A 113417-nucleotide genomic window follows, 5' to 3' on the forward strand; every position below is an offset into this window, starting at 1 on the left:
AATTTAAACCGGACAGTAGTGGGGCAGGCCCGAGGATGACGGGGGGGGGCATTTTCCGCGCTTTTCGTCACCAATCTCGGGAAATAGCTCGGATTTGGGCGGAAGCCTCGATGCAGCGCTAAGCTATCACTTCCGCAGAACGTGCAGCATGCCCTTGCGCTTGGCGTCGTAATAATAGCCGCGTGCATAAAGCCGGACTGCGTTGTCCCGGTTGTTATCGGCCACGAGCCATGCGCCGCGCAGATATTTGACGGCGTATTTGAGATTGGTTTCGGCATCGAACAGACCGGACGCGGGACCCTCGAAGCCCATGGAGCGGGCCGTGGCGTGCCTGATCTGCATCAGGCCGAAGTTGCCGCTGTGATAGGCGCCGGGATTGTACATGCTTTCACGCTGCACCACGCGGTGCACCAGATCCTCCGGCACATCATACATGGTGGCGTATTTCGAAATCAGCCCGCTCAGCTTTTCGCGTCCGGCCGGCGCGCGAGTGAGCGGCGCCGTCACCGTTTCGTTTTGGCGGATGGCGGCAAGGGCGGCATTGGTCGGGCCGGAAGCATAAGCGAGAACCGTGCTGTCCGGCTTTGGCAGGGGAATGACTTTCCGTTCCGCCGTCAGTTCAGTGCCGAGCGACGGCGTGCCGGGCGGCGGCGGCGCGGGCGGGAAGCTGCCCTTGACAGCAACAACCTGCGGCAGATCGGCGGCGGCCGGTTTTGTCGTGGCACTCGCAGTTTCGATCGCGGCGGCTGCCGGCGTTGCGGCATGGGGTGCGAGCGCGGCAGCCGTTGTCGGCGCGGTCGTCGTCACGGGAGCCTGCGCCACCTCGGTCTGTTGTTGCTGCGATTGCATATGGGCGGGGATTGCCGCTGCCGCTGCGATTTCAGAAGCCGGCGGCAGAGCCATACGACCGCCCTTGGTGGCGGTGACGGTTGGAAGCGATGGGGGCTGGGAAGAAGTTGCCACGTCAGTGGCCTGTGCCGTCGGTGCGGCTGCGTCCGCCACAGCTTCAGCCGTTTCCGGCTTTGCGGTGTGGTTGACTGCCGCGATTTTCGGACCGTTCGGCCCTTCCTTTGCTGCATATTCGACGCTGGTGCATCCGGCCAATGCCAGAGCGAGGCCCACGGTGGAAGACAGAAGAAGTGCGCTTCTTCCGCGGAATTTTGCCGAATTTCGCATGCTGCCGCCTTCGTTATGCCTGTCTTTCGATACCCCCGCGTCGAGCAAAGCAGGCAGTGTCCCATCGAACCTTCATTAACCTATTGTAAGGATAGCGGCAAGCCGGGACGTGGCCCCCCAGCTTTCAGGCGTTTTTCAGGCCGCGATGCGCCTGTATCCGGCGCTGACGGCACGGCCGGAGATGAAGTGGGTACGGTATTTCGGCCGGATTTTTTTGTTGCCGGACATGCGGCGCACCAGCGTCAGCGTGGAGCCGGCAAAGAGTGCCTGCGCGGAGAGAACGGCAAGCGCCAGCAGCAGAATTGCAGCCTGCGCTGCGGCGAGTGTTTCGACGGCGTTGCCGGAGGCGGAAACGAATTGCGGCAAAAGGGCCAGAAAGAACGTGAAATAGCGCGGGCGCAACGCGGCAACGGCGTAACAATCCCGGAAAATGTCGCTCCATGATTTGCCCGGCAGATTGTCGTTATCGGCATTGGCCGCCTGGGCGGCGGGTGTCGCAAAGGTCCACAGCAGGAAAAGAATCAGCCAGCCGATGCCGGCCCATTGGATGATTTCCACAAAGGACTGCGGCAAATAAGCAAGACCGGCCACGGGAATGGCCGAAATCGTCATGGCCGTGACGATGCCGAGGGCTCCACCGCCGACGGAAGCGAAGACCGTCTTTCTACCACGAATGCCGGCATAGGAAGCGACAGAGAATACAAGGGGAGAGGGGAGTGCGAACACAATGGCACATGCTGCACAAAAAACCAGCCAGGCCTGTCCAGACATTCTCTTCCTCCTTGCCCTCCCTGTCACCGCACCAATTAGCCTATCGTAAAATTAGGCCGCTGTGAACGGTTGACCGACGTGTTCCATCACTTCGGTAAACCATTTTGCAGAAAGGTCGAAATGCTTTCCGCCCTTGATACGCGGAAACTCGATGGTCCGCAATTTACCCTTCTGATCCTCGTCATGGCCGGTGACGCCCGACACCTTGTTGAGCGCGCTTTCGACGGCGAGATCGACCATGCCCTGGATGAGGCGCAGGTCCTCGCCATTGGCGGGGGCGGAGCGGGCGAAATAGCCTGACTTCTGCACCATGGAACGTTCTGCGCCGATGAGGCCGGCGAATTGCTTCTGGAACCAACCGCCGACATTGATGGTGTCGATCTTCACATGGCCGAAGGCGTCGCGCTTGACGGCTTCGCCGGAGGCTTCACGCTCGGCAACGATGGAATCAAGGCCTGCACCTTCGGAAACGAACAGCGTGACGTAGCCGTGTCTGTCCATGATGGTCTTCAGGCGCTCGGCCTCCGCCTCGATGTCGAAGGCCATTTCCGGCAGGTAGATGCCGTCGATATTCTTCATCTGCGTATTCATCATCAGGCCTTCGACATATTCGTTGCCGTTGGTCTTCTGGATGTAGGCGCGTGCGGTCGCGGCCGTCAGCCAGCCGCAATGGCGGCCCATGACTTCATGGATGACGAAGGTCTTCGGCGCAGCACTCTGTTCGTTGCTGACATTGTCGAAGAAGGAAGCACCGACTTCGGCTGCGGTCCATGCGCCGAGCGACTGCCGGATCGGCACCACGTCGTTATCCACCGTCTTCGGCAGGCCAACGACGGTCAGGTCGTAACCATTGGCGCCGAGATAGGCGGCAAGGTCGGCGGCCGTCGTGTTGGTGTCGTCGCCGCCGATGGTGTGGAGAATGGTGATGCCGTCGCTAGCCAGCCGTTCGGCGGCCACGCGCAACGGATTTTCACCCTCCTTCACCAGCCCGCGCTTGACGCAATCGGCGGCATTGGTGAGCTTGACGCGGCTGTTGCCGATCGGCGATCCGCCGTAGCGATGCAGCAGATGGGCCTTTTCGCGCATGTCCTTGCTGATCTCGATCCGGTCGCCCAGAAGCACGCCCTGATAGCCGGAGCGATAGGCCACGATGTCGATATCAGGCGCAACGTCGCTATAACGCTCGATCAGGCCGCCGACGGCCGAAGAGAGACAGGGAGCAAGGCCACCCGCGGTCAGCATTGCGACTTTTTGTTTGGCCATCATGGCTCTCCTTTTCACGTATACCCAAAGACATGTCTGGCAAATGGATGCGACAGCTGCGTGTAGGTGTAAAGTGAATTTATCAAGAAAAATGCCGATTTCTCGCGGTTTTTCAGCAGCTTGACGAAAGAATCGGAATATAATCGTTTCAATCCGTTCGGTGGGCCTCTGTCGTCGGGCCTCGCTTTCGCTCCCGCTTGCGCCGCCTGTGGAAAACCGCATTCGCAGCGCTTCGTACTCCCTTGTTCGTGAAGCTAAACTGTCGCAAAGATGAATAAAAGTTAATGACGCAGGGGCGCCGGGCATATTGCATTCACGACCATATGCCGTCATGCTGCCGGCATGATGTTCGATTTCGCCTGTCTGCATATTTCATCCCTGTGGGAGCGACTGCTCGGCGCGATCGGCGACGCGGCAGGCGGTGCGCTCTCGCGCGTGGTGGAAGCGATCCGCACCCTGTTCGAGGGAGACCCGGAGACCCGCCGCAAGGTTTCGTTCTCCGTGGCCATCATCGCACTTTCCGCCAAGATGGCGAAGGCCGACGGCGTCGTCAACGATGCCGAGGTGCGCGCCTTCCGGCAGATTTTCGATTTTCCGGAAGAAGAAGCCAAGAACGTTGCGCGCCTTTATAATCTCGCGCGTCAGGACGTTGCGGGATACGAGGCCTATGCCTCGCGTCTTGCCGGCCTTTGCGGTTCCGGCCATGATAATTGCGAGATGCTGGAAAGCGTCATCGACGGCCTGTTCCACATTGCCAAGGCCGATGGGCTGATCCACGAGCGGGAACTCGCCTTCCTTGGCCGTATCGCGGAAATCTTCCACATTACCGAAGATCACTTCGAAACGATCATGGCGCGCCACGTTCACATGGACGGGCGCGATCCTTACCGCGTGCTCGGCGTTTCGCCGTCCGACGATTTCTCCGACATCCGCAAGCGTTATCGGTCGCTGGTCTCCGAACACCATCCGGACAAGCTGATTGCGCGCGGCGTTCCCATGGAATTGCATGCCGCTGCGAATGAGCGTATGGCGGCGCTCAATGCCGCTTATGCGGCCATCGAGAAAGAACGCCGCGTCGCATGAGTGAATTTCTGCCGGATTTCAACCCGGATTTCGGGCGCGCAACCGTTGCGCCTTCGCCCAACCATGGCGAAAGGCTTGATGTGGCCGGGCCCGATATCATTCTCCTGCATTATACCGGCATGACCACGGCCGACGGCGCACTTTCGTGGCTCTGCAATCCGGAAAGCCAGGTATCGAGTCATTATTTCGTCTTCGAGGACGGGCGCGTTATCCAGCTGGTTCCGGAAACCCGCCGCGCCTGGCACGCGGGCAAAAGCACCTGGGCGGGGGAGGCGGACATTAATTCCCGCTCCATCGGCATCGAAATCGCCAATCAGGGCCATCCCGGCGGTCTGCCGGAATTTCCGGAAAAACAGGTGGCCGCCGTCATCGAATTGTGTCGCGATTGCGGCCAGCGCTGGTCTATCGCCCCTGAAAGGGTGCTTGCGCATTCGGATGTGGCGCCGATCCGCAAGGTTGATCCGGGTGAAAAATTCCCGTGGGACATCCTGTCGCAGAACGGTGTCGGGCACTGGGTGGAGCCTGCGCCGATCCGTGGCGGACGCTTTTTTCAGCGCGGCGATCATGGCCAGCCGGTGGAAGCGCTTCAGTCCATGCTCTCCCTTTACGGATACGGCGTTGAAATAACAGGCGCTTATTGCGAAAAAACGGAAGGTGCCGTTGCCGCCTTCCAGCGGCATTTCCGCCCGGCGCTGGTGGATGGCATCGCGGATTTTTCCACGATCGACACATTGCATCGGCTGATCTCCAGCCTTCCGAAATTTTCGCCCGTCTGAACACGATTTCTGGAAAAGCGTTCCCCGTTTTGTGACTGTGCAAGTCGCTTTTTTTGTCGTGCCACAGTTAATCCGCATTAAAGAAGTTTAAGAGCGGCACTGAATGCGGTGCTGTTCTTCAGGGGAACTTACCGTCAATATCAATCAAGGAGACTGGACTGCGGAAGGTCGCGATCGACTTTCTGCGCGCTGGACATTTGTATCGTTTCATTGTTCCGGTTATCCGATCTGGAGACTATTTCAGCATATGAACAGAGTTTTTGTTGCTGTCGCAGCGGGCGTTGCTATGCTCGTTTCGCAGGCGGGGATTGCTTTTGCCAAAGACGAGGACGTCAAGACCAAAACCGTGACGCTGGGGACCTTTTTCCGTTCGCCCGGTTATCCCATTCCCGAAAAGAGCCTGCCTTCGGCGCTCAGGAGCGGCTATTCCGATCTGATCGTTAAATATGCCAAGCGCTACGGCGTTCCCACCAATCTGGCGCATGCGGTCGTTTCGGTGGAAAGCAAGTTCAACCCCAAGGCTCGCGGCAGCGCAGGCGAGGTCGGGCTGATGCAGATCAAGCCGGCAACGGCGCGCATGATGGGCTTTCGCGGCACCACCAAGGCCCTTTACGACCCCGAGACCAATATTCGCTGGGGCATGCAATATCTGGCGACCGCCCATCAGCTTGGTGGCGGCGAGGTTTGCAGCACGATCCTGCGTTATAATGCCGGCCATGGCGCGACCCGCATGAACCCGGTGTCCAAGCGTTATTGCGGCAAGGTCCAGGCGCTTCTGGCCAGCTAAACCCGGTTCGGGCCTTTTGTCCGGCCTGCGGAAATCGATTCCGGTTTGTGCGTGCATGCTGTAGTCAGGAGCAAACCTGATGCGGAGCATGACATGCCGGATTTCAAATATATCGTGGTTGGTGCCGGAATGATGGGTGCTGCGGCAGCGCGGCACCTTTCGGCGCAGACGGATGGCGTGGCGCTGATCGGACCGGACGAGCCCGCCGATCGCAAGACCCATACCGGCGTGTTTTCCAGCCACTATGATGAAGCCCGCATCACCCGTGGTTTCGACGGAGATCCCGTCTGGGCGGAACTGGCGCAACGCTCCATCCGGCGCTATGCGGAGATCGAGGCAAAAAGCGGCATTCGTTTCTTCACGGAAGCGGGCTGCCTTTTCACCGGAAACGGCAAGGGGCTTGCCGGAGACTATGTGTCGAGGGCGCTTTCCTCGACCGACCGTCTTGGTCTCGGCGTGGAAACGCTCGGCACTGACGTGCTGGCCGGCCGGTTTCCGATGTTTTCCCTGCCATCCGACCACAGCGGTTATTTCGAGGCGCGCAATGCCGGTCACGTCAATCCGCGTGCGCTGGTGAGGGCGCAGTGTGCAATTGCCGTTGCGCAGGGCGCGCGGCTGGTGCGCAAGACGGCGGCGCATATTCGCGATACCTCAGATGGTGTGGAGGTTTCGACCCGGGAAGGGGCCGTTCACACGGCGGAAAAGGTCATCGTGGCGGCCGGCGGTTTCACCAACATGGCCGATCTTCTGCCGTCGCCGGTCGATATGGCGGCCACGGGCCGCACCATCGTGTTTTTCGAACTCGACGAGGCCAGACAGGCCCTGTTCGGCGCCATGCCCTCGACCATTGTATTGACGGAGACGGAGGACGATATCGTCTATATCCTGCCGCCTGTGCGTTACCCCGACGGCAAAGTCTATCTGAAGATTGGCGGCGAGAGCGAAAAGGGCAGGCTTGAAACGCTGACCGATGCGGTTGGCTGGTTCCATTCGGACGGCACGCCTGGCGAAGTCGAATTCCTGGAAAAGCGGGCGATCTCCCTGATGCCGGAACTTGCGGGCTGCCCCGTGACGTCGGGTTCCTGCGTCGCCTCCATCACCCGCAGCGGCTATCCCTATATCGGCTACACGCAATCCTCCAATATTGCGGTTCTGACCGGCGGCAATTTCGTGTCCGCCAAGTCTTCGGACGAGATCGGGCGGTTGGGCGCGGTGCTACTTCTGGATGGTCAGCTGACCGAGACTGATTTTGCCGCCGAAATGTCACCGGTTTTTGTCTGACATTCAGCGGCGAAGCGGCTACAAAGTCGCGGCTGAATGGAGCGGGTTGAGGCAAAGAGGACGGCATGTCGGGACATTTCAAATATATCGTCGTGGGTCGTGGCATGATGGGTGCCGCCGCCGCGCGCCACTTGGCGGAAAAGACCGATGGCGTCGCCCTTATCGGCCCCGGTGAACCTGCCGACATCACATCGCATAAGGGCGTTTTCGCCAGCCATTACGATGAGGCGCGTATTACCCGTACTATCGACAGCAAAGCGGATTGGGCCTTGCTCGCCAACCGCTCGATTGCGCGTTACGCCGATATAGCGGCAAGGAGCGGCGTGGAATTTTACGCGCCTGTCGGATGCCTGATCGTCGGACCCGAACGGGGCGGCGACAATCCTTTGATCGACAATATCCGCAAGGCTGCGGCCGGGCTTGGGGTTTCCACGGAGCTGATGGATGGCGAAAGCCTCAAGAGGGACTTTCCCTATTTTTCCTTCGAGCCGGGCAGCGAGGGTGTGTTCGAAAAGGACAATGCCGGCTACGTCAATCCGCGCGCGCTGGTGAAGGCGCAAAGCATTCTGGCGGCAAAGGCCGGTGTCACACTTATCGACGATATCGTCATCTCAACCCGGGAAGCGGCTGGTTGTGCTCGGGTCGAGACGGCTTCTGGCGCGGTCTATACCGCGGACCGGGTGCTGGTTGCGGCAGGTGGTTTTTCGATCACGAAGGATCTGCTGCCGCAGCCGATCGCGCTCGATGTCTATGGGCGCACCGTCGCCTTCTTCGAGATCGATGAGGAGGATCTGGGGCAATATGCGGGCATGCCGTCGCTGATCTATGACCCGCGCGACGTGACGAAACATATCTATCTTCTGCCGCCCGTGCGTTATCCCGACGGCAGGTTTTATCTGAAAATCGGCGGCGATCCCGATGACAAGCCTGTCGGCAGCGATCCCGAAATCCGCGCATGGTTCCGTTCCGGCGGGCGCGAAAGCGTTCGCGACCATCTCTCGGCCATCATCGGGACACTGGTGCCGTCCATCGATCGGTCGCGCATTTCCATGGCCGCCTGCGTCGTGTCCAAAACACCGGGCGGTTATCCTGCCATCGGTTTTACCTCCTCGCCGCGCATCGCGGTTCTGACTGGCGGCAACGGTACGGCTGCCAAGAGTTCCGATGAGATCGGGCGGTTAGGCGCCCAGCTGCTGCTGAACGGAGAAATTGGCGACGACGCCTATGCCACGGATTTCAAGCCTGCATTTCTTTGATCTTTCGTTGCGCTTTTCGGTGGCTTTCGCCAAAGAACATGGTTATTGACGCCATGCCAGTTGGCTGGGCAGCCGCGCTTTACCAATGTCGAAAGACGGTAAGGTGAGGAAAGTCCGGGCTCCACGGAAATACGGTGCCGGATAACGTCCGGCGGGGGCGACCCCAGGGAAAGTGCCACAGAGAGCAAACCGCCATGCTTTGCATGGTAAGGGTGAAAGGGTGGGGTAAGAGCCCACCGCGCCGCTGGTGACAGTGGTGGCAAGGTAAACCCCACCGGGAGCAAGACCGAATAGGGATGACATGGGACGGGCGAAAGCCCGTTTACAGCCGGTTTCCGGGCCCGTCATCCGGGTGGGTTGCGAGAGGCGGCATGCAAATGCCGTCCCAGATGAATGGCTGCCACGTTCCGGGTCAAACCGGAGCCATACAGAACCCGGCTTACAGGCCAACTGGCGAATTTCCTTATCTGCCGCGAGACGAGAGTTCCGGCTTGGCGTAATCATTCCATTGTTTTGAAACGGAAAACGGTGATTTCATCGCGCTTTCTCGTGTCGCGAAAAAGCACCTTCGCGCGCGAAGTAAACCATTCGTTAAACTTAACGGCTTATGAATTTCCGATGCGAAGTCGGCATCGTGCGGGCTTCTCCCATTGACGCCCATAGTGTCCCATGGTATCCCAAATGCACACCACACTGGGTCGTGTTTTTGACCCGCAATCGCTGAAACGAGTGAGGAGCCTGCAAGGGGCTGCTACAGGGCATGTCGCCCTGGCGCTTGGCGATGTGTCGTGCGTACCGGTGTTATCTGTGGGGCGGGTGATCTGCTTTGCGGAAAGCGGTTTTGGCGAGTTGAGTAATGGACCGCTTTTTATCGAACGTAACGAACAGGATCGACGCCAAGGGGCGCGTTTCGGTTCCGTCTCCGTTTCGTTCGGTGCTGGCGCAGCGTGGCATTCAGGAGCTTTATTGTCTTCAGGATTTCGCGTTCCCGGCAATCAGTGTCGGCGGTCCGGATTTGCTGGAGCGCTACGAGCGGCAGATTGCGTCCATGGATGCTTTCTCGCCGGAGGCGAACGCAATGTCGCTGCTGGTTCACGGCGGCGGCGTTTTCATGAAGCTCGACCAGGAAGGTCGATTGATGGTGACGGATTTCGTTCGGGAATTTACCGGCATATCCACCGATGTCACCTTCGTTGGACGAGCGGATCATTTTCAGCTTTGGCAACCGCAGGCGTTTTTGGCGGCGCAGGCGGCAGCAAGAGCGGGGCGCGGTTTTTCGGCTGCACGCCCCGCATAGGACGGGGACACGGAATGACGGCGAATTCTGGCGGGCGATCTTCTGATGCCGGTGACGGACCTCAGCGTCACATCCCGGTATTGCTTCGCGAAGTGATCGCTGCGCTCGAACCCGCATCCGGAAAAATCATCCTCGACGGCACTTTCGGCGCCGGCGGCTACACCCAGGCAATTCTCGACCACGGCGCCAACGTCATCGCGCTCGACCGCGATCCGAACGCGATCGCCGGCGGCCAGGCCATGGTTGCCGCAAATGACGGCAGGCTTGTTCTTATTCAATCGCAATTCTCCGATCTGGCTGCGCATGCGCCGGAAGGCGGCCTCGACGGCGTGGTTCTCGATATCGGCGTTTCCTCCATGCAGATTGACGAGGCCGAGCGCGGGTTTTCCTTTCAGAGGAACGGTCCCCTCGATATGCGCATGTCCAGTTCCGGCGTCTCGGCGGCGGATGTGGTCAATCGTGCCAAGGTTGGCGATCTTATCCGTATCTTCGGTTTTCTCGGTGAGGAAAAGCAGCCGGGCCGCATCGCCCGCGCCATCGAGAAGAGGCGGGCGGATGAGCCCTTCCGCACCACGCGCGATCTGGCTGGCCTCATAGAAATCGTCACGCCGCGCAAGGCGAAAGACAAGATCCATCCCGCAACACGGGTGTTTCAGGCGCTTCGCGTTTTCGTCAATGACGAACTGGGCGAACTGGCGCAGGCCCTGTTTGCCGCCGAACGGGCTTTGAAGCCCGGCGGTCGTCTGGTTGTCGTCACGTTTCATTCGCTCGAAGACCGCATCGTCAAGAAATTCTTCTCCGAACGTTCCGGAAAGGCTGCCGGTTCCCGCCATCTGCCGATGGTGGAAGACAAGCCCGCCATTTTCGAAAATATCGGCAAGCCGATGATCGCCGCAAGCGACGAGGAGGCGGAGATCAATCCACGCGCCCGTTCGGCCAAGCTGCGGGCAGGCCTGCGCACGACGGCGCCGGCGCGTGCGGCGGATTTTTCGATTTTCGAGCTTCCCGATCTCGCCAGCCTTGAAAAAATGGGAGGCTGACATGCTGCGCACGTTCGATGTCGTGTTGATGGGGGTCATGGTCGCTGCGGCTGTCGTGACCTATTCGATCAAGCACAAGACCGATCTGAAGCTGGAGCAGGTTCGCAAGCTCGAGACCGAAATCAAGCTCGAAAAAGACACGATCGATCTTCTACGGGCCGACTGGGCGCTGCTGACGCAGCCGAACCGTCTGCATCGTCTCGTGAATGCCTATCAGGACGAGCTTGGTCTTTCACCGACGCTGCCCACACAATTGGCGCAGCCGCGCGAGCTTCCCATGCTGCGCTCGCAATTGCCGCAACCGCCCGAGCCGGAAGGCATGAGTGTTGCGGATGTCATCGCCGCCGCCGTCAACGGTTCGAAACCCGGCGCGACGCTGGGCGGGGCCGCCAAAAAGAAATCGCCGCCCGCAGGCCAGATCGCCGTCAACGGCGCTCCTGTTCCGACACCCAGGGCGCGCGTTTCCCGTTCCACGGCGGCTCCGGCCGTTTCTGCTATCGCAGGCGATGAAGACGGCGATACGGATGCAACCATGACAGGATCGGTGAACCGCTGATGTCTTTTCTCTCCCGCGCCATGGTTTTGAAGAGCAAGGCTCACTTTTCCGCCAGCACCAACGGTGTTCATACGGACCATGCTGCTTTCGAGGGCGCCCGCAAGAAGAGGGCGACCCAGGCGAAAAGCCGGGTCGGCCTTATCTTTTTCGGCTTCATTGTTTTTTACGGCATCGTTGGCGGACGTCTGGTGCAATACGGTCTTGCCGAGCAGGAAACGGTTTCGAGCATCGCCCCCGCTGACCGGCTGATGGCTTCGCGTCCCGACCTTCTCGACCGTAACGGCGAGGTGCTGGCGACCGATATCCGCACCGTCTCGCTGTTTGCCGAGCCGCATCGCATCGTCGATATCGACGAAGCCATCGAAAAACTGCGCACCGTCCTGCCGGACCTCGACCAGCGCGGCACCTATCAGAAGCTTTCCTCCAATTCGCGCTTCCAGTGGCTGCGCCGTCAGCTGACGCCGAAGCAGCAGAGCCAGATCCTTGCGCTCGGCATTCCCGGCGTCGGTTTCCGCCCGGAAAAGCGCCGCTTTTATCCCGGCGGCCCGACAGCCGCCCATATTGTCGGTCACGTCAACATCGACAATCGCGGCGTGGCCGGCATGGAACGTTATGTCGATAGTCAGGGGCTTGCCGATCTGACGGCGCTTGGCATGACCAGCGATCAGCCGCTGGAGCCGGTGAAGCTTTCGATTGATCTGCGTGTGCAGTCCATCGTGCGCGAAGTGGTCACTTCCGCCATCGCCAAGTTCCAGGCAATCGGCGCGGGCGCTGTGGTCATGGATGTGCACACCGGCGAAATCCTCGCCATGGCCTCGGTGCCGGATTACGATCCGAACAACCCGGCCGAAGGCGCGAAGGAGGGCTGGCTCAACCGCATGTCGAACGGCACGTTCGAAATGGGCTCCACCTTCAAATCCTTCACCATCGCCATGGGTCTTGATTCGGGCCGTGTCCGTCTTGGCGATACTTTCGATGCGCGGTATCCGATCCGCATCGGCGGCTTCACCATCAAGGACTTCCACGGCAAGGGACGGCTTCTTTCCGTGCCGGAAATCTTCCAGTTCTCGTCCAATATCGGTACGGCCAAGATCGCCGATACGGTCGGCACGGAAGGCCATAAGGAGTTTCTGACGCGCCTCGGCCTTTTAACCCGGATGCAGACGGAATTGCCGGAAGTGGCGATGCCGTCGCAGCCGCGCGAATGGAAGAAGATCAACTCCATCACCATCTCTTTCGGCCACGGCGTTTCGACGACGCCGCTGCAGACGGCGGTTGCCGGTGCGGCACTCGTCAATGGCGGCAAGCTGATCGAACCAACTTTCCTGCCGCGCACTCGTGAACAGGCGGATCTGGTGGCCAAGCAGGTTCTGAAACCCACCACCAGCAAGGACATGCGTTTCCTGTTCGAATGGAACGGCGTCAACGGTTCCGGCCGCAACGCGCGTGTCGATGGTTTCAACGTCGGCGGCAAGACGGGCACGGCGGACAAGGTCGTCAACGGCCGTTACGTGCACGACAAGAACTTCAATGCCTTCCTGTCGGCATTCCCGATCGACAATCCGCAATATGTGGTGCTGACCTTCATCGACGAACCGAAGACGGACAAGGGCAATGGCGCGGCACTTGCCGGTACGTCTGCGGCGCCGATGGTGCATGATATCATTACCCGCACGGCGGCGGTGCTGGGCGTGAAGCCGAATTTCGGCAAGGATGGCTCGGCCTTGCTCGTGTCTTATTGATTGTTAGAGCTTATGATGTTCCGGCGATTCGCGCCGGGGGGACAAGACGGACACAGTCGATGAATTTGCGAGATATATCCGGGGCGGCGTTTCCGGAATTGAATGAATTGCTCCTGTCTGAGATCGGGGCGATCGAAATCGGGGGGATAACCGCAGACAGCCGCAGGGCTGCGCCCGGCAGCCTGTTCGTGGCGGTTGCGGGAACCAAGGCGGATGGCGCGGCCTATGTGCGGGACGCGGTCGCCAAGGGTGCGGTCGCCATTGTCTCCGGACATGCGCTAGACGCCGATGTGCCGGTGCTTTCCGTTACGGACCCGCGCCTCTATCTTTCGCTTGCCGCTTCCCGTTTTTACGGAAAACAGCCTGAAACCATGGTTGCCGTCACCGGTACTGCGGGAAAGACGTCCGTTGCCTCCTTCGTGCGGCAAATCTGGGCTTTCGCTGGCCATGCCGCCGCACAGATCGGCACGACGGGCGTGATCGCTCCCGGTCGCGAAGATTACGGTGCGCTCACTACGCCCGACCCGGTAACGTTGCATGCGCTTCTGGCCGAGCTTGCCTCCGAAGGTGTGACACATGCGGCCATGGAGGCTTCGAGCCACGGCCTCGACCAGCGTCGTCTCGATGGCGTGAAGCTCGCTGCCGCCGGGTTTACCAATCTCGGCCGCGACCACATGGATTATCACCCGACAATCGAGGACTACATGGCCGCGAAGATGCGGCTGTTCGATACGTTGATGGAAAAGGGTGCGCCTGCGGTGATCTTTGCCGACGACCTGTGGTCGGAGCAGGCAATCCGTGCTGCGCGCGAAGCAGGTCTCGATGTGCGTACCGTCGGCCGCAAGGGCGATTACCTGACATTGAAGCGGGTAGAGCATTTCCGCCACAAGCAGCTGATCGAAGTGCATCATGACGGCGTGATCCAGGAGGTCGACATTCCTCTGGCCGGTGATTTTCAGGTGGCCAATGCGCTCGTCGCTGCCGGTCTTGCCATGTCCACCGGCGTTTCCGTCGCAACGGCCATGAAGGCGCTTGAAAAGCTGATCGGCGCTGCCGGTCGTCTGGAACTCGTTGGCCAGACCAGAAACGGCGCACTTGCCTATGTGGATTATGCCCACAAGCCGGATGCGCTGGAGAATGTGCTGACCTCGGTCAGGCCCTTTACCTCCGGTCGTATCATCACCGTCTTCGGCTGCGGCGGCGACCGTGACAAGGGCAAGCGCCCGATCATGGGCGAGGTTGCGACACGCCTTTCCGACATCGTCATCGTCACCGACGACAATCCACGTTCGGAAGACGCCGCAACGATCCGTTCCGAGGTGATAGTGGCGGCGCCGGGTGCATTGGAGATCGGCGACAGGGCAGAGGCGATCCGCCATGCGGTATCGCTGCTTTCGAACGGCGATACGCTGATCGTCGCGGGCAAGGGGCATGAAGAGGGGCAGATCGTCGGTTCCGTGACGCTGCCGTTTTCCGATCATGAACAGGTGCGCGCTGCGCTGGCAGGGCTGGAAGGATTGAAGATTTGAATTGGTTATGGACAGTCGCCGAGATGATCGCCGTGACGGCAGGGCGTCCCGTCGGGAACCTGCCGGCCGGGATCACCGGCATTTCCATCGACAGCCGGACTGTCAAAGCCGGCGAGGCCTTTTTCGCGATCAAGGGCGACCGGGTCGACGGCCATGACTATACGAGTTTTGCCGTCGCCAACGGGGCCGGTCTTCTGGTCGTGGCCGAAGGCAAGCTGCCGGCTCTTGGCCGCCTGACCGTGCCGATGATCGTCGTGGAGGATGTTCTTGCCGCACTCGGCAAACTCGCCATCGCGGCGCGTGAAAGAACCACGGCGCGGATCATCGCGGTGACCGGTTCTGTCGGCAAGACGACGACGAAGGAGATGCTGCGGCAGGCTCTGGAGCCCTCGGGCAGGGTCCATGCGGCGGTGGCCTCCTTCAACAACCATTGGGGCGTGCCGCTGACGCTGGCGCGCATGCCCGCCGACACCGAATTCGGTGTGTTCGAAGTCGGTATGAACCATTCCGGCGAAATCCGCCCGCTGGTCAAGATGGTGCGGCCGCATGTGGCGATCATCACGACGATCGCAGCGGCCCATCTCGGCAATTTCAAGAACATAGAAGAGATCGCCAGCGCCAAGGCGGAGATATTCGAAGGGCTGGAGGAGGGCGGTTCCGTCATCCTCAACCGCGACAACGCCCAGTTCGAGCAACTTGAAGAAGCGGCGCAGGAGCAGGGTATCGAGCATATCCTCACCTTCGGCCAGCACGCCAAGGCGGATTTCCGGCTTGCCGATTTCGAAAGCACGCCCACCGGCTCGACCATCTGGGCGATCCTGAACGGCGAGACGAGCGAATTGCACCTGAACGTTCCTGGCCGGCACATTGCCGACAATGCCATGGCCGTGCTGGGTGCCGTTGCCGTCACCGGCGCCAATCTCGACCGTGCCTTCGAGGCACTGGGAACGCTTGAGGCGGTGAAAGGGCGCGGCCAACGCCATCGCCTGACGATAGATGGCGGGTCCTTCCTGCTGATCGACGAAAGCTACAACGCCAATCCCGCCTCCATGCGGGCGGCGATTGCCGTGCTTGCGGAAACGGAGACTCAAGGTTATGGCCGGCGCGTTGCCGTTCTCGGCGACATGCTGGAGATGGGCGAATTCTCGGCTCGGCTGCATGAGGAACTGGCCGGACCGCTGCTGGCCGGCGGTATCGAACATGTCTGGCTGGCGGGGGAGGCGATGGCCGCCCTTCGCGACGCGCTTCCGGACAGCGTGACGGTCATCTGGTTCCCGACGACAGCGGAACTGGCCGATTTTGCCCTGCAATGGGTGCAACCGGGAGACGCGCTGATGGTAAAATCGTCACTTGGGCTGGGTTTCGGCAAGATTGTCGCGGCACTGCTTGACAAGTATCCGGCATTCCCCGAGACGGAACGCCACGTCTGAAATAGCCTTTTGAAAGGGCAATTATGCTGATCTGGCTCGTCGAACTGTCGGATAAAATTCAACTCTTCAACCTCTTCCGGTACATCACCTTCCGGACGGGTGCGGCGATGTTCACCTCCGCGTTGATCGTCTTCCTGTTCGGACCGGCGATCATCAACTCGTTGCGCGTGCGCCAGGGCAAGGGCCAGCCGATCCGCGCCGATGGACCGCAGACGCATTTCAAGAAAGCCGGAACGCCGACCATGGGCGGGCTGATGATCCTTGCGGGTATCCTTGGCGGTTCGCTGCTGTGGGGCGACCTTTCGAATGTCTATGTCGTGGCCGTTCTGATGGTGACGCTCGGCTTCGGGGCGATCGGCTTTTACGATGATTATCTGAAGGTGACGAAGCAGAGCGACAAGGGTTTCTCGGGCAAGGCGCGCCTCGGTATCGAGTTCGTGATCGCGGCGATCGCCGTTTTCTTCATGATGAAGATGGCGCTTGCTTCCGCGCCGCATGGCGGCACGCTCGGAAGCTCCATCGCCTTTCCGTTCTTCAAGGAATTCGTGATCAATCTCGGCTATTTCTTCGTGCTGTTCGGTGCTTTCGTGATCGTCGGTGCAGGCAATGCGGTGAACCTGACAGACGGCCTCGATGGTCTTGCGATCGTGCCTGTCATGATTGCCGCCGCGACTTTCGGCGTGATCGCCTATCTCGCCGGTAACGCGGTTTTCGCCAATTACCTGCAGATCAATTTCGTGCCCGGCACGGGTGAACTCGCCGTCATCGTCGGTGCGGTGGTCGGCGCTGGTCTCGGTTTCCTGTGGTTCAATGCGCCACCCGCCGCAATCTTCATGGGCGATACGGGTTCGCTGGCGCTTGGTGGCCTCATCGGCTCCATCGCGGTCGCCACCAAGCACGAGATCGTCATGGTCATCGTCGGCGGTCTGTTCGTGATTGAAACGCTGTCGGTCATCATCCAGGTCTTCTGGTTCAAGCGTACCGGCAGACGTGTTTTCCTGATGGCGCCTATCCACCATCATTTCGAGAAAAAGGGCTGGACGGAAAGCCAGGTGGTTATCCGTTTCTGGATCATCTCCGTGGGTCTTGCGCTGCTCGGCCTCGCCACCCTGAAGCTGAGGTGAGCAATGATCCCGGTCACGTCGTTTAGAGGTAAGAAGGTTGCGCTTTTCGGGCTTGGCGGTTCGGGTCTCGTCACGGCCCGGGCGCTGGTTGCCGGCGGGGCCGATGTCGTTGCTTTCGACGACAATCCCGATAGCGTCGCCAAGGCGGAAGCCGAAGGCATAACGACAGCGGACCTTCGAACGATAGACTGGCACTCCTTTTCATCTTTCGTGCTGGCGCCGGGCGTGCCGTTGACGCATCCGAAGCCGCATTGGTCGGTTGACCTTGCGCGGGCGGCGGGTGTCGAGGTCATCGGCGATATCGAGCTTTTCGTTCGCGAGCGCCGTGCCCATGCACCGGATTGCCCCTTCATCGCCATAACAGGCACGAACGGCAAGTCCACGACGACGGCGCTGATTGCCCATATTCTCACATCATCGGGACGTGATACGCAGCTCGGCGGCAATATTGGCACAGCGGTGCTGAGCCTCGATCCGCCGAAAGCGGAACGCTATTACGTTGTCGAATGCTCGTCCTACCAGATCGATCTGGCGCCGACGATCAATCCGACTGCCGGTATTCTGCTCAATCTCACGCCGGATCATCTCGACCGGCACGGCACGATGCAGCATTATGCTGACGTCAAGGAACGGCTTGTGGCCGGCAGCGGCACGGCGATTGTCGGCGTGGATGACAGCTATTCCACGCTCATCGCCGACCGCATCGAACGCGCCGGCGTGAAGGTGGAGCGCATCTCGAAGCGTAATGTCGTTTCCGAAGGTCTTTATGCCGAAGGCAGCCGCATTTTCCGGGCGCATGGTGGCACTTCTTCGCTGCTGGTCGATCTGGACGGTATCCAGACCCTTCGCGGCAGCCACAATGCGCAGAATGCGGCGGCTGCGATTGCCGCCTGCCTTGCCGTCGGGGTTTCCGAAGAGGACGTCCGTGCCGGTCTCAAATCCTTCCCCGGCCTCAAACATCGCATGCAGCCGGTTGGCCGACGCGGTAATGTCACCTTCGTCAACGACAGCAAGGCCACCAATGCAGATGCCGCAGCACCGGCTTTGTCGAGCTATGAGCGCATCTACTGGATCGCCGGCGGCCTGCCGAAGGCGGGCGGCATAGCCAGCCTTTCGCCGCTGTTTCCACACATCGCCAAGGCCTATCTGATCGGCGAGGCGGCGGCGGAATTTGCGGCGACGCTTGGCGAGGCCGTGCCTTACGAAATCTCCGGCACGCTGGACAAAGCGGTCCAGCATGCGGCAGCGGATGCGGAAAAAGACGCGACGGCCGGAAATATCGTGATGTTGTCCCCGGCTTGCGCAAGCTTCGATCAATATAAGAACTTTGAAATCAGAGGTGATTCGTTCGTCGCGCAGGTTGCTGCGCTCGATGGCATGACGATGCTGGTTCACTCTGGAAAAGGGGGCTGAGGCCATGGTAAGCCGAGTTGATCGCGGTCCGGTCGCGGAGTGGTTCTGGACGATCGACCGTTTCTTTCTGGCGGCGTTCATCGCGCTGATGGGCATCGGCCTGATGCTGTCATTCGCGGCATCGCCGGCGGTTGCCGAACGTATCGGTCTCAACAGCTTCTTCTTCGTGGAACGTCAGGCGATGTTCATGGTGCCGTCGCTGGCGATCATGGTCGGTCTTTCCTTTCTGTCGCCGCGTCAGGTCAGGCGCGTGGCAGTGATGATGCTGATTGCTGCGCTGCTGATGATGATTTTCGCGCTCTTTTTCGGCATCGAGGTCAAGGGCGCGCGGCGCTGGATTTCCATCGGCACCTTTTCGATCCAGCCGTCGGAATTCATGAAGCCCGCTTTCGTCATCGTCTGCGCATGGCTGTTTGCCGAACGGGCGCGTCATCCTGAAATTCCGGGCAATCTTTTCGCCATCATCACCTTCGGCATCGTGGCGGCGCTTCTGATCGCCCAGCCCGACTTCGGTCAGACCATCCTGACATCCGTGGTATGGGGCGGCATGTTCTTCATGGCCGGCGTGCCGTGGTTCTGGATCGTCGTACTCGGTGGCCTCGGCGTTGCCGGCATCGTCTCCGCCTATCTGCTCCTGCCGCACGTTGCCGGCCGTATCGACCGTTTCTGGACCGGTGAGGGCGATACTTTCCAGGTGGATACGGCGCGCGAAGCGATCATTCGCGGCGACTGGTTTGGCCGTGGACCGGGTGAGGGCATCGTCAAGCGGATCATTCCCGACAGCCATACCGACTTCATCTTCTCGGTGGCGGCGGAAGAATTCGGCATCGTTTTCTGCATGTTCCTGGTGTTGATCTTCGCTTTCATCGTGCTGCGCGGCCTGTCGCACGCCTTCAGGGAAAAGGACGATTTCTGCCGTTTTGCCGTCGCCGGCTTGGTGCTGCAGATCGGCATGCAGTCGATGATCAACATTGGCGTCAATCTGGAACTGATGCCCGCCAAGGGCATGACTCTGCCGCTGATTTCCTATGGCGGTTCGTCGATGATGGCGATCTGCGTCACGGCGGGCTTCCTTCTGGCGCTGACCCGCCACAGACCGGAAAAGAGGGCGCAGGAGCGCAGCTTCTTTCGCGTCGGTTCCGGCGTCCCAGCGGAGTAAATGATCATGAGCAAGGGTATTGTTCTGCTTGCCGCCGGGGGAACCGGCGGCCATGTCTTTCCAGCCGAGGCTCTGGCGCACACGCTGAAAGCGCGCGGTTATCAGGTGCATCTCGTCACCGACAGCCGCGCCGAGCGTTATGCGGGCAAATTCCCGGCGGATGAAATTCATGTGGTGCCATCTGCCACCATCGGTTCGAAAAACCCGATTTCCGTCGCGCGTTCACTGTGGAAGCTGTGGACAGGGTTGCGTTCAGCGCGCCGGCTGATCACGAAGCTGAAGCCGGTTGCGGTCGTCGGCTTTGGCGGTTATCCCACTGTGCCGCCGCTTCTGGCATCGACCGGACTAGGCGTCCCCTCCATCATTCACGAGCAGAATGCGGTGATGGGCCGTGCCAACAAGGCGCTGGCCGGCCGGGTAAAGGCGATTGCCGGCGGGTTTCTGCCGCCCGCCAACGGCCAATATTCGGAAAAGACGGTGGCGACCGGCAATCCCGTGCGCCCGGCGGTGCTGGCGGCATCCGAGATTCCCTATACGCCCTCGCAGACGGGCGAGACGTTCCAGCTCGTGGTGTTTGGCGGCAGTCAGGGCGCGCAGTTCTTTTCCAGCGCCGTTCCGGCGGCGATTTGCCTGTTGAAGGACGAACAGCGCAAGCGTATCGTCGTGACCCAGCAGGCCCGCCCCGAAGACAAGGACAGCGTGATCGCCTCCTATCAGAAGCTGGGCGTGAAGGCGGATGTCTCGCCCTTCTTCGGCGATATGGCTTCGCGCATTGGTGAGGCTGATCTGGTCATCAGCCGGTCGGGTGCTTCGACGGTATCGGAGCTTTCGGTCATCGGCCGGCCTTCGATCCTCGTTCCCTATCCGCATGCGCTGGATCACGATCAGGCGGCCAATGCGGCAGCGCTTTCGGCAGCCGGCGGCGCAAGCGTCATCAAGCAGGCGGAACTGTCGCCGCAGAAGCTTTCCAGCCTGTTGTCATCGGCGCTTTCCGAGCCGGATCGTCTTTCTGCAACGGCGGCAGCGGCCAAGGCGACCGGAAAACCGCATGCTGCGGATGTGCTGGCCGATCTGGTCGAGGCGATTGCTTCGGGCCGGTCCGTACAGGAATTCAAGAAGAACATTGAAGGAGTTGAGGCATGAAGATGCCGAAAGCCATAGGCCTTGTCCATTTCATCGGCATAGGCGGGATCGGCATGAGCGGCATTGCCGAAGTGCTTCACAATCTCGGTCATCGCGTACAGGGATCCGACCAGGCAGACAGCGCCAATGTGCAGCGCCTGCGCGACAAGGGTATCGAGGTTTTCGTCGGTCATACGGCGGATAATCTCGGTGACGCCGAGGTCGTGGTTGTTTCCACCGCGATCAAGAAGAACAATCCGGAACTCATCGCCGCGCGGGAAAAACACCTGCCGATCGTTCGTCGCGCCGAAATGCTGGCCGAGCTGATGCGTTTCCGCAACGCCATCGCCATCGGCGGCACCCACGGCAAGACCACGACGACCTCCATGGTCGCGACCCTGCTGGAAGCCGGCAATCTCGACCCGACCGTGATCAACGGCGGCATCATCAACGCCTATGGCACCAATGCCCGCATGGGTGAGGGCGAGTGGATGGTGGTGGAGGCCGACGAATCCGACGGCACCTTCCTGAAGCTTCCCGCCGATGTGGCCGTCATCACCAATATCGATCCGGAACATCTTGACCATTACGGCAATTTCGACGCCGTGCGCGCCGCTTTCCGCCAATTCGTGGAGAATGTTCCGTTCTACGGCTTCGGGGTCATGTGCCTCGACCATCCCGAGGTGCAGGCGCTGGTCGGTCGGATCGAGGACCGCAAGGTCATCACCTATGGCGAAAACCCGCAGGCCGACGTGCGCTTTTCGAATGTGCGCATCGACGGCACACGGTCTATCTTCGACGTGGAAATCCGTCGCCGCCGCACTGGCAGGATATTCTCCTTCACCGACCTCGTGCTGCCGATGCCCGGCCGCCACAATGTTTCGAATGCGACCGCCGCGATCGCTGTCGCCAATCGTCTCGGTATTTCGGAAGCCGACATCAAGAAGGGCCTCGCCTCCTTCGCTGGCGTCAAGCGGCGCTTCACGCTGACTGGCGAAGCCAATGGCGTGCAGGTCTTCGATGACTATGGCCACCATCCCGTCGAGATCAAGGCCGTGCTGGCGGCCGCGCGCGAGGCCTGCAAGGGCCGCATCATCGCCGTGCACCAGCCGCACCGCTACAGCCGTCTTTCCAGCCTGTTCGACGATTTCGCGCATTGTTTTAACGATGCGGACACGATTGTTCTTGCCCCGGTCTATGCTGCGGGCGAAGATCCTATCGAAGGCGCAAGCTCGGAAGCGCTGGTCTCGGCGATCAAGGCCGCCGGCCACCGCGACGCCCGTTTTCTTGAGAAACGGGAAGATCTTGCCTCAGTGGTTGCGGGCATTGCGAACCCGGGTGATTTCGTGGTTCTCTTGGGGGCTGGAAATATCACGCAATGGGCGGCAGTGCTGCCTTCGGAATTGAAGAGCATATCAGGAAAGTCTGAATGAGACAGGTCGATGGGGTTAAATTGCTGGGGAGGCTCGGCGACGGGGTAAATGAGCTGAGGGGACGTCTGACGCCGGATGCGCCCATGGACCGCGTGACGTGGTTCAGAGCAGGCGGTCTTGCGGAGGTGATGTTCCAGCCGCACGATGCCGAGGACCTTATTGCATTCCTGAAAATTCTGCCGGAAGACGTGCCGTTGACCGTGGTTGGTGTCGGCTCGAACCTTCTGGTGCGCGATGGCGGTATTCCCGGTGTCGTCGTCCGTCTGTCCGCCAAGGGTTTCGGCCAGGTGGAGCTTGCCGGCGAAAACCGCCTCAAGGCAGGTGCGATCTGCCCCGACAAACATATTGCCGCGATGGCCATGGACAATGGCATCGGTGGTTTCCACTTCTATTATGGCATTCCCGGCTCCATCGGCGGCGCGCTGCGCATGAATGCGGGCGCCAATGGCGGTGAAACGCGTGAGCGCGTTGTGGAAGTCTATGCGGTCGACCGTCAGGGCAACCAGCATGTGCTCTCCAATGCGGATATGGGTTACAGCTATCGCCATTCCGGTGCTGATGCGGGCCTGATCTTTACCGGTGCGTTGTTCGAAGGTTATCCGGAAGATCGCGCGAAAATCCGCGCCGATATGGATGCCGTGCGCCACCACCGCGAAACGGTGCAGCCGATCCGCGAACAGACCGGTGGATCGACCTTCAAGAACCCCGAAGGCCATTCGGCCTGGGAACTGATCGACGAGGCCGGTGGCCGCGGTCTGGTCATCGGTGGCGCGCAGATGTCATCGCTGCATTGCAATTTCATGATAAATACCGGCCATGCGACCGGTTACGATCTGGAATATCTGGGCGAAACCATTCGCAAGCGCGTGTTCGAGAAATCCGGCATCCGGCTGGAATGGGAAATCAAGCGCCTGGGCCTGTTCATGCCGGGCCGGGAAGTGGAGCCTTTCTTGGGGGCTTGAGGATGAATGGTCGGCGAAGGCGCAACGGTTGAGGATGAGCGGGAGCGGCGTCGATTGGACATTGTTTCCAACGAGCGCCGCAAGCTCATGGCCAATGCGCTGGACCGGCTTTCCACGGCGTTTATCGCCTTGGGTGTGATTGGCTAGGCACTGTCATTGACGCCGGCCTCGACGAATATTTTCAGTATTGCCGCTATGGCAGGTTGGATTTTCAGTGCTGCTGCACTACATTTGACGGCAAGACGTGTGCTTGGAGGCCTGAGACTATGACCTCGCAAATATTCATCTGGTATGTATTTCCCTGGCTGGTTTCGGCCATATGTCTGTGCTGGTTGGCATACGACCACTACAAACATCCGGGACGCTGATTGGCATCCAAATAAAAGCCCGCGAAACAGACGTTTCGCGGGCTTTTTGCTGTCAGGATTTTCTGTTGGCTCAGACTTCGTCCTTGCGGGAAAGCAGGATGCAGCCGAGCGTGATGATGGCGGATACGCAGAGGTAATAGCCGACATATCCCATGCCGTGATTCACCTGCAGCCAAGTGGCGATATAGGGCGCCAGCGAGGCACCGAAGATGCCCGCCATGTTGAAGGTGATGGATGAGCCGGTATAACGCACGCGGGTCGGGAAGGGCGCTGCGAGCGCCGTTCCGATCAGGCCGTAGGTCATGCCCATCAGCATCATCGCAAGAGCCGCGAAGACGAAGATCGAACCTTCGCCGCCGGTCACTAGGCTGGGCAGAAGGAAGGAGAACAGGCCGATCAGCACCGTCGTCAGGATCAGGATTTCACGACGGCCGAACCGTTCGGCGAGCTTGCCGGCGATCGGGATGAAGAGGCCGAAGATGATGGAACCGAGGATCTGCACTTCCAGCGCGTCGAGGAACGGGATTTTCAGGACCTTGACGTTGTAGGACAGCAGATAGGCGGTGCCGATGTAGAAGAGCACGAAGGTGGCCAGCGCCACGAAGGTGCCAAGCAAGAGGCTGCGCTTGTGGTTGCGGAACAGTTCCACGACCGGCACGGCAACACGTTCTTCCTTCTCGATAGCCTTCTGGAAGTCGGGCGTTTCGGTGATCGACAGGCGAACCCACATGCCGACAGCGATCAGGATGATCGAAGCGATGAAGGGAATGCGCCAGCCCCAGCTCAGAAGCGCTTCCTGCGACATGAAATGCAGCAAGATCCAGAAGACGCCGGAGGAGAGGAACAGGCCGACAGGCGCGCCGAGCTGCGGGAACATGCCGTACCAGCTGCGTTTGCCAGGCGGAGCGTTTTCCGTGGCGAGCAGGACCGCGCCGCCCCATTCTCCGCCAAGGCCGAAACCCTGACCGAAGCGGCAAAGCGCCAGCAACAGCGGCGCCAGAACGCCTGCTGTCTCGTAGGTAGGTAGAAGGCCGATAACGACCGTCGACACGCCCATGGTCAAAAGGGCGGCGACAAGCGTGACCTTGCGGCCGACGCGGTCACCATAATGGCCGAAAACGACCGCGCCGAGCGGGCGGGCGAAAAAGGCGATGGAGAAGGTCGCGAAAGATGCCAGAAGCGCCGTCATCGGGTCGTTGTTCGGGAAGAACAATGCCGGAAACACGAGCACTGCGGCCGTGGCGTAAACGTAAAAATCGAAAAACTCGATGGTCGTGCCGACCAGGCTGGCAGTGAGAACTCGTGCAGGCGAATTTGTCTTTACAACGTTCGAATTGCCAGCTGTCGGCGATACCGGAGATATCGCGTCAGTCATGGTTTTGGTCCCATTTTTGATGATTGCATGTCATGCCTTGGGAGGCGCTGACTGCGTTAACGCAATTTTTGTTCTTTTGGAATGCTAAAAAAGAAATAATGCAGACAACGTGACCGTCTGGGCGACAGGTGCGGCAACGTCGCCCGGGGGCACGGTCCTGCGGTTGAGAGACTGATTCAGGCTGCCGATTTAAAACGCTGAAACGTCAGATAATTTTCACTGGGGAAAAGCGTCTCCCGTTAACGTTTTCGTCTTGCCTTCTTCAACGGCAGAGGCCCGCCGGGCCGCAGTTTTATTTCCGATCATTGAAAACCTGCATGTTGCAATCCGTGCAACTATCTGATTCCAAGGAGGGAATTCGGATCGATGCTGATTCTTTAACGGAACTCGGCATGTTGGGCGCGGCGGTTAACGAAAGTAAACGATTCATTAACCTTAATGGCGTTTAACTGATCCCAAGGATCATGTGCCAGAATCACCGTTCGTTAAATTCGGTCGGTTTCGGTGCGGTTCGTAGCGGAGAATTGGTGTCAGAGGTATCGATGGGCGGCAAGCACGTAGCTGTTCTTTTGGGTGGGTTTTCGTCGGAGCGGCCGGTCAGCCTCTCGTCGGGGGAAGCTTGCGCCCTTGCCCTTGAGGATGAGGGGTACAGGGTCACCCGCGTGGATGTGGGGCGCGATGTCGCGGCCGTACTCGCTGAACTGCGCCCGGACGTCGTCTTCAATGCGCTGCACGGTCCCTTCGGTGAAGACGGCACCATTCAGGGCATTCTCGAATATCTGGCCATTCCCTATACCCATTCTGGCGTGCTCGCCTCCGCACTTGCCATGGACAAGGCGCAGGCCAAGAAGGTCGCGGCTGCCGCCGGCATTCCGGTGGCTGCCGAACGCGTCATGAACCGCTTCGATTTCACCAGCGAACACCCGCTGACGCCTCCCTATGTGGTGAAGCCGGTGCGCGAAGGCTCCAGCTTCGGAGTGGTGATCGTCAAGGAAGATCAGTCGCATCCGCCGCAAATTCTTACCTCGTCCGAATGGCGTTATGGCGATCAGGTGATGGTCGAGCGTTACATTCATGGTCGCGAACTAACCTGTGGCGTGCTCGACGGTGAGGCGCTCGGTGTCACGGAAGTGGTGCCGCTTGGTCACAATTTCTATGATTATGACGCTAAATACGCTGCCGGTGGCTCAAAGCATGTCATTCCCGCAGAAATTTCACCGAAAATTTACCAAAAAATTCAAACACTGGCGGTTATGGCGCATCGGGCGATCGGGTGCCGTGGCGTAAGCCGTTCAGACTTTCGTTACGACGACCGCTTCTCAGAAGATGGCGAAGTTATCTGGCTTGAAGTGAATACGCAGCCGGGCATGACGCCGACCTCCCTAGTGCCGGAAATGGCGGCCCATGCTGGCCGCTCCTTTGGTAACCTTGTCAGCTGGATGGTGGAGGACGCTTCGTGTTTGCGGTGACCGGCAAAAAGTCGACGGCAAAAAAGCGCGAGCAATTCGTGGCGACGGCAAATGCCGACGATCGCATGGTGCTGCCGCGCCCGCTGCGTCGCGTCGTTCGCTTCTGCGTCAGCCTTGCGACCGGGCGCATTCACATTCCCACCCATACCGGCACGATTTCGGCTGTCGCCTTTTATGCGGTGACGGGACTTTACGGCATGTCGCTTGGCGGACACACAAACATCGTCACGCAGACGACGACATCGGCCGCCGGTTTCGCGGTAGAGGACGTCAAGGTTTCCGGCAATTTGCAGACGTCGGAAATCGACGTCTTTCAGCTTCTCGGTCTTGATGGCAGCACCTCGCTTATCGCGCTTGATATCGACGCCGCGCGCCGCAAGCTCGTCCAGCTTCCCTGGGTGGAAGATGTCGACATCCGCAAGGTCTATCCGAAGACGGTTGAGGTTCGCCTGAAGGAGCGTGAGGCTTTCGGCATCTGGCAGCATGGTTCGGAACTTTCGCTGATCGAAAAAAGCGGCAGCGTGATCGCGCCGCTGCGCGACAATAAATTCGCCGCCCTGCCGCTGTTCGTTGGACGTGATGCAGAAACGGGTGCTGCCGGTTTCGTCGCGCAACTGGCCGACTGGCCCGAAATCCGCAACCGTGTCCGCGCTTATGTTCGCATTGCCGGCCGCCGGTGGGATCTGCACCTCGACAACGGCATCGTCGTCAAGCTGCCGGAAGAAAACCTGCCGCAGGCACTGCAATTGCTGGCGCGGCTCGATCTCGAGGAAAAGGTCCTGTCGCGCGATGTTGCGGCGGTCGATCTGCGTCTGACGGACCGTACCACGATCCAGTTGACCGAAGGCGCCACGGAACGCCGCCAGACGGCTGTCGACGCACGCACCAAGGCTCTCAAGAAGGCGGAGAAGAACACATGAGCTTTTTCGGTTCTTCCCAGTTCGGTCTGCCTCGCCTGAAACCGCTTTCCTCCAAGCGCAGCCACATCGTTTCGGTACTCGACATCGGCTCGACCAAGGTCGTGTGCATGATCGGGCGGCTGACGCCGCGTCAGGAAAGCGAAATCTTACCCGGCCGCACGCACAAGGTTGAAATCATCGGCATTGGCCATCAGCGTTCGCGCGGCGTGAAATCCGGCGTGATCGCCGATCTCGACGCGCTCGAAGGTGTGATCCGTCTTTCGGTGGACGCGGCCGAACGCATGGCGGGCCTGACCGTCGACAGCCTGATCGTCAATGTCTCCGCCGGACGGCTGGCGAGCGACATCTATACGGCGAGCATCGATCTCGGCGGCCAGGAAGTGGAAGCGAGCGACCTGCGCAAGGTTCTGGTGGCGGCAAGCCAGCAGTCCATGCGCCAGGATCGGGCGATCCTGCATTCGCTGCCAACGGGTTATTCGCTGGACGGCGAGCGTGGCATTCGCGATCCGCTGTCGATGTATGGCGATCTTCTCGGTGTCGACATGCACGTCGTGACTGTCGAACGCACGGCGCTGAAGAACCTCGAGCTTTGTGTCAACCGCGCGCATCTTTCGGTCGAGGGCATGGTGGCGACACCCTATGCCAGCGGTCTTGCGGCGCTGGTGGACGATGAAGTCGAGCTGGGCTGTGCGGCCATCGACATGGGCGGCGGCACGACGACGATCTCGGTTTTTGCCGAGGGCCGTCTCATTCACACCGATGCGATCGGCCTTGGCGGCCATCACGTCACCACAGATCTTGCACGTGGCCTCTCGACACGAATCGAAGATGCGGAGAGACTGAAGGTGGTGCATGGTTCGGCTTTGCTGAATGGCGCGGATGACCGCGACATGATTTCGATCCCGCCGATTGGCGAAGACGATCGCGATCAACCATCGCAAGTTTCAAGGGCACTTGTTACCCGCATCGTGCGGGCGCGTATCGAAGAGACGCTGGAATTGATCCGTGATCGTATTCAGAAGTCCGGCTTCAGTCCCATCGTCGGCAAGCGTGTCGTGCTGACGGGCGGCGCAAGCCAGCTGACGGGGCTGCCGGAAACGGCACGGCGCATTCTCGCCCGCAACGTTCGTATCGGCCGCCCAATGGGGGTTGCGGGTCTTCCGGTTGCGGCAAAGGGACCGGCATTTTCAACCGCCTGCGGACTGATGATCTATCCGCAGGTGGCGGACGTGGAAATTCATGCGGCGCAAGGCGGAATGTTCTCGCCGTTTGGTACGGGTAGCGGCCGGATAGCCCGAGTGGGGCAATGGTTGAAAGAGAGTTTTTGAGTGGCCTCGTGGCGTAAGCCGGAGGTTTCCAAGTTGAGTTTTCAAGAATCGGCCAGCGGGGCGATGCGGCCAGAGAAAGAAGGAATGGTAAAATGACGATACAGCTGCAAAAGCCTGATATCACCGAGTTGAAGCCACGCATCACCGTTTTCGGTGTGGGCGGCGGCGGTGGTAACGCTGTCAACAACATGATCACGGCCGGCCTCCAGGGTGTCGATTTCGTCGTCGCCAACACGGATGCGCAGGCGCTGACCATGACGAAGGCAGACCGGGTCATCCAGCTCGGCGTCAACGTCACCGAAGGTCTCGGTGCCGGTTCCCAGCCGGAAGTCGGACGCGCCGCCGCTGAAGAATGCATCGATGAGATCATCGATCACCTGAACGGCACCCACATGTGCTTCGTCACCGCCGGCATGGGTGGTGGCACCGGCACGGGTGCGGCACCTGTCGTCGCACAGGCCGCCCGCAACAAGGGCATCCTGACGGTCGGCGTCGTCACCAAGCCTTTCCACTTCGAAGGCGGCCGCCGCATGCGTCTTGCCGAACAGGGCATCGAGGAACTGCAGAAGTCCGTCGATACGCTGATCGTCATTCCGAACCAGAACCTCTTCCGTATTGCCAACGACAAGACGACCTTTGCCGACGCCTTCGCCATGGCTGACCAGGTTCTCTATTCGGGCGTTGCCTGCATCACCGATTTGATGGTGAAGGAAGGTCTCATCAACCTCGACTTCGCCGACGTCCGTTCGGTCATGCGTGAAATGGGTCGCGCGATGATGGGCACCGGCGAGGCTTCCGGTCCGGGCCGCGCAATGCAGGCTGCGGAAGCGGCTATCGCCAACCCGCTGCTCGACGAAACCTCGATGAAGGGCGCACAGGGCCTGCTGATCTCCATCACCGGTGGTCGCGACCTCACCCTGTTCGAAGTCGACGAGGCTGCAACCCGTATCCGCGAAGAAGTCGATCCGGATGCAAACATCATCCTCGGTGCGACCTTCGACGAGGCTCTGGAAGGTCTCATCCGCGTCTCCGTCGTGGCGACCGGCATCGACCGCGTTGCGGGTATCGGCGAACAGAACATTGCCGATATGCGCGCCGCAGCCGCCAAGCCGCTTATCCGTCCTTCCGCGGCCGTTGCTCCCGCTCCGGCCGCAGTTCAGCCTGCTCAAGCAGTATCGCAGGCACCGAAGGTAGACCAGATCGCCCAGACCATCCGTTCGGCGGAAGCCGAAATGGAACGTGAACTTGGTTTTGCGGCACACCAGCAGCCTTCTCAGGACTTCCGTCCGCAGAGCAAGCTGTTCGCATCGTCCCCGGCTGAAGCACCGGCGGCCCTCCGTCCGGCCCAGCCGGTTCAGCAGGCCGCTCCGGCTCCTGTTGCTCAGGCACCGGTCTACCATGCGCCGGAACAGGTTGCCGCGCAGGCTCCGCGTCTGCAGCAGCCGCAGGCCCCGGTCTACCAGGATCAGGCTCCGGTTGCGCGCCAGCCAGAACCTGTCCGCATGCCGAAGGTCGAGGACTTTCCGCCGGTCGTGAAGGCCGAGATGGATCACCGCGCCCACGCCGCTCCTGCCGCGCAGGAAGAACGTGGCCCGATGGGTCTTCTGAAGCGCATCACCAACTCGCTTGGTCGCCGCGAAGAGGAAGAAGTTCCTTCCGACATGATGGATGCGCCGAACATGGCGCCGCAGCAGCGCCGCGCGCTTTCGCCGGAAGCCAGCCTCTACGCACCGCGTCGTGGCCAGCTTGACGATCACGGTCGCGCGACGCCTTCTTCGGCCAGCCACCATGACGACGACCAGCTGGAAATTCCGGCCTTCCTGCGCCGCCAGTCCAACTAACAGCGATTCCGTCCACCTGTCGAAACGCCCGGATCACACGATCCGGGCGTTTTGTTTATTATACGTTGTTAACAGTAAATTAATTCATGTTTTCAATGGCTTGTGCGTGTAACAATCCGAAACGAACAGTGATTTGTCGTGGCACTTTCATATGCGTATGTATGAGGCTGGTAGAGGAAAACATTGACCTCGCCGGTCGTTAAAAACCGGCTTGAAAAACTTGAACGGCGCTGGATATGCGGCGCGGTTTGCAAAACAAGGCATATATGCATGACTATCGGACTGCTCGGATTTCAGACGACTATCGCAAATGCTGTTCAGCTCAAGGGCATTGGCGTGCATTTCGGCAATCCGGTTTCGATGACCTTCCAGCCCGCAGAAGCCGGAACGGGCATCGTGTTTCAGCGCCTTCATGAGAATGGCAGCGTAACAGAATTGAAGGCGGTTTCCGCCAATGTCGGCAATACCGATCTGTGCACCGTGCTCGGCCGTTCGCTGTCCCATTCGGTGGCGACGATCGAGCACGTCATGGCCGCCATCTATGCCGTGGGCCTCGATAATCTCGTCGTTGAGGTTGACGGTCCTGAAGTGCCGATCATGGACGGCAGCTCCGCGCCTTTCATCGAGGCGATCGAATCGGCCGGCATCAAGAACCTCGGCGTGAAGCGCCGCTATATTCGCGTCATCAAGCCGGTCCGCATCGATTCGGGTGCATCCTGGGCGGAGTTCCGTCCCTATGACGGCACGCGGTTCGAGGTCGATATCGATTTCGATACGCCGCTGATCGGCAAGCAGTCCTGGAAGGGCGACCTGACGGCGGATACGTTCAAGAACGAGCTTTCCCGCGCCCGCACCTTCGGCTTCATGCGTGACGTGGAGCGCCTGTGGGCTGCCGGTTACGCACTTGGCTCCTCGCTTGAGAACTCGGTTGTCATCTCGGACGACAACAGCGTCATCAACATGGAAGGCCTGCGTTACGCCAGGGACGAATTCGTCCGCCACAAGACACTGGACGCCGTGGGCGATCTGGCGCTTGCCGGTGCGCAGTTCATCGGCTGCTACCGCTCCTATCGCGGCGGCCACAAGGTCAATGCGAATGCGCTGAAGGCTTTGCTGAGCGACCGTTCGGCCTATGAGATCGTGGAGGCTCCGGCCGCCCGCAACCAGGTGCGCGCGCGTGAGTTCGTTCCGGTCAACATGCCGGAATTTGCGCCCTGGTCGGCTTGATTTTGTTTGCAGGCTATTGATTGACAGAAAAAGCCGCTCCCTTTCGGGGCGGCTTTTTCGTAATGCGGGCGGGATGTTTTGCCGTATCGCCTGATATTCATGCGATTGCATGGGTGGATGCCATAAAAATGCGTTAATGCATCATCATTGCGTTGCCCTGCGGATGCTTTTATGGCTAGAAACGCCAGTGCGAAGCCGATGCTTATGTATTTGCGCGGGAAGTGGGAACTGTCGAATGAAGCATGTAGGGTCTGGTGCAATGAAGGGTACGATGCGGGGGATCGCCGTTTCGTTGATGTTGGTCGGTGCAAGTGTCGCCGTCACGGCCTGCCAGTCCGATCCGGATATCGACATTACCAAGCTCGGCTTCGAGTCCGATCCGCCAGACGTTCTGTACAAGCAGGGGCTTGCCAACATGAACGCCGGCAACATGACGGAAGCCTCGCGCAAATTCGAGGCGATCGACAAGCAGTATCCCTTCACCGAATGGGGCCAGAAGTCGCTGGTGATGCAGACTTTCATCGCCACGCGCACGAACAAGAACGATGTGGCAATCGCGTCGGGCAGCCGTTTCCTGCGGCAATATCCGCGCTCCAAGGACGCCGCTTACGTTCAGTACATGATCGGCCTTGCCTATTCGAAGCAGATTTCCGACGTGACGCAGGATCAGCGCGCCGCACAGCGCACCATTGAGGCGATGAACAAGGTGGTCAACGACTACCCTGAATCGGAATATGTCGCCGACGCGCAGGCCAAGATCCGTTTCGCCCGCGACCAGCTCGCCGGCCGCGAAATGCAGGTCGGCCGTTATTACCTTGAGCGCAAGGAATATCTCGCCGCCGTTTCGCGTTTCCGCATCGTCGTCGAGCAATACCAGAACACCAACCAGATCGAGGAAGCGCTGGCGCGTCTGACGGAAGCCTATTATGCGATGGGTCTTTCCGACGAAGCGCAGACTGCTGCCGCCGTTCTCGGCAACAACTATCCCGACAGCCAATGGTATGCGGATTCCTACAAGCTGCTGAAGGGCGGCGGGTTGGAGCCGCGTGAAAACAAGGGGTCCTGGATTTCGCGTGCCGGCAAGAAGCTTATCGGCGCCTGAGACAGGGCATAGGCCATGCTGGTCCAGCTCTCGATTCGTGACATCGTTCTGATTGAAAGGCTCGACCTCGGTTTTGAGGCGGGCCTTTCCGTGTTGACGGGTGAGACTGGCGCGGGCAAATCCATTCTGCTCGACAGCCTGTCGCTTGCGCTCGGTGGACGCGGCGATGGCGATCTTGTGCGTCACGGCGAAGACAAGGGCCAGGTCACCGCCACGTTCGAGGTGCCGAACAACCATCCGACACGGCTTCTCCTGCGCGAAAACGGTCTCGATGACGACGGCGACCTGATTTTTCGCCGGGTGCAATCCGCAGACGGGCGCACCAAGGCCTATGTCAACGATCAAGCTGTCAGCGTGCAGATGATGCGCCAGCTCGGGCAATTGCTGGTCGAAATTCACGGCCAGCATGACGACCGCGCGCTTGTCGATATCGATGCCCACCGCACGCTGCTGGATGCCTTTGCGGGTCTCAGTGATGATTCCCGCGCCGTGCAGGGTTTCTACCGCACCTGGAAGGATGCCGAGCGGGCGTTGAAGATCCATCGCGCCAAGGTGGAGGCTGCTGCCCGCGAGGCAGACTTCCTGCGTTCTTCCGTCGAGGAGCTTGAAGTGCTTTCGCCGCGCGACGGCGAGGAGGACGAGCTTGCCGGCCGCCGGGCGATAATGCAGAAATCCGAACGCATCGCCGGCGATATCGCCGAAGCGAGCGAGTTTTTGAACGGCAACGCCTCGCCCGTGCCTGTCATCGCCTCGATGATGCGGCGGCTGGAGCGCAAGAGCCACGAGGCGCCGGGATTGCTGGAAGACACCGTGCAATTGCTGGATGCTGCGCTCGACAGTCTTTCCAATGCGCAGATGGAAGTGGAGGCGGCGCTGCGCCGCACCGAGTTCGATCCGCGTGAGCTGGAGCGGGTGGAGGAACGGCTGTTTGCGCTGCGTGCCGCCGGGCGCAAATACAATGTCCCGGTGCCTGATCTGCCGGCGCTTGCGGAAAAAATGGTCGCGGATCTCGCCGATCTCGATGCCGGCGAAGAAAAGCTCGGCAAGCTTGAGGCCAATCTCGGCATGGTGAAGGCCGATTTCGACCATGCGGCGAAATCGCTTTCCGAAAAGCGCCGTCATGCGGCGGGTGCGCTTTCCGAGGCTGTCATGGCCGAACTTCCGGCGCTCAAGCTGGAGCGGGCACGTTTTACCGTCGAGGTGACGTCCGATCCCGAGCAGGCGACGGCTGATGGTATCGATACCGTGGAATTCCACGTCCAGACCAATCCGGGAACGCGCCCCGGCCCGATCATGAAAGTCGCCTCAGGCGGCGAATTGTCCCGTTTCCTGCTGGCCCTGAAAGTGGCGCTGGCGGATCGCGGTTCCGCACCGACGCTGGTTTTCGACGAAATCGATACGGGTGTCGGCGGTGCCGTGGCGGATGCCATAGGCCAGCGGCTTCGTCGCCTGTCGAAAACCGTGCAGGTGCTGTCCGTCACCCACGCGCCGCAGGTGGCAGCCCGGGCGGCCACGCATCTTCTCATTTCCAAAGGCCCTTCCGGCGACGGCACAGAACGTATCGCCACGCGCGTCGCGACCATGGAGCCGAAACACCGCACCGAAGAAATCGCCCGCATGCTGGCCGGCGCCTCGGTGACCGACGAGGCGAGGGCGGCGGCGGCCCGCTTGCTTGCCGCCAAGGACTGACCGATCGCGACAGTGCTGCCAGGGTGAGGGTGCCTTTCGGCGTTGTGACTCCGGCGGCAAAACTTGTTTTTATTGTATTTTATTTCGGCTAAAAGCGTTCGGTATTTCTCAACGAGGCCGCCATGTCGAAAGATCAGATTCCCGTCGAAAACCTGACCGAGCTTGAAGCCTCTTCCGAGCTGGCATTTCTGGCGGCCGAGCTTGCCCGCCACGATGCGCTCTACCACGGCAAGGACGCGCCGGAGATTTCGGACGCGGAATATGATGCGCTGAAGCGGCGCAACGATGCCATCGAGGCGGCATTTCCGGCGCTGGTGCGGGCTGACAGCCCATCGAAGAAAGTTGGCTTCACGCCACTTCCGACCTTTGCGCCAATCGTCCATGCGCGGCCGATGCTGTCGTTGGACAACACGTTTTCTGAAGAGGATCTGCGCGATTTCGTCAGTTCCGTCTATCGCTTCCTCGGGCAACTGCCGGATGATTCGATCGCCTTTACGGCCGAGCCGAAGATTGACGGGCTTTCCATGTCCATCCGCTACGAGAACGGCAAGTTGAAGACGGCGGCGACGCGTGGTGACGGTACGACGGGCGAAAACGTCACCGCGAATATCAAGACCATCAAGGAAATTCCCAACACTCTGCTTGCCGGTGCGCCCGATGTGGTGGAGGTGCGCGGCGAGGTCTATATGGCCAAGAGCGACTTTCTGGCGCTTAACGCCCAGATGGAGGCCGACGGCAAACAGACCTATGTGAACCCGCGCAACACCGCCTCCGGTTCGCTGCGCCAGCTTGACGCCAATGTGACGGCGAAACGCAAGCTGAGGTTCTTCGCCTATGCTCTGGGCGAGGTCTCGAATGGAGGCCAGCCGACGCGGATTGCCGATACGCAATATGGCATCGTCGAGAAATTCCGGGAGTGGGGTTTTCCGGTCAATCCGCTGATGAAGCGATTCACCTCTGCCGAGCAATTGCTTGAACATTATAATGAAATCGGCATCGCGCGGCCGGATCTCGATTACGATATCGACGGCGTGGTCTATAAGGTCGACCGGCTCGATCTTCAGGAACGGCTGGGTTTCCGCTCGCGCAGTCCGCGCTGGGCCACCGCGCACAAGTTTCCGGCCGAGCAGGCTTTCACCACGGTCGAGAACATCGAAATCCAGGTGGGGCGTACCGGCGCGCTGACACCGGTTGCGCGTCTGACGCCGATCACCGTCGGTGGTGTCGTCGTGACCAATGCGACACTGCACAATGCCGACTATATCGAAGGCATCGGCAATAGCGGCGAGCGCATCCGTCCTGAAGATCACGATATCCGCATCGGCGATACGGTCATCGTGCAGCGCGCCGGCGACGTCATTCCGCAGGTGCTGGACGTGCTGCTGGAGAAGCGCCCGACTGATGCGGTGAAATATGCATTCCCGGAGAAATGTCCTGTTTGCGGCAGCCATGCGGTGCGGGAGCGCAATGAAAAGACCGGCAAGCTTGATTCGGTCACGCGCTGCACCGGCGGTTTTGTCTGCCGGGCGCAGGCGGTCGAGCACCTCAAACATTTCGTCTCGCGCAATGCCTTTGATATCGAGGGGCTGGGCACCAAGCAGATCGACTTCTTCTTCGAGAGCGACGATCCCACCCTGTCGATCAAGACTGCGCCTGATATCTTCACGCTGAAGGCGCGGCAGGAATCCTCTACGCTGACTAAGCTCGAGAATATCGACGGCTTCGGCAAGGTCAGCGTCAAAAAGCTGTTCGATGCTATCGATGCCCGCCGCGAGATCGATCTTCACCGGCTGATCTTCGCGCTCGGCATCCGCCATGTTGGGGAGACCACGGCGAAGCTTCTGGCGCGCTCCTACGGCACCTACGAGCATTTCGAGGAGGGCATGAAGGCGGCAGCCGATCCGGCGAGCGATGCCTGGGCCGAGCTCAACAGTATCGACGGCATTGGCGAGGTCGTGGCCCGCGCCATCATCGAATTCTACAAGGAACCGCGTAATCTCGATGTCATCGACCGGCTGATACGGGAACTGCGACCGAAGGAAGCGGAAAAGCCCTCGACCGAAGGCAGCCCCGTGGCGGGCAAGACGGTGGTCTTTACCGGCTCGCTCGAAAAATTCACCCGCGACGAGGCCAAGGCGCGTGCCGAAAGCCTTGGTGCGAAAGTGGCCGGTTCCGTGTCGAAAAAGACGGATATTCTGGTGGCCGGGCCGGGGGCAGGCTCTAAGCTTGCCAAGGCTGCGGAGCTTGGCGTGCAGACCATGGATGAGGACGAGTGGCTGGCGCTGATTAGCGGCTGAGGTATCGTCATCGCCGCGTTGTTTTGCACGGCTACAGGTCTCATCCTGAAATGGGGAACGGGACATGGATGATCGCATCATCATCTCTTCGCAGCAGGTCCGGGCGCTGATTGCGGGCCAGTTTCCGCAGTGGGGGCATCTCGATGTCAGGCCGGTGGAACTGAGCGGCTGGGACAATCGCAGCTTTCGCCTTGGTGACGACATGCTGGTGCGGCTGCCGAGTGCTGCGCGTTATGTGGCGCAGGTGGAAAAGGAGCATCGCTGGTTGCCGGAGCTTGCGCCTCTTTTGCCTCTTCCGATCCCGGAGCCATTGGCGATTGGTGAGCCGGGGCAGGATTATCCGTTTCCGTGGTCCGTTTATGGCTGGCTTGAGGGCGAGCCTCTAGCCCAGCATCTCGACCGCATTGATCTCGCAACCATAGCCTTTGACGTGGCTGCGTTTTTGAAAGCCCTGCACGGCATCGATGCCTCGGATGGTCCGCCTGCGGGCGAGCATAATTTCCATCGGGGCGGATCGCTCGCGGTTTATGACGGCGAGGCGAGAGCGGCGGCGTCGCATCTTGCCGATGAGGTCGATCAGGCGCTGGCCATGGAGATATGGCAGCTCGCCCTTTCGAGCCGCTGGCAGGGGCCGGGCGTCTGGGTGCATGGCGATATCGCCGAAGGCAATCTTCTCGTCAAGGACGGACACCTGTCAGCCGTCATCGATTTCGGCAGTTCCGGCGTCGGCGATCCGTCTTCCGATCTCATTCTCGCATGGAATGTGCTGGATACGGAAAGCCGCGCCGTTTTTCGCCAGGCGATGGATGTGGACGCTGCCACATGGCATCGCGGACGCGGCTGGGCGCTATGGAAAGCGCTGATCACGCTCGAAGCGCAGCGGGGTCGCGACGAGAAACTGGCCGAATGGTCACGCAGGACCATTCGGGAAGTGTTTGCGGATCATTCTTTGTCCGCCTGAGAAGCATCAGCGCAGCCGCGCCATCCCGTAGGAATCGGCATATTTCCCATCGCGAAAGGCATAGTTGCGCAAGGTGCCCTCGTGTTCGAAGCCGAACTTCTCATAGAGCCGGATAGCGGCGAGATTGTCGGTGAAGACGTTCAGTTCGATGCGGCGAATATCGTGCCAGTTGTCGGCGGCATCGATCAGCGCCGCCAGAAGCTTCGAGCCGATGCCCTTGCCGGCGAAATCGTCATGGATGCCGATGCCGAGGGAAGCGATGTGTTTCTGCCGTCCGGTTCTGGCGTGCAGGCCGGCATTGCCCAAAATCCTGCCACGCCATTCGGCGGCCACGACGATGTCGGATTGGGAAAGGCCTTCGATATACTGCCGGGTTTGCGTGACGCTCTGGAAGGGCTGGCGCAATGTTCCCCAACGCACGCCGGGCATGTTGAGCACCTGCGTCAAGCCTTCGGCATCATCTGGCCTGATACCGCGGATGAGCAATTCATCGATCTTGAAATCCTGAACGGGCGGCAGGTCGCTTTGCGGCTGGGGCATTGGCTGTTCTCCTGTTGGGCCGGAGAGCAGGGGACCATTCGCCCTGCTCTTGCGGCAGGGCATGATGGACAAGGATCGCTAATCTATCGCGACAATGCTCCACCGCCCGCCGGCTTACCGGAGGTGGTGTTGTTGAGCATGGTTTTGCGCGATTGTGCGATCATGGCCGACAGATTGGCCGGGGCCGCAAAGCTTGTCAATGCCATCTTCTTAGCCCCGAGCTGTTCGAAGGCGTCTGAACAACCTGCCGTCGATCGCTGCGAGGCCGGCCGCGATCATCGCCATGCCGGCGAAGTGCTTGATTTCCAGCTGTTCGCCGAGAATGAGCGAGCCGAGCAGGATGGCGCTGACCGGGATGAGGAAGGTGACGAGCGCGAGGTTGGTGGCGCCGGCTGTGGCAAGAATACGGAAGAAGATGAGATAGGCGAGTGCGGTGGACAGCAAGGCGATGCCGACAAGCGCGCCCCAGGTGCCAAGGCTCGGCATGGCAAGCGTCCATGGCTTGTCGATGAGGAGGGCTGCCGGGATCAGCATCAGGGTCGAGGAGGAGATCTGGCCGGTGGCGGTCATCAGCGGCGGCACGCCCATGGCCTTGAAGCGGCGGCCGAATATGCCCGCGAAGGAATAGGAGATGGCTGCGCCGAGAATGGCGAGCTGGCCCCAGAGGTTGGATGCCGCACCGCCAAAGGCTGCCGGGCCAATCATCGTGGCCACGCCGACAAAACCGATGAGAACACCTGCAAGCTTGTTGCTGGTCATCTTTTCGTCGGTGGTAAGAAAATGGGCGACGATGACCGTGAAGAGCGGCGTCGTCGCATTGAGGATCGAGGCAAGCCCGCTGGCAATATGGGTCTGGCCCCAGACGATCAGGCAGAAGGGAATGATGTTGTTGAGCAGGCCCATGCCGAAAAAGGCGCGCCACACGGCCCCCTCACGCGGCAGGTGAAGACCCATGATGCGGCAGACGATCAGCAGGGCCACGGCCGCGAGGCTGACGCGCAGCGCGACGATGGTGACGGGCGGCAGTTCCTTGACGGCGATGCCGATGAAAAAGAACGATCCGCCCCACAGCAGCGAGAGCGCGACGAGCATCCCCCATTCGCCGGCATCCATCTGTTTTTGTATCGCCATCTTCGTCTCCCAAGGGCATGAATTATGACATGATCGCAGGTGCCGCTGCCGCCATCCACCCGATATCGGTTGAGTTCACCTCAATCCATGGTTCCGGGCTTTCCGCCGCTTCACGTCGTGTTGCTTCCATTTACTCCCTGTTTTATGGTGTTTTCAAACGATAGTTTCTCGTCACATAATTGAGCTGAGCTAAATCATGATTGCGGAACTTCCTTCCTTGAAAGGATTGCAGGCCTTTGAAGCTGCGGCGCGGTATCGCAGCGTCACGCTTGCTTCCAACGAGTTGAACGTCACCCCCGGCGCGGTCAGCCTGCAAATCAGGGAGCTGGAAGCTCGCCTTGGCGTGCAGCTGTTTCTGCGCAAGCCGCGCAGTATCCAGCTGACACGCGAGGGGGAGCGTTATTACGGCTCGCTTCGCACCGCGTTCCGGATGATGCGCGAGGCGACGGCGGAACTGACGGCACGATCCGAGATTACGGTTCTGACGCTGAGCTGCACACCGACGTTTGCCGTGCAATGGCTGATGCCGAGACTGCCAGGTTTCCAGCAACAGAACCCGCATGTGGATGTGCGTATCAGCGTGACGAACCGGCTGGTGGATTTTTCGCGGGACGATGTCGATCTGGCGGTGCGGCACGGGTTTGGCCGTTATGAAGGGCTGGAAAGCATCCGCTTCATAGATGACAGCACCTTGCCGGTCTGCTCGCCGCAGCTTTTTGAAAAATACGGGCCGCTGAGGGTTGCCGGCGATCTGAAATCCGTTCCGCTGCTGCACGATGAAAACCGCAATGAATGGCGGCGTTGGCTGGAAACGGCGGGCGCATCGGAGGTCGACGCTTCCGGCGGTACCGTATTCATCGACAGCAACGGTGCGCTGGATGCGGCCAAGGCAGGACACGGTGTGGCGCTGACGCGGCGCTCGCTGGTTTCCCGCGAGCTTGCGGAAGGAGCGCTGATTGCGCCGTTCGGGACGGATATTGCCAGCACGCTCGCCTATTTCCTGGTCTATCCGCGGCGGATGCTGGAAAATCCCGATCTTGTAAGGTTGCTGGACTGGATGGTTTCGGAGGCATCTTCCACAGAGGCCGGTTCTCTTTGACGCCAATCCGGTTTATGCCGGAATGAAACAACGGGAATCACTCTTGAAAACCATCGCCATCGATTTCGAGACCGCCAATGAGGAGCGGGGCAGCGCCTGCTCCGTCGGGCTTGCGTGGATAGAAAACGGTGAGATCGTTCGCGTCGAGGAACGGCTCATCCGCCCGAGGGAGATGCGGTTTTCACCCTTCAATATCGCCGTGCACGGGATATGTCCTGCCGATGTCGAGGACGCGCCGGAATTCCCTGATGTGATGGAAGAGTTCATCGACGATATCAAGGGCGCCACGATGATCGCCCATAATGCCGCTTTCGATTTCAGCGTCATGCGGGCCTCTTTCGACAAATACCGGCAGTCCTATCCGGACCTTTCCTATCTGTGCAGCGTCAAGATCGCCCGGCATGTCTGGCCGCAGCTGGCATCGCACAAGCTGAATGTAATCGCCCATCATCTCCAGCTGCGTTTCGTGCACCACAATGCCGCCGAGGACGCCGTGGTCTGCGCGGCCGCGTCGATTGCGGCGGCCAAGGCACTGCGCGTTGCCCATATCCGCGATCTGCCGGAAAAGATCGGCATGGTCGCCGGCCGCCTTACATCCAACGGTTACCAGCCATGCAGCATGAAAAAACGCGTCGTCTCGCGGGTTGCGTAACCGTTCCCCGCACTTATGTTTGAAGCAGCGTAACGGAGAATATGCGATGACGATGAAAACTCTGTCGGGTTTGTTTGCGGGCTTTCTGGCATTGCTTCCGGTGACAGTGGCGCATTCGCAGGTTGTCGGCGAGGTGGGTGTCGACTGGATCGGCAACGATATCGTCATCGAGGCGATTGCCGACCCCAAGATCAAGGGCGTGACCTGCCATGTGACCTATTTCGAGCGCGGCGTCATCGACCGGCTGAAGAACGGCAACTGGTTCGAGGACCCTTCGAACAACGCCATTTCCTGTAGCCAGACGGGGCCGGTGGAAATCGGCGACATCGATCTGTCCAAGGGCGGGGAAGAGGTGTTCCGGCAAGGCATGTCGCTGGTCTGGAAGAAGCTCGTCGTCAGCCGCGTCTATGACAAGGCCAATGATACGCTGATCTATCTGGTGCATGCGCGGGAACTGACTGACGGTTCGGCCAAGATGGCGATTTCCACGGTGCCGCTCTATAACCAGCAGGTGACGTGGGAAAAGGGCAAGCCGTGAGGGTTGTCCAACCCTCTCCGTCATGCCGGACTTGATCCGGCATCCAGCCACGGCGCGTCTGCGCCGTGAAAGAGTCTTACGCGATCAAGGACTTGAACGCACTGGACCCCGGATCAAGTCCGGGGTGACGGAGTTTTACTGAATCGGGACTGCCAAATTAAACATCCCGCCGCTTCAACGGCGCTGACGTAGACAATAGCTCGGCCCTATCAGGCCGCTTCGCGCGCCAGCTCGTCGGCGATCACGGTGTCGAGGTTGAGGAAGCAGACCATGCTTTTTTCCAGCGCCACGATACCGCGGCAGAAGTTGCGCTGTTCTTCCGGAATGATATCGGGCGCGGGCTGCAAATCCTCGGAGCGGATGGTCATCATGTCGGAGACCTGTTCCACCAGAAGTCCCACCAGCTTGCCGCCGATATCGGTGACGATGATGGCGGAGCGTTCGGAAGGCTCGGTCATCTTCATGCCGAGGCGTCCTGCCATGTCGATGACGGGAATGACGGCGCCGCGCAGATTGATGAGGCCGAGAACATAAGGCGGTGTGTGCGGCATCGGGGTGACGGGCGCCCAGCCGCGAATTTCGCGGATCGCCATGATGTCGATGCAGAATTCCTGACCGCCGAGATGGAAGGAAACGATTTCGAGATATGCGCCGGATTGCTTGATGGCGTTGGACATGGCGGCAGGTTTCCTCTGGCGGCTCTTGGGCAGGCCCATGCATGATTGAGCTTTATGCGGTGGCCGGAACGGACCGGGAGACATCATGTCGGGATTTGAAAAACCGCTATGGTTATATTGCACAGCAAGATTTTAAACTTTCCCTAACAATTGCCGATATTCCGTCTGCAAAACCCAGTATTTTGGCGGTTTTCGTGCCGGTGCAAACAGGTTATGATGGAGATATGAACGCGATCGTTTCCAATCCGCTGAAGTTTATTCTGGCAAGTCTTGCGGTAGTGGCCTCGCTTGCCATCGTGCTTCTTGCCTTCGACGGCTGGGTGCGGCACAGCACGGATATTTTCCTCTCTACCGTGCAAAGCGGAATTGCCTGGTGTCTGTGACACCTTTCCAGGCCCGAGCTTTGTGACAAATCAGCGCGGTAGCCAGCAAATACGCCCAGTTGATTTGCGGTCGCCGCCGCCGTTCGCTATCAGACGACAAGGCCTGCAATATCCAGCCGGTCTTTCGGGGTAGGATTGGACAATGAGAAACATTCGCATCGTATTGTGGGCCGTGGTGCTCGTTCTTGCCGGTGTCGTCAGCTGGTTGACGATCGAGATGACGAAAACCCGCGAGGAGATGGTGGAAACGGTCTATGGCGTGCCGTTCGAACTCACGGCGCAAAACGGTCAGCCGATCACCGAAAAGGCCTTTCAGGGCAAGCCGACAGCGCTGTTCTTCGGTTTCACCCATTGCCCGGAAGTCTGCCCGACAACGCTGTTCGAACTGAACGGCTGGATGGAGAAGGTGGATCCGGCCGGCGACAAGCTGCAGGCCTATTTCGTGTCTGTTGATCCCGAGCGCGATACGCCTGAGATCATGCAGCAATATGTCTCCAACGTCTCTAAGCGGATCACCGGCATTACCGGTTCGGCCGACAAGATCGCCGAGACGCTGAAGGGCTACCGCATCTATGCCAAGAAGGTGCCGGTCGACGAAAAGGATCCGAATGGCGATTACACCATGGATCACACGGCGTCCGTCATTCTGCTCGATGCCAATGGCCGCTTTTCCGGGACCATTGCTTACGGGGAAAACCCCGATGTTGCCGAGCAGAAGCTCCAGAATCTTCTGAAGGGCTGAGCAAGGCGGCATAATTATGCCTGGCTTATTGGACTGGCCGAGGTTTTGTGGCAAAGGCAAGCACAGGACCATTAAAGCGCGTCACGCTGTGACACGCTTTAATTTTTTGTTTCCACGCATGTCTTCTTCCCAAAGCCGCTGCACACGTTTGGGAGACATGCTTTAGCCAGAGAAAGCAGCCCGCCGTGAGCGAAATCCGACTTTACGTCACCACGACCGAAATCAAGGCCGGTGAAATCATCGATCTCATGTCGGACTATTTCGGCGAGGAGGATATCGCGATCGCCACCACCGAGGTGGATGAGAAGCGCGACATCTGGGAAGCCTCGGTCTATCTCATGGCCGATCAGGAAGACGAATTCCGCGAGCGGGTCGAGGCTTTGCTCGCACCTGTCTTTCCCGGTCTCGTTATCCAGAAGGAGATCGTTCCCGATATAGACTGGATCGCCAAGTCGCTCGAGGGGCTGAAACCGGTGCGGGCAGGGCGCTTCATCGTTTATGGCGCGCATGATCGCGACAAGGTGCGGCCAAACGATCTGGCGATCGAAATCGAAGCGGGGCAGGCTTTCGGCACCGGCCATCATGGCACGACGGCGGGCTGCCTTGAGATGATCGAGGACGTTCTGCGGGCGCGGACCGTGCGCAATGCGCTGGATCTCGGCACCGGCAGCGGCGTCCTGGCGATTGCTGTGCGCAAGATGCGCCATATTCCCGTGCTCGCGACGGATATCGACCCTATCGCCGTCAAGGTGGCGAAGGAGAATGTGCGGCTGAACGGCATCGTCTCCGGGCTGGCACTGGAAACGGCGCCGGGCTTCCATTCGGATGCCTTCCGCAAACATGGTCCGTTCGACCTCATCATCGCCAATATTCTGGCGCGGCCGCTCATCAAGATGGCGCCGCAGCTCGTCACGCATCTGGCGCCCGGCGGCACCGTCATCCTGTCGGGAATTCTCGCATCGCAGCGCTGGAAGGTTCTCGCCGCCTATAATGGCGCGCGGCTATCCCATGTCCGCACCATCTGGCGCAATGGCTGGGTCACGCTGCATCTGCGCAAGGACTGAGGCTCTCGGGGTATCCCTTTGGGGCAAAAGAAAAGGCGGCGCTTTCGCGCCGCCTGAAAACCCGCGAGCATATGGGAGGGAAGTTGCTCAAGCGGGTCGACGTATTCCTGTTCAGGCGCGGTGGAGGGAGGATCGCCGCGCCGGATGTGATCAGAATACGTAGCTGGACTTTGCATTGCGGCGAAGATCGGCGCGGTTCATGCCGAGCGCTTCGAGCGACTTGTCGTCGAGGTTAAGCAGGGCAGCGTTGACATGACGGCTGACCTGACGCTCGCGTGCTTCAATAACGCGATCGAAGGCGTTGCGGAGGAAAGATTTTGCCATTGCTTCAAATCCTTGTTTGCCAGGAGAGTATCTCTCTCGCTGTGTTGATCTTGATATAAGCGATGTGTTTTTGTTTAGTTAGAGGGGATGCTTCAGGGTAGATGTGCATTTAATGCATATCACTCGTTTTTTAGTATTACTTATTTCACCAAATATGCACAATTTATCGCCGTAGTCGGTTCCGTCATATATGGCTTGAAACCGGGTTTGCCCGCATGGCATTGTCTGGTTGCGCTGTCGATGTGACGGCGCGACAGAACAGCTTTCCTCATGACAGTTTCCGAAAGATGCCCATGTTCCAGACCTTCGAAAACAAATCCGCGCCGCAATTCGGCAAGGCACGCGTCGAGGCGCTGCGCGCCAGTTTCGACGCCCTCGGTATCGACGGTTTTCTGGTGCCGCGCGCCGATGAATATCAGGGCGAATATGTGCCGGAATCCTCCGAGCGGCTGTCATGGCTGACGGGATTTACCGGCTCCGCCGGCATCGCGCTGATAACGCGTGCGCAGGCGGTGGTTTTTGTCGATGGCCGTTACACGACGCAGCTTGCCTCGCAGGTTGACCAATCGATATTCAGCGGCGGCGATCTGGTCGGCGCACCGCCCTCCGTCTGGTTGTCGGAACACGGCACGAAGGGCTTCCGATTGGGCATCGATCCCTGGCTGCATACCGGCGCTGAACTGAAGCGTCTGGAAAAGGTACTCGCGGCCAAGGGCGGCTCCGTCGTCCTGCTTGAAACCAATCCGCTCGATGCCCTGTGGCAAGACCGTCCTTCCGAACCGCTGGAACCCGTCGTCATCCAGCCGGAGGCCTTTACGGGCAAGCTGGCGAAGGAAAAGATCGCCTCGCTTGCGGAGACGGTGTCTGCCAAGGGTGCGAACGCCCTGCTGGTGACTGATCCGTCTTCCATTGCCTGGATTTTCAATATTCGCGGCAACGACGTGCCGCATACGCCGCATCCGCTTGCCCGCGCCATCATCTATGCGGATGGCAAGGCCGATATTTTTCTCGATAAACGCAAGACGGGTATAGAGGCCGAGGCCTATCTGGCGCAGCTGGCAACGCAATTGCCGCCATCGAAGATCGCTGATCGTCTGCACGCCATTGCCAGCGCCAAAGGCCGTGTCCTTGTCGATGCCGATCTGACGCCCGTGGCGCTGACAGGGGCGATCACGGCGGCGGGCGGCTCCCTGGTCGAGGAGGCCGATCCCGTCCGCTTGCCGCGTGCCTGCAAGAACGACGCCGAGATTGCCGGTTCGGCCGCAGCCCATGTGCAGGACGGCGCGGCCATGGTTGAATATCTCTGCTGGCTGGATCGTCAGCAGCCGGGCAGCGTCACCGAAATCGCGGCCGTGAAGGCGTTGGAGGCGACGCGCGCTAAAATAGGGCAGGGGCTGCAAAACCCGCTGAAGGACGTGTCTTTCGATACGATTTCCGGCGCGGGCGAACATGCCGCCATCATCCACTACCGCGTCACCACCGATACCGACCGGACACTTGCCGACGGTGAGATGTTCCTCGTCGATTCCGGCGCGCAATATGTCAATGGCACCACGGATATCACCCGCACCGTGGCGATCGGGAATGTCCCTGAAGATCAGCGACGTTTCTTCACGCTGGTATTGAAAGGCATGATCGCCATCAGCGCCGCACGGTTTCCGAAGGGAACGCGCGGTTGCGATCTCGATCCGCTGGCGCGCGTCGCGCTTTGGAAGGCCGGGGCGGATTATGCCCATGGCACCGGGCACGGCGTCGGCTCCTATCTTTCGGTGCATGAGGGGCCGCAGCGTATTTCAAGGCTTTCGACGCAGGAATTGCTGCCGGGCATGATCCTGTCAAACGAGCCGGGTTATTACCGTCCCGGCGCTTTCGGCATCCGCATCGAAAACCTGATCTATGTGCGAGAGGCGGAAGCGGTGGCGGGCGGCGATCAGCCGATGTTGTCGTTCGAGACACTGACCTGGTGCCCCATCGACCGCAGGCTGGTCATCACGGCACTTTTGACCGATGAAGAGCTTGACTGGCTGAACGCCTATCACGCCGACGTTCTGGTAAAGCTTCTGCCTTTGATCGCTGATGAAGAGGTGAAGGCGTGGCTGGTAGCAGCCACGCGGCCTCTGGAGCGGAGCGCTTAAAGGACAGAAAAGTGCCTGATGGTGATGACGATCGCCCAGCCCACGGCCAGCATCGTCAGGCCGGGGAAACGCAGGCAGACCAGAAGTGCCGCCACCATGCCGATCTTGACTTCGTATCCGCCTTCGAAAAAGGCGGGTGCGACCAACGTGGTCAAAACCGCGACGGGAACGGCGTTCAGTCCCGCCTCCATGCGTGGCGGGATGGATTTCATCCGCGTCATCAGAACATAACCGCCGATGCGGGTGAGATAGGTGGCGACGGCGGCGAGCGCGATCAGGATCAGGGTATCGGCGTGCAGCAGATCGCTCATGGCGTTTCCACCTTGTTTTCAGGATTGGCCTCGCCGTTCGGTTTCGGCGGATAGAGGACTGCGACGAGAATGCCCGCAAGCGCGCCGAGGCTGACATGCCAGGGCGAACCGACGATGTGATAGGCGACCGTTGCGCCGAGCGCGCTTGCCAGCATTACCGGGTAGAAATTCTCCCGCTGGCGGAAGCTTAAGACCATGCCCATGAAATAGATCGGCAACAGCACATCGAGGCCGATGGCTTTCGGATCGCCGATGAGGTTGCCGAGCGACGCACCGACAATGGTCATGGCCAGCCACAGGACATAGACCGGTGCGGCGAAGCCCATATACCAGGCGAAGCCGACGGTGCCGGTATTTTCATATTTTCTGACCGATTCGGCGAATTGCGGATCCACCAGCACGAAGAAGCCAGCCGCCTTTTGCAGGAAAGACCAGTTGGAGATCATTTTGGCAATGGCGGCCGAATAGAGGATATGGCGGAAATTGACGGCGAAGACCGAGAGAACGATCAGCCAGGGGGCGACCTTCTGGCCGAATAATTCTATGCCGACCAGCTGGCTCGCGCCGGCATAAACGGTGCCGCTCATGATCGTGGCTTCGACGACGCTCAGCCCGTTATCGACCGCGACCGCGCCGAACAGCGCACCGAAGGGGGCGGCGGAAAGGGCAATCGGGAAGCCGCTTTTAAGACCTTCGCGAAAATCAGTATTGGACATTGTATAGGAACTCCTTGCCCGCCGCTCTATCGCCGTCCCGGCCGGGTGGCAAACAAATTGCATGAATGGATCGATTGATTCCCTTGAAGCTTCCGTTACGGTAACGCCGAAATGCGACGTCGGACGGAAGGCCTCATCCGGTTTTGTTCCCCGCCGAAACAGTTGAATTATGAGGAATCGATGCTGGAGAAGCAGGAAAAGGCGGTCTTGGCCGCGCGTATCAAGGAATATCTTGCCCAGGAGACTGAAATCGAGATCGGCTCCCTACAGGCGGAAATCTTCGTCGATTTTCTGGCCGAGGAAGTCGGGTATGTTTTTTACAATCAGGGGCTCAAGGATGCGCAGGCCGCGATCATGAGGCGTCTGGAGGATGCGGCGGGCGATATCGACGTGCTGGAGAAACCGAGGTTGCGCTGAGGGTTGCTCAGTCGCGCAAGATGTCACGGCTCTTGATGATCGCTGCACCCTTTTCCCGCATGGTCGCGATCGAAGCATTTATTCCCTGCGGATCGATGCCGCGGCTTGCATCCTCGATGAAACGCACCTTGACGCCGGGCAGCATGTCGAGGGCATCGAGCACTGAAAAACTGACGCAATAATCGGTAGCAAGGCCGCAGATATCGAGCTGCTTCACGCCCTGACGGGTCAGATAATCGGCAAGGCCGGTCGTAGCCCCCTGATCGTTGTCGCGAAAGGCGGAATAGCTGTCGACGGCGGGATTTTCGCCCTTCTGTTGAATGTAGTCGAAAGCGTCCGTCTTCAGATCGGGGTGGAATTCCGCATCCGGCGTGCCCTGTACGCAATGGTCCGGCCACATCATCTGCGGCTTGCCGGAGAGTTCGCCCATATCGAACGGCTTCTTGCCGGGATGCTGCGAGGCGAAACTGCCGTGATTTTCCGGGTGCCAGTCCTGCGAGGCGACGATCAGATCGTAACCGCCATTGTCGATCAGGGCATTGGCGACGGGCACGACCCTGTCGCCATCGGCAACGGCCAGATTACCACCAGGACAAAAGCCGTTCTGGATATCGATAAGCAGTAGCGCCTTCATGATTTTCCTCCCTTATTTCCGGGCAGGATGCCAAGCCGGCATTGGCGGATCAAGTACCCTTTCGACCTTTGTACGGGCTTGATGGGCGATCACATAGGCCTGCCCGTCGCAGTCCCGCCGCATTTGCAGCAAATTTCCGGCCAAGTCGGAATTTACCTGACGATGCGGCGAAGGAAACTTTAAAGGCCGATGACGTCCGGAAGGGCAATGTCCGCGACAGGACAGCGCTTGTTGTTGAACCGGCGTGGCGTGCCTTGCGGAAATCGAATGCGATTTTGCACCGAGACGCTCGGACGCAACAGTCGCGCCCGGTTGTTTTACCTTCGCCTGACAATGCGCAGACCTTAACGAATTATTTTTGCAGGGACTCGTAAACACTTTGGTTACCATAATTCGTCATGCTTCGAGCCAGTCAATTCCGAAACCGGCCGGGTGTCCGCCCGCTGTTCGGATGCCCCAAAATCTCTCCGGCTTTGGCCGGGTGTGCGTGAACGGTTCGAGTAACGAGTATCATGGCGTTTTCTGCTGCGGCCTATAATGGCGCCGGTGTTGCCGGTTCGTCCTGCCTCAAGGGAGGCAAATCCTTTTCGCTTGGCCGAATGTCCGCACTTCTCGGCGGCGGCGCTTTTGCCGGTCTGTTCGCCGTGGCTGCCTTCGCCTCGCTTCACAGCATCGCGGCCGCCTCGCATGGCGTCGGGCAATTTGAAAAGACGCTGGTGGCCCGGCTTGATTCCGCTGAGATGGCGATCGATCGCGCAGCCGTGCGGGATATTCACGTTCGCAAATTTTCCCGCCTGAGCGACCATAGCCATGGTCAGCAAAAGGCTGTCCGTCTTGCCGGTATCATGCCAGAGATCGGCGCGAAGGAATTCCGCGAGCGTTTTGGAGCGGCCGCGAATGCGAAAGGGCAGGCGACGGTCAGGGAGCTTGCAGCGCTCAAGCCTTCCGCAATCGTCGATTCGGCGCTTGGACGCACCTCCGAGGTTGCCTATCAGAGTGCCGCTTCGCAACATCCGGCATTTGAAGTGGCGCTGGCGCGTCCGCAGATCGAGGAGGAGGCGAACAGCCTGCTTCCGGACGACGTGCCGCTGCCAAGCTTCCGGCCCGAGGTGGCGGCTGCCGAAACGGTTGAGCCATCCCCGCGCCCAGCCGCTCTTGCGAAGACCGATGAACACCCGGCCGCCCTTGCTTCAGCGCCTGCTTTCGATGCGCCGGTTCCTGCGCGTGCACCCCAGCAGCAGCGGCAGGGCACCGGCGGCATGCTCGCCTTTGCGAAACCGGACAATCCGGTGCGCGAGCCGAGCAAGATGGATGCCGTTCCATGGCCGGATCGCGGCAACGGCACGGCGGTCTACGATATTTCCTCGGGCCTGGTTCACATGCCGAACGGCGAGAAGCTCGAGGCGCATTCGGGCATCGGCAAGATGCGCGACAACCCGGACTATGTGCACGTCAGAATGCGCGGCTCGACGCCGCCCTCAAGCTACAAGCTGACGATGCGCGAGGCGCGGTTCCACGGTGTCGAGGCTATTCGGCTGACGCCGGAAAGCGGCGTGAACCCGCATGGCCGCGATGGTCTTCTTGCCCACACCTACATGCTGGCGAAACGCGGCGAATCGAATGGCTGCGTCGTGTTCCGGGACTATTCCCGCTTCCTTGCGGCCTTCAAGCGCGGCGAAGTCAAGCGCATGGTGGTGGTGCCGAAGTTGAACAACGGCCGTCCGACACTGGCGAGCAGCGGCGGAAAGAGCGGCGGCAAGACCCTGATCGGCATGTTTTCGCGCGACAGCGACACCTGAGTTTCAGGTTTACCCACGTTCAGGACAATAAAAAGCTGCGGTTTTACTGGAAATGCTTTAGCGGCCGCGCCGCTGCGTCAGCATCATGCCGGCAAGGATCAGCAGAATGCCGAGCGCGCTTGCCCAGATTTCCGGCGGATGATCGCTGAAAAGATCGAGCACGACGCCAGACACCATCTGTCCGCCGATGACCAGAAGTGCGGTATTGACCGCGCCGATGCGCGGGATGAGCCAGCTTCCCGAAGCGATGAAGACGACACCGATGGGGCCGCCGATGAAGGCGAGCCAGGGCGCATCCGCCGCACCCGGCGGAATGAGACCGCCGACGATGAGGCCGATGACCGTCAGCACTCCGAAACCGACGATGTGGTTCCAGAACGAGGCGATGAGTGGCGAATTCGACAGGCTGAGGCGGCCGTTGATCTGGCGGCTCAGCGCCACGAAGACGCCGCCGGCGAAAGCCATGGCTATCCAGACGATCATGCCGTTCTCCCGACAAGGATGATGAGCGCGCTGCCGCACAGGATCAACGCCACCACCACCATGTCACGCAAATCCGGCCGCCGTTTGGGCAGGCCGAAAAGACCGAAAAAATCAGCCAACAGGCTGAAGATCACCTGTCCGCCGAGCCCGAGCGCAATGGTGCCGGAGAGCGCCAGCGGCGAATTGACGGCGGTGGAGGTGAGGATGACGATGGCCGCACCCACGACCCCGCCGCAATAGGCCCAGAGCGGCGCCTTCGGTTTTTTTGCCGCGCCCGTATCTTTCTTCGGGCGCATGATCGCCAGATAGATCAGGGCCGCCACCGTGCCGGTGCCATGCGCCGTCCAGGAGGAAAAGAGCGCATTGCCGTAATGGGCAAGCTGGCCGTTGAAATGCACCATCAGCGTCAAAAGACAGCCGCTTGCGAAGGCGGCGGCAAGATGCAGCGGATTGAGGCGGGGATGCGTCGTTTCTGTCATGGCTGGCCGGAATCTGATTGTGCATCGAAGCGTTACAGCATTGGGAACGAAATCGAAATCGATTTGTCGGGTGCATCTAAAATCACGTGCAGCCGCGCCCTCAATCGTTGAGGGGTGACATCACGTCCGCGAAAAAATCAGCGACCAGGGTCGATACTCCCTGCGGGTCTTCCCAATGCGGATTGTGGCCATGCCCTTTGAGCGTAACGGTTTGAGCCTCCGGAAAAGCCTCGGCCAGTTGCTGGCGATGCGAGGCGTCGAAAAGGGGGTCTTCGGAACCGGCGAGGCAAAATACCGGTTTTTTTATTCTGGAGGCGCTGTCGCGCAGATTTGTGTCGGCAAAGCCCGCAAGAATTCCTTGCCAGATCGCAGCGGGCATGTTGGCCGCGTCCTGTTTCATTTTCGACAAGAAATCTTGGGCGACAGGCTGACTGCAGGAATACCAGTCGCGCAGAAAGCCGCCGGCGGGTTTGATCGGGTCCTGAAGTGCGAGAATATCTCTGGTCAATTGACTTTCCGCACCAAAATCCGGCTCGAGCGTTGCCGAGATGAGAACCAGAGCCCGGATCGCTGCGCCGCGCCTGGCGGCAAGTTCGATGGCCGTCATTGCGCCCATGGAATGGCCGAGCAGAAACAGCCGCGAAACACCCATGAGGGTCAGAAAACAGTTAATCGTTTCGGCGAAATCGGCGACATGCAGGCCCGGTCCTGTCGAGGAAACTCCATGTCCGGGCAGGTCGGGAACAATGAGCCTGTATTCGCTGAAAAAAGGCTCCAGCATGGAGAAGCTGCGACTGGTGTCCGAAAAGCCGTGTAGCATCAAGAGCACCGGGCCCGGACCGCCGCTGTCTATGAATGCCAGCCGGCGGCCCCGGGGCAATTCGACATATTGCTTTCGCTTCTCCCAATCATCGACGAAAATTGGCGTCATAGGCCGAGCCCCGCCTTGACGGCTGCAAGACCATCCTTATCGTCGAATGTCGATACGCCCTTCAGCCATGCGTCCAGTCGTTGCGGTTCGTCCTTGATCGTCTGTTTTGCCGCGTCTTCCGGTGCCATTCCCCCGTTCATGATGTAGTCCATGCCCTTGTTCTCGTACTCCACGTCGAATGCGAGATTGTCGAGCAGTTTGGCCACATTCGGGCATTCCTGCAGGTAGCCTTTGCGCACCTGCGTATCGACGGTGGCGGCGCCGAAGTCTGGCCCATAAAATTTGTCGCCGCCGGTCAGATATTTGATATCGAACTTGCTGTTCATCGGGTGTGGAGCCCACCCCTGGAAAACGATGAAGGACTTGTTGCGGGCGAAACGGGCCACCTGCGAAAGCATGCCCTGTTCGCTGGATTCGACTATTTCCCACTTTTGAAGACCCAGCGCCGGATCGTTGACGGCATCCAGCATCAACTGGTTGGAACCCGGTTCGATGCCGTAAAGCTTGCTATCGAATTTGTCTGCAAATTTTTGCAGGTCGGAAAAATCCTTGACGCCGACTTCCCAGACGTAGGTCGGAACCGCGAAGGTGTATTTGGCGCCCGCCAGGTTGGTTCGGACTTTTTCAACCGATCCGTCTTCCTTGTAAGGCTTGTAGTAGTTCACCATCGCCGGGTTCCAATAGCCCAGGAAAACGTCGAGATCCTTGCTCTTCAGGCTCGTGTAGATGACGTCGATACCGAGAAGCTGACTTTGCGGCTCGTATCCCAGCGATTTCAACAGCGACATGGCGATGCCGGTGGTGAAAGCAAGGTCGTTCCAGCCCGGTTCGGCCAGTCGTACGACCTTGCAAGCTTCAGCATCCGCTGCGAGTACCGAGGTCCCGACGGTCGTCAAAAGCATCGTTGCTGAAAAAAATTCTGCCCATTTTTTCATTGTTCCACCTTTTTTGTCTGTTTGGTCATTTGATTGACCGGTGGGACAATAATTGATCTTTGCGGAAAACTTGTCAATATTCCGCCGCAAGGAGACAAAGATGCGATTGACCAAAATTAGCGATATTCGCCGGGCGGAACTGAGACGGGCTGCATTCGAGGTCCTCCAGAGAGAGGGAATGGCGGGGGCGACGCTTGAAAGGGTGGCCGCACAAGCAGGCGCTTCGAAAGGCATCGTGCTGCATTACTTTGCCAACAAGCAGGAATTGTTCGAACACGCGATGCGCGAAGCCAACACGAAGCTGAAGGAGGTCGTGGTGGTGCGCCTCAATCGGGCGACCAGCCCACGCGAACGCCTCGACGCAATTATCGAGGGGAATTTCGACGAAAGCTTCTTTCAGCCGTCGATCTGTCACGCCTGGCTGTCGCTTTGCGCCGAAGTTCCGCGAGAACCACAGCTTGCCCGTATCCAGAAGGTGATCCATGCGCGAATGCGTTCCAACCTTCTTTCGGCCTTGACGCATCTTGTTCCGAAAGAGGAATGCAATACCATCGCGCTTGGGATCACTTCGCTTATCGATGGGCTATGGCTGCGATCAGGGTTGCAGTCGGGAGGCCTGACGCGCGAGGAAGCAATGGAGCAGATGCGCGACTACCTGTCTCACAGGCTGCCGAACGCAGAAGCTGACGCCCGGTAGGGAACCAGTTCACGAGCGCTGCATTCTTCCAGCATGAAGAAAACGACGCGCAAACCATTGAACCGGATGACGATTTTCGTCATTTCGATTTTCATTCTCGCGGCCGTGATCGCGGCCGTTTATCTTATCGGCTTCACGCCCGGAGAGCCGTAGGCCGGCCCGTTCAATTGTTCGCAGGAATGGTCTTGCCCTTGCCGCGTTCCATTGCCACACGCGCCTTGGCGATGGCGAGGCGGATGCCACGCAGCAGGAAACGGCTGGATTCCAGATAAGCGCGATAGGGCAGGACGGTGAAGTAGCGCCAGCGGGGTAAGCGGTATATGCGAAGATTGCTCTGGATCTGGCTGTCTTTGTCGCCATCCTGCGTGGCACAGAGGGGATAGATGAATGCCGCTTTCAGGCAGGCAAGATATTCCAGATCGAAAGCAATATCGTAAGCGAGCCGCATGGGGATGAGTTTAGATATCCATTTTCCGGCGCGGCGGTTGACGAGATAGGCGCCAGCTCCCTTTTCACGCGTCAGCGCGATGGCAAGCGAGCGGCCGCTTTCAAGCGGGCGGAACGGAAATTTCCGGCCGTTGCTGACCGTGGTGAGCCGAAGCAGATCCCAGTCGCTGCCGTTGAGCACCGCCTCGTCGAGCGCGTCGAGAAAATCGCTCTGGAAGATCACGTCGTCTTCGAGGATGAGCGCGATGTCGGCATCGCTCTCCATGAACTTGCCGGCGCAGGCGACATGGCTGAGATAACAGCCGATTTCCGGCGGCGAGGTGCGGCGGCCATGCATGAGCATGTAGGAAAGTTCGCTGAATTCCGGGATCGGATAATTCAGTTCGCGGCCATTGACGCCCGGAACCCTCTCCGCCTTCAGCCCGATGGCGTCGAGACGGGTGTTCATGTCTTCGAGGCGCTTGGTGGCGCTGTCCATATTGATCAGGAAAACGGCAAGCTTGCGCTGGCTTTTCGGTAATATATGCAAAACAGTCTCCGCCCGATTTTGCCCAGATCATGACGATTTCAGGCGAAAACCTCTTATACTCTTCGTCATCCCGCTCTGGGGTTGCAACTTCTTTATTGCAACGGCATGACGCGGGCTACGGAAAAAGCTGTCTTCAGGCATTGGCAGTTGTCGAATCAAACCTTTTCCACAAATCCATCCAGCACGCGTTTTTGGCCGGCGCGGTCGAAATTGATGGTCAGCTTGTTGCCCTCGATGGCGGAGACATTGCCATTGCCGAATTTGATATGGAAAACACGGTCGCCGACCACGAATTTCGACGGGGTGTCGGCGACGGATTTCGCCACCAGTTCGCCGTCGATCGTGCGGGCACGCGGGCCGCTTTCGCCATAACCGATCCGTTCGACCGCATGGCCGGAGCGCGTGCCCCAGTTATCACGGGTGGCGTCGGACTTGTTGGCCTGGGCCCGTTTCCAGCCGGGGGTGGAGTAATTGTTGGCGAAGGGTTCCGCCTTGTCGAAACGGGACTGACCGTAGCCGCCGCGCCCGCCATAACCGCCGTAATTGCTGTCGGATGCCGCGACATCCACATGGGCCGGCGGCAGTTCGTCCAGAAAACGCGAGGGCAGGGTGGATTGCCACAGACCATGGATACGCCGGTTCGATACGAACCAGATATGGCAGAGCTTCTTGGCGCGGGTGATGCCGACATAGGCGAGGCGGCGTTCTTCCTCCAGACCGGAGCGGCCGCCTTCGTCCAGCGCACGCTGGTGCGGGAACAGTCCTTCTTCCCAGCCGGGCAGGAAGACGGTGTCGAATTCCAGCCCCTTGGCGGAATGCAGCGTCATGATGGAAACCGCATCCAGCTCTGCATTCTGCTCGGCGTCCATCACCAGCGCGACGTGCTCGAGGAAGCCGCGCATGCTTTCGAAGACCTCCATCGAGCGGATGAGTTCTTTCAGGTTTTCCAGCCGGCCGGGCGCTTCAGCGCTCTTGTCGGCCTGCCACATGGCGGTATAGCCGCTTTCGTCGAGGATTTGCTCGGCAAGCGTGGTGTGTTCGGTGTTCTCCAGCAGGCCCTGCCAGCGGCGGAAATCCTGCACCACGTCGAACAGCGCCTTGCGCGCCTTGGGTTTCAGCTCGTCGGTCTCGATGATGTCGGTCGCCGCCGCCAGCATCGGAATGTCGCGGGCGCGGGCGTAGTCATGCAGATTGCGGATGGTCGTATCGCCAAGGCCACGCTTGGGGGTGTTGATGATACGCTCGAAGGCGAGATCGTCGGCCGGCTGGCAGACGAGCCGGAAATAGGCCATGGCATCGCGGATTTCGAGACGCTCATAGAAGCGGGGACCGCCGATGACGCGGTAATTGAGGCCAAGCGTCACGAAACGGTCTTCGAACTCGCGCATCTGGAAGGAGGCGCGAACGAGGATGGCCATGTCGTTCAGCTTGTGGTTCTTGCGCTGAAGCTGCTCGATTTCCTCGCCGACGGCGCGGGCTTCCTCTTCGGAGTCCCATGCCGCATGCACCACCACCTTTTCGTCGTCGGGGCTGCTCCGCTCGGTGAACAGTGTTTTACCGAGACGCCCTTCATTGTGGGCGATCAGATGGCCGGCGGTGCCGAGAATATGTTCGGTGGAACGGTAGTTGCGTTCAAGCTTGACGACTTTGGCGCCGGGGAAATCCTTGTCGAAACGAAGGATGTTGTCCACTTCGGCACCGCGCCAGCCATAGATCGACTGATCGTCGTCGCCCACGCAACAGACGTTTTGCGGCTCGCCTTTCGGGCGCTGGGCAAGAAGCCTGAGCCACATGTATTGCGACGTATTGGTGTCCTGATATTCGTCGACCAGAATATAACGGAACTTCTGGTGATATTCCTTCAGAATATCGGCATGGCGGCGGAAGATGCTGATCGGGTGCAGCAGAAGATCGCCGAAATCGCAGGCGTTCAGCGTTTTCAGCCGTGCCTGATAGGCGGCGTAAAGCTCGCGGCCCTTGCCATTGGCGAAAGCGCGGGAATCGCCTTCCGGAATATCCGGCGGCGTCAGCCCCTTGTTCTTCCAGCCGTCGATCATGCCGGCAAACTGTTTGGCGGGCCAGCGCTTGTCATCAAGACCTTCGGCCTGAATGAGCTGTTTCAAAAGCCGTATCACGTCATCGGTATCGAGAATGGTGAAATCCGACCTCAGGCCGATGAGTTCGGCATGGCGACGCAGAAGCTTGACGCCGATGGAGTGGAAGGTGCCGAGCCACGGCATGCCCTCGACTGCGCCGCCGACCAGAACGCCGATACGTTCCTTCATCTCGCGTGCCGCCTTGTTGGTGAAGGTCACGGCAAGGATCTGGCTGGGATAGGCGCGGCCGGTGGCCAGAATATGGGCGATGCGGGTGGTCAGAACGCGGGTCTTGCCGGTGCCGGCGCCCGCAAGCACCAGAACCGCGCCGTCCAGCGTTTCCACGGCTTCGCGCTGTTCCGGGTTGAGGCCGGAAAGATAGTCGGGTATCGGCCGCGCCTGATCGCGTGCCGCCATGGCGCGCGCGGCAATGCCAAGCCCGCCGCCGCTTGCCGCATCGGCATTGTTCGTCGCCTTGCGCGGCGCTTCGGGTTCCTCATCGAAGAACGGCATATCGTCAAAACTGTTGCTCATGCGGCCCAATGTAGTGATTCGGGATATAAAGGCCAGAACCGTGTTCTGCTTTTATTCCGGTATCGTCAGTCAAAACGCCTATTCCAAGGCGTTTTTTCGTCTCATGGCCGACTGTCGGCATCGAAAGCGGCATCCACCGGCAATTGCAGCGCCACGGCCAGCTGGTTGGTCTTGGCGGCAAGCGCGATGACCCGCAGCAGATCGGCATGCTGCTCGTCCGTCATGCCCTTGGCTTTGGCGGCCGCCGTATGGGAGTGAGCGCAATAGGAGCAGCCATTGGTAACGGAAACGGCGATGTAGAGCATTTCCTTTACCACGGGATCGAGCACTGAGGGTGTGGCCATCACCGCCTTGACCTCGGCCCAGGTCTTTTCCAGAAGATCGGGATCGAAGGCGAGATAAAGCCACATATTGTTGATGAAATCCGATTTGCGCGTGGTGCGGATATCGTCGAACACCGCCTTGATGCGGGGATTGGCTTCTGGGTTTTCGGCTTTCGTTACGGTGCTCATGGCGTCCTCCAGTCACGGCTGTTTCCGTGGCAGAGTAGCGGATCGACAAATATTTGCGATAGAAATGGCCGTCGGGGTGCTTTCGACGACAATTCATCACAAATTACAATTATGTAAGAAACGGATTTGTGCGTTGCCTTCGTCAAGGCATGCGGGAATACTTCAAACGTTCCGCGAAGGTCTTTTTCGGGACGGATATGCTGTGCGGATTAACCGGAGAATTGTATGCGGGTCTGGAAACAGGTGGGTGTCTGTCTTGCCGTGGCGGGAACGGGGCTCTGTCTTTGGGGCTTTTATTCGCCCGAGGCCCGCAATTTGCTTGCCGGTATCGGGATCGGCAAAATGCCGGCCGGTGCTGTCGAGGTTGCCGCGACATCAGGCTCGCCATCCGGGCAAGGTGCGGGCGGCGCACGGCGCAACGGCAATACGACCCTGGTGGTGATGACTCCGGTCAAAAAAGGCACGGTCAATGACAGGCTGAACGCCATCGGCAATGGCGAAGCGATCCAGTCGGTCGTCGTCATGCCGCAGACCTCCGGCACGCTTTCCGAAATTCGTGTTTCATCCGGCGCTCGCGTCGTGAAGGGGCAGGTGCTTGCGCGGCTCGATGACGAGGAGCAGGTGATCGAGCGGGACAAGGCGCAGGTAGCGTTGCGCAGCGCTGTCGAAAAATCGAATTCCTACAAGAACCTGAGATCCGTCTCCCGCCTTGATGTGCTGGACGCGCAGATTGCCGAGGAGGCCGCGAAACTCGCGCTCAGCACCGCCGAACTGAACCTCAGGCGCCGCGATATCGTCGCGCCGATAGAGGGTGTGGCCGGTATCGTGGCCGCCAATATCGGCGACAATGTCACGACGCAATCGACCATCGTCAGCATCGACGACCGTTCCGAAATTCTGGTCAACTTCTGGGCGCCGGAACGGTTCGCAACCGCGATCACGGTTGGAATGCCGGTGGAAGCCACCTCGATTTCGCGTCCCGGCGAGACGTTCAAGGGCGAGGTCGAGGCTGTCGACAACCGTGTCGACGCGGCGAGCCGCACCATCCGCATCCGGGCGCGGCTCGGCAATGACAAGGACGAATTGCGGGCCGGCATGTCTTTCGGCGTCACCATGCGTTTTGCCGGAGAGACCTACGCTTCCGTCGATCCGCTGGCGGTGCAATGGGATGCCGAAGGCTCCTATGTCTGGCGCGTGACCGACAATAAATCCGGCAAGGTGCGCGTGCAGATCGTGCAGCGCAATCCCGACGCCGTCCTCGTGAAGGCGGAACTGGCGGAGGGCGAGCAGGTCGTGACCGAAGGATTGCAGCGGGTGCGGGAAGGCGGCGTGGTCCGCGTCGCCAGCCAGCCGAAGCCCGAGGAGGTTGCCAGCCAATGACGACGCAGTCGCCTCCCGCTCAGGACTCCAAGCTCGCATTTACCGCATTGTTCGTTCGCCGCCCCATTCTGGCGGCGGTTCTCAATACCTTGCTTGTCGTCGCCGGCCTTGCCGCGCTGGTGGGTGTCGAAGTGCGTGAGCTGCCGGATGTGGACCGGCCGACCATCAGCGTCAGGACGACTTACGAGGGTGCTGCGCCCGAAACCATCGACCAGGAAGTGACGCAGACGATCGAGGGTGCGGTGGCGCGCGTCAGCGGCGTCAAATCCATCTCCTCCAACTCGCAGTTCGGCACCAGCCGCGTAACGATGGAATTCGGCGACAACGTCGATATGGCCGTTGCCGCAAACGATGTCCGCGACGCTATCGGCCGTGTGACTAACCAGTTGCCTGATGATGCCGACGAACCGCAGATCATCAAGGCGGATTCCGACAGCCAGCCGATCATGCGTCTTGCCGTCACATCGTCCACGCTCAGCATGGAGGATCTGACCAAGCTGGTGGATGATGAGGTCATCGACCGCCTGGCCGCCGTCGATGGCGTGGCGGATGTGGAGCTTTACGGCGATCAGGAAAAGGTCTTCCGCGTCGATCTCAATCAGGCGGCGCTTGCCAGCCGTGGCTTGACTGTCACCGATGTCGCGAACGCGCTGGCCAGTGCTGCCCTTGATATGCCGGCGGGATCGCTGAAAAGCGCTACGCAGGACATCGTCGTGCGCGCCACGGCCAGCCTGACGAAGCCGGAGGATTTTTCGAACCTTCTCATCAAGAGCAATATCCGCCTGCGTGACGTTGCGACCGTCATGCTGGGCGCGGACGACGAATCCACCTCGCTGCGCTCCAACGGCGTGCAGGGTGTCGGTCTCGGCGTCATCCGGCAGGCGCAGTCCAATACGCTGAATATCTCCACCGGCGTGAAGGCCGCCGTCGATGCCATGTCTGTCAACCTGCCGGAAGGCACGCGCATCATCGTCACCAGCGACGATGCCGTCTTCATCGAAGGCGCGCTGCACGAGGTGGAGCTGGCGCTTGGTCTTTCGGCGCTCATCGTTGTCGTCGTGCTTTATCTGTTCCTGCGCGACTGGCGGGCGACCCTCATTCCGGCGATCACCATGCCGGTGGCGCTGATCGGCACCATCGTCGCAATCTACATGGTCGGCTTCTCGATCAATATCCTGACGTTGCTCGCTATTGTCCTTGCTACGGGTCTCGTGGTCGACGACGCGATCGTGGTGCTGGAAAATATCGTGCGCCGCCGGGCGGAAGGCATGGGTCCGCGCGCCGCCGCCGTTCTCGGAACCCAGGAAGTGTTCTTCGCGGTGATCGCGACGACGGCGACGCTTGCCGCCGTGTTCATTCCGCTCTCTTTTCTGCCGGGCCAGCTTGGCGGCCTTTTCCGTGAGTTCGGTTTCGTGCTCGCCTTTGCAGTCGGCCTTTCCTCCATCGTGGCGCTGACGCTTTGTCCGATGCTCGCCTCGCGGATGCTGAAGGAAGGATTGAAAGAGCCCACGGGGCCGCTCGCCTGGTTCGGCAATGTCTTTGCCGCCACCTACAAGACGACGCTTGCCGCCTGCCTCAACAATCCGCTGATCGTCATCATCGTCGCGCTCGTCTTTTCCGGCCTGTCGTGGATTGCCTTCGGCATGATCCAGAACGAGTTGACGCCGCGTGAGGACCGGGCCTCGGTCATGATGCGCGTGACGGCGCCGCAGGGCGTCAGCCTCGACTATACGCGCGACCAATTGCAGCGGATCGAGGAAAATCTCCAGCCGCTGCGCGACAGTGGTGAAATCCGCAGTATTTACTCCATCACCGGCATGAACGGTTCCTCCAATACCGGCTTTCTGGTGTTGACGCTGGCGCCCTGGGCCGATCGCGAGCGCACGCAGAACCAGATCGCCGCAGACGTCACCTCCGCCGCCAACAGGGTGCCGGCGCTGCGCGGCAATGCGATGCAGCCGAACAGCCTCAGGATTCGCGGCGCGGGCAACGGCTTGCAGATGGCGATGGTCGGCAGCAACTATCAGGCGCTGACCGCCGCGACGCAGAAATTGCTGCTTTCCATGGAAGAAAGCGGCCTGTTCGATACGCCGCGTTTTGACAACGAACCCAATCAGGCGCAGCTTTCCGTCTCCATCGACCGCGAGCGCGCCTCCGATCTCGGCATCGATATCACCGGCCTGTCGCGCGCCATGCAATCGCTGCTGGAAGGACGCTCGATCGTCGACGTCTTCGTGGATGGCGATGCGATCCCGGTCCGCCTGCTATCCTCCACCCGGCCGATCAACGACCCGACCGATCTCGAAAATGTCTTCCTGAAAACGGGTGACGGCAAGATCGTTCCGATGTCGGTCATCGCGACGCTGAAGGAAAATGCGGTGGCGCCGCAGCTGAACCGCGAGCAGCAACTTCCCTCCGTCGGCTTTACCGCTAACCTCAAGGATGGCGTCTCGCTTGGTCAGGCGCTGGAAAAGGTGAACGAGCTTTCGCGGTCCGTCCTGCCGCCCGGCGCACGCCTCCTGCCGCTTGGCGAGGCAGCGACGCTTGAGGAAAATTCGAGCGGCATGCTGCTGACCTTCGGTTTCGCCATCGCCATCATCTTCCTCGTGCTCGCCGCGCAGTTCGAAAGCGTTCTGAGTTCGATCATCATCATGTCGACGGTGCCGCTCGGTCTCGCCTGCGCCGTCATCGCGCTGCTCGTCACCGGATCGAGCCTCAATGTCTATAGTCAGATCGGGCTTGTGCTTCTGGTCGGCGTGATGGCGAAGAACGGCATCCTCATCGTGGAATTCGCCAATCATCTGCGCGATCAGGGCGCAACCGTGCGCGAAGCCATCGAAAAGGCCACCAGCATCCGCCTGCGCCCGGTGATGATGACGATGATCGCCACCATTCTCGGTGGCGTGCCGCTGGTGCTGGCGCAGGGTGCGGGTGCGGAAGCACGCATAGCGCTCGGCTGGGTCATCGTCGGCGGTCTGGGTTTTGCGACGCTGGTGACACTCTACATCACTCCGGTCTCCTACCTGCTGATTGCCCGTTTTGCCAAGCCACAGGCGGATGAGGAAATTCGCCTCCACCGCGAACTGGAACTTGCCGCGCGTCGGAAGGCGCTGGAGGAGGACAAGCAGCTGCTGGCGGCGGAATAGAAAACGGTTGCCGCCAAACGCTGTTTGGCGCAGTCGCGATGCTGGACAAAGCCTCAGCCGTATCCCATACCACGCAACGGAATTTCGTAACGGATCGAGTCCGTTACGGCGGTATCTTGCGGTGGAGATGGATGATGGCGCTGAAAGATGTGGTGGCGGGGAAGCGGAACGAAGAGGGCATTGCCTCGGTGCTTGTGGTGCTGAAGCAGCAGCTCGGCGACAAGCTCCAGACCGGTCAGGCGTTTCGTGAGCAGCACGGTCATACCACCACCTATCTCACTTTGCAGGCGCCTGATGGTGTCGTTTTTGCCGAGAGCGCCGATGATGTGAAAGCCGTGGTGAAGGCCTGCGCGCACTATAAGGTGCCGGTCATTCCGTTCGGAACAGGGTCTTCGCTGGAAGGGCAGGTCAATGCGCCGAATGGCGGAATATGCATCGATTTCAGCCGGATGAATCGCATCATTGAGGTGAATGCCGAAGATCTTGACGTGACGGTGGAGCCGGGTGTTACGCGCGAAGACCTCAACGTCTATCTGCGCGATACCGGGCTGTTTTTCCCGATCGATCCGGGCGCCAATGCGTCCATCGGCGGCATGGCGTCCACGCGGGCGTCGGGCACCAATGCCGTGCGTTACGGCACCATGAAGGACAATGTTCTGGCCGTTACCGCCGTCGTCGCCAATGGCGAGGAAATCCGCACGGCGCGGCGCGCCCGCAAGTCGTCGGCCGGTTACGATCTGACACGGCTGTTCGTGGGCGCCGAGGGTACGCTCGGGGTTCTGACATCCGTTACGCTGCGGTTGCAGGGCATCCCGGAAAAGATCGCCGGTGGGGTCTGCACTTTCGACAGCATTCAGGCGGCTTGCGATGCTGTCATCATGACGATCCAGATGGGTGTTCCGGTTGCGCGCATTGAATTGCTGGACGAAGTGCAGGTGCGGGCCTGCAACGCCTATTCCGGCCTGAATTATGCGGAAAAGCCGACGCTGTTCGTGGAGTTCCACGGCACCGAGGAGACGGCGGCGCTGCAATCGCAGCAATTTGCCGAGATCGCGGCGGAATGCGGTGGTGTCGATTTCCGCTGGACGAGCGATGCGGCCGAGCGCAACAAGCTCTGGAAGGCGCGGCATGACGCCTATTGGGCCTCGCGTGCGCTTGCACCCCATCTCGACGGGCTTTCCACCGATGTCTGCGTGCCGATTTCGAGACTGGCGGATTGCGTGGTGGAAACCCAGCGGGATATCAAGGAAAACGGCTTTCTGGCGCCGATCGTCGGCCATGCGGGCGATGGCAATTTCCATGTGCTCATCCTCTTTGACGGTAAGGATGCCGAAAGTGTTGCGAAAACCGAAGCTTTTGTTGCCCGCCTCAACCGCCGGGCCATCGCCATGGACGGCACCTGCACCGGCGAACACGGTATCGGCCAGGGCAAGATGAGCTTTCTGGCCGAAGAAGCGGGAAATGCGCTCGATGTCATGCGTGCCATCAAAACGTCGCTCGACCCCGATAACATCTTCAATCCGGGCAAGTTGTTCCGTCTTGTCTGATCATTCTCACAATTGATTGGTACAAAAGGCTGCTTGCCGTTAAGGCAAATAAGAATAGGTTTGCAGCGTTCGCGAAGGGAGATGCAGGTCAGTGCTCGGGCGTATTCTGGTTTTTCTGGGCGGACTGCTGGCCGTGGTGCTGTTTTCGGCGCTGCTCATTCCCTATTTCGTCGACTGGACGGATTTCCGCCGTGATTTCGAGGATCAGGCAAGCCGCATTCTGGGCAAGAAGGTGGTGGTGCATGGCCGCGTCGAAGCCCGGCTCCTGCCTTTCCCTTCGGTTACTCTGCATGACGTGCGCGCCGGAACGGATGCGGATGGATCGCCGCTCATTCAGGTGGCTCGTTTTTCCATGGATGCCGAGCTGGCACCTTTCCTTTCCGGTGAAGCGCGTATCTTCGACATGCGCATCGAGGAACCGAAGGCCAAGATCCGCCTGTTGAAAGACGGTACTCTGGACTGGATGCGCGGCAGCCGGGCGGAAATTCCCGCCCGCACCGTGGTTCTGGAAAGCGTACAGATCGAAGGCGGGCAGATCGAATTCATCGATGAGCAATCCGGCCGCAACCGTGTGGTGACCGGCCTTAACGCCGACATGTCCGCCAATTCGCTGGCCGGACCGTGGAAGGCGGAGGGACGCGCCGCCGTCGACGGGCATCCGGGTTCGTTCTCGCTCTCCAGCAGCGAGCCGGACTATGCCGCCGGCCGCATGGGGCTGCGGGTCCGTGTGGTACCCGACGAGCATCCGGTCGAGGTCGATCTGGATGGTGCGATTGCGGCAACGGCTGGGAAGCCCGCCTATAGCGGCTCCTTCGCGTTCAGTTTCAAGGAAGACGAAAAGCAGAAGCAGCAGGCGGGGCAATCGCTGTTTTCGTCGCCGCGCACCCGCGGCAGTTTCGAACTGACGAATGAAAGCGTGCGCATACCGAGCTACCGCATGGAACTTGGCGGCAGCGAAAATCCCTATGTGGTTACCGGCGAGGCGACGCTGGATACCGGTGCGAAGCCGGAATTCCTGTTGACGGCGGATGGCCAGCAGATCGATGTCAACCGTTTCGCGCCGCCTGTGGTGCAGACGGGCAAGACCTCGCGCCAGCCGACGACTTCCGTGCGCCAGCGCATCGAAGCCTTTGCCGCCATGGTCGCCCGCATTCCGGTTCCGCCGGTGCCGGGCAAGGCGAGCATCAGCCTTCCAGCACTCGTTTCCGATGACACGACCATTCGCGACATCCGGCTGGATGTGCGCCCGGAGGGCAGCGGCTGGCAGGTGGTGAACGCCGTGGCGACGCTGCCCGGCAGGACGCAGCTGGAAGCCAAGGGTTCCCTGACGCTTCTCGGCGGCCCCGCCTTCAACGGTAATCTGCTCCTTGCCTCCAACCAGCCCTCAGGGCTGGCGAACTGGCTTTCCGGTTCGGTCGATCCGGCGATCCGGCAACTCAATGCGGCCGGTTTTTCCGCGGATGTCTCGCTGACGACGCTCAACCAGCGTTTCGACAATCTCGAGCTTGCCATTGGCGACGCTTCGCTGAAAGGAGAGCTGGAACGGCGCTCCGACGGCAAGACCTCCAATCTTTCCATCGATCTTGCCGGCAACGAGATCGACCTTGACGCCTTGAAGGCGCTGGGCAGTCTGGCGCTCGGCGATCAGGTCGGAAGCTCGGTCCTCGACCATCGCATCGACGCCAAGTTCAAGGCCGACCGGTTCAATATGGCCGGCGTGACCGCAAATCATGTGGAAACCGCCTTCAGCATCGCGGGCGGCGTTCTCTCGCTTGAAAAGATGACGGCCGGCGATATTGCTGGCGCGGAGGTTCGGGCGACGGGGCAGTTGCAGGGGTCGCTGCTGAAATATGCCGGCAAGGGCACGGTGAACCTGCATGCGACCGATATGCAGCCATTCTTCACGATGCTGCAGCAGAAGTTGCCGAATCATCCATTCCTTGGCCGGCTGGCGGCCAGCGCACCTTGGTACGCCAATTCCGATCTTTCCATGGATGTTTCGGTCAATAGCGACAATGGTGGCGCCAATGTCGCCGTTTCCGGCACCGTCAATGGCAGCCGCCTGTCTGCCGTGGCCAAGATGCCGGATTTCCTGTCGATTACCGACGATACGGCCATGTCGCTGGAAGCGGTCCTGAAAAACCAGTCGACGGCGATCCTGTTCGGGCAGGCGGGGCTTGATCCGCTGCCGTTCGATGCGGACGGGGAGGGGCTTCTCTCCGTCAAGCTCAACGGCACGCTCGGCTCCCCCGTCCAGACCGATATCCGCTTCTCGACGGAGCGCACGCATTTTTCGATGATCGGGTCCTTTGCCGTTTCGGCCGCCAATTTTGGCGAGGGGAGCGCGGATCTGGCGCTGGAAAGCGCCGATATCGAACCATATCTCATCATGAACGCCGTCGGTCTGCCGCAGCTTGGCGGCGGAATGGCATTGAAGGCAAACGGGAAAATGGCGGTGGAGGCGCAACAGGTTGCGTTTTCTTCGCTCGGCGGGCAGGCGGGCGGTAATCCCTTCTCGGGCAATCTGACGTTTCAGCGCGCGGCACCGCATCCCGTAACCGGCGATCTTGCCGTCAGGACCGCTGATCTCGCCTGGCTCGGAGACGCGATCTACGGCCCGGTGATCGACCCGGAAACCGGTGCTCTCAACGCCAAGCCGCTGGCCATGCCGGCTTTCCCGCAGCTCAAGGCGTCGCTGTCGCTGAAAGCGGAAAGTTTCGAGGCCGGTCCCTTCGGCACTGTCACGGGTCTTTCGGCCAAGGTCACACATGATGAGGGCAGCCTCGCGCTCGACGATGTCTCAGGCACCTTCATGGGGGGTAAGCTGACGGGCAGACTTGCCATGTCCACGGGCGAGGGGGCGGGCATTTTCCGCACCAAAATCGCCGTGAGCGACGCCAATCCAGAGGCGATATTGTGGGTGAACGCCAACGGTCCGGTCGCGACGGGCCGGGCGGCGATCGACCTGACCGCCGAATCGACGGGCAAAAGCGTCGGCGAAATCCTGAAGTCCTCGGGCGGTTCGGGTGAAGTCCGCGCCAGCGGGCTGGTGCTCAAAGGGCTCAATCCCGGCGCCTTTCTGCCGATCCTCCAGGCGGCGGAAACCTTGCCGCAACCGATTGATGCGCCCAAGGTGCGGCCCCTGGTCGACCAGAGCCTGTGGCAGGGTGAAATATCGCTCAGCGATGTGGCCTTGCCGTTCACGCTGAATGGCGGTGCGCTTCACTTCAAGAACTTGCGGGCAGGGATCGATCCGGTGACGCTCACCGGCGATGCCACGGTCGATCTTGCGGCTTTAACCGTGAACGGCGATCTCGATCTTCTCTTCAATCCCGGCACGGAGGCTGTCGCCGGGGCCGAGCCGTCGGTGCGCCTGAATTATAACGGTCCGCTTGCCGCACCGGCCTTGACGACCGATGTTTCGGCGCTCGGCAATTATCTGTCGCTCCGGGCTTTCGAAAAGGAACGCCGCCGCGTGGAGGCCATGCAGGCCAGCGTTCTCGAAAAGCAGCGCCTGCGCCGTGAAGTGGCGCTTTATCGTTTCCAGGCAGCCGAACGTCAGGCCGAAAAAGAGCGGGCGGAGGCTGAGGCCAAGGCCAAGGCGGATGAGGAGGCGCGGCTGAAGGCCGTGGCCGAAGAACGTCTGCGGCAGGAAAAGGAACAGCAGGAGCGGTTGTTACAACAACAACAACAACAACAACAACAACAACAACAACAGCAGCAGCAACCCGTTCCCGAACGGCAATCCGCGCCGGCTCTGATGGTGCCTCCAACGGAAAACGCGATCAGGCAACTGGCGCCGCCGGAGAACGCTCCCGCCGGTCCGTAACTCTTCTAGTGCAAGGGAGAATGCAGCCGCCTCTCATGCCGAGAGGGTGCGGAACCCGTTGTCGAATTGGATGTTATTTCCGGGGTGAGCCTGACGCGGGAGTTTGTCGCCTTCGTCAGGGTGCCGAAGCGGTATAGGACGAGGAGAGGATGGAAGCCCGTGATGCCTATTCTCGGGATGGCCCGATACATGGCTCGCCTCGTAACGGATGTGGGCTGGAAAGGTCTGAAAGCAAGGCTACGCAATACGGGGATGCCTTGAGACGTAGATTAGGCCGGGAATGTTTAATGAATACTTTCGCGGCGTTACGAGTTTTCGGCGGGAATATTTGTAGTCGGCGGAGGCAGCAGCCGGGCCGGATCGCGCTTCAGCCGGAAAAGATCATCTCGTCTTGAGCCAGTTCAGGACGTAGACCCGCAAGGATGAGGACAGATTGCTGTCGGCGGGCCGGTTGTCGTCTATTTCCGCGAGCAGGGCGGCGAAACTGATCTTGCGTTTTTCGGCAATGATTTTGAGTTCGTCCCAGAAGGCATCCTCGAGCGAAATGCTGGTACGGTGGCCGTGCAATGTCGTGGAGTGCTTGCGGATCATCAGATCGGTCTCCGGGTGGCAATCTGAATCATGTCTCGCCGGCAAGCCTCTGTTTTGCGATAGTTTTCCGATTTCCCCGAGGAGCTTGTTCCGCCAGGCCGCGTCTTGCCGCCGGCTCGTCAGTCCCTGTCGGTCCTGTCTTCGTCTTTTTCGAGCCGTCCCTGATCGAGGGCCTTTTCGGCTTTCTCGTTAAGGGCGGATGTCAGGTTTTTTTCCGCCTTGGCGCGGCCGAAGGACAGGCGGTTCTGCTCCGCCTGTTTTTCTTTTTCGCTACGGGCTTTCTGCTTCTTAAACTGACGCAGATTGACGATATCGGCGGCCATGCGGATATGTCTCCTTAAGCTTCGCGCGGTCGGGCTGAAAGCCGTTATTGCTTCTTGCGGAAGGCGTCGAGCGAAACGACGGAGCCTTCCTTCTTTTCCTCGCCAGCCTTGGGGGGCTCGGAAGGGGAAGCCGGCTTTGCCTCGTGCGAGACGGGATAGGCGGTGATTTCGGCCTCTTCCAGCTCTTCCTCTTCTGCCAGGGGCACATCGAACTCAAGCTCGAAATTGACGGAGGGATCGTAGAAACCGCGAATGGCATTATAGGGAACGACCAGCTTTTCCGGCGTATCGGAGAAGGACAGGCCGATTTCGAAGCCGATTTCCGTAACCTTCAGATCCCAGAACTGATGCTGGATGACGATGGTCATCTGCTCGGCATATTTGGACTTGAGGTGCTGCGAAATCCGCACGCCGGGCGCGCCGGTCAGGAATGTGATGAAGAAATGATGGTCTCCGGGCAGGCGGCCGGTTGCGGCCACTTCACCCAAAACTTTACGAATAACGCCGCGAAGGGCATCCTGTGCGAGAATGTCGTAACGGATATGATCCTGCCCCATGCGGTCCTGTCTTTCCCTTATTCGAACGTCTTTTAAAGCGCTGCGCGCCATATGCGCCAAGCACGCTGTAACACTTTGAATCTTCGCGTAATCCTTGAGCCGGGATCAATTTCGATCCTGATGGCTACGCGTTGCCCAAGTATACGCAATGTCCCGAACGGCAGCAACGGAAAAGCCGATGCCGATTACAAGTCAGCTATCATATAACCAATTCAGGCAAAATGGAGAAGGTGGAGGTTTCTGTTGCCAGGTACCTCCGAACCCCGCCTCACGGGGCTAACCGTGAGGGCTTAGAGCGGAATTCCCGCACCGCCATTAGGCAGCGAGAGCGTATTCCTTAGCGTTGTTGTCATTTGCAACTACACTTGTGACCCGATAACGGCGGTATCATGCCGAGCAAAAGTTCGATCTTTACGCCCTTGTCGATCCTATTTCGCCCCCATCAAAAGCCGGCCTTCGCGTCGAACGGGCCCGCCGGTTTTTGGTGGAGGCGCCGGGTACCGCCCCCGGGTCCAATAGGTTTATTACACCGACCGTTTATCGCCATATCCGGGTTGCCCCGGCAAGGTTCATATAGGCGCTTCCACTGGCCGAGAAAAGGGGGGCTGTGACAATTCCATGAAAAGGTTTCATATTTTCCGTCGGCAATTTAGACAATTCTTGACGACGAGGGATTGCTGACACATTCTCCGTACAACCGGTCACCTGAAACAACACCGGGCCGGGGACACACGCTAAGGAGTGGACATGACTGACTATCTCGCAGATGTGAAGAAATACGATGCAGCAGCCGACGAAGCCGTGGTCGGCAAGATCGTCAAACATCTCGGTATCGCACTGCGTAACCGGGATTCATCGCTGGTGTCCGCTTCCGATCCGGAAGAGCTTGCACGCGTCAAGGCCAGCTGGTGCGGCAAGAAACTCGGCATTACCGATGACAGCGCCGACAAGGCGATCGATGCGGTTTGCAAGATCATGGCTGGGGACCGCTCCAAGTCGCGCGTGACCTTCTATTATCTGGTGGCCAAGGAACTGGGCAAACTCCCGTCGCTCTGATTTCCCCGGAAAAACGGGGATAAACGACCCCGGTGATTGGTTCTGCCGCCCTGTGCTATTATATTCCCTGGATATCAGGGAATCGGCGGCAGAACGCATGAAACAATATCTCGATCTTCTCCGGCATGTGATGGATACCGGCTCCGACCGAGGAGACCGCACCGGCACCGGCACGCGCTCGGTCTTCGGTTACCAGATGCGTTTCGACCTTGCGCAAGGTTTTCCGGTTCTGACCACCAAGAAGCTGCATCTGCGCTCGATCATCCATGAACTCCTGTGGTTCCTGCAGGGCGATACCAATATCGCCTATCTCAAGGAGAACGGCGTTTCCATCTGGGACGAATGGGCTGACGAGAATGGCGATCTCGGTCCGGTCTACGGGGCGCAGTGGCGCTCCTGGCCGGCTCCGGATGGACGTCACATCGACCAGATCGCGCTGCTGATCGAGGCCCTGAAAACCAACCCCAATTCCCGCCGCCACATCGTTTCGGCGTGGAACCCGGCGCTGGTGGACGAGATGGCGCTGCCGCCCTGCCATTGCCTGTTCCAGTTCTATGTTTCGGACGGCAGGCTTTCCTGCCAGCTCTACCAGCGTTCCGCCGATATTTTCCTCGGCGTGCCGTTCAACATCGCCTCCTACGCGCTTCTGACGTTGATGGTTGCGCAGGTTACCGGGCTGAAGCCCGGCGATTTCGTCCATACGCTCGGCGACGCGCATATCTATGCCAACCATTTCGAGCAGGCGCGGCTGCAGATGACCCGCACGCCCAAGGCCTTGCCGACCATGCGCCTCAACCCTGACGTAAGAGACCTTTTCTCCTTTAAGTTCGAAGACTTTACGCTGGAGAACTACGAGGCAGATTCAACCATCAAGGCGCCGATCGCGGTATGAGCGGGCCGCGCGTCACCATCATCGTCGCTGTCTCGGAAAACGGCGTTATCGGCCGCGATCTCGATATGCCGTGGAAACTCTCCACCGATCTCAAACGCTTCAAGGCGATGACGATGGGCAAGCCGCTCATCATGGGCCGCAAGACGTTTTTATCCGTTGGCGAGCGCCCCTTGCCGGGCCGGCCGCACATTATCGTCAGCCGCAACGCGGACTACAGGCCGGAAGGCGTGGACGTTGCGTCATCGCTGGAAGACGCCCTGAAGCTTGCCGAAAGCAAGGCTGGAGAACTGGGTGTGGATGAGGTTTTCGTGGCCGGCGGTGGGGAAATTTACCGTCAGGCCATGCCGTTTGCCGATCAACTTTCCGTCACCCATGTGGCCGTAAAGCTCGATGGCGACACTTTTTTTCCGGAAATCGACCCGGCCGTTTTCGAAAAAATCGAGGAAAGTGCCGTTCCCGCAGGGGAAAAGGACAATTACCCGGTTCTGTTCACCACTTATTTGCGGAGAGCCGCGTCAAAGTGAACTATTTACCCTGATCGGGTATTTAGTTACCACCTCTGCGTTGAAACGGACGCTTCTCCTTCTTATAACGGGTCCATATTCCCGCCGCACGCGAGCAATCGCTTTCGAACGGGATCGGGAGAGGCTTTTATAAAGAGGTATTGATGCCCTGGAGCAATCAGAATGGCGGCGGCCCTTGGGGCGGCGGCGGTGGCGGAAACAACCAGGGCGGCGGTGGCGGCCCGTGGGGACAGGGGCCTAACAAGCCTCGCGGCGGTGGCGGCGGCAATGGCGGCCCGCCCGATCTGGAAGAGATCATCCGGCGCAGCCAGGACCGTTTCAAGAATGTCCTGCCGGGCGGCTTCAATGGCGGCGCGGTTGCGATCGTTGTTCTCGTCGTGCTGGTATTCCTCGGCATCCAGTCCATCTACACCGTCCAGCCGGACGAGCGTGGCGTTGAGCTGCGTTTCGGCCGTCCCAAGGATGAAATCTCGATGCCGGGCCTGCATTTCCATCTGTGGCCGGTCGAGACGGTTGAAATCGTCAAGGTGACCGAACAGCAGCAGAATATCGGTTCGCGCGCTTCGTCGTCTTCGTCGAGCGGCGTGATGCTGACCGGCGACCAGAACATCGTCAATGTGCAGTTCTCGGTGCTCTATACCGTTTCGGATCCGAAATCCTATCTCTTCAACGTCGACAGCCCGGCCGAAACCCTGCAGCAGGTTTCCGAAAGCGCCATGCGCGAAGTCGTCGGCCGTCGTCCGGCACAGGATATTTTCCGCGATAACCGTCAGGCGATCGCGGCGGATGTCCGCACCATCATCCAGTCCACCATGGACGGTTACGGCGCCGGTATTTCCATCAATGCCGTGGCTATCGAAGATGCGGCGCCGCCGCGCGAAGTGGCCGACGCGTTCGATGAAGTGCAGCGTGCCGAGCAGGACGAGGATCGTTTCGTTCAGGAAGCCAACCAGTACGCCAACCAGAAGCTGGGCGCCGCACGCGGTCAGGCGGCGCAGATCGTCGAAGAGGCGAACGCCTACAAGTCGCGTGTCGTCAACGAGGCTGAGGGTGAGGCGCAGCGCTTCATCTCCATCTACGACCAGTATCGCACGGCACCTGACGTGACCCGCCAGCGCATGTTCCTGGAAACCATGGAACAGGTCCTGAAGGGCTCCAACAAGGTCATCATCGACGAAAAACAGGGTGTGGTGCCTTATCTGCCTCTGAACGAGATCATGCGCGGCAATCCGGGCGCGACACAGCAGGGAGGCAACTGATATGGGCAACCGTCTTACGGCCATTCTCGTCGGTCTCGCGGCCGTGCTTTTCCTCGGCTATTCGTCGATCTTCGTCGTCACCGAGCGCCAGCAGGCCATCGTCGTGCGCTTCGGTCAAATCCAGGACGTGAAAACGGCGCCGGGCCTCTATTTCAAGCTACCCTTCGCCTTCATGGATGCCGACCGCGTGCAATATGTCGAGAACCGGGCGCTGCGCTTCGATCACGACAACATCCGCGTCCAGGTTTCCGGCGGCAAGTTCTACGAGGTCGACGCCTTCGTGGTCTATCGCATCACGGATGCGCGCCGCTTCCGGCAAACGGTTTCCGGCGACCAGATGTCGGCGGAATCGCGTCTTCGCACCCGTCTCGACGCATCGCTGCGCCGGGTCTACGGTCTTCGCGGTTTTGAATCCGCACTCTCGGATGCGCGTGCATCGATGATGCAAGAAGTACGTGACGACCTGCGCACCGATGCGGAATCGCTCGGCCTCAGCATCGTGGATGTCCGCATCCGCCGTACCGATCTGACGCAGGAAGTGTCGCAGCAGACCTTTGAACGCATGAAGTCGGAACGTCTGGCGGAAGCCGAGCTGATCCGCGCCCGCGGTAACGAGGAGGCCCAGCGCCGCCGCGCTATCGCCGATCGTCAGGTCGTGGAATTCGAGTCCGGCGCCCGTCGCCAGTCCGAAGTGTTGCGCGGTGAGGGCGATGCGGAGCGTAACCGGGTTTTCGGTGAAGCTTTCCAGCGCGATCCGAGCTTCTTCGAGTTCTATCGTTCGATGGCGGCCTATTCCAGCGCACTGTCTGGAACCGGCACTACGCTGGTCCTGTCCCCGGACTCGACCTTCTTCCGTTATTTCAACGATATCAACGGTGCTCCGTCCCCGGCTCCGGCCGCACCGGCACCGGCACCGGCGAACTGATAGCGGATCGACTGATTTTGGAGGGGCCGGTTTTGACCGGCCCTTTCTTTTTGACGGACATCTCCACTCGCATGGCGTCCTTCCCGGACTCGATCCGAGAATCCACGATCCGAGCGCTATGGATCCTTGGGTCAGGCCCGATGATGACGGAGGAGAGGGCGGGAGCAGCCGTTGTTGGTAATTTGAGGACTGGTTTGGGCCGGCCCTTTCTTTTGACCCGGTTTTCGTGCCAATGCTGTGGACAGGGGCAGGGCGTCATTCGCCTGTTCACGAAAAGGTATTTTTACACTTCATCATTCCGCCTTATGCTTTGTCGATATATGCAAAGCGAGACTATTTGAAACGCGAGGACGCTTATGGCCGTGACCCTTCTTTCGCCTTTTCGCAGCAGCATTGCCGCAGTCGCGGGCATCGCGCTTATGGCGGGTAGCCTTTCGGCACCGGTTGCGGCGAGAGCGCAGAGCCATGGGCCGGAATCGGTCGCCGATCTCGCCGCGCCGCTTCTCGATGCGGTGGTGAATATTTCGACGTCGCAGAACGTCAAGACCGACGGCAAGGGGCCCGTTCCTCCGAAGCTGCCGGAAGGCTCTCCTTTCCAGGAGTTCTTCAAGGATTATTTCGACAACCAGAAACCGGAAGGCGGCGACAAGGTCAATTCACTCGGCTCCGGCTTCGTCATCGATCCGGCCGGCTACGTCGTCACCAACAACCACGTCATCGAGGGCGCGGATGCCATCGAGGTGATTTTCCCGAACGGTTCGAAGCTCAAGGCAACGCTGGTCGGCACCGATACGAAAACCGATCTTTCCGTCTTGAAGGTGGAACCGAAGGCTCCGTTGAAGGCCGTCAAATTCGGCGATTCGCGCAGCATGCGCATCGGCGACTGGGTGATGGCCATCGGCAATCCCTTCGGCCTCGGCGGATCGCTGACCGTCGGCGTCGTCTCCGCGCGCGGCCGCAACATCAATGCCGGACCCTATGACAACTTCATCCAGACGGATGCGGCGATCAACAAGGGCAATTCCGGCGGCCCGCTCTTCAACATGAAGGGTGAGGTTATCGGTATCAATACGGCGATCATTTCGCCGAGCGGCGGTTCGATCGGTATCGGTTTTGCCGTTCCGACGGAACTTGCCCAGAATATCGTGCAGCAGCTCATCGAATTCGGCGAGACCCGCCGTGGCTGGCTCGGTGTTCGCGTTCAGCCGGTTTCCGACGACGTGGCCGCAAGCCTCGGCATGGAAACCGCCAAGGGCGCGTTGATTTCCGGCGTGGCCAAGGGCGGTCCGGTGGAAAATGGCCCGATCGAGGCCGGTGACGTTGTGTTGAAATTCGACGGCAAGGATATTCACGAGATGCGTGACCTCCTGAGGATCGTGGCGGAAAGCCAGGTCGGCAAGGAGGTCGATGTGGTGATCTTCCGTGACGGCAAGGAAGAAACCGTCAAGGTGACGCTCGGCCAGTTGCAGGACGTGCCGGATGAAAAGGCCGCCACCGACGATCCGCAGGCCGAAGACGGCGACGGCGGCGTAGTGGTGCCGGAAGATAAGGGCGGCGCCGACGATCAGGCTCAGGACCAGACGCCGGAGGTGCGCGAAGCGCCGCAGCGCGTACTTGGCATGAACCTCGTGGTGCTGAGCAATGAGTTGCGGACGGAAAAGGGCATTGCCGAAAGCGTCGAAGGCGTGCTCGTCGCCAGCGTCGAGCCGGGTTCGTCGGCCGAACAGAAGGGCATGAAGGCGGGCGATGTCATCGTCGAGGTCGGACAGGACTTCATGGAGGTTCCGGGCGACGTGCTGGTGCGCGTCAACGGCCTGAAATCCGAGGGCCGCAAGAATGCGCATATGATGGTTGCCGATGCGCAGGGCAATCTGCGCGTCGTGGCGCTGCCGCTGGAATAAACGCCTTTCGCCCGATCCATCAGGAATCGGGTGGTTGCGGGTAGGCGCAGTCTCTATCCCTTGGTCTCCGAACACAGGAGGCCAAGGATATGAAATTACTCGAAAACAAGGTTGCCATCATCACCGGCGCGTCATCCGGCATCGGCCGGGCGACGGCAAGGCTGTTTGCCGAACAGGGTGCGGCCGTCGTCATCAATGCGCGCGGTGCGGCGGCGCTGGAGGAGGTAGCCACGGCTATTCGCCAGTCCGGCGCTCGTGTCCACACGGTCGTGGGTGATGTCGGTCTGGCGGAAACCCATTCCCGGCTGGCGGATGCCGCCCTGACCGTCTTCGGTGGTCTCGATATCGCCGTCAACAATGCCGGCGCGGTCGGCGCCATGAAGCCGCTTGCGGAGATTTCGCTCGAGGAGTGGGATCATGTGCTCACCGCCAATCTCACCTCCGCATTTTTAGGCGCGCGCAGTCAGATTCCGTTGATGTTGAAGCGGGGCGGCGGCTCGGTCGTCTTCACCTCCAGCTTCGTCGGCACCAGTGCCGGCATACCGGGCATGGCGGCCTATGGCACATCGAAGGCCGCGTTGATGGGGCTGGTGAAAGGCATTACCGCCGATTATGCCGTGCAGGGCATTCGCGCCAATGCGGTGCTTTCGGGCGGGGTCGATACGCCCATGGCCGGAGACGCGGCCCAGAAGGAATGGGCTGCGGGCCTGCATGCGATGAAACGCATCGCAGAGCCGGAAGAACTGGCGCAGGCTGCGCTCTTCCTCGCCAGCCCGATGTCGAGCTTCGTCGCCGGGTCGGCCCTGTTTGCCGATGGCGGCAATGCGGCGGTGAAATAAGTTTGGGTGTGGCGGGCGAGGGCGTTATTGCGCCTGTCGTTCCCGCCACTCCTGCAATGTCAACGCATAGGTCACATGTGGGCGCAAATGCGGATGGCTATCCTCGGGCACACGCGGATGGTCGAAGTCGCGCGAAGGGTCACGCCTGAGGCCGATGCGTTCCATCACACGCGTTGAACGCTGGTTGTTATGAACGGCGAAGGAGACGATTTCCGGCGTTTCCTTTTCGTCGAAGGCCATGACGAGAAGCGATTGGGCGGCTTCGGTAACATAGCCGTAGCCCCAGAAGCGGGTGGCCAGCCGCCAGCCGATCTCCATGGTTCCAAGCGGGAAGGGCGGATCGAGGTTCATGACCGGCGATATGCCGCAGAACCCCATGACTTCGCCGGCCTCGCGCAGTTCCATGGCATAAAAGCCGTAGCCGCTGCCACGGATCATGCCATTGATGGTTTCGAGGACGGCGTCCGCTTCCGCATGGCTGCGGCGGAAGGGGAAAAATTCCATGACCTTTTCGTCGGCATTGATTTCGCGGAACAGATCGCGGTCGCTCTCCTTCCACTCGCGCAGAATGAGCCTTTGTGTTTCGCGGATGATCATGGAACGACAAAATCCGTCTTGCGGTAGCCCTGGATGTAAAGAAGCGCGGTCAGATCGCCATGGTCGATGCGCATCTGCGCCTCGGCGGCAACGGCCGGTTTGGCGTGCAGGGCAACGCCCGCACCGGCCAGATGCAGCATGCCGAGATCGTTGGCGCCATCGCCGACGGCCATCGCCTCTTCCGGCGAGATGCCGAGCTTTGCGGCTATATCGTTCAGAGCATCCACCTTGGCCTGCTTGCCGAGGATCGGTTCGGCAACGGTGCCGTCGAGTTCACCATTGGCTTCGCCGAGAAGATTGGCGCGGTTTTCGTCAAAACCCAGCATGGCCGCGACGCGGCCGGTGAACACGGTGAAGCCGCCGGAAACGAGAGCAGCGTAGTAGCCCTTCGCCTTCATGGTGGCGATCAGTTCCTTGCCGCCTGATGTCAGCGTGATGCGCTTTTCGATGACGTCGTCGATGACCGAGACCGGCAGACCCTTCAGCAGCGCCACACGCTCCCGCAGCGCCGGTTCGAAAGCGATCTCGCCATTCATGGCGCGGGCGGTAATCGTGGAAACCTTTTCCTTCAGCCCGACTTCCGCCGCTAGCTCGTCGATGCATTCCTGGCCGATCATGGTTGAATCCATATCGGCAATCAGAAGCTTCTTGCGCCGCTTGTCCTGTTCCTGAATGACGATATCGACCGGTTGGCCCGCAAGTGCGCCGGTAAGCGCGTTGCGCGCCTGCGTCGCATCGGTTCCTTCGGGCAGGGCGATATCGCAGGCGATGCCGTCGGCCAGCCAGTAGAGACCCGACGCATTTACGGCCTTTGCGGCCGCTTCGCCGAGGGCCGGTGTCAGAACAGGATTTGACGGATTGGCGATAAGCGTGGCAACGAAAGCCATGATGAAAAACCTTGATGAGAATTTTGATGCGATCCTGATAACCGGCCCGACGGCAAGCGGCAAGTCCGCGCTTGCGCTTCGTCTGGCACGGGAGCGCAACGGCGTCGTCATCAATGCCGACAGCATGCAGGTTTATGACACGCTGAGGGTGCTGACCGCGCGGCCATCCCAAGAAGAAATGGAAGGCGTGCCGCATCTGCTTTACGGTCATGTGCCGGCGAGCAACCTCTATTCGACGGGCGAATGGTTGCGTGAGATTTCGGCCTTGCTCGATGATTTGCGCAATGAAGGGCGTTTTCCCGTCATCGTCGGCGGCACGGGGCTTTATTTCAAGGCGCTGACGGGTGGCCTTTCCGATATGCCGGCCATTCCCGACGACATACGCGACAGGCTGCGTGCCCGGCTGATCGAAGAGGGGGCGGTCGTTCTTCATGCGGAACTATCGCTGCGCGATCCTGCCATGGCGGAAGGGCTTCAGCCGGGGGACGGCCAGCGGATCGTCCGGGCGCTTGAAGTGATCGAGGCGACCGGAAAATCGATCCGGGATTTCCAAAAAGCCAGTGGCCCGGTGATCGTCGATCCGGATCGGGCGCAAAAATTTGTCGTCCTGCCGGAAAGGCCGGTGCTGCACGACCGCATCAACCGTCGTTTCGAAACCATGATGGAGAGCGGCGCGGTGGAGGAGGTGAAAGCCCTTCTCGCCCTGAACCTTGCGCCTGACGCGACCGCAATGAAGGCGATCGGCGTTGCCCAGATCGCCGATATGCTGACTGGTCGCATGAGCGAGGCTGAGGTGATCGAAAAATCGGCGGCCGCGACCCGTCAATATGCCAAACGGCAGATGACATGGTTTCGCAACCAGATGGGACCGGACTGGACCCGTATCCAGCCGTGAAGGCCAGCGTCAATCCTTCCGGTAGAGACTGCCGAGCGGCTTCTTCAGCAGGCTTTCCCGCAGTGACGGGCGTGCATCGCCGGGCGGCAGGCCATTCTGCGCGTGCATCTGGAAACCGGCCTTGCGCAATTCGTTGACGGCGCCGGAGGCGGTGTCCACCACAGCCGCCGGGTTTTGCGGCGCTGAGGTCGCGCGTCCGGGCAGCATGTCCGGGCGGTAAGGCTCGTAGCCATCCGTTGTGGTCGTGCCCAGTTCGCGCTTCCAGCGATCGATATCATCCGTCTCTCTGGGCATGGCCACCGGTTCCGGCAGATCGGAAAAGGCCGCTTCGACGCTTTGCTGAAAGCCTGTGATGACCGGCTTGGCTACAGAGCGCATGCGGGTGACGATGGTGTTCAGGTCGACCGTATCGGGCGTTTCGTGGGACGTGTGGCTGACCATGCCGCTCGCCTTCGGCAGTTTGACTGTGGGTACGCGGTCGAAACGCATGCGCATCGGCACGCCCACCGCCTCACCAAAGGCGATGGCCTCGCCATTGCCGATGGATGATAGAAAGCTGGTGGTCGATGTCGAAGCGTTCGGTACCGCGGACAGAATGATCTTCTGGTCGATCTCGTTCGAAAGCCGCATGGCGAAAACGGTCGAGCATTGCGACAGGATGGTCTGGTCCAGTTCGCTCGGGCGCTGGCTGATAACGCCGAGCGAGATGCCGTATTTTCGGCCCTCCTTGGCGATCTGGGCGATCGATTGTCGGGTGGGAAAAAAGCCGCGTTCGGGGTCGGCCGGAACATAACGGTGCGCTTCTTCGCAGACCACCAGCATATGCAGCGAGCCGCGCGCCAGGACCGCAAGCTCGAACGACATGCGGCAGAGGACGGAGACCACCGAGTTCACCACTTCGGATGGGATGCCGGACAGCTGGAAAACCGAGATCGGCTTTCCTTCTCCGGGAATACGGAAGATATGCGCCACCGTTTCCAGAATGGTATCGCTGATCGTATTGCTGGAGAACATGAAATTGTAGCGCGTATCGTTGATAGCCGAGAGGATACGGCCCTTCAGGGAGCGCAGCGCCGGCTTTTCGTCACGCCCTTCCAGCCGCCCGATACGCTCGTCGATGAGAGCCAGAAGATCGGCCATGCGGTACGGCACCGGCGTATCCGGCGTGATCGCGCTTTTGTCGGATGTGCGGCGAACGGCAGACCCGTCAGTGCCGCGGAATGCCTTTTTCGCTTCCGGAATGAGATCGCGAAGAACGTCCATCTCTTCCGGCACCGGCTTGCGGCCCCGGAAGACCACTTCCGCGAATTCCTCAAGGCGCATCAGCCAGAAGGGGAGATCCAGCGTATCGGTATCGATGACAACCGAATGATCGGGAAAAGCGGCCGCGAATTCATTGTGCGGATCGAGAATGAGGACACGCAGCTTCGGATCGGTCTCGATCGCCTTGTTCAAAAGCAGGGAAACTGCGGTGGTTTTGCCCACGCCCGTCGATCCGACGACGGCGAAATGTTTCGCCAGCATCTGCTGGATGTTGATGGTCGCGCCGATCGTGTCGTCCTGCGTCAGTTTGCCGATGACGCAGCTGTCACGCTTGCCGCCATCATAAATCTTGGCAAGGTCGCCCGTGCGGATGCGGTGCGCCACCGCGCCAAGATAGGGGTAACGGGAAATGCCGGTGGAAAAGCGCTCGCTGCCGTCCTCGGTGCGAAAGACTTCTCCGACGAGTTCCACGTCGATCAGCAGCCTGTTCGGCCTGTCCGACGACCAGTGTTCTTCGCCGGTGCGCATGGCGTATACCAGCGCCGCGACACGGCTCGTTCCCATTTCGATGGAAATCAGGCGGCCGACGGACCAGAGCTGAGCGACATCGGTTGAGCCTGTCTCGGTTTCGGCGGCGATGGTCGCATGGGCGCCGTTACAGGCGATGACGCGGCCCAGCATGCGGTTTGCCGGTTGCTGGCCGGATCGCCGTTCGTTTTCGTCCATGCGGGACGCTCTATGAAACTCGTCGTTGTTCACGTCTTATCCCGGTACATGCGGATGATCGCGGTGGTGCGGGCAGTATCTGCGTCTTCGATCATAAAAGATTATATTTAACAACATGTGTACCGATTGCGTTCGAAAATTTCGCCAGCATGGCATTTCTCGCAATAAAAGAAGCGGGCTCCGATTTTTCCCCCAATATGCGTTGACGGCTCACGCTTTTCTGGCTAACACTCCGACCCATGAAAAATCTTAACGTACTTATCGTGGTGGGACGGCGCATGGGCAGGATGGTGTAACCATCCGGCGAAAGCACCCATGCGCTGAACGAGGCTCCTCTAGGGGCCTTTTTTTATGTCTTCAAACAGGCCCTCGGGCTCCTCGATATCCAAAGCCAAAGCGGGATGGAAACAGGCAATGACGGATAAGGACAATACGGATAACAGCAATCGCATGACGGGTGCGGAGATCGTTCTGAAAGCGCTGAAGGACAACGGCGTCGAACATATCTTCGGTTATCCCGGCGGTGCCGTGCTTCCGATCTACGACGAGATTTTCCAGCAGGAAGACATCCAGCACATTCTCGTGCGTCACGAGCAGGGTGCCGGTCATGCTGCAGAAGGTTATGCCCGCTCCACCGGCAAGGTCGGCGTCATGCTCGTCACGTCTGGTCCTGGCGCCACCAATGCGGTGACGCCGCTTCAGGATGCGCTGATGGATTCCATTCCGCTCGTCTGCCTTTCCGGCCAGGTTCCAACGTCGCTGATCGGTTCCGATGCGTTTCAGGAATGCGATACCGTCGGCATCACGCGCCCCTGCACCAAGCACAACTGGCTGGTAAAGGACGTCAACGAACTGGCGGGCATCATCCATGAGGCCTTCCGCATCGCCCAGACGGGCCGTCCGGGTCCGGTCGTCGTCGATATTCCGAAGGACATCCAGTTCGCCACCGGCACCTACACGCCGCCTTCCGCCGCCATCCAGCAGAAGAGCTACAAGCCGGTGGTCCAGGGCGACCTCAATGCCATTCACGCTGCCATCGAATTGATGTCCAAGGCGAAAAAACCTGTCTTCTACACCGGTGGCGGCGTCATCAATTCCGGCCCGGCGGCGACAAGGCTGCTGCGCGAACTGGTGGAGTTGACCGGTTTCCCGATCACCTCGACGCTGATGGGTCTCGGTGCCTATCCGGCTTCCGGCAAGAACTGGCTCGGCATGCTGGGCATGCACGGTTCCTACGAAGCCAATATGACGATGCATGATTGCGATGTGCTGGTCTGCGTCGGCGCGCGTTTCGACGACCGGATTACCGGACGCCTCAATGCGTTTTCGCCGAACTCCAAGAAGATCCACATCGACATCGATCCGTCCTCGATCAACAAGACCGTGCGTGTCGACGTGCCTGTTATCGGCGATGTCGGCAATGTTCTGGAGGATATGGTTCGCCTGTGGCGTGCCTTGCCGAAGAAGCCGGAAAAAGCGCAGACGGCGGACTGGTGGTTGCAGATCGAGCGCTGGCGCGCCCGCAACTCCTTTGCCTACAAGAATTCCAACGATGTCATCATGCCGCAATATGCATTGCAGCGTCTTTACGAGGCATCGAAGGGACGCGAGACCTTCATCACCACCGAAGTCGGCCAGCACCAGATGTGGGCGGCACAGTTCTTCGGCTTCGAGGAGCCGAACCACTGGATGACGTCGGGCGGTCTCGGCACCATGGGATATGGATTGCCGGCGGCAATCGGGGTTCAGGTCGCGCATCCGGATGCGCTGGTCATCGACATTGCCGGCGACGCATCGATCCAGATGTGCATCCAGGAAATGTCCTGCGCCATCCAGTACGGCCTGCCGGTGAAGGTTTTCATCTTGAACAACCAGTATATGGGCATGGTGCGGCAATGGCAGCAATTGCTGCACGGCAACCGCCTGTCCAACTCCTATACCGAAGCCATGCCTGACTTCGTCAAGCTGGCGGAAGCCTATGGCGGGGGCGGCATGTATTGCGACAACCCCAGGGAGTTGGACGACAAGATCCAGGGAGTTGGACGACAAGATCGCCGAGATGATCGCGGTCAACAGGCCGGTCATCTTCGATTGCCGTGTCGCCAACCTCGCCAATTGCTTCCCGATGATCCCGTCTGGTAAAGCCCATAACGAGATGCTGTTGCCGGACGAGGCGACGGATGAAGCTGTTGCCAACGCAATCGATGCCAAGGGCCGTCAGCTAGTCTGAGCCGGGAGAGGAAAAGGACATGAACGCACACCTACAACCCACCGGTTCCGCCTACTTCATCCAGAAGGAAACGGCTGCCGTTGAAAATCACACGCTGTCGGTTCTGGTCAGCAACGAGCCGGGCGTTCTCGCCCGCGTCATCGGCCTGTTTTCCGGCCGGGGCTACAACATCGAAAGCCTGACGGTTTCGGAAACCGAGCACGAGGCGCATCTGTCGCGCATCACCATCGTCACGCGCGGCACACCGCTCGTTCTGGAACAGATCAAGGCGCAGCTGGAACGCATCGTGCCGGTGCATCGGGTTCTCGATCTCACCGTTCGCGCCCGTGAACTCGGGCAGGAACGGCCGATCGAGCGCGAAGTGGCGCTCATCAAGGTCGCCGGCTCGGGGGATGCCCGCGCCGAGACGCTGCGCCTTGCGGATGCGTTTCAGGCCAAGGTAGTCGACGCGACGGTGGAGCATTTCATCTTCGAGATCACCGGCAAGTCGTCGAAGATCGACCAGTTCGTCGCCATCATCAAGCCGCTCGGCCTGATCGAGATCTGCCGCACGGGCATTGCGGCGATGAACCGCGGTTCGCAGGGGATGTAAGTCTCCGCCTTCGAACTACGCTTCAGAATATCAAGCCCGCGGTTCACCGCGGGTTTTTTTATGGAATTTTCTTCGCGGATTAATATTCAACCATATGGTTGACTTCTGGGATCGGCGGCCTATATTCAACAACATGGTTGAATTATCTGTTCCACAACTCGACACTGTCTTTCATGCCCTTGGTGACGCCACGCGGCGCACGATGCTACGCGATCTTTCCTTTGGCGAGCGAACGGTAAGCCAGCTGGCCGCGCCGTTCGATATATCGCTGGCTGCGGTGTCGAAGCACATCAAGGCGCTGGAGAACGCAGGGCTTATCCGCCGCGAGGTGAGGGGGCGCACCCATGTCTGCCGCCTTGCACCGGAACCCTTGGCGCAGGCGGATGAATGGCTGAGTTTCTACCGGCAGTTCTGGAACAGCCGCCTCGATATTCTTGAGCAGATGCTCAGGGAGGATGAACAGGGAAAATCCCCTGCAGATGGAGAAAATGACAATGGCTGATATTGCAATGTCTGACACCTATGGCCAACTCGTCGAACCGACGACCCTGAAGATCGAGCGGCTTCTGCCCGGACCGATCGAACGGGTGTGGGCCTATCTGACACAAAGCGAGCTTCGCCGCCGGTGGCTGGCATCCGGCGAAATGAAACTTGCGCCCGATGCGCCGTTCGAACTGGTCTGGCGCAACGACGAGCTTTCCGATCCGCCGGGCAACCGCCCCGAAGGTTTTTCCGGAGAACACAAGATGGCGTCGCGCATCATCACCGTTGTTCCGCCGCACCGCCTCGTCTTCAGCTGGGGCGAGAATGCGGAAGTGTCTATCGAGCTTCAGGCTCTGGGCAAGGAAGTGCTTCTGACGCTGGTCCACCGCCGTCTGGCGGAGCGCTCGACCAGGCTCAATGTCAGCGCCGGCTGGCACGCGCATCTCGATGTTCTTGCCGCTCGCCTTCAGGAAAAGGAACCGGAGCCCTTCTGGGATGCCTGGCTGGAACTGAAAAAGGAATATGATCGCCGCATACCGTCGTAAAGCGCCGCAGGTGCTTTCGCATGACGGCGCGGAGCACCGCGCCGTTACTGCCGCTTCAGGGAACGCTTGGAAAGATACGATTGCCTGATCGATGTGAGCGCCCCGGTCTTGATCCGCAGCGTTCACATTCCGATTCAACCGCTTCAGCGTCCGATTCCGAAAACCCCGTTAACGCTCTGTTCCATCAAAGCATTTCCAGCGCGATCTTTCGCGTCGGCGGCGGGAAGGCGGCGTCGAGCGCGGCCCAGTCCTCGTCGGTGATCTCCAGATCGGTCGCGCCACGGTTTTCCTCCACGCGGGCGGCGCTGGCGGATTTCGGGATGGCGATGACGCCTTCTCTTTCCAGCAGAAAGGCCAGCGCCAGCTGCGCCGGCGTTGCCTGATTGGCCTTGGCGATACGGATGAGTTCGTGGTTTTTGAGGATGCGGCCCTGCTCTATGGGGGAGTAGGCCATCAGCGGCACGCCGTGCTGCTGGCACCAGGGCAGAAGCGTAAATTCCGGTCCGCGCCGGGACAGGTTGTAGAGCACCTGGTTGGCGGCGCACTTTTCGCCATCCGCAACCGTGAAAAGCTCTTCCATGTCGTCGGTGTCGAAATTGGAGACGCCCCAGTCGCCGATCTTGCCGTCTTTTTTCAACCGCTCGAAAGCCGCCACTGTTTCCGCGAGCGGATGCTCGCCGCGCCAGTGCAGCAGATAAAGATCGATATGGTCGGTGCCGAGCCTTGCGAGGCTGCGATCGCAAGCCTCCACGGTGCCTCTGGCGCTGGCGTTCCAGGGATAGACCTTGCTGACCAGAAACACCTCATCGCGCCGGCCGGCAATCGCCGCGCCGACCACTTGTTCGGATCGGCCGTCGGCATACATTTCGGCCGTGTCGATCAATGTCATGCCGAGATCGATCGCCTTGCGGATGCTCTCGATCTCTTGCGGAGCGGACGATCTCACCTCCCCCATGTTCCAGGTGCCGAGGCCAAGGGCTGGAACCTCTTTTCCGGATGGCAGGGTGACGGAAGGCATGTCGTCATACATTGGTTTGCTCCAGCGTTTGTCAAAGGGAGAATAGCCTGTTGTCCAGACTTCTCAAACCCGACACGGAGGGGATCGATCCATAAAAAAATTGACCTCGCCTGTCGTTCTGTCCGGCTGGTTTGATCGTGGTCCGGCGGAGACCACGATTATCGGAACCTTCGTTGTGCTGAAATAGACGCTCTTACGTCGGGAACTGGCGGTAACATTCCTCGGCGATCTTCTGCACTTCGGTGCGTGTCAGTTCGGCGGAAACGGCATAACCGAGTTCGTTGTCGATCCAGTAAAAGGTCTCGATGCCGTCGGCGCTCGCCATGCGGAAGCTGGTGGTGCGATTTTCCTCGTTATGGCCGATCAGCACCGTCACCCGGCGGCCGGTCTTGTCCTGATACATCAGCATCGCGCCAGGCTTGCCGCTGACGGGGATGAGGCGTCCGCCGACGAGATCATATCCGAGTTTGGAGAGATCGGGGATCGCAAAGGGATAACCGAGCCGCTTGCCGAGCCATGTCGCAAGGTGCTGTTGCTCCCCGGCTCCGACCTCAACGGGGTGGCGTACTTCGCTAGCGTAAATGAGATAGGCCGATTTCGCCTGTGCGGGAATGTCCGTCGTCAGCGATGCCAGTACCACGTCCTGCGGCGTGGAGAGGGACTGCGGCAAAAACCTGCCGGCTGCGGCACCTGCCGCGAAGATCAGCAAGGCGGCCGCCGTCCGAGGAAGAAACGGCTTCGGCCTCCATGTGGAGCCTGTTTTGCGGTTCAGCATCGCGGTGTCGTGCGGATGTTCGGCGGCATAGGTGGCGAATGCGTTTCGCAGGGCTTCGGCCTGCTTTTTCCAGTCCTGCACGCGGCTCTGCTCTTCCGGCCTTTCGGTCAGCCATGCCTCGACAGCCGCGCGGTCATCATCGGACAAAAGCCCGTCGACATAGGCGTGCAGATCGTCTTCGGTTATGGCGTCGGGCCTTGTCATCGTGGTCTCCGCAGGGGAATGATATTGTCCGCCGCCAAGTGCTGGCGAAGGGTTTCGCGGGCGCGGGACAGTCTGGACATGACGGTGCCTACGGGGATCGACAATGTCTCGGCCGCCTCCTGATAGCTGTAACCTTCCACCGTCACCAGCATCAGCACCGCCCGCATCTCGGGCGAAAGAAGCGCCAGAGCGCCGTGCAGCCGGTCGTTCTCCAGCGTATCGCCGAGCGTATCGGCAATGGCGATCTCTTCATGGCCGTCGAGACTTTCGGACGGGTGACGTTTCTCTGTGCGATGGCGGTTGCGATAAAGATTCGTCATTATCGTGTAAGCCCATGATTTCAGAGCTGTTCCGCGCCACTGCCTTCTGTTGGTCAGTGCCTTTTCCACACAGTCCTGCAGAAGGTCCTCGCCATCGGCGTCGGAACGGGAAAGGCTGCGGGAATAACGCCGCAGCATGGGTATCAGCGCCAGCATCTCCGCCTCGAAGGTGCCGGCTGCGGGGGAGAGGTTCCCCCGCGTTTTGCCATTCATGCCATCAGGGTTTTGCGGCATCCCATACACCGTTCATACCGTCGCCGGTAGCGTCGCCTTTTTTCGTGTCCTTGACCCAGTAATAAAGCGGCATGCCATCCTTTGCCCACTGCATCTTGCCGTCCTTGCGCGTCACGACGGAATAGGCGCCCTCGGCCTTATCACCAGTCGCTGCGAAAAACGGCGGCCAGTTCACCGCGCATTTGTCGTAACAATTGGATACGCCCTTCTTGTCGTTCTTGAAAGTGTAGAGCGTCATGCCTTTTTCGCCGGCAAGTACATTGCCTTTTTCGGTCTTGACCGTTTCGACCGCAGGGGCCGCATAGGCTGTCCCGGCAAAAGCCAGAACGAGGGCGGGAACGATAAAGCGGATTTTCATGGACATATCCTCCTTGGTTCGAGCGGCATCTGCCGCCAGCACATCAAGAGACACCGCAGGCCGCCGGATTATTCCCCGGCGAAGCGCGATTTCCGTGATTTTTAAACTTATCCATTGAGCTAAGTGTTTTGCCGTGATAGTTAGCCTTATGGAAAACTATTCGGATGCGCTCAATGACATCTTCCAGTCTCTTGCCGATCCGACCAGGCGGGCCGTGCTTTTGCGGCTGGGCGGCGGGGATGCGAGCATCGGCACGCTTGCCGAACCTTTCGCCATGGCCCTGCCGTCGTTCATGAAACACATCCGTCTGCTGGAAGAGGCGGGATTGATTGTGACGCGCAAGCAGGGCCGGGTCCGGTTCTGCTCACTGGAAAAACAGCGGTTTTCGATGCTCGAGGGCTGGCTTTCGCAACAGCATGCCATCTGGGAAGGCCGGACGGACCGGCTTGAACAGTTCGTCATGGCGCAACAGGACAAGACCTCACGGAAAGGGGAGAATGACAAATGACCGATACTTTCAATCCTGATCTCGATCTGAAGATTTCAAGGATCATAAGAGCGCCGCGCCGCCTCGTCTGGAACGCCTGGACCGACAAGGCCAGCCTCGAACAATGGTGGGTGCCGCATCCCGGCAAATGCCGCGTCGAGCGCATGGAGCTTTACCCCGGCGGCGCGTTCGAGACGCGCTACAGCGAGGATGGCACGGCATTCGGCGACCATATCAGCGGATGTTTTCTGGCGGTGGATGCCGAGGAGCGTCTGATCTTCACCGATGCGCTGACATCGGGCTTTCGCCCGTCCGCCCGCCCGTTCCTCACCGCCGTCATGAGTTTTCGCGATCACCCCGATGGCATGGAATATGTGGCCTATGCCATGCACAGAAACCCAGAAGATCGTGACAAGCATGCCGAGATGGGCTTCTTTGACGGCTGGAACACGGTTGCCGAGCAATTGGCTGAGCTTGTCGAAAAGCAGGCGGTCAATTGAGGCCTTTGTCGCGGTGCGATTCATCTTTCGTTCTTTTTCTGTTGCGCATGATGCTCGAATCCTGCGATGAGGGCGCATGTTATTTTCACCGCAACAGGACGAAGCGCTCAAGGCTGTTTCCCGCTGGCTGAAGGAAGGCCGGACGCCGGTTTTCCGGCTGTTCGGTTATGCCGGAACCGGCAAGACGACGCTTGCCAAACATTTCGCGGAAAACGTCGATGGTGAGGTGCTGTTTGCGGCCTTCACCGGCAAGGCGGCGCAGGTGCTGCGCTCGCGCGGGGCGACCAACGCCCGCACCATCCACTCGCTGATCTACCGCCCGCGCGGCGAAGAAACGGTGGAAGATGAGGAGACCGGCAAGACGTCCGTCGCGCCGATGTTCTCCATCAACCGCCAGAGCCCGCTCGCCAAGGCGGCACTCATCATCATCGATGAATGTTCTATGGTGGACGAGCAGCTCGGCAAGGATCTGATGAGTTTCGGCACGCCGATCCTCGTACTCGGTGATCCCGGACAGCTGCCGCCGGTTTCGGGCGGCGGCTTTTTCACCGAGCAGGAGCCGGATTATCTGCTGTCCGAAATCCACCGTCAGGCCAAGGACAATCCCATCATCCATCTTGCCATGGAAGTTCGGGAAGGCCGGGAGATCATGCGCGGCGATTACGGGGCCGCGCAGGTGATTTCCAAGTCCGAGGTGACGCAATCGCTCGTGCTCGATGCCGATCAGGTGCTCGTCGGCACCAATCGCACCCGCCGCCGTTATAATCAGCGGCTTCGCGAGCTGAAGGGCTTCACCGCCGATTATCCGCAATCCGGCGACAAGCTGGTTTGCCTGAGGAACGATCCGACCAAGGGCCTGCTGAACGGCTCGCTCTGGCAGGTCATGAGTTCTTCGCGCGAGACGGTGAAACCGGGCATCAACCTGATGATCCGGCCCGAGGACGACGATATGGATCGCGGCGCGGCCAAGATCAAATTGTTGAAGGCGGCGTTCGAGGATGTGGAGACCGAAATTCCGTGGACCACCCGCAAGCGTTATGACGAGTTCGATTTCGGCTATGCGCTGACCGTGCACAAGGCGCAGGGTTCGCAGTGGAACAATGTTGTTCTCTTCGACGAGAGCTATGCCTTTCGCGATTCACGCGAACGGTGGCTTTATACCGCCATTACGCGCGCGGCGGAGACCCTGACCATCGTTCGCTGAGATAGAGCATTTCCGGTGAACACCGGATCGTCATCAATGCTCTATCTTCTCATTTTGCGCATTGCCCGGACGGAAAACCGCGACGCACTTTTCCTGGACATGCTCCGTTTCAAGCGCGGATAACACCGAGCAAAACCGCCTTGGCGACCGCCTGAAAGCGGTTGCTGGCATTGAACTTGCCGATGATCTTCGCCTCCAGCACATTGAGGTCGGTGCCCGAAAGACCAAGCGCGCGGGCGAGCCGTACCGGCGCATAACCTTCCGCCATCAGTTCCAGGCATTTTCGTTCCGCGTCGGTCAGCGCGATATCCTTGGCCGGGCTCCGCTCAGCGGTGTCGAAGCCATCCATATCGGTGTCGGCGATAAGCAGTTCTTCGATCTGCTGGGCCTGACGCTGAAGAGTGGAACGCTCGGCGGTCAATTCCCTTTTCCGCTGTCTCAGCGCGGCGTGAAATATCTCGTCCGCCTCCTCCTGCGAGAGCGAACGGACAAGTTTTTCCATGATGTCGGTAATGGCCGCGACGGAAATACCCACTTCGCGGCAGACATTGATGACTGCCATGCGCTGCACGTTGCGGTGGGAATAGACCCGCATCTGGCCGATGCGTTTCGAGGTCAGCAGCGCCTTTTCCTCGTAGAAATGGAGGGTTCGGTGCGTTACTCCGAAGATGTTGGCCATGTCGGCGATGGGAACCGGTTCGGCGGGCAGGGAGGAGGGCAGGCTTATGTCCGGTAAAAAGCTGCTGATTCTTAGATTGGGTTTGTCCTCGTCGCCGTGTTCAAACGGCATCCTGCCATCCTGCATCGTTTCCCCCTTCGCGCTTATTGACAGTGTGCCTGCTTTTTATGGCATCCGTTGCCTGTTCCCCGTCACGGACCTGTCTTCTGATCAAGACATTTTGCCGAACACTGCATAAGAACCGTAACGTGTATTGCCTGTTTTCGTTCCCGTATCCTTAAAATTTTTTATCGGCCTCCTTGCGGTCGGCGTCAACCTGCGTGAAACAGGGTGTAGATTCCGAACCGGAGCCCAATGCCATGCCCGCCAAACTTTCCGTCAATCTGAACGCAATTGCCATGCTGCGCAACCGTCGCGATCTTCCATGGCCGGATGTCGCGTATTTCGGGCATATTGCACTGGCGGCTGGGGCAAGCGGGCTGACTGTACACCCTCGTCCCGACCAGCGCCATATCCGCTTTTCGGACCTGCCCGTGCTGCGCGCGCTCATCGATGACAGTTTCCCCGCAGCGGAATTCAACATCGAAGGTTATCCGACCGAGGATTTTCTCGTTCTGTGCGAAGAGACCCAGCCGGAGCAGGTGACGCTGGTGCCTGACGATCCGTCGCAGGCGACGTCCGACCATGGCTGGGATTTTCAAAAACACGCTGTTTTCCTGAAACAGGTCGTTGGTCGCCTGAAGGCTGGCGGTATGCGGGTCTCGCTTTTTGCCGATGGCGACGGTGAGCGCGAAGCGGTGGAACTGGCGGCTGAGACGGGTGCGGCCCGCATCGAGCTTTATACCGGTCCCTATGGCGGCTGTTTTGACGATCCGCAAAAGGGTGACGCGCTTCTGGAAAAACTCGGACAGACGGCGGATTACGCCGCAGCGCTCGGGCTTGCCGTCAATGCCGGCCATGACCTGACTGTAGCAAACCTGCCCAAGCTTATGAAACGCATACCTTATCTCGCTGAGGTCTCCATCGGCCACGGGTTGACGGCGGATGCGCTGGAATATGGCATGGCTGAAACAGTCCGGCGTTTTTGTCGCGCCTGCGGTCAGGCTATTTCATAACCAAAGTCAATTTTTTTGCCTATAATTGGCGGGCGCATGCTCCGTGCGCGAGCTTTTGAAGGCAGAGACATATGCAAGAACATCATGTTGTCGTCGTGGGTGGAGGCTTCGGCGGTTTGCAACTGGTACACGGGCTGGAGGGGGCCCCTGTCCGCATCACATTGATCGACCGTCGCAATCATCACCTGTTCCAGCCATTGCTTTACCAGGTTGCGACAACGGCGCTGGCGACATCCGAAATCGCCTGGCCGATCCGCCACCTCTACCGCGACCGCAAGGAGGTGACGACCTTGCTTGCGGAGGTGAACGGCATAGACCGTGGCGCACGCACCGTGCATCTGAATTCGGGTCAGGTTATCGGCTTCGATACGCTGGTGCTGGCCACTGGTGCGCGCCACGCCTATTTCGGCCACGACGAGTGGGAGCGTTCCGCACCCGGTCTCAAGACGCTCGAAGACGCGACGACGATCCGCCGCCGCCTTCTTCTGGCTTTCGAACGGGCCGAACTCGCCACCAATGAAGAGGAACGGCAGGCGCTGCTGACCTTCGTCATCATCGGGGCAGGCCCGACCGGCGTGGAAATGGCGGGCATGATCGCCGAGCTTGCCCACAAGGCGCTGCCGCCGGAATTCCGCAATGTGGATACCAGAAAGAGCCGCGTGCTGCTTGTCGAGGCGGGGCCTCGTGTCCTGCCGGTTTTCACGGAAGACCTTTCGGCCTATGCCAAGCAAGCGCTTGAAAAGCTCGGTGTCGAGGTTCTGCTCGGCACGCCGGTGACGGCCTGCACCGATGAAGGCGTGACGGTGGGCGAGACCTTCTATCCCTGCCGCACCGTGGTCTGGGCCGCTGGCGTGCAGGCCTCTCCCGCTGCGAAGTGGCTGAACGCCGCCGCCGACAGGGCGGGACGCGCCATTGTCGGTCCGCATCTCAATCTGGAAGACGACGCCAATATCTTCGTCATCGGCGATACCGCCGCCGTCAATCAGGAAAACGGCAAGCCGGTGCCGGGCATCGCGCCTGCTGCAAAGCAGCAGGGGGCTTACGTGGCAAAGGTCATCAAGGCGCGGCTATCCGGAGAGCCGGCGCCATCGCCCTTCCGCTACAGCCATCAGGGCAATCTGGCGACGATCGGCAAACGCGCGGCGGTGATCGATTTCGGCAGGTTCAAGCTCAAGGGCGTGCTTGCCTGGTGGATCTGGGGTCTTGCCCATATCTACTTCCTGATCGGAACGCGTTCGCGGCTTGCGGTGGCGTGGAGCTGGCTGTGGATTTACCTCAGCGGCCAGCACAGTGCGCGGCTGATTACCCAGAAAGAGACGTTGAAGGACGAGGCCTGAGGGCAGGGTGGGCCGATATTAAAAAAAGGGCGGGAAGCACCGGCTTCCCGCCCTCATGTTTATGGTCAGCGCGCCAAACCACTCCTCCGTCATGCCGGACTTGATCCGGCATCCAGCCGACGCGCGTCTGCGCGGCGAGACGAGTCTTTTCAGCCCAAGGACTTGGGCTGGCTAGACCCCGGATCTAGTCCGGGGTGACGGAGTGCGGATGTGGCGAGCCTGCCCTAATCCAAGGCTCAAGCGTCGAGCGATGCCATGTCGATGACGAAGCGGTAACGCACGTCGCTCTTCAGCACCCGCTCATAAGCTTCGTTGACGTCCTGGATGTTGATCGTCTCGATTTCCGAGACGATGTCGTGCTCGCCGCAGAAATCCAACATTTCCTGGGTTTCCTTGATCGAGCCGATCATCGAGCCGGACAGGTTCTTCGCGCCGATGATGAGCGAGAAGGCGTGGACCGGGATTGCATGTTCCGGCGCGCCGACCACGACCATGCTGCCCTTGGGCTTCAGGAGGCCGAGATAGGCGTTCCAGTCGATTGCCACACCTGCCGTGCAGATGATCAGGTCGAAGGTGCCGGCCAGCTTCTGGAAGGTCGAGGCGTCGCTGGTGGCGTAATATTCCTTCGCGCCGAGCTTCAGGCCGTCTTCCTTTTTGGACAACGTCTGGGAGAGCACGGTAACGTCCGCGCCCATGGCGGCACCGAGCTTGACGCCCATGTGGCCGAGGCCGCCCATGCCGACGATCGCAACCTTCTGGCCGGGACCGGCGTTCCAGCGGCGCAGCGGCGAATAGAGCGTGATACCGGCACACAGAAGCGGCGCGGAAGCGTCGAGCGGCAGGTTGTCCGGGATCGACAGGACATAACCTTCCTTGACGACGATCGAGTCGGAATAACCGCCATGGGTGGCTGTCTTCGTAGACGGATCGACGTCGTTATATGTCTGGACGAGGCCGGGCATATAATGCTCGTTGTCGAGGTCGCGGGTGGCGCAGCCGACGCAGGAATCGACGAAGCAGCCGACGCCGACATGATCGCCGACCTTGAACCGGGTAACCTTGGAGCCGACGGCCTTTACGACGCCGGCGATCTCGTGGCCGGGAACGATCGGGAATACGGCGTTCTTCCATTCGTTGCGGACGGTGTGGATGTCCGAGTGGCAGATGCCGGCATATTTGATATCGATGACGACGTCGTCATCGTTCGGCTCGCGGCGTTCGAAGGTGAACGGGGTGAGCGGCTTCGACGCGTCGGTCGCAGCATAACCTCTTGCAATAGCCATCTGAAATATCCTTTTGGGAGTTGGGGACGGCGGAATATGCAATGGAAGCGTGGCGCGGCGTTAGAGCGATCCTCCAAGCTTTTTGCACGATCCTGCAAAAAATGTTCCGTGCACTCTTTGCGGAAGTCGGCTGGCTTTCTAGATAAGTGGCATCTAAAGCATGTCTTCCTTCATTTAAGGGATTTCCCCCATGTCCTTGCCGTTCAATCTCTATCAGGAGATCGCCTCCATCGCCGCGCGGTACGCTACCCGCGATGGCGAGATGCAGACGGCGATCGAATCCCTCGGCATCAGCCGGCGTACAACGCCCAGCGCGCCATGCCACGGCAGCTACCGGCCCTGTTTCGCAATGGTGATCCAGGGGTCGAAAAGCGTTCAACTCGGAACCGATACCATCAATTACGGTGCCGGCGACTATCTCCTGACCTCGCTCGACCTGCCGGTTACCTGGCGTGTGGTGGAGGCGAGCAAAGAGGTGCCGCATTTTTGCATCGGGCTTGCGATCGACAGCGAAAAGCTGCTCGATCTCATGCGACGCATGCCAATCGACCCGCCTGCGGAGCCGGCGAACGGCCAGCGCGGCATGGTGGTCAATGCCGCCACGCCGGAGCTTCTCGATGCGGCTATCCGGCTGTTGCGCCTGCTTGACCGTCCGGCGGACATTGCGGCCATGGCGCCGCTGATCGAGCAGGAAATCCTCTACCGTATCCTGACGGGACCGGCGGGCGGGCAGTTGATGAACATCGTTGCTGCCGGCAGCCAGGGGAACCGGATCGCCCGCGCCATTGCCTGGCTGCGCGAGAATTTCGCGCGCCAGCTGCGTATCGAGGATCTTGCCGAACATATCGGCATGAGCGTGTCGTCCTTTCATCATCACTTCAAGACGATAACGGCCATGACGCCCATCCAGTACCAGAAGCAGCTGCGGCTGCATGAGGCACGCCGGTTGATGCTGCTGGAGCGGCTGGATGCCGGCACCGCCGGCCATCGCGTCGGTTACCAGAGCCCCTCACAATTCAGCCGGGAATATAGTCGCTTTTACGGACTATCGCCGTCGCGCGACGTTGACGCATCGCGCGAGATAAGCGCGACTGGGTAACTGGCCATATATGGCGCAGCACATCCAGTTGCCGCAACGCGTCAATTCTTGCCCGCCTTTGCAGAAACCGCTTGACGGACAAGCTGCCTCCGCTTAAATGGCGCTCGAACCGTACCGTACGGTACATTAATCGAGCCTCTGGAGTGGAAATAAGTGGCCTCCGACCCGATCACAGCGCAGGAATTTTCGCCGCGCCAGAACGCCGTTCTGGATCAGGCATTGCGTCTTCTGGTCGAAGGTGGCGAGAAAGCGCTGACGACATCGGGGCTTGCACGCGCCGCCAACTGTTCCAAGGAAAGCCTCTATAAATGGTTCGGCGATCGGGACGGCCTGCTGGCCGCGATGATCACCTTCCAGCAGAGCAAGGTTCGCACCTTCGAGAAGGCGGGCGACCGCGTGTCTGCGCCGCAGCTTGCCGATCATCTCGAAGTTTTCGCGCATGATCTGCTCGACGTTCTGGCCGGTGACGTGTCGCTGGCGCTCAACCGTCTGGCCGTAGGGCAGGCGAGCCGTGACGGCTCGAAGCTTGGCGATCTGCTTCTGGAACGCGGCCGCCGCCAGATCGACCGCCGTGCGCGCGGATTGATCGAAGCGGGCCGCCGCTCCGGTTATCTGCGCTTCGATGACGCCGAAGAGGCGTATCGCAGTTTTTACGGCCTCATCGTTTCGGATCTGCATGTGCGCATGCTGCTGGGCGAGGTGCCGGACAAGGATTTTTCCGCCCGGGCAAAGAAGGCGGTCGTCGCCTTTCTGACACTCTACGGCACGGAAAAGGTACATTCGGAACTGGGCGGCAAGGTCGCCTGAGGTTCCGGTTCACACAGAGACAAGCATTAGGGAAGGACCATAAAATGCGCGTTTATTATGATCGTGATGCCGATCTCAATCTCATCAAGTCCAAGAATGTCGTCATCGTCGGCTACGGCTCCCAGGGCCGCGCCCATGCGCTGAACCTCAAGGATTCCGGCGCAAAGAACGTCGTCATCGCTCTGAAGGCCGGTTCGCCGACCGTCAAGAAGGCTGAAGCCGACGGCTTCAAGGTCATGACCGTTGCCGAAGCCGCCAAGTGGGGCGACCTCATTATGATGGCGGCACCGGACGAATTGCAGGCCGACATCTACAAGGCCGATATCGCCGGCAACATCCGCGACGGCGCGGCCATCGCTTTCGCGCACGGCCTCAACGTTCACTTCGGCCTCATCGAGCCGAAGGCATCGCTCGACGTCGTCATGATCGCACCGAAGGGCCCCGGCCACACGGTTCGCGGCGAATACCAGAAGGGCGGCGGCGTTCCCTGCCTCGTTGCCGTTCATCATAACGCTTCCGGCAATGCGCTTGAACTCGCTCTCTCCTACGCCTGCGGCGTTGGCGGCGGCCGTTCGGGCATCATCGAAACCAATTTCAGGGAAGAGTGCGAAACCGACCTCTTCGGCGAACAGGTCGTTCTCTGCGGCGGTCTCGTCGAACTCATCCGCGCCGGTTTCGAAACCCTGGTCGAAGCCGGTTACGCACCGGAAATGGCCTATTTCGAATGCTTGCACGAAGTGAAGCTGATCGTCGACCTGATCTATGAAGGCGGCATCGCCAACATGAACTACTCGATCTCCAACACGGCCGAGTGGGGCGAATACGTCACCGGTCCGCGCATCATCACTGCCGAAACCAAGGCTGAAATGAAGCGCGTTCTCGCCGACATCCAGACCGGCAAGTTCACCTCCGAGTGGATGCAGGAATGGAAGGCCGGTGGCGCCCGCTTCAAGGGTATCCGTCGCAACAACGACTCCCACCAGATCGAAGAAGTCGGCGCCAAGCTGCGCGGCATGATGCCCTGGATCGGCAAGAACAAGCTGGTCGACAAGGCTGTCAACTAAGCTTCATTGCTTGGTGGAAGATTGGAAGGCCGGGGCGAACGCTCCGGCCTTTTCTGTATTGTCCGGCTGAGAGGGCTCCCGGTCAGACGATCGCGTCGTCTTCCTCGATAACCACCGAAACCGGGAAGTGATCGGAAAATCCGCCGAGATTAACGTTTTTGACCGCATCGCCTTTCGAAAGACCGAAGCGGATCGGTCCCTCGTTCTTGCTATGGCTGACCATGGCGGCAATCGCTTCGATTTTCGCGGTTTCCTCGTGCACCTTGAAGCCGCTGCTGCCGCTCAGAAGTGATCGGGAGACGAGGATCTGATCGAAGATATTGGCATCGCCGTTAAAATAGAGCGTGCCGTAGATCGTTCTTGCCGTGCCGACGGAATCCATCACCGGCTGGCGCAGATAATTCCAGGTGAGATTGTAGAACATGGCCGATTGCGAGCTTTCGACATCGTCGCGCTCGCGGGTGGAATTGGCGTGGTAGCGCAGCGATGCATCGGAAGGGTCGTCGTTGAAATCGCCGAAAGCGATGACGGCGATGTCGTTGCCTTTCTCTTCCCTGATCCGCTGGTGCCAGTAACCCAGCGTCTCACCGGCGGTCATGCGAAAACCGGCGCTTTCCACCGCGCCGCCCGAGCGCGACGGCCAGTGATTGGAGAGCGCGATAAGCTGGCGGCCGCCCCTGGTGATGAAGGTGCATTGGGTAATGTCGCGTGTGCCGGTGCGGCGCATCACGAAATGGCTGAAAATCTCGTTTTCGTTGATCAGCAGCTTTTTGCTGTCGTAGATGAAGGCGGTGTCGATGCCGCGCTGGTCCTTGCTGGAATCGGCGTGCACGACGCGATAGGCGCGGGCGGGCATGAGGTCGTTCAGATGTTCCGCCAGCGTCTCCAGCACGAAACGGTTCTCGACTTCGCACACACCGAGCAGATCCGGTCCCGCACCGCCGATCTGACTTATGATCAGACCGAGCTGCCTGACCTTGGTCCTGAACAGGTCCTCTGTCCAGCCTTTCAGATCGTTCTTCAGCCGCTCGGCAATCCACGGCTCGCGCGCCGGATAGCCCTCCGGCGCAAACAGGTTTTCGACATTCCAGAACGCCAGGACATATTGGGTCATGATCCGCACATCTCCGGTTGGTTTTTCAAGCCTAGTGGAAGTTTTTGCCACAACAACTTGAAATTGTCATGAAGGCCGGCGGCTGGCGAATTTTCCCGTTCCCGGCCTTATTCGGCCGGCGGAATGACACCCTTCGTCAGCAGGAAGCAGCCATAGAACCGGGTTTCGCCTGTTGTGATGACGCAATAGGCCTGTTTGGCTTTTTCGTAGAAGGCAAAGCGTTCGATGCCGTACATAGGGGCCGATTTTCCTTCCGCCGCGTCGATTTCCTTCTGCACCTCGGCCTGCACCGGCTCCAGCTGATCGGGCGCGCCCATCACTTCCATGCGGCCGACCGAGGGCTGCAACGGCGTGTCGAGCGGCAGCACCGAGAGGATTGCCTTGAAGGCGCGGGCGGCGGAGATGTTGTCCATGCGCAGCACTTTGCCGAGCGTCGTTTGGCGCGCCACCGAATCGGAGGGGAAATTGGTGTCGGAAATCACCAGCGTATCGCCGTGACCCATGGCGCGCAGCGCGTGCAGAACGTCGGCATTCAGCGCCGGGTCGATATTTTTCAGCATATTGTCAAACTCCCATGATGCTTTCGCCGCTTCGCGACGCGCCCGCAATCCAGCCGGAAAACCTTGCCGCGTCAATCGCAAACGGAAGATTGTGAAGCTTTGCGCAAGGGTGTATTTGGCTTTGTCCGCCAAAGGCGGCCCCAAATGCCGGTCGGCTGTGGGCAATGTGCAGGGAGGCAGAAATAATTCGAAAAACTGATAAGTCAGTATTGCTGACATATCGACATTTCTGTAAAGATGCATGCATAAAAACGACACAAGAGGAAACGTACCCATGCTTGATTGGGAACAAATTTTCGCCACGCGCTCTTCGCGCATGAAAGCGTCTGAAATCCGCGAGCTGCTGAAGCTGCTCGAGCAACCCGATATCATCTCCTTTGCCGGCGGCATTCCGGACCCGGCTCTGTTCCCGGCTGAAGAATTCCAGCAGGCTTACGCGGAAATTTTTTCCGGCGCGCAGGTCAACGCGGCGCTGCAATATTCGGTGAGCGAAGGCTACAAGCCGCTGCGCGAATGGCTGGCGGGCGAGATGGCCGATATCGGCATCGACTGCACCGCCGACAACGTCTTCATCGTTTCCGGCTCGCAGCAGGGCCTCGATTATCTCGGCAAGTTGTTCCTGTCGCCCAAGGATACGGCGCTGGTGACATGGCCGACATATCTCGGCGCGCTTTCCGCCTTCAACGCCTATGAGCCGAATTACGACCAGCTCAACCCCGGCGGCAACCGCACGCCCGAGGCTTATCGCGAAACTGCGGCCAAGCTCGGCGGCGCGGTGAAGTTCGCCTACCTCTCGGCCGATTTCTCCAATCCGACCGGGGAAACCGTTGATCTCGCTGGCCGCGAAAAGGTTCTGGCGCTGGCCGACGAGCTGGATATCGCCGTCATCGAAGACGCTGCCTATCAGTCGCTGCGCTACGATGGCGAGGCGGTTCCGCCGATCATGGCGCTTGATATTGCTCGCTCGGGCGGCATCGAGAACACCCGCACCATCTATTGCGGCAGCTTCTCCAAGACGCTCGCGCCCGGCCTTCGCGTCGGTTACATCGTTGCCTCTGCGCCTGTTATCCGCAAGCTGGTGCTGATGAAGCAGGCCGCCGACCTGCATTCCTCCACCATCAACCAGATCGCCATCGAACGCGTCGCCTCGCGCGGCTTCGACAAACAGGTCGCCAAGGTCAAGGCCGCTTACAGCGCCCGCCGGGATGCGATGCTGGCCGCGCTTGACAAATACATGCCGAAGAGCACGCACTGGACCAAACCCGAGGGTGGCATGTTCATCTGGGTCACCTTGCCGGAAGGCATGGACGGCGCAGCCCTGCTGGCGAAATCCATCGCCACGGAAAAGGTCGCCTTCGTTCCCGGTCGCGCCTTCTTTGCGGACGGCTCCGGCACGAATACGCTGCGCATCAGTTTCTCCTGCGCCAACGAGGCAATGATCGAGGAAGGCATGATGCGGCTTGGCCGGTTGATTACGGCGGCGCAGGCGACTTCGGGCGAGGTGATCGCGGCGATTTGATGTTGGCGGCTCTCGATGGTGGTGGAGGTTGGGGCTTACCCCCCTCTGCCCTGCCGGGCGTCTCCCCCACAAGGGGGGAGATCGACTCGGGGCGAGGTTTCGCCCCTCTTAAAGTTTGAGAATGAAGCGACGGTAGAGCCGCTTGCCGATCTCCCTCCTTGTGGGGGAGATGCCCGGCAGGGCAGAGGGGGGTAAGCCGCAACTGCCAGGAGAGCTTTATCACTCTCCTGCTATTACGCCCTTAAAATCCTGCCTGTCACATACATGTTATGCAGGCGTGGTTTAGCGGTCCCAGAAACAACAGGGACTGGACCTATGAAAACGCTGCTTTCCGCTTTCACCGCCATCGTATCGCTGGGCTTCATCGCCACCGGCGCCAATGCTGCCGATCTGGTGCTTTATACCAGCCAGCCGAACGAGGACGCGCAGGCGACCGTTGACGGTTTCAAGGCCGCCAATCCCGGTATCGAAGTCGAATGGGTGCGTGACGGAACGCCGAAGATCATGGCCAAGCTGATGGCTGAGATCAGCGCCGGCAATCCGGTCGCCGACGTGCTGCTGATTGCCGATACCGTGACGCTGGAGCGCATGAAGCAGGCCGGCCAGCTTCTCGCCCACAAGTCTGCGGAAGCCAAGAACATCGATGCCTCGCTCTACGATGCGGACGGCTATTATTATTCCACCAAACTCATCACGACAGGCATCATGTACAACACAGCCGCCGGGATGAAGCCGACGAGCTGGAAGGATCTGGCCAAGGCCGAAGCCAAGGGTCTCGTGACCATGCCCAGCCCGCTGACGTCTGGTGCGGCACTGATCCACGCGCAGACGCTGGCAGCCGCCAGCGGTCTCGGCTGGGACTACTACAAGGCGCTGAAGGCCAATGAAGCCATTGCCGGCGGTGGTAACGGCGCGGTTCTGAAGTCTGTCGCTTCGGGCGAAAAGGCCTATGGCGTGGTCGTCGACTACATGCCGATCCGCGAAAAGGCCAAGGGCGCGCCGATCGAGTTCGTCTTCCCGGAAGAGGGCGTGTCAGCCGTCACCGAACCGGTGGCGATCATCAAGGGCACCAAGCACGAAGAAGCCGCCAAGAAGTTCGTCGACTATGTACTTTCGGAAAAGGGCCAGCAGGGCTTCGTCAAGCTCGGTTACATCCCCGCGCGCGCCGATGCCGGCATGCCGGAAGGCTTCCCGGCCCGCGACAAGATCAAGGTTCTGCCGCTCAGCGCCGCTGATGCGCTGAAGAACTCCGAACAGGACCTGAAGATCTTCTCCGACATCTTCGGCTCCAAGGGCTGATATAGCTGAATGTCCCGTTTAAGTGCCTATGGAAACAGCCAGCCGCGCTGGCTGTTTCCTTTTGTGGTGAGCGTCGTTTTTGCGCTCAGCGCCCTGCCGCTCGGTCGGCTCGCCTATACCGGCATCATGTCGTCACTCAATGGTGACATATGGCGTCTTCTCGCCGATCCGGCACTCTGGGATGCGGCGCTGAACACGCTGTCCACCTCGTTTTTCGGCATGCTGATTTCGCTTGGCATCGGCGGTGCCTTCGCGCTGGCGCTGACGCTTTGCGACATACGCGGCAAGTCGATCCTGAGCTTCCTTTTCATGCTGCCGATGATGATCCCGCCACAGGTGACGGCGCTGTCGTGGATCGGTATGACCGGCCCGTCGAGCACGCTGTTGAAGGCCATCGGCCTTGCACCGCCGATGGGGTCGCCGCAGCCGCTTTATTCCATTGCGGGTATCGCGCTTTTGCTCGGCGTGCAGCATGCGCCGCTCGTCTATCTGTCGCTGCGCGCCGGTCTGCTTGCTCTACCGCAGGATGGCATCGAGGCCGCCAAGCTTTCCGGTGCTTCGCCCCGCCGCGTGCTGTTCGACATCATCCTGCCGCTCTCCACGCCGGGGCTGATCGCGGGTGCGGCGATCTCCTTCGTGTCGAATGTCGGCAATTTCGGCATTCCGGCGATCCTCGGCATTCCCGCGTCGATTTTCACGCTGCCGACGCTGATCTACAGCCGTTTCGCCAGTTTCGGTGCGAGCACCTTCGGCGATATCGCCATTCTCTCCACCATGATCGCCATCATTTCCGTCGCCGGGCTGGCGCTTCAGGAGCGGGCGATGAAGGGCAGGGATTATCGGATCATCGGTCTTTCCGGCAAGGCGGCGACCTTTGGATTGTTGCGCTGGCGGCCATTGGCTGAGCTTGCTTTGTGGCTCGTGCTGTTCTTCATGCTGGTTGCGCCGCTTGCCGCGCTGGTGGCAAGCTCGCTTGCTCCCGCCTATGGCGTGCCGCTCAGCATGAAGACCGCAACGTTGCACGCCTATGAGGAGTTGCTCTACCGGCAGAGCGTGACCCGCACGGCCTTTCGCAACTCGCTGTTCCTGGCAACAGTCACATCATTATGTCTCCTTGCGGTGACGGTGTTGACGGCCTACTTCCTGGTGCGCGGCAAAAGCCGTTTCATGTTCCTGCTGTCGGCGCTGGTGGATATCCCCTATGCGCTGCCGGGCGTGGTGATTTCCGTGTCCTACGTGCTGCTTTTCGCAGCCCCCATCCCGCTCATCGGCGTCACGCTTTACGGCACGATCTGGATCATATTGCTCGCCTATTTCTCATCCTTCTTCGCCGTCAGCCTCAAGCCCATGGTCAGCGCCTTCCTGCAATTCGACCCGTCGCTGGAAGAGGCGGCGCGGCTGTCCGGCGCCGGTTTCTGGCGGCGGCTGAGGGATATCATCCTGCCGCTGGTCGGGCCTGCGGCGGGCGCCTCCGTCATTCTCGTCTTCCTGATCGCCTGCAATGAACTGACGGTATCGGCGCTCCTATGGTCCGCCGGCACGCAGACGCTCGGCGTGCTCATCTACAACCTCGATGACAGCGGCAGCTTCGATCTCGCCTCGGCGCTTTCGGTGCTTGTTGTCATCATGGTAATTTTCCTCATGCTGCTGCTCGAAATTCTGGGGCGCTATCTGCCGAAAGGAGTGGTCCCTTGGCGAAACTGATCCTCAATCGTCTGACGAAAAACTTTGGAGCCGGTTCGAAGCCCGCCGTCGACGACGTGTCGCTGACCGTACGCGAAGGCGGTTTCCTCGCCTTGCTCGGTCCTTCCGGCTGCGGCAAGACGACGGTGCTGCGCATGATCGCCGGTTTCGAACAGCCGACCGACGGTTCCATCCTGCTCGGCGAGCGGGTGCTGGCGGACGCTGGGAACATGGTGGCGCCGGAGCGGCGCAACATGGCGATGGTGTTCCAGTCCTATGCGCTGTGGCCGCATATGTCGGTCGCCGACAATGCCGGTTATCCTCTCAAAGTGCGCGGCATTTCGGGTGAGAAATATCGCGAGAAGGTTCACCACGCGCTTTCTGCCGTCCGTCTCGAAGGCTTTGCGGACCGCCGTCCCGCCGAATTGTCCGGCGGCCAGCGGCAACGCGTGGCGCTGGCGCGCTGCCTTGTCACCGAGCCCGATGTGGTGCTGCTCGACGAGCCGCTGGCCAATCTCGACCGGCATTTGCGGCAGGAGATGGAGGAGACGTTTCGCGAGTTCCACATCCGCTCCGGTGCGACGATGATCTATGTCACCCACGATCAGGCGGAAGCCATGGCGCTGGCGACCGATGTCGCCGTCATGTCGCAGGGCAAGCTGTTGCAGGTCGCTCCGCCGTCCGAGCTTTATGCGCGGCCGGAGGGCAGGCTGGTCGGCTCGCTGGTGGGGCAGGGGTCGATCCTTGCCCTGCCGTTGCCGGAAGGCGCTTCGCGTGACCTCGATTGGACGGCGCTAAGGGCGGCAATGGAAAGCGGGAAGCACCTGCCGCAGGCGGATGTTCTCGTTCGGCCGCAGGATGTGGTGCGGGATGCGGAAGGTATTGTCTGCACGGTCACTTCCGTTCTCTACGAGGGTGAGCGTTATGCCCTGCGCCTCGACCTGCCGGACGGGCAGGCGCTCCGGGCTTATTCCCGGGAAGCGGCTGCCGTCGGAGACCGGCTGCCGGTCGCAATTCGTGCGGCCTGGCGGCTTTAGGAATGGTGCGGCAGACTCTACCTCTCTGTAATGTGCTGGTTTCTCTTCCGTCATGCCGGGCTTGATCCGGCATCCAGCCAGCCCAAGTCTTTGGGTTGAAAGAACTCCTCCCGCCGCACCGACGCGCGTCGACTGGATACCAGCTCAAGGCTGGCATGACGGAAGAAAAGATTCTGCTGTGTGTGAGGTGGCGGCATCATACTGTTCGCTCTTCTTCTGCCCAAACACTCCACTGGCGAAGCGGGTTTGGAATCGATAGTCTCGGCCTCCAGAACAGGAATGAAACATGTCGCTTCGGCTCGCCACCTTCAATATCGAAAATCTTCTCACCCGTTTTGATTTCACCGGTTTTCGCAACCAGACGCGGCGCGACAGGGCGATCCAGCTTTTCGACATTCGTGACGAGGCGACCTATCAGGCGCTGGAAAGCGCGCGCATGGTCTCTGCCACCGACGATACGCGACAGCTTTCCGCGCTGGCCATCGCGGATGCGGATGCGGATATTCTCTGCCTGCAGGAAGTCGACAACATGGCCGCCCTGCAGGCTTTCGAATATGGTTATCTCTATCGTATGGTCGGTAACGGCTACCTGCAAAAATATCTCGTCGAGGGCAATGACAGCCGCGGCATCGATGTCGCCGTCGTCATGCGCGAGCAGACCCGAGACGGTGACAGAATAGAGGTCGTCGACATCAAGAGCCATGCGGCGCTGACCTATCGCAATCTCGATCTCTTCAATCCCGCGCTTGCGGCGACCAACCAGATCGACGACAAGATTTTCAAACGGGATTGCCTGGAAATCGATCTGAGGATCGGCGGCAAGCCGTTGACGCTCTACGTCACGCATTTCAAATCCATGACAAATTCCCGCGATGCGGTCGATGCCCGGCTCGCGACCATGCCGGTCCGCGAGGCGGAAACCATGGCCGTTCGGCGCATCATCGAAAACCGCTGGGGTGCCGGCAATACCCGCAACAAGAATTTCGCCATCTGCGGCGACATGAACGATTATCAGGAGCGCATCGCGATTTCCGGGGACCGGCGCAATGGCTACGCTTTCACGCCGATGGAGGAGGAGCGAAGCGCGCTCGATATCTTCACGGCCGACAATTTTGTGACCAATCCGATGTCGCGCCGCGACGTCATGGATCGCTGGACGCTCTATCATTCCCGCGGACCGCAGGAACAGCATTTGTGCCAGCTCGATTATATCTGGCTTTCCCCGCATCTTGCGCAGATCAACGCGACAAGGGTTCCCGAAATCATCCGTGCCGGTCAGCCCTATCGAACGGTCTTTCCGCCGGGGCAGGAGGTGGAGCGTTATCCGCGCACCGGCTGGGACCGCCCCAAGGCTTCGGATCATTGCCCGGTCGTGATGACGCTGGATCTGATCTGACCTGTCGCTCCAGGCCGCCTATCCGTTGGCGACCTTTGGAAAATAGGTTGCCCAGACCCTGTTCCGGCCCGCACGCTTGGCCTCGTAAAGCCGGTCGTCGGCGATTGCGATCAGCTCGTCCCAGCTGTTGATCGCGCGCGCCTCCTGCCAGACCACGCCGAAGCTTGCCGTCAGCGACAGCCCGCTTTGTTCATCGATGACGTTGGCTTCTATCAGGCGACGAAGGCGGTCTGCGGTGGCAGTCGCCGTGGCATGGCTGACATCCTGCAGCACGACGACGAACTCCTCGCCGCCGTACCGCGCCAGAATATCGTGTCTGCGCAATGCGTTTCTTAAAAGGCTCGCCGTTTTTTGAAGCGCAAGGTCGCCCATGGCATGACCATAACGGTCGTTGATCGATTTGAAGTGGTCGATATCGACAATCATCACGCCGAGCGCCTGATATTGTTCCTCTCCGCTCAATATGGTGCGAACGGCTTTTTCCAGCGCGCGGCGGTTGAAGACGCCGGTGAGGGCATCGGTTTCGGAGAGAAGGCGCAATTGTTCGGCGAGTACGCGCTGCTGGTTCTCCATTTCCCCTTTCTGGCGAAGCTGTTCGCGCAGGAAATCCAACTCCTGGAACATCTTCTCCACTTCGGGGGCAACCTTGTCCCGATACCGGGTTGCGGAAAGATCGCCTGCGGCTATTGCAGCGATCTGCATGCGGACGGACTGCATGGGTCGAAACAGCGCCGTTCTGTAGACCGATGCGAGCCGCAGCAATACCAGAACCGCGATGACGGCGAGGAAGAGAGACGTGCCACCGTAAATCAGTGCCCGTTCCTTGTTCCTTTCGATCCTGGCTCCTGTTTCGGCAAGAATAAGGTCGCGCAGCGTTCCGGCTGACCGCATGCCGTAAATATAGTTCTCGGAAAATTCGCGGACACCCGGGCGGGCGGAAGGCATCACCATCGCAATCGTATTCTGCGCGTAAGGAAGCGCCTGGCCGAAATAGAAGATTTCAAGATCGCGAAACGCCGCGTCTATGCGTGGCGTCGACAAATAAGCCGCAGTGTCGTTCGTCAGCGACGATTTCAGCAGCGCGAGGCTCTGCATCTCCGTGTCGAATTTTGCGCGGAAGCTCAGCTTGTCCTGATTATTTGCCCGCAGGCTCATGACCACATAGGAGCCGAGCCGGCCGATCCTGTCTCGCATCACTCCGGCGGTGCCGGTCATGGCGATGTCGATCGCCACATCGGGCGTCACCTTTATGATTGCGCGTGCGGTTTTGCCACGAAGCAGATTGACGCTGTCCGCCGCCTTGAACATTGATAAAATCGCGTTGGACATCGCTGTGTAGTTGCGTGCGGATGCTGGAGTGGCTGCAACCTGGTCCACGGCCTCCCGCGATTGCGCGAGCTTCCGGCGGGTATCGACAAGCGATTTTGCCAATTGAGGCTGATCCGCGATTTCCGCAGCGAAGGCGGTTTCGAGTTCCGACAGCTTGTCGTCCGTCGCCTTACGCGCCGTGGCCAGCCCCTCGAGCAGCTTTGCATCGGCGGAAGACGCTCCCATCAAATTATTGGCAGGGCCACGCTCGGCCGATACCAGCCATGCGGACTGGAGAACGGTTTCGAAGCGGCTGAGTTGCTGCGCGTTGGTCCGGTAGCGCAAATAATTGGAGACGCTCGGCAATGCGGCAAGGGTCGCCAGCAAGATGGAACTCATCGCTATGACAATCGTACCGGTCAGCTGTATTTTCTGTATGCTTGCGCGCATTTGATGCGTTATTCCCGAGTGGAATGGTTATGAACTGTCGCCATTTTAGCTATGTCGCGTAAATACTTCGCTTATTTTGCCGGCCTTTCGCTGCAATCTTGCGATCCGAACCGCGTGGGCAGGTGTGGAAAAGAGATATCGCAGCGGTGTACAGTCAATTTTTACTTTACACGAAGTGAGAATCTGATAGTTGGCAAGGCACTGGCTTGCCCTTGTAGCTCAGTTGGTAGAGCACCTGATTTGTAATCAGGGGGTCACGAGTTCGAACCTTGTCGGGGGCACCATCTAATTCACTGAAAACGCTGCGTTATTCTCGAAAGAGAGACGCAGCGTTTTTGTTTTTAGGGCCACCCTGGGGCCACCGCGATTTTTCTGGCAGTTGTTAACAGCTTTGTTTGATTTCGCGCTTTCGGTGTAGTGTCATCACTTTGTTGGCTCCGCCACATCGGCGCTCCTCTGAATATACCGCTGTATTGTACGCTTTATGGGGGGCGGGAGAGAGTAATGGTTGAAACCATCGAGCAGCGAAGCAGGACGATGTCCCGTATTCGCTCCAAAGACACAAAGCCAGAAATGCTTATTCGCCGGCTCGTCCATTCTCTCGGCTACAGATATAGGCTACATCGTAAGGACCTCCCTGGGAAACCCGACCTGACCTTTGGACCACGTCGAAAGATCATAGAAGTACGAGGCTGTTATTGGCACGCCCATCTTCGGTATGATCCAAGCTGTTGGGAGGCTAGATCAGAAGCCAAATCGAACGCCGGATACTGGGGTCCCAAGATGGATCGGAATGTGGCTCGCGATCAGAGGAACCTGGAACTCCTTGAAGGTGCCGGCTGGGCGGTGCTGGTCGTTTGGGAATGCGAGCTACGGAACATGGACGCAGTTCGTGACCGGATAGAACACTTCCTTGAGGTTAGTAAATCTGTGGATTCTGGCTCCGTTCACGCGGTTAAGCCTGGGGAAACCTAGTAGGACTAGATTACTATCTGAACCGTTGCGTCGACCTCAACGGCGTGCTAAATCGGCAATGTTCCTATTTTGTTCTATTGGAGGCACCCTATGTCTTTCACCTCGCTTGAAATGTGCGCCGGAGCCGGCGGTCAAGCGCGAGGCCTGGAACTCGCAGGATTCGACCATGCTGGCGTGGTGGAAATTGATCACCATTGCTGTGAAACTTTGCGATTAAACCGCAAGGAATGGACAGTCCATGAGGAGGACCTGACCCAATTCGACGGACGCCAATATCACGGGATAGACCTACTCGCTGGCGGCTTGCCATGCCCTCCATTCTCTATCGCGGGAAAACAACTCGGCGACAAAGATGAACGCAATCTGTTCCCCGCGGCGATCCGTCTCGTTGATGAAACTCGACCCAAGGCAATCATGATCGAGAACGTCCGGGGATTCCTGAGCGCCGTGTTCGAAGACTACCGCGGTTTTATCAAGGGCGAACTCAAGAAGCTTGGCTATGATGCTCACTGGCGTCTTTTCAACGCATCTGACTATGGGGTTCCGCAGTTACGTCCGCGCGTCATCATCGTTGCGCTGCGCGATGACATTAAGGATCAATTCGAATGGCCGGCTCCTTTCCGATTCGATGCACCGACGGTTGGCGAGACTCTTATCGACCTTATGTCGGCCAACGGCTGGAAAGGCGCAAAGGCTTGGGCCAAGCGCGCCAACGACGTCGCCCCGACGCTCGTCGGCGGTTCCAAGAAGCACGGCGGGCCAGACCTTGGGCCAAGTCGAGCAAAAGCTGCGTGGGCCACACTCGGCGTCAACGGAAAGTCCATAGCGGAAGAGGCTCCCGAGCGTGACTTCGTCGGAATGCCTCGCCTGACGGTTCGTATGGCCGCCCGCATTCAAGGTTTTGACGACCAATGGCTAATCCACGGTAAGAAAACGGCTGCATATCGCCAGGTCGGCAATGCTTTTCCGCCTCCGGTTGCCAAAGCCGTTGCCTCCAAAATTCGTGAAGCTATTGAGACAAGGGCGAGCCGTCCGGTTTCCGCACTCGCAGGTTGACGCCTTAACTATGCGCTAACCATGTCCGGCGATCATCGTCGGCATGTCGCAAGCTCCACTCGATTCGTCACATCAGGATTTCATCCCCGTCTCAACACTGATCGCAGGCATCCTCCGTCATGCGGGTGGGTTTGATGCCTTTTCGGTGAATGTGCCAGCTCTTCTCCGTCAGGCATTTGACGAAGTCATCGACGCTCCCCGCACAAGCCGTTTTACGCTCGGCGAAACGGAGAAGACCGAAAAGACATATGTCGGCACCAAAGTAGAAATCCTGATCAGGAATTACCTTGGTGTGCCAAAAGGCTCGGTTCTCGACATGCTGATCGACGGCACCGAGATTGACATCAAGAATACGACAGGACGTGATTGGATGCTTCCGCGGGAGGTGCTCGGAAAGCCGGCTCTTCTTGTCAGATCATCGGAGAAGACCGCCCTGTGCGACATCGGCGTGGTAATCTGCCGGCCGGAATATTTGCGCCTCAGCACCAATCAGGACGGGAAAGGCCAACTGTCGGCGGCGCAGCATGTGAATATATGGTGGATACTCCGCCAACACCCGTATCCGCCGAATTTCTGGGAAGTGTTGTCCGTCGCCGACCGCAACGAGATCATGACCTCAAAAGGCGGTACCAACCGTATCGCGGCCTTGTTCGAGAAAGTCCAAGGGAAGCCAATCTCACGTCAGCAGGTCAGCGCCCTGGCGCAGCAACATGACTATATGAAACGTATCCGTCGAAACGGTGGCGCGAGAGACGTCCTTGCACCGAAGGGTATCGCCTTGCTTTGGGGGCAGCGCGACCGTGCGTTGATCGATCAACTCGGCCTCGGCCCTGTTACCGCCGATGAGTTCATTTCATTTCAGCCGAAGACGCAGGAGCAGATATCAATCCTGCGAGAAGCTGGACACATCAACTGATCAATTTCCTCGGGCCGTGCAATTGGAAACCTCCCGACCGAGCGCGGCCCACCTACTCGAAAACAGCCAACTTCTACTGCCTGACGTTGACGGCACCCTGCACGTCGTCTTCACAACCCAATTTTCAACAAAGCTGCGTCCAGCGCCTTTAGAAGTTCGGACGCGATTGGCTCAAGTATATCATCGCTCAAATTGACCATATACTGAGCCCACGCCATTTTAGCGTGCGTCTCATTTCTACCATCGACTGCGTAATTATAAAATCTCTGCCAAGATGCGTCGATAAGTTCACTAAGTTTGAGGTCTTCCGCGGCGAGGCGATTAACAAGCTTGCTACTCAGTAAGTCTTTCTTGGATCGTTCAACTAACCAGTTTTTATTTTTTGCCTCGGTCCAACAAGTTTCAGGCCACATTTCCTCGAAACATATCGGAAGGTCAATACCAAGCTCGCGAACTGGCATCAGGTGACTGGGAACTGGTAACTGCATTAGATTCACAAATTTCCAGTTTCCCTGCTCTTCATTAAACTTATTGGCCGCCTTATCGCCTTCGCTGTCGGAATCGACGATTCCTACAGCTTTCATGCGTTTTTCTACAGGGAGTATGTGTCTAGTTCTGTACTCCCAAGATCGAAGCATATTTGTAACGTAGTGCGATCCGGCTCGAGCCGGCGGCTCTGCGATAAAGGTAAGCGCTGCTTTTTCAGGCCTAAATCTATGCAGCAAAGACGTGAAAACGAGATACTCCGTTTGACCCTCAACAAAAATGGTTGGGAGATTGTCCGAATTGAAAGCTGACAGTTTCTGGCGGAGGTCCTCTGACTGGGCAGAAGCTTCTGCCAGGGCCTCCTGCGCTGCTTGAATGTGCGGCGCGATTATAGCCATCGCCCCCATGGACTCATCCAACGAAATGTTGGCTTCCGCAGCCGAGTTGGCTTTTGTTCCCAACCTGGTTGACGTATTAGAGAGATGGTACGCCGTACACAACCCACCGTGATCCTCATACAGGTGCATATTGTAGAAAACGGGTGAGTGCGTAGTCAAAATAACTTGCGAAAACTCGTCTTGAGCTAGTTTCTTAAATGAATCTGCTAATGCTTTTGCCCGACGAAACTCCAAATTATTCTCGGGCTCCTCGTACGCCCAAATGAAAGTCGGCGATAGACCGGGCGACTGTCTACTTTTTTCGGCGATAAATTTTAAAATAAGAGGAATATATCGGGCTTTTATCCCATCTCCTCGACTTTCCAGAGATATTGATTTTTCGCCGTTCAGAAAGTCTAAGCTTTCAAAGATCGAGGTCAGATCGTTCGGGAGCCTCAACTTCGAGCTATCATTCAGCTCTTGTGAAATATCTGTAAGAAGCCCCGCAACAGAATCGCCAATCACTGTTTCAAATTGTTCGCTGCTTTCTCTGACAACGCTTTCCGAGGCTTGGGCGATCACCTCAAATATTCGTCCACGTAGGCTCCGAAAAAAATCCGCGTCGCGCACTGCAGGAACGTATTCGAATTGTATGCGATTGAGGAGCGAGGGGACTTTGGACCTACCTGGCAAATCGAATAGTTCTTCAACAAAGCCATTGCCTCGCTTCTTTCTAATGAATCTGATGCCTTTAATTTCTGTGCGAGATTGCAGGCCATCAACTCGCCATCTCTTTCGCCACATGACCTGTTCGCCGTTGTTGCCCCGATAAGATTCTGGGAGCTCGAGGCGTAACTCTACAGCGATCTCAGGTGCTTTTTTGGCACGAGGTTCAGCATATCGATTGTAATCATTCGCGAAACTAAACGGCGTGCTCGGATTGGTCTGTCCGTTGAAGAACAAATTCAACGCGCGAAGGACATTCGACTTGCCACAATCGTTATCTCCGACAATGACAGTGAGGTCCGTCGCACTCATATCGAGTTCGGTGATGGATCGAAAGTTTTCAATTTTTATTCGACGTATTTTCGTCATGAACCCAGCCGCAGAATCTTTAGGTTTCCCAACCCGTTGCACATCTACCTTTCATTAGCTTTCAAAAACTGAATGCGCGGTAAACGGGTAGTG

At 59.6% G+C, this 113417-nt stretch carries 103 protein-coding genes, 1 tRNA gene, 2 other RNA genes and 1 pseudogene; 71 read left to right on the top strand and 36 right to left on the bottom strand.

Translation table 11 applies throughout. The features are described from left to right. Positions 1-126 precede the first annotated feature (126 nt). From RS75_RS19780 to RS75_RS19790, 3 genes are all read right to left on the bottom strand, one after another. Positions 127-1176: a lytic transglycosylase domain-containing protein gene (locus RS75_RS19780; protein WP_045023666.1), complete on the bottom strand. Its 1050-nt coding sequence runs from the start codon at positions 1174-1176 to the stop codon at positions 127-129. Between the two features lie 135 nt (positions 1177-1311). Beyond that, entirely contained in the window at positions 1312-1947 is a 636-nt protein-coding gene (locus RS75_RS19785; RefSeq protein ID WP_045023668.1) for a LysE family translocator, read from the bottom strand. Between the two features lie 51 nt (positions 1948-1998). Next, the gene (locus tag RS75_RS19790) at positions 1999-3210 is read right to left on the bottom strand and encodes a pyrophosphate--fructose-6-phosphate 1-phosphotransferase (protein ID WP_045023894.1); all 1212 of its coding nucleotides are present in this window, start codon (positions 3208-3210) and stop codon (positions 1999-2001) included. A gap of 342 nt (positions 3211-3552) precedes the next feature. On the opposite strand from RS75_RS19790, the gene RS75_RS19795 reads away from it, so the two are divergent. The 19 genes from RS75_RS19795 (at position 3553) to RS75_RS26675 (ending at position 23347) form a co-directional block, all read left to right on the top strand. Continuing rightward, positions 3553-4293, top strand: coding sequence for a J domain-containing protein (locus tag RS75_RS19795; protein WP_045023670.1), 741 nt, complete (start codon positions 3553-3555; stop codon positions 4291-4293). Further along, complete coding sequence (locus RS75_RS19800; protein ID WP_045023672.1) at positions 4290-5069, top strand: N-acetylmuramoyl-L-alanine amidase; 780 nt, start codon at positions 4290-4292, stop codon at positions 5067-5069. The genes RS75_RS19795 and RS75_RS19800 overlap by 4 nt, the downstream gene beginning before the upstream one ends. A gap of 247 nt (positions 5070-5316) precedes the next feature. Beyond that, positions 5317-5856 (top strand): lytic transglycosylase domain-containing protein, encoded by a 540-nt coding sequence (locus RS75_RS19805; protein ID WP_045023674.1) that lies wholly within the window; start codon positions 5317-5319, stop codon positions 5854-5856. Positions 5857-5949: 93 nt separating this feature from the next. After that, the gene (locus RS75_RS19810; protein WP_045023676.1) at positions 5950-7137 is read left to right on the top strand and encodes an NAD(P)/FAD-dependent oxidoreductase; all 1188 of its coding nucleotides are present in this window, start codon (positions 5950-5952) and stop codon (positions 7135-7137) included. A 65-nt stretch (positions 7138-7202) separates the two neighbouring features. Beyond that, complete coding sequence (locus RS75_RS19815) at positions 7203-8393, top strand: NAD(P)/FAD-dependent oxidoreductase (RefSeq protein WP_045023679.1); 1191 nt, start codon at positions 7203-7205, stop codon at positions 8391-8393. 56 nt (positions 8394-8449) lie between these two features. Continuing rightward, an RNA gene (gene rnpB, locus RS75_RS25180) (RNase P RNA component class A) lies at positions 8450-8851 on the top strand. Between the two features lie 398 nt (positions 8852-9249). Further along, positions 9250-9690 carry a division/cell wall cluster transcriptional repressor MraZ gene (mraZ, locus tag RS75_RS19820; protein WP_003513235.1) on the top strand — a complete coding sequence of 147 codons (441 nt, stop codon included), beginning with the start codon at positions 9250-9252 and terminating at the stop codon, positions 9688-9690. 14 nt (positions 9691-9704) lie between these two features. Then, positions 9705-10730, top strand: a complete 1026-nt coding sequence (gene rsmH / locus RS75_RS19825) for a 16S rRNA (cytosine(1402)-N(4))-methyltransferase RsmH (RefSeq protein ID WP_045023683.1) — start codon at positions 9705-9707, stop codon at positions 10728-10730. A gap of 1 nt (position 10731) precedes the next feature. Next, positions 10732-11286: a cell division protein FtsL gene (gene ftsL, locus RS75_RS19830; protein WP_045023686.1), complete on the top strand. Its 555-nt coding sequence runs from the start codon at positions 10732-10734 to the stop codon at positions 11284-11286. After that, positions 11286-13028 carry a peptidoglycan D,D-transpeptidase FtsI family protein gene (locus RS75_RS19835; protein WP_045023688.1) on the top strand — a complete coding sequence of 581 codons (1743 nt, stop codon included), beginning with the start codon at positions 11286-11288 and terminating at the stop codon, positions 13026-13028. The genes ftsL and RS75_RS19835 overlap by 1 nt, the downstream gene beginning before the upstream one ends. Before the next feature lie 59 nt (positions 13029-13087). Then, positions 13088-14557: a UDP-N-acetylmuramoyl-L-alanyl-D-glutamate--2,6-diaminopimelate ligase gene (locus RS75_RS19840; RefSeq protein WP_045023689.1), complete on the top strand. Its 1470-nt coding sequence runs from the start codon at positions 13088-13090 to the stop codon at positions 14555-14557. Then, the gene (locus RS75_RS19845) at positions 14554-15987 is read left to right on the top strand and encodes a UDP-N-acetylmuramoylalanyl-D-glutamyl-2,6-diaminopimelate--D-alanyl-D-alanine ligase (RefSeq protein ID WP_045023690.1); all 1434 of its coding nucleotides are present in this window, start codon (positions 14554-14556) and stop codon (positions 15985-15987) included. Before RS75_RS19840 ends, RS75_RS19845 begins: the two co-directional genes overlap by 4 nt. 23 nt (positions 15988-16010) lie before the next feature. Then, positions 16011-17111, top strand: a complete 1101-nt coding sequence (mraY, locus tag RS75_RS19850; RefSeq protein ID WP_045023692.1) for a phospho-N-acetylmuramoyl-pentapeptide-transferase — start codon at positions 16011-16013, stop codon at positions 17109-17111. Between the two features lie 3 nt (positions 17112-17114). Further along, positions 17115-18524 carry a UDP-N-acetylmuramoyl-L-alanine--D-glutamate ligase gene (gene murD / locus RS75_RS19855; RefSeq protein ID WP_045023694.1) on the top strand — a complete coding sequence of 470 codons (1410 nt, stop codon included), beginning with the start codon at positions 17115-17117 and terminating at the stop codon, positions 18522-18524. A gap of 4 nt (positions 18525-18528) precedes the next feature. After that, a complete protein-coding gene (gene ftsW, locus RS75_RS19860; RefSeq protein WP_045023696.1) occupies positions 18529-19683 on the top strand; it encodes a putative lipid II flippase FtsW in 1155 nt (384 codons plus the stop codon). A gap of 6 nt (positions 19684-19689) precedes the next feature. Beyond that, positions 19690-20826, top strand: coding sequence for an undecaprenyldiphospho-muramoylpentapeptide beta-N-acetylglucosaminyltransferase (murG, locus tag RS75_RS19865; protein WP_045023896.1), 1137 nt, complete (start codon positions 19690-19692; stop codon positions 20824-20826). Next, positions 20823-22238 carry a UDP-N-acetylmuramate--L-alanine ligase gene (murC, locus tag RS75_RS19870; protein WP_045023698.1) on the top strand — a complete coding sequence of 472 codons (1416 nt, stop codon included), beginning with the start codon at positions 20823-20825 and terminating at the stop codon, positions 22236-22238. Before murG ends, murC begins: the two co-directional genes overlap by 4 nt. After that, on the top strand, positions 22235-23200 hold the full coding sequence (gene murB / locus RS75_RS19875) for a UDP-N-acetylmuramate dehydrogenase (protein ID WP_045023700.1): 966 nt from the start codon (positions 22235-22237) through the stop codon (positions 23198-23200). The genes murC and murB overlap by 4 nt, the downstream gene beginning before the upstream one ends. A gap of 6 nt (positions 23201-23206) precedes the next feature. Next, positions 23207-23347 (top strand): hypothetical protein, encoded by a 141-nt coding sequence (locus tag RS75_RS26675; protein ID WP_160297195.1) that lies wholly within the window; start codon positions 23207-23209, stop codon positions 23345-23347. 291 nt (positions 23348-23638) lie between these two features. Here RS75_RS26675 and RS75_RS19885 read toward each other — a convergent pair whose 3' ends face one another. After that, positions 23639-24943: an MFS transporter gene (locus tag RS75_RS19885; RefSeq protein ID WP_045023702.1), complete on the bottom strand. Its 1305-nt coding sequence runs from the start codon at positions 24941-24943 to the stop codon at positions 23639-23641. A 542-nt stretch (positions 24944-25485) separates the two neighbouring features. Here RS75_RS19885 and RS75_RS19890 point away from each other — a divergent pair. The 9 genes from RS75_RS19890 (at position 25486) to RS75_RS19930 (ending at position 37777) form a co-directional block, all read left to right on the top strand. Next, positions 25486-26412 (top strand): D-alanine--D-alanine ligase, encoded by a 927-nt coding sequence (locus RS75_RS19890; protein ID WP_045023704.1) that lies wholly within the window; start codon positions 25486-25488, stop codon positions 26410-26412. After that, positions 26400-27332: a cell division protein FtsQ/DivIB gene (locus RS75_RS19895; RefSeq protein ID WP_045023706.1), complete on the top strand. Its 933-nt coding sequence runs from the start codon at positions 26400-26402 to the stop codon at positions 27330-27332. The genes RS75_RS19890 and RS75_RS19895 overlap by 13 nt, the downstream gene beginning before the upstream one ends. Further along, positions 27329-28660: a cell division protein FtsA gene (gene ftsA / locus RS75_RS19900; protein WP_045023708.1), complete on the top strand. Its 1332-nt coding sequence runs from the start codon at positions 27329-27331 to the stop codon at positions 28658-28660. The genes RS75_RS19895 and ftsA overlap by 4 nt, the downstream gene beginning before the upstream one ends. Positions 28661-28752: 92 nt before the next feature. Then, a complete protein-coding gene (gene ftsZ / locus RS75_RS19905; RefSeq protein ID WP_045023711.1) occupies positions 28753-30501 on the top strand; it encodes a cell division protein FtsZ in 1749 nt (582 codons plus the stop codon). Positions 30502-30771: 270 nt separating this feature from the next. Continuing rightward, complete coding sequence (gene lpxC / locus RS75_RS19910; protein ID WP_045023897.1) at positions 30772-31728, top strand: UDP-3-O-acyl-N-acetylglucosamine deacetylase; 957 nt, start codon at positions 30772-30774, stop codon at positions 31726-31728. A gap of 235 nt (positions 31729-31963) precedes the next feature. Continuing rightward, complete coding sequence (locus RS75_RS19915; protein WP_045023713.1) at positions 31964-32830, top strand: outer membrane protein assembly factor BamD; 867 nt, start codon at positions 31964-31966, stop codon at positions 32828-32830. Between the two features lie 15 nt (positions 32831-32845). Beyond that, positions 32846-34519 (top strand): DNA repair protein RecN, encoded by a 1674-nt coding sequence (gene recN / locus RS75_RS19920; RefSeq protein ID WP_045023715.1) that lies wholly within the window; start codon positions 32846-32848, stop codon positions 34517-34519. Between the two features lie 122 nt (positions 34520-34641). Next, the gene (gene ligA, locus RS75_RS19925; RefSeq protein WP_045023717.1) at positions 34642-36816 is read left to right on the top strand and encodes an NAD-dependent DNA ligase LigA; all 2175 of its coding nucleotides are present in this window, start codon (positions 34642-34644) and stop codon (positions 36814-36816) included. 64 nt (positions 36817-36880) lie between these two features. After that, positions 36881-37777 carry an aminoglycoside phosphotransferase family protein gene (locus RS75_RS19930; RefSeq protein ID WP_045023719.1) on the top strand — a complete coding sequence of 299 codons (897 nt, stop codon included), beginning with the start codon at positions 36881-36883 and terminating at the stop codon, positions 37775-37777. Positions 37778-37783: 6 nt separating this feature from the next. Here the strand turns inward: RS75_RS19930 and RS75_RS19935 are convergent, their stop codons facing one another. From RS75_RS19935 to RS75_RS19940, 3 genes are all read right to left on the bottom strand, one after another. Further along, positions 37784-38317 (bottom strand): GNAT family N-acetyltransferase, encoded by a 534-nt coding sequence (locus RS75_RS19935; RefSeq protein WP_045023721.1) that lies wholly within the window; start codon positions 38315-38317, stop codon positions 37784-37786. 83 nt (positions 38318-38400) lie between these two features. Beyond that, the gene (locus tag RS75_RS27330) at positions 38401-38523 is read right to left on the bottom strand and encodes a hypothetical protein (RefSeq protein ID WP_267884627.1); all 123 of its coding nucleotides are present in this window, start codon (positions 38521-38523) and stop codon (positions 38401-38403) included. 4 nt (positions 38524-38527) lie between these two features. Continuing rightward, the gene (locus RS75_RS19940) at positions 38528-39448 is read right to left on the bottom strand and encodes a DMT family transporter (RefSeq protein WP_045023723.1); all 921 of its coding nucleotides are present in this window, start codon (positions 39446-39448) and stop codon (positions 38528-38530) included. Between the two features lie 196 nt (positions 39449-39644). On the opposite strand from RS75_RS19940, the gene gcvA reads away from it, so the two are divergent. The 3 genes from gcvA to RS75_RS19955 are packed head-to-tail and all read left to right on the top strand — an operon-like array spanning position 39645 to position 41737. Continuing rightward, a complete protein-coding gene (gcvA, locus tag RS75_RS19945) occupies positions 39645-40547 on the top strand; it encodes a transcriptional regulator GcvA (RefSeq protein WP_045023725.1) in 903 nt (300 codons plus the stop codon). A gap of 43 nt (positions 40548-40590) precedes the next feature. After that, complete coding sequence (locus RS75_RS19950; RefSeq protein WP_045023727.1) at positions 40591-41199, top strand: 3'-5' exonuclease; 609 nt, start codon at positions 40591-40593, stop codon at positions 41197-41199. A gap of 46 nt (positions 41200-41245) precedes the next feature. Beyond that, positions 41246-41737, top strand: a complete 492-nt coding sequence (locus tag RS75_RS19955) for a CreA family protein (RefSeq protein WP_045023729.1) — start codon at positions 41246-41248, stop codon at positions 41735-41737. Positions 41738-41946: 209 nt separating this feature from the next. Here RS75_RS19955 and RS75_RS19960 read toward each other — a convergent pair whose 3' ends face one another. After that, positions 41947-42414 (bottom strand): chemotaxis protein CheW, encoded by a 468-nt coding sequence (locus tag RS75_RS19960; RefSeq protein ID WP_003513183.1) that lies wholly within the window; start codon positions 42412-42414, stop codon positions 41947-41949. A gap of 41 nt (positions 42415-42455) precedes the next feature. Here RS75_RS19960 and RS75_RS27125 point away from each other — a divergent pair, with 41 nt between their 5' ends. From RS75_RS27125 to RS75_RS19975, 3 genes are all read left to right on the top strand, one after another. Then, the gene (locus RS75_RS27125; RefSeq protein ID WP_084687118.1) at positions 42456-42797 is read left to right on the top strand and encodes a hypothetical protein; all 342 of its coding nucleotides are present in this window, start codon (positions 42456-42458) and stop codon (positions 42795-42797) included. 142 nt (positions 42798-42939) lie between these two features. Next, positions 42940-43539, top strand: coding sequence for a cytochrome oxidase assembly protein Sco (gene sco, locus RS75_RS19970; RefSeq protein ID WP_045023731.1), 600 nt, complete (start codon positions 42940-42942; stop codon positions 43537-43539). Between the two features lie 185 nt (positions 43540-43724). Continuing rightward, on the top strand, positions 43725-44603 hold the full coding sequence (locus RS75_RS19975; protein ID WP_045023733.1) for a 50S ribosomal protein L11 methyltransferase: 879 nt from the start codon (positions 43725-43727) through the stop codon (positions 44601-44603). 150 nt (positions 44604-44753) lie between these two features. Here RS75_RS19975 and RS75_RS26915 read toward each other — a convergent pair whose 3' ends face one another. Then, positions 44754-44927 carry a hypothetical protein gene (locus tag RS75_RS26915; protein ID WP_045023735.1) on the bottom strand — a complete coding sequence of 58 codons (174 nt, stop codon included), beginning with the start codon at positions 44925-44927 and terminating at the stop codon, positions 44754-44756. 293 nt (positions 44928-45220) lie between these two features. Between RS75_RS26915 and RS75_RS19985 the strand changes: the two genes are divergently transcribed. Next, positions 45221-47062: an aminopeptidase P family protein gene (locus RS75_RS19985; RefSeq protein ID WP_045023737.1), complete on the top strand. Its 1842-nt coding sequence runs from the start codon at positions 45221-45223 to the stop codon at positions 47060-47062. Here RS75_RS19985 and RS75_RS19990 read toward each other — a convergent pair. Beyond that, positions 47059-47373, bottom strand: a complete 315-nt coding sequence (locus RS75_RS19990) for an AzlD family protein (RefSeq protein ID WP_045023738.1) — start codon at positions 47371-47373, stop codon at positions 47059-47061. The genes RS75_RS19985 and RS75_RS19990 overlap by 4 nt on opposite strands. Next, complete coding sequence (locus RS75_RS19995; RefSeq protein WP_045023740.1) at positions 47370-48089, bottom strand: AzlC family ABC transporter permease; 720 nt, start codon at positions 48087-48089, stop codon at positions 47370-47372. Before RS75_RS19995 ends, RS75_RS19990 begins: the two co-directional genes overlap by 4 nt. Before the next feature lie 180 nt (positions 48090-48269). On the opposite strand from RS75_RS19995, the gene RS75_RS20000 reads away from it, so the two are divergent. Then, entirely contained in the window at positions 48270-48506 is a 237-nt protein-coding gene (locus tag RS75_RS20000; protein WP_045023742.1) for a DUF2164 domain-containing protein, read from the top strand. Between the two features lie 7 nt (positions 48507-48513). Here RS75_RS20000 and pncA read toward each other — a convergent pair whose 3' ends face one another. Next, entirely contained in the window at positions 48514-49140 is a 627-nt protein-coding gene (pncA, locus tag RS75_RS20005) for a bifunctional nicotinamidase/pyrazinamidase (RefSeq protein ID WP_045023744.1), read from the bottom strand. Between the two features lie 512 nt (positions 49141-49652). On the opposite strand from pncA, the gene RS75_RS20010 reads away from it, so the two are divergent. Next, positions 49653-50939 (top strand): DUF2778 domain-containing protein, encoded by a 1287-nt coding sequence (locus RS75_RS20010; RefSeq protein ID WP_045023746.1) that lies wholly within the window; start codon positions 49653-49655, stop codon positions 50937-50939. A gap of 57 nt (positions 50940-50996) precedes the next feature. Here RS75_RS20010 and RS75_RS20015 read toward each other — a convergent pair whose 3' ends face one another. From RS75_RS20015 to choX, 4 genes are all read right to left on the bottom strand, one after another. Then, positions 50997-51422: a DMT family transporter gene (locus RS75_RS20015; RefSeq protein WP_045023748.1), complete on the bottom strand. Its 426-nt coding sequence runs from the start codon at positions 51420-51422 to the stop codon at positions 50997-50999. Further along, a complete protein-coding gene (locus tag RS75_RS20020) occupies positions 51419-51901 on the bottom strand; it encodes a DMT family transporter (RefSeq protein WP_045023750.1) in 483 nt (160 codons plus the stop codon). Before RS75_RS20020 ends, RS75_RS20015 begins: the two co-directional genes overlap by 4 nt. Before the next feature lie 100 nt (positions 51902-52001). Next, entirely contained in the window at positions 52002-52832 is an 831-nt protein-coding gene (locus RS75_RS20025; protein WP_045023752.1) for an alpha/beta fold hydrolase, read from the bottom strand. Next, complete coding sequence (choX, locus tag RS75_RS20030) at positions 52829-53767, bottom strand: choline ABC transporter substrate-binding protein (RefSeq protein ID WP_052679718.1); 939 nt, start codon at positions 53765-53767, stop codon at positions 52829-52831. Before choX ends, RS75_RS20025 begins: the two co-directional genes overlap by 4 nt. A 100-nt stretch (positions 53768-53867) precedes the next feature. On the opposite strand from choX, the gene betI reads away from it, so the two are divergent. Then, a complete protein-coding gene (gene betI / locus RS75_RS20035) occupies positions 53868-54464 on the top strand; it encodes a choline-binding transcriptional repressor BetI (RefSeq protein ID WP_045023754.1) in 597 nt (198 codons plus the stop codon). Between the two features lie 163 nt (positions 54465-54627). Here betI and RS75_RS20040 read toward each other — a convergent pair whose 3' ends face one another. The 3 genes from RS75_RS20040 to RS75_RS20050 form a co-directional block, all read right to left on the bottom strand. Next, positions 54628-55440, bottom strand: a complete 813-nt coding sequence (locus RS75_RS20040; RefSeq protein WP_045023755.1) for a glycosyltransferase family 25 protein — start codon at positions 55438-55440, stop codon at positions 54628-54630. Between the two features lie 155 nt (positions 55441-55595). Then, positions 55596-58070 carry an ATP-dependent helicase gene (locus RS75_RS20045; protein ID WP_045023903.1) on the bottom strand — a complete coding sequence of 825 codons (2475 nt, stop codon included), beginning with the start codon at positions 58068-58070 and terminating at the stop codon, positions 55596-55598. 101 nt (positions 58071-58171) lie between these two features. Continuing rightward, positions 58172-58582, bottom strand: coding sequence for a carboxymuconolactone decarboxylase family protein (locus RS75_RS20050; RefSeq protein ID WP_045023757.1), 411 nt, complete (start codon positions 58580-58582; stop codon positions 58172-58174). A gap of 225 nt (positions 58583-58807) precedes the next feature. On the opposite strand from RS75_RS20050, the gene RS75_RS20055 reads away from it, so the two are divergent. The 4 genes from RS75_RS20055 to RS75_RS20070 all read left to right on the top strand — a co-directional run bounded on the left by RS75_RS20055 (position 58808) and on the right by RS75_RS20070 (position 68484). Then, entirely contained in the window at positions 58808-59962 is a 1155-nt protein-coding gene (locus tag RS75_RS20055; protein ID WP_045023759.1) for an efflux RND transporter periplasmic adaptor subunit, read from the top strand. Further along, entirely contained in the window at positions 59959-63108 is a 3150-nt protein-coding gene (locus tag RS75_RS20060) for an efflux RND transporter permease subunit (protein ID WP_045023760.1), read from the top strand. Before RS75_RS20055 ends, RS75_RS20060 begins: the two co-directional genes overlap by 4 nt. Before the next feature lie 134 nt (positions 63109-63242). After that, a complete protein-coding gene (locus RS75_RS20065; RefSeq protein ID WP_045023762.1) occupies positions 63243-64655 on the top strand; it encodes an FAD-binding oxidoreductase in 1413 nt (470 codons plus the stop codon). A gap of 91 nt (positions 64656-64746) precedes the next feature. Beyond that, positions 64747-68484, top strand: coding sequence for an AsmA family protein (locus tag RS75_RS20070; RefSeq protein WP_045023764.1), 3738 nt, complete (start codon positions 64747-64749; stop codon positions 68482-68484). A 381-nt stretch (positions 68485-68865) separates the two neighbouring features. On the opposite strand, the gene RS75_RS20075 is transcribed toward RS75_RS20070, so the two are convergent. From RS75_RS20075 to ssrA, 4 genes are all read right to left on the bottom strand, one after another. Beyond that, positions 68866-69075: a ribbon-helix-helix domain-containing protein gene (locus tag RS75_RS20075; protein ID WP_045023766.1), complete on the bottom strand. Its 210-nt coding sequence runs from the start codon at positions 69073-69075 to the stop codon at positions 68866-68868. A gap of 119 nt (positions 69076-69194) precedes the next feature. Beyond that, a complete protein-coding gene (locus tag RS75_RS20080; protein WP_045023768.1) occupies positions 69195-69398 on the bottom strand; it encodes a DUF4169 family protein in 204 nt (67 codons plus the stop codon). Positions 69399-69442: 44 nt separating this feature from the next. Beyond that, positions 69443-69955, bottom strand: a complete 513-nt coding sequence (locus tag RS75_RS20085; protein WP_045023770.1) for an SspB family protein — start codon at positions 69953-69955, stop codon at positions 69443-69445. A 229-nt stretch (positions 69956-70184) separates the two neighbouring features. Beyond that, positions 70185-70558, bottom strand: a transfer-messenger RNA (tmRNA) gene (gene ssrA / locus RS75_RS25845). 144 nt (positions 70559-70702) lie between these two features. On the opposite strand from ssrA, the gene RS75_RS20090 reads away from it, so the two are divergent. From RS75_RS20090 to RS75_RS20120, 7 genes are all read left to right on the top strand, one after another. After that, the gene (locus tag RS75_RS20090; protein ID WP_045023905.1) at positions 70703-71011 is read left to right on the top strand and encodes a DUF2853 family protein; all 309 of its coding nucleotides are present in this window, start codon (positions 70703-70705) and stop codon (positions 71009-71011) included. Between the two features lie 97 nt (positions 71012-71108). Then, a complete protein-coding gene (locus tag RS75_RS20095) occupies positions 71109-71903 on the top strand; it encodes a thymidylate synthase (RefSeq protein WP_045023772.1) in 795 nt (264 codons plus the stop codon). Next, positions 71900-72427 carry a dihydrofolate reductase gene (locus RS75_RS20100; RefSeq protein ID WP_045023775.1) on the top strand — a complete coding sequence of 176 codons (528 nt, stop codon included), beginning with the start codon at positions 71900-71902 and terminating at the stop codon, positions 72425-72427. Before RS75_RS20095 ends, RS75_RS20100 begins: the two co-directional genes overlap by 4 nt. Positions 72428-72570: 143 nt before the next feature. Beyond that, a complete protein-coding gene (gene hflK / locus RS75_RS20105) occupies positions 72571-73686 on the top strand; it encodes an FtsH protease activity modulator HflK (RefSeq protein WP_045023776.1) in 1116 nt (371 codons plus the stop codon). Between the two features lies 1 nt (position 73687). Continuing rightward, positions 73688-74611 (top strand): protease modulator HflC, encoded by a 924-nt coding sequence (gene hflC, locus RS75_RS20110; RefSeq protein WP_045023778.1) that lies wholly within the window; start codon positions 73688-73690, stop codon positions 74609-74611. Positions 74612-74967: 356 nt separating this feature from the next. Then, entirely contained in the window at positions 74968-76512 is a 1545-nt protein-coding gene (locus RS75_RS20115; protein ID WP_045023780.1) for a Do family serine endopeptidase, read from the top strand. A gap of 89 nt (positions 76513-76601) precedes the next feature. Then, positions 76602-77351 carry an SDR family oxidoreductase gene (locus tag RS75_RS20120; protein WP_045023782.1) on the top strand — a complete coding sequence of 250 codons (750 nt, stop codon included), beginning with the start codon at positions 76602-76604 and terminating at the stop codon, positions 77349-77351. Between the two features lie 24 nt (positions 77352-77375). Here the strand turns inward: RS75_RS20120 and RS75_RS20125 are convergent, their stop codons facing one another. Both RS75_RS20125 and serB read right to left on the bottom strand, forming a co-directional pair. After that, positions 77376-77948: a GNAT family N-acetyltransferase gene (locus tag RS75_RS20125; protein WP_045023783.1), complete on the bottom strand. Its 573-nt coding sequence runs from the start codon at positions 77946-77948 to the stop codon at positions 77376-77378. Beyond that, positions 77945-78835, bottom strand: coding sequence for a phosphoserine phosphatase SerB (gene serB, locus RS75_RS20130; RefSeq protein ID WP_045023784.1), 891 nt, complete (start codon positions 78833-78835; stop codon positions 77945-77947). The genes RS75_RS20125 and serB overlap by 4 nt, the downstream gene beginning before the upstream one ends. Between serB and miaA the strand changes: the two genes are divergently transcribed. Continuing rightward, a complete protein-coding gene (gene miaA, locus RS75_RS20135) occupies positions 78834-79730 on the top strand; it encodes a tRNA (adenosine(37)-N6)-dimethylallyltransferase MiaA (RefSeq protein WP_045023785.1) in 897 nt (298 codons plus the stop codon). The two genes, serB and miaA, sit on opposite strands and share 2 nt — an antisense overlap. A 9-nt stretch (positions 79731-79739) precedes the next feature. Here miaA and RS75_RS20140 read toward each other — a convergent pair whose 3' ends face one another. Beyond that, the gene (locus RS75_RS20140; protein WP_084687119.1) at positions 79740-81752 is read right to left on the bottom strand and encodes an ATP-binding protein; all 2013 of its coding nucleotides are present in this window, start codon (positions 81750-81752) and stop codon (positions 79740-79742) included. Between the two features lie 381 nt (positions 81753-82133). Here RS75_RS20140 and RS75_RS20145 point away from each other — a divergent pair. The 4 genes and pseudogenes from RS75_RS20145 to RS75_RS20160 all read left to right on the top strand — a co-directional run bounded on the left by RS75_RS20145 (position 82134) and on the right by RS75_RS20160 (position 85569). Further along, positions 82134-83949: pseudogene (locus RS75_RS20145) on the top strand (acetolactate synthase 3 large subunit). Positions 83950-83968: 19 nt separating this feature from the next. Continuing rightward, positions 83969-84541, top strand: a complete 573-nt coding sequence (gene ilvN / locus RS75_RS20150) for an acetolactate synthase small subunit (protein WP_045023787.1) — start codon at positions 83969-83971, stop codon at positions 84539-84541. A gap of 133 nt (positions 84542-84674) precedes the next feature. Beyond that, the gene (locus tag RS75_RS20155; protein WP_045023788.1) at positions 84675-85043 is read left to right on the top strand and encodes an ArsR/SmtB family transcription factor; all 369 of its coding nucleotides are present in this window, start codon (positions 84675-84677) and stop codon (positions 85041-85043) included. Beyond that, entirely contained in the window at positions 85036-85569 is a 534-nt protein-coding gene (locus tag RS75_RS20160) for an SRPBCC family protein (RefSeq protein WP_045023789.1), read from the top strand. Before RS75_RS20155 ends, RS75_RS20160 begins: the two co-directional genes overlap by 8 nt. 184 nt (positions 85570-85753) lie before the next feature. Here the strand turns inward: RS75_RS20160 and RS75_RS20165 are convergent, their stop codons facing one another. From RS75_RS20165 to RS75_RS20180, 4 genes are all read right to left on the bottom strand, one after another. Further along, positions 85754-86599: an aldo/keto reductase gene (locus RS75_RS20165; RefSeq protein ID WP_045023791.1), complete on the bottom strand. Its 846-nt coding sequence runs from the start codon at positions 86597-86599 to the stop codon at positions 85754-85756. A 181-nt stretch (positions 86600-86780) separates the two neighbouring features. After that, positions 86781-87566 carry an anti-sigma factor family protein gene (locus RS75_RS20170; protein WP_045023793.1) on the bottom strand — a complete coding sequence of 262 codons (786 nt, stop codon included), beginning with the start codon at positions 87564-87566 and terminating at the stop codon, positions 86781-86783. Beyond that, positions 87563-88120 (bottom strand): RNA polymerase sigma factor, encoded by a 558-nt coding sequence (locus RS75_RS20175; RefSeq protein ID WP_045023794.1) that lies wholly within the window; start codon positions 88118-88120, stop codon positions 87563-87565. Before RS75_RS20175 ends, RS75_RS20170 begins: the two co-directional genes overlap by 4 nt. Continuing rightward, the gene (locus tag RS75_RS20180) at positions 88104-88484 is read right to left on the bottom strand and encodes a COG4315 family predicted lipoprotein (protein WP_052679719.1); all 381 of its coding nucleotides are present in this window, start codon (positions 88482-88484) and stop codon (positions 88104-88106) included. Before RS75_RS20180 ends, RS75_RS20175 begins: the two co-directional genes overlap by 17 nt. Positions 88485-88626: 142 nt before the next feature. On the opposite strand from RS75_RS20180, the gene RS75_RS20185 reads away from it, so the two are divergent. The 3 genes from RS75_RS20185 (at position 88627) to RS75_RS20195 (ending at position 90669) form a co-directional block, all read left to right on the top strand. Continuing rightward, on the top strand, positions 88627-88986 hold the full coding sequence (locus tag RS75_RS20185) for an ArsR/SmtB family transcription factor (RefSeq protein WP_045023796.1): 360 nt from the start codon (positions 88627-88629) through the stop codon (positions 88984-88986). Next, positions 88983-89465 (top strand): SRPBCC family protein, encoded by a 483-nt coding sequence (locus RS75_RS20190; RefSeq protein WP_045023797.1) that lies wholly within the window; start codon positions 88983-88985, stop codon positions 89463-89465. The genes RS75_RS20185 and RS75_RS20190 overlap by 4 nt, the downstream gene beginning before the upstream one ends. Positions 89466-89541: 76 nt before the next feature. Next, on the top strand, positions 89542-90669 hold the full coding sequence (locus tag RS75_RS20195) for an ATP-dependent DNA helicase (protein ID WP_045023798.1): 1128 nt from the start codon (positions 89542-89544) through the stop codon (positions 90667-90669). 109 nt (positions 90670-90778) lie between these two features. On the opposite strand, the gene RS75_RS20200 is transcribed toward RS75_RS20195, so the two are convergent. Then, positions 90779-91474 carry a MerR family transcriptional regulator gene (locus tag RS75_RS20200; RefSeq protein ID WP_045023799.1) on the bottom strand — a complete coding sequence of 232 codons (696 nt, stop codon included), beginning with the start codon at positions 91472-91474 and terminating at the stop codon, positions 90779-90781. A gap of 233 nt (positions 91475-91707) precedes the next feature. Here RS75_RS20200 and RS75_RS20205 point away from each other — a divergent pair, with 233 nt between their 5' ends. Beyond that, the gene (locus RS75_RS20205) at positions 91708-92463 is read left to right on the top strand and encodes a pyridoxine 5'-phosphate synthase (RefSeq protein ID WP_045023800.1); all 756 of its coding nucleotides are present in this window, start codon (positions 91708-91710) and stop codon (positions 92461-92463) included. 71 nt (positions 92464-92534) lie between these two features. Continuing rightward, entirely contained in the window at positions 92535-93800 is a 1266-nt protein-coding gene (locus RS75_RS20210) for an NAD(P)/FAD-dependent oxidoreductase (RefSeq protein WP_045023801.1), read from the top strand. A gap of 236 nt (positions 93801-94036) precedes the next feature. Here RS75_RS20210 and RS75_RS20215 read toward each other — a convergent pair whose 3' ends face one another. After that, complete coding sequence (locus RS75_RS20215; protein WP_045023802.1) at positions 94037-95083, bottom strand: NAD(P)-dependent alcohol dehydrogenase; 1047 nt, start codon at positions 95081-95083, stop codon at positions 94037-94039. 190 nt (positions 95084-95273) lie between these two features. Between RS75_RS20215 and RS75_RS20220 the strand changes: the two genes are divergently transcribed. From RS75_RS20220 to ilvC, 3 genes are all read left to right on the top strand, one after another. Then, a complete protein-coding gene (locus RS75_RS20220; protein WP_045023804.1) occupies positions 95274-96182 on the top strand; it encodes an AraC family transcriptional regulator in 909 nt (302 codons plus the stop codon). 153 nt (positions 96183-96335) lie between these two features. Further along, positions 96336-96989 (top strand): TetR/AcrR family transcriptional regulator, encoded by a 654-nt coding sequence (locus RS75_RS20225; RefSeq protein ID WP_045023806.1) that lies wholly within the window; start codon positions 96336-96338, stop codon positions 96987-96989. A gap of 44 nt (positions 96990-97033) precedes the next feature. Then, positions 97034-98053 carry a ketol-acid reductoisomerase gene (gene ilvC / locus RS75_RS20230; RefSeq protein WP_045023808.1) on the top strand — a complete coding sequence of 340 codons (1020 nt, stop codon included), beginning with the start codon at positions 97034-97036 and terminating at the stop codon, positions 98051-98053. 82 nt (positions 98054-98135) lie between these two features. Here ilvC and RS75_RS20235 read toward each other — a convergent pair whose 3' ends face one another. Beyond that, positions 98136-99167, bottom strand: a complete 1032-nt coding sequence (locus tag RS75_RS20235) for an endonuclease/exonuclease/phosphatase family protein (RefSeq protein ID WP_045023811.1) — start codon at positions 99165-99167, stop codon at positions 98136-98138. 107 nt (positions 99168-99274) lie between these two features. After that, a complete protein-coding gene (locus RS75_RS20240; RefSeq protein ID WP_045023907.1) occupies positions 99275-99727 on the bottom strand; it encodes an RbsD/FucU family protein in 453 nt (150 codons plus the stop codon). 274 nt (positions 99728-100001) lie between these two features. Here RS75_RS20240 and RS75_RS20245 point away from each other — a divergent pair, with 274 nt between their 5' ends. The 5 genes from RS75_RS20245 (at position 100002) to RS75_RS20265 (ending at position 106661) form a co-directional block, all read left to right on the top strand. Next, positions 100002-101246 (top strand): aminotransferase-like domain-containing protein, encoded by a 1245-nt coding sequence (locus tag RS75_RS20245; protein WP_045023813.1) that lies wholly within the window; start codon positions 100002-100004, stop codon positions 101244-101246. Positions 101247-101561: 315 nt separating this feature from the next. Beyond that, positions 101562-102545: an ABC transporter substrate-binding protein gene (locus RS75_RS20250; RefSeq protein WP_045023814.1), complete on the top strand. Its 984-nt coding sequence runs from the start codon at positions 101562-101564 to the stop codon at positions 102543-102545. A 9-nt stretch (positions 102546-102554) separates the two neighbouring features. Further along, positions 102555-104249, top strand: a complete 1695-nt coding sequence (locus RS75_RS20255) for an ABC transporter permease (RefSeq protein ID WP_045023815.1) — start codon at positions 102555-102557, stop codon at positions 104247-104249. Beyond that, positions 104237-105265 (top strand): ABC transporter ATP-binding protein, encoded by a 1029-nt coding sequence (locus RS75_RS20260; protein WP_045023817.1) that lies wholly within the window; start codon positions 104237-104239, stop codon positions 105263-105265. Before RS75_RS20255 ends, RS75_RS20260 begins: the two co-directional genes overlap by 13 nt. Positions 105266-105551: 286 nt before the next feature. Next, entirely contained in the window at positions 105552-106661 is a 1110-nt protein-coding gene (locus RS75_RS20265; RefSeq protein ID WP_045023819.1) for an endonuclease/exonuclease/phosphatase family protein, read from the top strand. An 18-nt stretch (positions 106662-106679) separates the two neighbouring features. Here the strand turns inward: RS75_RS20265 and RS75_RS20270 are convergent, their stop codons facing one another. Then, positions 106680-108419, bottom strand: coding sequence for a GGDEF domain-containing protein (locus RS75_RS20270; RefSeq protein ID WP_045023821.1), 1740 nt, complete (start codon positions 108417-108419; stop codon positions 106680-106682). Positions 108420-108627: 208 nt separating this feature from the next. Here RS75_RS20270 and RS75_RS20275 point away from each other — a divergent pair. From RS75_RS20275 to RS75_RS20290, 4 genes are all read left to right on the top strand, one after another. After that, positions 108628-108703 (top strand) — tRNA-Thr (locus RS75_RS20275). 220 nt (positions 108704-108923) lie between these two features. Continuing rightward, positions 108924-109394 (top strand): very short patch repair endonuclease, encoded by a 471-nt coding sequence (locus RS75_RS20280; RefSeq protein WP_084687122.1) that lies wholly within the window; start codon positions 108924-108926, stop codon positions 109392-109394. Positions 109395-109484: 90 nt separating this feature from the next. After that, a complete protein-coding gene (locus RS75_RS20285) occupies positions 109485-110450 on the top strand; it encodes a DNA cytosine methyltransferase (RefSeq protein ID WP_045023823.1) in 966 nt (321 codons plus the stop codon). A gap of 43 nt (positions 110451-110493) precedes the next feature. Then, the gene (locus RS75_RS20290; RefSeq protein WP_052679720.1) at positions 110494-111366 is read left to right on the top strand and encodes a NaeI family type II restriction endonuclease; all 873 of its coding nucleotides are present in this window, start codon (positions 110494-110496) and stop codon (positions 111364-111366) included. Positions 111367-111476: 110 nt separating this feature from the next. Here the strand turns inward: RS75_RS20290 and RS75_RS20295 are convergent, their stop codons facing one another. Then, positions 111477-113324 (bottom strand): ATP-dependent nuclease, encoded by a 1848-nt coding sequence (locus RS75_RS20295; protein ID WP_045023825.1) that lies wholly within the window; start codon positions 113322-113324, stop codon positions 111477-111479. Between the last annotated feature and the right edge of the window lie 93 nt (positions 113325-113417).

This window comes from Rhizobium nepotum 39/7, assembly GCF_000949865.1.
GTDB classification, from domain to species: Bacteria; Pseudomonadota; Alphaproteobacteria; order Rhizobiales; family Rhizobiaceae; genus Agrobacterium; species Agrobacterium nepotum.

Excerpts from the sequence above, each read along its gene's own strand:
- RS75_RS19780 (WP_045023666.1), bottom strand. The coding sequence starts at position 1,176 with ATGCGAAATTCGGCAAAATTCCGCGGAAGAAGCGCACTTCTTCTGTCT.
- RS75_RS19785 (WP_045023668.1), bottom strand. The coding sequence starts at position 1,947 with ATGTCTGGACAGGCCTGGCTGGTTTTTTGTGCAGCATGTGCCATTGTG.
- RS75_RS19790 (WP_045023894.1), bottom strand. The coding sequence starts at position 3,210 with ATGGCCAAACAAAAAGTCGCAATGCTGACCGCGGGTGGCCTTGCTCCC.
- RS75_RS19795 (WP_045023670.1), top strand. The coding sequence starts at position 3,553 with ATGATGTTCGATTTCGCCTGTCTGCATATTTCATCCCTGTGGGAGCGA.
- RS75_RS19800 (WP_045023672.1), top strand. The coding sequence starts at position 4,290 with ATGAGTGAATTTCTGCCGGATTTCAACCCGGATTTCGGGCGCGCAACC.
- RS75_RS19805 (WP_045023674.1), top strand. The coding sequence starts at position 5,317 with ATGAACAGAGTTTTTGTTGCTGTCGCAGCGGGCGTTGCTATGCTCGTT.
- RS75_RS19810 (WP_045023676.1), top strand. The coding sequence starts at position 5,950 with ATGCCGGATTTCAAATATATCGTGGTTGGTGCCGGAATGATGGGTGCT.
- RS75_RS19815 (WP_045023679.1), top strand. The coding sequence starts at position 7,203 with ATGTCGGGACATTTCAAATATATCGTCGTGGGTCGTGGCATGATGGGT.
- mraZ (WP_003513235.1), top strand. The coding sequence starts at position 9,250 with ATGGACCGCTTTTTATCGAACGTAACGAACAGGATCGACGCCAAGGGG.
- rsmH (WP_045023683.1), top strand. The coding sequence starts at position 9,705 with ATGACGGCGAATTCTGGCGGGCGATCTTCTGATGCCGGTGACGGACCT.
- ftsL (WP_045023686.1), top strand. The coding sequence starts at position 10,732 with ATGCTGCGCACGTTCGATGTCGTGTTGATGGGGGTCATGGTCGCTGCG.
- RS75_RS19835 (WP_045023688.1), top strand. The coding sequence starts at position 11,286 with ATGTCTTTTCTCTCCCGCGCCATGGTTTTGAAGAGCAAGGCTCACTTT.
- RS75_RS19840 (WP_045023689.1), top strand. The coding sequence starts at position 13,088 with ATGAATTTGCGAGATATATCCGGGGCGGCGTTTCCGGAATTGAATGAA.
- mraY (WP_045023692.1), top strand. The coding sequence starts at position 16,011 with ATGCTGATCTGGCTCGTCGAACTGTCGGATAAAATTCAACTCTTCAAC.
- murD (WP_045023694.1), top strand. The coding sequence starts at position 17,115 with ATGATCCCGGTCACGTCGTTTAGAGGTAAGAAGGTTGCGCTTTTCGGG.
- ftsW (WP_045023696.1), top strand. The coding sequence starts at position 18,529 with ATGGTAAGCCGAGTTGATCGCGGTCCGGTCGCGGAGTGGTTCTGGACG.
- murG (WP_045023896.1), top strand. The coding sequence starts at position 19,690 with ATGAGCAAGGGTATTGTTCTGCTTGCCGCCGGGGGAACCGGCGGCCAT.
- murC (WP_045023698.1), top strand. The coding sequence starts at position 20,823 with ATGAAGATGCCGAAAGCCATAGGCCTTGTCCATTTCATCGGCATAGGC.
- murB (WP_045023700.1), top strand. The coding sequence starts at position 22,235 with ATGAGACAGGTCGATGGGGTTAAATTGCTGGGGAGGCTCGGCGACGGG.
- RS75_RS26675 (WP_160297195.1), top strand. The coding sequence starts at position 23,207 with ATGGTCGGCGAAGGCGCAACGGTTGAGGATGAGCGGGAGCGGCGTCGA.
- RS75_RS19885 (WP_045023702.1), bottom strand. The coding sequence starts at position 24,943 with ATGACTGACGCGATATCTCCGGTATCGCCGACAGCTGGCAATTCGAAC.
- RS75_RS19890 (WP_045023704.1), top strand. The coding sequence starts at position 25,486 with ATGGGCGGCAAGCACGTAGCTGTTCTTTTGGGTGGGTTTTCGTCGGAG.
- ftsA (WP_045023708.1), top strand. The coding sequence starts at position 27,329 with ATGAGCTTTTTCGGTTCTTCCCAGTTCGGTCTGCCTCGCCTGAAACCG.
- ftsZ (WP_045023711.1), top strand. The coding sequence starts at position 28,753 with ATGACGATACAGCTGCAAAAGCCTGATATCACCGAGTTGAAGCCACGC.
- lpxC (WP_045023897.1), top strand. The coding sequence starts at position 30,772 with ATGACTATCGGACTGCTCGGATTTCAGACGACTATCGCAAATGCTGTT.
- RS75_RS19915 (WP_045023713.1), top strand. The coding sequence starts at position 31,964 with ATGAAGCATGTAGGGTCTGGTGCAATGAAGGGTACGATGCGGGGGATC.
- recN (WP_045023715.1), top strand. The coding sequence starts at position 32,846 with ATGCTGGTCCAGCTCTCGATTCGTGACATCGTTCTGATTGAAAGGCTC.
- ligA (WP_045023717.1), top strand. The coding sequence starts at position 34,642 with ATGTCGAAAGATCAGATTCCCGTCGAAAACCTGACCGAGCTTGAAGCC.
- RS75_RS19930 (WP_045023719.1), top strand. The coding sequence starts at position 36,881 with ATGGATGATCGCATCATCATCTCTTCGCAGCAGGTCCGGGCGCTGATT.
- RS75_RS19935 (WP_045023721.1), bottom strand. The coding sequence starts at position 38,317 with ATGCCCCAGCCGCAAAGCGACCTGCCGCCCGTTCAGGATTTCAAGATC.
- RS75_RS27330 (WP_267884627.1), bottom strand. The coding sequence starts at position 38,523 with ATGGCATTGACAAGCTTTGCGGCCCCGGCCAATCTGTCGGCCATGATC.
- RS75_RS19940 (WP_045023723.1), bottom strand. The coding sequence starts at position 39,448 with ATGGCGATACAAAAACAGATGGATGCCGGCGAATGGGGGATGCTCGTC.
- gcvA (WP_045023725.1), top strand. The coding sequence starts at position 39,645 with ATGATTGCGGAACTTCCTTCCTTGAAAGGATTGCAGGCCTTTGAAGCT.
- RS75_RS19955 (WP_045023729.1), top strand. The coding sequence starts at position 41,246 with ATGACGATGAAAACTCTGTCGGGTTTGTTTGCGGGCTTTCTGGCATTG.
- RS75_RS19960 (WP_003513183.1), bottom strand. The coding sequence starts at position 42,414 with ATGTCCAACGCCATCAAGCAATCCGGCGCATATCTCGAAATCGTTTCC.
- RS75_RS27125 (WP_084687118.1), top strand. The coding sequence starts at position 42,456 with ATGATTGAGCTTTATGCGGTGGCCGGAACGGACCGGGAGACATCATGT.
- sco (WP_045023731.1), top strand. The coding sequence starts at position 42,940 with ATGAGAAACATTCGCATCGTATTGTGGGCCGTGGTGCTCGTTCTTGCC.
- RS75_RS26915 (WP_045023735.1), bottom strand. The coding sequence starts at position 44,927 with ATGGCAAAATCTTTCCTCCGCAACGCCTTCGATCGCGTTATTGAAGCA.
- RS75_RS19985 (WP_045023737.1), top strand. The coding sequence starts at position 45,221 with ATGTTCCAGACCTTCGAAAACAAATCCGCGCCGCAATTCGGCAAGGCA.
- RS75_RS19990 (WP_045023738.1), bottom strand. The coding sequence starts at position 47,373 with ATGAGCGATCTGCTGCACGCCGATACCCTGATCCTGATCGCGCTCGCC.
- RS75_RS19995 (WP_045023740.1), bottom strand. The coding sequence starts at position 48,089 with ATGTCCAATACTGATTTTCGCGAAGGTCTTAAAAGCGGCTTCCCGATT.
- RS75_RS20000 (WP_045023742.1), top strand. The coding sequence starts at position 48,270 with ATGCTGGAGAAGCAGGAAAAGGCGGTCTTGGCCGCGCGTATCAAGGAA.
- pncA (WP_045023744.1), bottom strand. The coding sequence starts at position 49,140 with ATGAAGGCGCTACTGCTTATCGATATCCAGAACGGCTTTTGTCCTGGT.
- RS75_RS20010 (WP_045023746.1), top strand. The coding sequence starts at position 49,653 with ATGGCGTTTTCTGCTGCGGCCTATAATGGCGCCGGTGTTGCCGGTTCG.
- RS75_RS20015 (WP_045023748.1), bottom strand. The coding sequence starts at position 51,422 with ATGATCGTCTGGATAGCCATGGCTTTCGCCGGCGGCGTCTTCGTGGCG.
- RS75_RS20020 (WP_045023750.1), bottom strand. The coding sequence starts at position 51,901 with ATGACAGAAACGACGCATCCCCGCCTCAATCCGCTGCATCTTGCCGCC.
- RS75_RS20025 (WP_045023752.1), bottom strand. The coding sequence starts at position 52,832 with ATGACGCCAATTTTCGTCGATGATTGGGAGAAGCGAAAGCAATATGTC.
- choX (WP_052679718.1), bottom strand. The coding sequence starts at position 53,767 with ATGAAAAAATGGGCAGAATTTTTTTCAGCAACGATGCTTTTGACGACC.
- betI (WP_045023754.1), top strand. The coding sequence starts at position 53,868 with ATGCGATTGACCAAAATTAGCGATATTCGCCGGGCGGAACTGAGACGG.
- RS75_RS20045 (WP_045023903.1), bottom strand. The coding sequence starts at position 58,070 with ATGAGCAACAGTTTTGACGATATGCCGTTCTTCGATGAGGAACCCGAA.
- RS75_RS20050 (WP_045023757.1), bottom strand. The coding sequence starts at position 58,582 with ATGAGCACCGTAACGAAAGCCGAAAACCCAGAAGCCAATCCCCGCATC.
- RS75_RS20055 (WP_045023759.1), top strand. The coding sequence starts at position 58,808 with ATGCGGGTCTGGAAACAGGTGGGTGTCTGTCTTGCCGTGGCGGGAACG.
- RS75_RS20060 (WP_045023760.1), top strand. The coding sequence starts at position 59,959 with ATGACGACGCAGTCGCCTCCCGCTCAGGACTCCAAGCTCGCATTTACC.
- RS75_RS20065 (WP_045023762.1), top strand. The coding sequence starts at position 63,243 with ATGGCGCTGAAAGATGTGGTGGCGGGGAAGCGGAACGAAGAGGGCATT.
- RS75_RS20075 (WP_045023766.1), bottom strand. The coding sequence starts at position 69,075 with ATGATCCGCAAGCACTCCACGACATTGCACGGCCACCGTACCAGCATT.
- RS75_RS20080 (WP_045023768.1), bottom strand. The coding sequence starts at position 69,398 with ATGGCCGCCGATATCGTCAATCTGCGTCAGTTTAAGAAGCAGAAAGCC.
- RS75_RS20085 (WP_045023770.1), bottom strand. The coding sequence starts at position 69,955 with ATGGGGCAGGATCATATCCGTTACGACATTCTCGCACAGGATGCCCTT.
- RS75_RS20090 (WP_045023905.1), top strand. The coding sequence starts at position 70,703 with ATGACTGACTATCTCGCAGATGTGAAGAAATACGATGCAGCAGCCGAC.
- RS75_RS20095 (WP_045023772.1), top strand. The coding sequence starts at position 71,109 with ATGAAACAATATCTCGATCTTCTCCGGCATGTGATGGATACCGGCTCC.
- RS75_RS20100 (WP_045023775.1), top strand. The coding sequence starts at position 71,900 with ATGAGCGGGCCGCGCGTCACCATCATCGTCGCTGTCTCGGAAAACGGC.
- hflK (WP_045023776.1), top strand. The coding sequence starts at position 72,571 with ATGCCCTGGAGCAATCAGAATGGCGGCGGCCCTTGGGGCGGCGGCGGT.
- hflC (WP_045023778.1), top strand. The coding sequence starts at position 73,688 with ATGGGCAACCGTCTTACGGCCATTCTCGTCGGTCTCGCGGCCGTGCTT.
- RS75_RS20115 (WP_045023780.1), top strand. The coding sequence starts at position 74,968 with ATGGCCGTGACCCTTCTTTCGCCTTTTCGCAGCAGCATTGCCGCAGTC.
- RS75_RS20120 (WP_045023782.1), top strand. The coding sequence starts at position 76,602 with ATGAAATTACTCGAAAACAAGGTTGCCATCATCACCGGCGCGTCATCC.
- RS75_RS20125 (WP_045023783.1), bottom strand. The coding sequence starts at position 77,948 with ATGATCATCCGCGAAACACAAAGGCTCATTCTGCGCGAGTGGAAGGAG.
- miaA (WP_045023785.1), top strand. The coding sequence starts at position 78,834 with ATGATGAAAAACCTTGATGAGAATTTTGATGCGATCCTGATAACCGGC.
- serB (WP_045023784.1), bottom strand. The coding sequence starts at position 78,835 with ATGGCTTTCGTTGCCACGCTTATCGCCAATCCGTCAAATCCTGTTCTG.
- ilvN (WP_045023787.1), top strand. The coding sequence starts at position 83,969 with ATGAACGCACACCTACAACCCACCGGTTCCGCCTACTTCATCCAGAAG.
- RS75_RS20155 (WP_045023788.1), top strand. The coding sequence starts at position 84,675 with ATGGTTGAATTATCTGTTCCACAACTCGACACTGTCTTTCATGCCCTT.
- RS75_RS20160 (WP_045023789.1), top strand. The coding sequence starts at position 85,036 with ATGGCTGATATTGCAATGTCTGACACCTATGGCCAACTCGTCGAACCG.
- RS75_RS20165 (WP_045023791.1), bottom strand. The coding sequence starts at position 86,599 with ATGTATGACGACATGCCTTCCGTCACCCTGCCATCCGGAAAAGAGGTT.
- RS75_RS20170 (WP_045023793.1), bottom strand. The coding sequence starts at position 87,566 with ATGACAAGGCCCGACGCCATAACCGAAGACGATCTGCACGCCTATGTC.
- RS75_RS20175 (WP_045023794.1), bottom strand. The coding sequence starts at position 88,120 with ATGCCGCAAAACCCTGATGGCATGAATGGCAAAACGCGGGGGAACCTC.
- RS75_RS20180 (WP_052679719.1), bottom strand. The coding sequence starts at position 88,484 with ATGTCCATGAAAATCCGCTTTATCGTTCCCGCCCTCGTTCTGGCTTTT.
- RS75_RS20185 (WP_045023796.1), top strand. The coding sequence starts at position 88,627 with ATGGAAAACTATTCGGATGCGCTCAATGACATCTTCCAGTCTCTTGCC.
- RS75_RS20190 (WP_045023797.1), top strand. The coding sequence starts at position 88,983 with ATGACCGATACTTTCAATCCTGATCTCGATCTGAAGATTTCAAGGATC.
- RS75_RS20195 (WP_045023798.1), top strand. The coding sequence starts at position 89,542 with ATGTTATTTTCACCGCAACAGGACGAAGCGCTCAAGGCTGTTTCCCGC.
- RS75_RS20200 (WP_045023799.1), bottom strand. The coding sequence starts at position 91,474 with ATGCAGGATGGCAGGATGCCGTTTGAACACGGCGACGAGGACAAACCC.
- RS75_RS20205 (WP_045023800.1), top strand. The coding sequence starts at position 91,708 with ATGCCCGCCAAACTTTCCGTCAATCTGAACGCAATTGCCATGCTGCGC.
- RS75_RS20210 (WP_045023801.1), top strand. The coding sequence starts at position 92,535 with ATGCAAGAACATCATGTTGTCGTCGTGGGTGGAGGCTTCGGCGGTTTG.
- RS75_RS20215 (WP_045023802.1), bottom strand. The coding sequence starts at position 95,083 with ATGGCTATTGCAAGAGGTTATGCTGCGACCGACGCGTCGAAGCCGCTC.
- RS75_RS20220 (WP_045023804.1), top strand. The coding sequence starts at position 95,274 with ATGTCCTTGCCGTTCAATCTCTATCAGGAGATCGCCTCCATCGCCGCG.
- ilvC (WP_045023808.1), top strand. The coding sequence starts at position 97,034 with ATGCGCGTTTATTATGATCGTGATGCCGATCTCAATCTCATCAAGTCC.
- RS75_RS20235 (WP_045023811.1), bottom strand. The coding sequence starts at position 99,167 with ATGACCCAATATGTCCTGGCGTTCTGGAATGTCGAAAACCTGTTTGCG.
- RS75_RS20240 (WP_045023907.1), bottom strand. The coding sequence starts at position 99,727 with ATGCTGAAAAATATCGACCCGGCGCTGAATGCCGACGTTCTGCACGCG.
- RS75_RS20245 (WP_045023813.1), top strand. The coding sequence starts at position 100,002 with ATGCTTGATTGGGAACAAATTTTCGCCACGCGCTCTTCGCGCATGAAA.
- RS75_RS20250 (WP_045023814.1), top strand. The coding sequence starts at position 101,562 with ATGAAAACGCTGCTTTCCGCTTTCACCGCCATCGTATCGCTGGGCTTC.
- RS75_RS20255 (WP_045023815.1), top strand. The coding sequence starts at position 102,555 with ATGTCCCGTTTAAGTGCCTATGGAAACAGCCAGCCGCGCTGGCTGTTT.
- RS75_RS20265 (WP_045023819.1), top strand. The coding sequence starts at position 105,552 with ATGTCGCTTCGGCTCGCCACCTTCAATATCGAAAATCTTCTCACCCGT.
- RS75_RS20270 (WP_045023821.1), bottom strand. The coding sequence starts at position 108,419 with ATGCGCGCAAGCATACAGAAAATACAGCTGACCGGTACGATTGTCATA.
- RS75_RS20280 (WP_084687122.1), top strand. The coding sequence starts at position 108,924 with ATGGTTGAAACCATCGAGCAGCGAAGCAGGACGATGTCCCGTATTCGC.
- RS75_RS20285 (WP_045023823.1), top strand. The coding sequence starts at position 109,485 with ATGTCTTTCACCTCGCTTGAAATGTGCGCCGGAGCCGGCGGTCAAGCG.
- RS75_RS20290 (WP_052679720.1), top strand. The coding sequence starts at position 110,494 with ATGTCGCAAGCTCCACTCGATTCGTCACATCAGGATTTCATCCCCGTC.
- RS75_RS20295 (WP_045023825.1), bottom strand. The coding sequence starts at position 113,324 with ATGACGAAAATACGTCGAATAAAAATTGAAAACTTTCGATCCATCACC.